Raw genomic sequence first — 113,210 nt, 5'->3', positions numbered from 1 at the left:
CCGAGCGGGCCCTCGGTGACGAAGGTGGCCAGTGGGGCATCACCGTGGACCTCCGAGCCGGCCGGCAGCTCGATCAGGACGTCCACCGAGCCGACCCGGCCGAACACGTTGCGCTTGCGGGGACCCTTCAGGGTGAGCCGCCCGCCGGCGAAGTCGACCTTGGTCTGCTGCGCGGCCTTGACGTCCAGCTCGGTGGCGGCGTTGGAAGGCGTGACCTCGACGACGGCATCGGTGCGCTTGCTCGCGCTGACCCGCACGGAGGCGATGTCGAACTCGATGACGGCGGTGATCGGTCCGTTGGTCTCGTACGTAGGCATGGCTGTCCCGTCCTCTTGGCTTCGATGGGTGTTCCCGCTGGTCGGAGCGGGGGTGACGTTGGTGTTGCGGAAGCAGAAGCGTTACTGGACCCAACCGGTGAAACCCTGCCCGCCTCCGCGCCGGGGCTGGGGCCGGAAGGCCGGACGGGCGACCGGCCCACCGCCCTCCAGCGCACCCGCGACGACCCGGACCAGCCAGGCGTTGAGCGAGAGGCCCTCCTGCCCGGCGGCCTCCTCGGCCCTGGACTTGAGGTGGGCCGGGAGCCGGAGGTTGATCCGGGCGGTACCGCCCTCGTCCGCCTCCGACACGGGCGGCACCACTGGCGCCACGGGTGATGCCATCGGCGGCACCACCGGCTCCACCCGGTGCGGGAAGGCGTCGGTAGCGGGCGGCACGCTGACCACGAACTCGGGGTTCATCCCGCGCAGCCGCACATCCACCGAGCCCGGCGCGAGCTCGCGGGTGATCTCGCTGGTGGCGGCCGAGAGCGCGTTGAGCAAGGTGAGCCGCACGGCCGACTCCAGCGGCAGCGTCAGCCGCTCGGCCAGCGCGCGGGCTTCTTCCCCGCCCGTGCCCGCGGCCACCGCGAGCTCGTTCCGAAGGTTTTCGACGTACGGCGTGAGGTCCATGACTGAAAGCATGGCATGGATGTGGCGCCATGTCGAGCCATTTCTGGCGCCACTTTGGCACCATGCAATGCGCGATGCGGGCGCCACCCGCGAAACCGTGGCGCCACACAACGCGGAACCGCCCTGCCGGCCGAGGCCGACAGGGCGGTTCACCAGGGAGAACGTCGGGAAACGCCGGGCGCTAGCCCTGCTGCCACCCCGCCAGGTACGCGTCGATCTCGCCGACCAGCCGCGCCTTGCCGGCCCGGTCCAGGAACGACGCCTCCACCGCGTTGCGCGCCAGCCCGGCCACCCCGGCCTCGTCCAGGCCCAGCAGTCGCGCCGCCACCGCGTACTCGGTGTTCAGGTCGGTGCCGAACATCGGCGGGTCGTCGCTGTTGATCGTGACCAACAGCCCGGCGTCCACCATCCGCTTGACCGGGTGGTCCTCGATCCGCCCCACCGCGCGCGTCGCGATGTTGGAGGTCGGGCAGACCTCCAGCGGGATCCGGTGCTCGCCCAGGTGGTCGAGCAGCGCCGGGTCCTGGACGGACTGCGTGCCGTGGCCGATGCGCTCGGCGCCCAGGACCCGCAGCGCGTCCCAGACCGTCTCCGGCCCGGTGGTCTCACCGGCGTGCGGGACGGAGTGCAGGCCGGCCGCGCGCGCGCGGTCGAAGTAGGGCTTGAACTGCGGGCGCGGCACCCCGATCTCCGGGCCGCCGAGGCCGAAGCTGACCAGGCCCTCCGGGCCCAGCTCGGTGGCGAGCCGGGCGGTGACCTCGGCGGCCTCCAGGCCGGCCTCGCCGGGGACGTCGAAGCACCAGCGCAGCACGACGCCGAGCTCCTTCTCGGCGCGCAGCCGGGCATCCTCGATCGCCTCCATGAAGGCGACCTCCGGGATGCCCCGCTTGACCGAGGAGTACGGGGTGATGGTCAGCTCGGCGTACCGGATGTTCTGGCGCGCCATGTCCTCGGCGACGCCGTAGGTGAGCGCGCGGACGTCCTCGGCGTCGCGGACCAGGTCCACGACGCTCAGGTACACCTCGATGAAGTGCGCGAAGTCGGTGAAGGTGAAGTACTCGGCGAGCGCCGCCGGGTCGGTCGGCACCTTCGACTGCCCCGCGTGGCGGGCGGCCAGTTCGGCGACGACCCGCGGCGAGGCCGAGCCGACGTGGTGGACGTGCAGTTCCGCCTTGGGCATGCCGGCGATGAACGCCTCGATGCCCCCGGCTCCGGTGGGGTTTCCGATCCGACTTCCGTCCGGCTGGACCACGGTGGTTCCCTTCCTTCCTTCCGCGCTTCTACGCGCGTTCGCTGTGCCGCCCAGGATAGGCGGCCCGGCGCGGGGGCCGGGGTGGGCGGACGGCCCGGCACAGGCGGCGCGGCCGCGCGGCCGCGCGGCCGGGGTGAGCCGCGCGGCCGGGCGGCGAGGACGGGCTGCGAGGACGGGCTGCGAGGACGGGCCGGAGCGGCGTTCAGCCGCCCAGCGCGACCGCCACGGTGTGGATCAGCAGGCCCGCCATGGCGCCGACCACGGTGCCGTTGATCCGGATGAACTGCAGGTCGCGGCCGACGTTGGCCTCGATCTTGCGCGAGGCGTCATCGGCGTCCCAGCTCGCGACCGTCTCGGAGATCAGCGAGGTGATCTCGGTGCGGTAGGTGTCGACCAGGTACTGCGCGGCGTCCTGGAGCCAGCCGTCCACCTTGGCCTGGAGCTTGGGGTCGGTGGCCAGGCGTGCGCCGAAGCTCCGCACGCCGTCACGGATGCGCCGACGCAGTTCGCTGTCCTCGTCCTCGGCGGCGGTCAGCACCAGGGTGCGGACGGCCGCCCAGGTGGAGGCGATCAGGTCCTGCACCTCGGGCCGGGCGAGTATCTCGACCTTGGCCAGCTCGACCCGGGCGATGGTCTCCGGGTCGGTCTGCAGCTCGGTGGCGAAGTCGGCGAGGAACCTGTCGACGGCGCCGCGGGCCGGGTGGTTCGGGTCGTCCCGGATGTCGGTGACGAACCGCATCAGCTCCTTGTAGGCCCGCTCGCCGACCTGGTGGTCGATGAACTTCGGCGTCCAGCCCGGCGTCTTCTGGGAGACCCGCTGGACGACCTCCTCGTGGTTGGCCGTCAGCCAGCCGTGCGCCCGGACGGCCACCAGGTCGACCACGCCGTGGTGGCCGCCGTCCGCGACCACCTTGCCGAGCATCCGGCCCATCGGCTCGGCCACCGACGTGGCCACCGCCCGCCTGGTCACCGCCTCGCCGACGACCGCCTGCACGTCGTCGTCGCGCAGGACGGCGAGCACGCCGCGCAGCGCCGCCGACGCCTCCTTGGTGACCCGCTCGGCGCTGCCCGGCGCGGCCAGCCACTCCCCCAGCCGACGGGCGATGCCGAGCGCCACGAGCCGGCCGCGGACGACGTGGCCGGCGAGGAAGTTCTCCCCGACGAAGTCGCCCAGCGTGCGCCCGAAGGCGTCCTTCTTGGTCGGGATGATCGCGGTGTGCGGGATCGGCAGGCCGAACGGGCGGCGGAACAGCGCCGTCACCGCGAACCAGTCGGCCAGCGCGCCGACCATGCCCGCCTCGGCGGCGGCGGCCACGTACCCGGCCCAGGCGCCCGCGCCGGCCGCCTTGGCCCACGTGGAGAGGGCGAAGACCAGGGTCGCGAAGGCCAGCAGGCCGGTCGCGATGGTCTTCATCCGGCGGACGCCGCGTCTCTTCTGCTCGTCGGCCGCGGTGAACCGGACCCCAGGGCCGGTCCCGCTGAAGGCTTCGTCACTCACCCCGCCAGTCTGCCCGTTGGGCGGCGCGAACGGAGGGCGCGTCCCGAGAGAGCGCCCCATCTGCCTGGACTCACGCCCCGCCCAGCAACCTCACACCCCGCAACCTCACGCCCAGCAACCTCACACCCCGCAACCTCACGCCCAGCAACCTCACGCCCAGCACCATCACGCCTTGCCCAGCACGATCCGCCGCAGCCCGCGGCGCAGGTGCTCCGGGACGATGCCGCGCCACAGCTGCTGGGCGAGGTTGAGAGGCGGGGGCGCGGCTTCCTCCGCCACCTCGCGCAGGAAGAACAACTCGTCGGGCAGCCCGAGTCCGCCGTCCCGGAAGGCCGGGTAGCCGGCGTAGTGGCGGCGGCCCTCCACGACCACCGGCGGCTCGCCGTGCGCCGCCTCGTACCGGATCAGGTCGCGCAGTGCCTGCGGCCGTCCGGCGGCGGCGAGTTCGAGGCGCAGCCGGTCGGCGACGGGCAGCCGGTGGTAGACCGCGCGGGCGCCGAAGCCCTCGACCAGCCGGCCGACCTCGGCGCAGACGCGGTGCTGCACCTCGGCGTCGAGGAGCAGAAAGTCGTCCCGGAGCAGGCGCGGCACGTCCCACGTGAAGCTGCGGGCACGGATCGCGTCGAGCTCCTCCCCCGGTTCGGCGAGGTCGGCGGCGACGTGCTGGAGGGCGGCGATCCCGCGCAGCCGGTCCAGGACGCAGGCGCGCTCGGTGACATCGCCGAGGTCCTCGCGCAGCACGAGGAAGTGGCAGTCGTAGTCGTAGTCGTAGTCGGCGAGGACGAAGACGCGATCTGCCCGCGCGCAGGCCTCCGGGGCGAACGGCCGGCCGGAGAAGACCTCCGGCCCCTCGTCGCGGCACAGCCCGTGCCGTCGGGCGAGGTCCGGCCGGAACGGCTTGGTGTCGGACAGCGCCCAGACGAGCGCCGAGTCGCCGAAGCCGACGGACCCGGCGTCCGTGTGGAAGGTCCCCTGTGGCACCGGCCGGCCGTTCACCCCGGCCTGGTTGGGCACGACGGCGTCCGAGCCCCACGCGTCGGCCGCCGCCACCAGCCGCTCCAGCGCCTCGGCGCCGAGCCGGTCGTCCGCGCCGAGGAACAGCACGTACCGGCCGCGGGCCAGCGCCAGGGCGCGGCTGGTGGGGGCGTCCGGGCCGCGAGAGTCGGGCTGGTGCACCACCCGGAACAGGCCGGGGTGGCGGGCCGCGTAGTCGGCCAGGACGGCCGCGCCGCCGTCCGTGGAGCCGTCGTCCGTGGAGCCGTCGTCGACGACCACGACCTCGAACCGGCCCGGGGCGAGGGTCTGCGCGACCAGCGAGTCCAGGCAGGCGATGAGGTGGGGCATGGTGTTGCTGACCGCGACCACCACGGTCACGTCGGGTCCGGTCATCGCCTCGTGCTGCCCCTCGGGTGTGCGTTCCGCCCATCGACGCAGGCTCAACCCGCGCACCCGCCGGGGAGTCACGTGTGCTCCCCGGACGGGTGACGGCGGTCAACCGGATGCCCGTCCGGTCAGCCGGTCCGCGGGGCGGACGACCCGGTCGGCCAACCGCGCGCTCAGCCGATCGCGACCTCCGCGTACATCCGGGCGATCACGTCCTCGATCGCCGGCTCGCGCACCGACAGGTCCACCAGCGGGTACCGCGCGGCCACGGCCGCGACGATCGGCGCGGCGCTCTCTTGCGCCGGGAAGGCCAGCCACTGCCGCGGCCCCTCGACCTTCACCACCCGGGCGCCGGGCACCTCGATCTGCGGGCGGGCGTCGGCGAGGTCGACGACCAGCGTCCGCTCGCTCTCCCCCGCCTCGTGCAGGCCGGACAGCCCGCCGTCGTACACGACCCGGCCGTGGTCGATGACCATCACGCGGTCGCACAGCTGCTCGATGTCGGTCAGGTCGTGCGTGGTGAGCAGCACGGTCGTGCCGCGGTCGCGGTTCACCTCGCGGAGGAACTCGCGCACCCTGCTCTTGCTGACCACGTCGAGGCCGATGGTCGGCTCGTCCAGGTACAGCACCTGCGGGTCGTGCAGGAGCGCGGCCGCGAGGTCGCCGCGCATCCGCTGGCCGAGCGAGAGCTGGCGCACGGGGGTGTCCAACAACCCTTCGAGGTCGAGCAGTTCGACGCAGCGGCCGAGGTTCTCGCGATATCGCCGATCCGGGATCCGGTAGATCCGGCGGGCGAGTTCGAAGGAGTCGCGCAGCGGGAGGTCCCACCAGAGCGTCGTGCGCTGGCCGAAGACCACGCCGATCCGTCGCGCCAGCGCGACGCGTTCGCGGGCCGGGTCCACCCCGGCGACGCGCAGCCGCCCGCCGCTGGGGACGAGGATGCCGGTGAGCATCTTGATGGTGGTCGACTTGCCGGCGCCGTTCGGGCCGATGTAGCCGACGCACTCGCCGGCCTCGACGGTGAAGCTGAGCCCGTCCACCGCGCGCACCTCGCGCTTCTCGCGGCTGAACCGGCCGGTGCGGGCCCGGACGGTGAAGGTGCGGCGGACGTCTTCGAGTTCGATCAGTGCCATGGGAGGTTCCTCCGGGGGGAGACGGGTTCAGCTGCCGGTGCCGCGGTACGCCCGCAGCCCGGCGCGCCAGGCGAGGCCGGCGGCGGCGACGCAGAGCGCGGCAGCCACAGGGGAGGCGTACTGGAAGGCGGTGGGCAGGCCGAGCGGGTCGGGGCGGCCGAGGATGCGCAGCGTGGGCAGCCAGTTGACGAAGGCCAGCGGGACGCCGAAGACGACGCCGGCGACCAGCTCCTTCGCGAAGATCGTCGGCGGGTAGTGGAGCAGGGTGGCGCCGCCGTAGGTGACGGAGTTCTGGATCTCCTTGGCCTCGCCCCACCAGAACTGGACGGTCGCGGTGCCGATCCAGATCGCGCCGAAGATGACGCAGCCGCAGACCAGCAGGACGGGCACCAGGAGCACGCGGTCCCAGGTCCACGTCACGTCCAGCTCCGCCAGCGACCAGACCAGCACGGCGAGGGCCTGGACCGGGCGGCCGAGGCGGCGCAGCGAGAAACGCTCGGCGCACAGCTGGGCGAGGGCGGGCGCGGGCCGGATCAGCATGGTGTCCAGCGTCCCGTTGACGATCCGCTGGCCGAGGCCGTCGATCGAGCCGACCAGCAGGTTGGCCATGCCGAGCGAGAAGGTCGCGGTGGCGTAGAGGAAGGCCAGCTCGGGCAGGGTCCAGCCGCCGAGCTGGTTCGTGTGCCGGAACATCAGCACCAGGACGACGAAGTCGAGCGAGTGCGTGACCAGGCTCGCGCCGAGCGTCAGCGCGAACGACGCCCGGTAGGCCATCGTCGAGCGCATCCACATCGCGGCACACAGCCACCAGGAGCGGACCGCCCAGCCCGCGCGGACGGACAGCGGCTCGGTGAGGGTCTCAGCCACCCTGGACCACCACCCGGCGGGTCGCCAGCAGCTGGGCCGCGCGGCCGGCGGCGAGCAGCGCGACGGCCCAGGCGAGCTGGAAGCCGAGCGGACCGAGCAGGTCGGCGCCGGTGCGGCGCTCCAGGAAGACGTCGGTCGGTGCCTGGATCAGCGCCGCCCACGGCAGGACGTGCGCGAGCGCGCCGAGCGGGCCGGGGAAGAGCGCGATCGGCAGGAGCATCCCGGAGAAGAACATCGAGACGACGAGCATCACCGAGCGCACCCCCTCCGAGTCGTGCAGCCAGAAGCCGGTGATCGAGACGAGGAAGCGCAGCCCGAAGCTGACGACGACCGCGAGCAGCGTCGAGAGCAGGAAGACCGCCCAGGTCAGGGGGTGTTCGGGCAGCCGGGTCCGGAAGACCAGCGCGCCGACCAGCATCGGCACGGTGCCGCGGACCAGCAGTTGGAAGGCGGCCCGGCCGAGGTCGGTGGCCAGCCACCAGCCCTGGAAGTCGACCGGACGGTAGAGGTCGATGGCGATGTCCCCGCTGCGGAAGCGGTCCTGGACGTCGTCCTGGAAGCCGCCGCCCCACACGGCGACGGTGACCAGCAGGGACTGGCTCACCCAGATGTAGGTGACGGCTTGGCTCTGGTCGTAGCCGCCGAGGCCCGGGCGGGCCTGCCAGAGGGCGAGGAAGGAGGAGGCCAGGATGATGCCGAAGACGGTGTTGGTGAAGGTGCCGGCCAGAGTGGCGGCCCGGTAGGTGGAGTACCGGCGGAAGGCGCCGCGCGCGATGGCGGCGTAGAGACCGGGCGCATTCGGCATATTGTCTCCTTGTCGACAAATACAGGCACAGGGGTGCCTGCAGGCGTCCGCGCACGCCCCAGCGGCTCCGACCTGCCGGACCCGGGGGTACCGGGCCGATCGGGCGGAGCTGCCAGAACCGGGTGCGCTATGTGGTTTGCACCTTTCACCGTACCGCCGGGCCCCTACCCCCGCACCCGGTTTTCACAGGCCCACGTCGGACGCGGAAGAGACCGCCGTCGGCCCCCTCGCCCACCACGAGCACACGCGCCCCGGGGAAGACAGCCTCTGAGCACTAGTCAAATAGCACATAATCTCGGCATGACCGTGAGCACCCGACGCCAGGCCAAACGGGCCACGCGACGCCAGGCCCGCCGCGCCCTCCCGCTCTGGCGCCGACTCCTCCCCACCTGGCGAGTCCTCCTCGGCACCGTCGTCAGCCTGCTGCTGCTCGCCGTCGGCGCCTTCGCCGTGCTCTACGTCATCGTCCCGGTGCCCGACCCCAACGCCCACGCCGTCGCCCAGAACAACATCTACCTCTACTCCGACGGCACCACCGAGATCGCCCGCACCGGCGCCGTCAACCGCACCGACGTCGCCCTCGACAAGATCCCCCTCGACACCCAGCACGCCGTCGTCTCCGCCGAGGACCGCACCTTCTACCAGAACCGCGGCATCGACCTGAAGGGCATGCTCCGCGCCGGCTGGAACACCCTCACCGGCAAGGGCACGCAGGGCGGCTCCACCATCACCCAGCAGTACGTCAAGAACTACTACCTGACCCAGGACCAGACCATCGCCCGCAAGGGCCGCGAACTCTTCATCGCCCTCAAGGTCGACCAGCAGCGCGACAAGAACGAGATCCTCGCCGGCTACCTCAACAGCAGCTACTTCGGCCGCGGCGCCTACGGCATCCAGAGCGCCGCCCACGCCTACTACGGCGTCGACGTCTCCGAACTCACCCTCGCCCAGGGCGCCTACCTCGCCGCACTGCTCCAGGCCCCCAGCTCCTACGACGTCAAGACCGCCAAGCCCGCCAACCGCGACAAGGCCATCGCCCGCTGGAACTACGCCCTCGACGGCATGGTCCAGCTCGGCTTCCTCAGCGCCGCCGACCGCGCCGCCGAAACCTTCCCCGAGCCCATCGACCCCCAGCCCGCCACCGGCCTCTCCGGGCAGGCCGGCTACCTCGTCGGCGTCGCCGACGACTACCTCACCTCCGCCGGCACTATCGACGCCGCCACCCTCAAGGCCGGCGGCTGGCGCATCACCACCACCTTCGACAAACCCAAGCAGGACGCCTTCACCAAGGCCGTCCAGCAGGAACTCACCGACAACCTCGACCCCAAGACCCGGCCCACCACCGACACCGACGTCCGCGTCGCCGGCGCCTCCGTCGAACCCGCCACCGGCCGTGTCGTCGCCGTCTACGGCGGGCCCGACTACGCCAAGCAGCCCTACAACGACGCCCTGCGCCAGGACAACCAGATCGGCTCGACCTTCAAGCCCATCGACCTCGCCGCCGGCCTCATCGCCCAACACGCCATCGACGGCCACCCGATCACCCCCGACACCCGCTACGACGGCACCAGCGAACGCCCCGTCACCGGCGGCCCCACCCCGTACGCACCGCCCAACGAGGACGACATCGACTACGGCAACATCACGCTGCGCTACGCCATGGTGAAGTCCGTCAACTCCGTGTACGCGCAGGAGGGCGTGGACGCCGGACTCGCCCGCGTCCGGGACACCGCCGTCAAGCTCGGCATCCCCGACAACGTCCCCGGCATGGACCCGGCCAACACCTCGATGACCCTCGGCACCGCCACACCCAGCGCCCTCGACCTGGCCGGCGTCTACGCCACGTTCGCCAACCACGGCCAGGCGCACACCCCGTGGTCCGTGGTCAAGCTCGAACGCGTCAACACCGGCTCCGGCTCCGTCGACGTCCCCAAGATGCCCGACCACGCCGCCACCGACGCCCTCGACCGCCAGATCGCCGACACCGTCACCGACGTCCTGCGCGACGTCGTCAGCACCCGCGGCACCGGCGCCGCCGCCCTCGACCTCGGCCGCCCCGCCGCCGGCAAGACCGGCACCACGGACGCCAACCTCTCCGCGTGGTTCGCCGGCTACACCCCCCAACTCAGCACCACCGTCGGCCTGTTCCGCGAAAACCCGAAGACCCACGCCAAGGAGCCGCTGGCCGGCACCGCCGGCCTCACCCGGATCAACGGCGGCACCTTCCCCACCAAGATCTGGACCGCCTACATGACCGACGCCCTCGACGGCACCGAGGTCAAGCACTTCGACCTCCAGACCGGACGCGGCAACGGCGGCGGCCAGTACAACTGGCCCACCAACAACGCCTCCGCGAGCACCACGCCCAGCACGAGCAGCGCGCCCACCCCCGGCACCACGCACCCGAGCAACGCGCCCGCGCCCACCGCCACCGCCGCACCGGCCCGGCCCAGCGCCACCAGCGAGCCGACGCCCGCCCCCGTCGTCCCCAGCCCGCAGGCACCCGCCCCGAGCCCCACCCAGGACCAGCCGACCACCGCGCCCCGGCCCACCCAGACGCACCTGCCGAAACCGACACCCCCGCCGTCCACCACGGCGGCGGCCACGGGGGCGGCGACGCCACCGGCGGCGCAGTGACAGCAGGTAGGAGCGCGTGGTGATCGGCGCATGCCCCTAACGACCTACTTCGCGACCAACTCCCGCTCCAGCGGCGTCCGGAAACGCGGCGTCACCCGCACCTCCCCCAGCCAACCCGCCAACCGCGCCGCCTCCCCCGCGATCGCCGCCACCGCCTCCGCCCCGACATCCGCGAACAGCCGCCACACCACCTCACCGTCGGCACGCTGCGCCCAGCCGCCGACCACCCGGCCGCACCACCACACCGTCGGACCGGCGTTGCCCGCCCGGTCGAACAGCGCCGGAACGTCCTCCGGCCGCAGGTACCAGTCCCGCCCGCGCCAGCCCATCACCGTCGGATCCAGCGCCGGCAGCAGCGCCGCCCACGGCTCCGGACCGCCCACCGGCTCCGCATCCCCCGGCAGGACCAGCGCCGGCACCCCACCGGACAGCTCCACCGCCTCGGCGCCGACGTCCGCCAGCGCCTTCCGGGTGTCCCCCAGCGTCCAGCCCGTCCACCACTTCACGTCCTCGACGGTGGCCGGCCCGTACGCGGCCAGCCAGCGGCGCACGACCTCCGCCTTCGCCTCCCGCACCGGCACCTCCGGCCACTGCGGCACCGGCGCCCACGGGTAGCTGCTGCTCAGCCACGACCCGCGCGGACGGCCCCGGCGCACGTGCCCGTCCGCGGCCAGCAGCCGCAGCAGCCGGCTGCCGACGCTCTGCCTGTTCTCGTACGGCTTGCCGGCCGACATCAGCATCTGCTCGCGCAACTCCGGGACGTCCTCGCCGAGTTGCTGCGTCGTCGCCTCGCCGCGACGGGCCAGCGCGGCCAGCACCGCGCGCTCCGCCGCCGCCAGCCGCGCCCCGTCCCAGCCCACGGCGTGGTCCCGCAGGTGCTTCAGCAGCGTCGCACGCTCCTTGGCGGCGATCGCCCGCGCCGTCGACGAGCTGACGTACGGCGCGAACTCCTCCGTCACGGCGAATATCGTCCGCCGCATCGACAGCAGCTTCACCAGCGAGACGTCCTCGTAGAGCGCCCGCTCCACCTCCGCCGACGACGGCTCCACCAGCCGCGCGCACGCCGACAGGTACACCGTCGCGGCGTCCGTCGCGTGCAGCCCGACGACCGCGTCGGCCGCCTCCTCCACCCACGCCACGCGAGCGGAGGGCGCCAGCAGATGCCGCCACCCCACCCGGGCCCGCCGCTCGTCGTCCCCGATCACCGGCACACGCGTCGTCATGCCGGGACCGTACCGCCCGGCACCGACAATCCGTGGGCGGCCCGGCCCGGTCGGTCCGGTCAGACCGAAGGGGCCTCGCCCAGGATCGTCCACTCCGGGCCGAGCTCCCGGCGCAGCGCCTCCAGGGCGGCCCGGGCCCGGGTCTCGAAGTCAACCCTTTCCATCACCGACCACGGCGCCGGGCCCGCCGGGTTCGCCCAGTCGATCGAGCGTTGGAACAGCCTGGTCAGCTCCTCCAACTCGGCCACCAGCCCTGCGCTGATCGGCAGGCGTTCGAGTTCGGCCGGATACCCGTACGGGCTCTTCAGGTCGAACGGCCACAGCATGGTGCCCACGACGCCGGGCTCGAAGAGGACCTGCAGAGGCTCGGGGGTCACAGGTAGAGCCCGGTCGAGCCCTCGGTGTCACCGAAGCGCATCGCCGCGACGGCGTGCAGGTCGCGCTCGCGCAGCAGCACGTAGGTGGCGCCGCGGACCTCCACCTCCAGCTTGTCCTCCGGGTCGTACAGCACGCGGTCGCCCGGCTCCACCGCGCGCACGCTCTGGCCCACCGCGACGGCCTCGGCCCAGGCGCACCGCTTCGACAGCTCCGCGGTCGCCGGGATGATGATCCCGCCCGTCGAGTGGCGCTCTCCCTCGCCGCTGTCGAGCTTCACCAGGACGCGGTCGTGCAGCATCCTGATCGGCAGCTTCTCGCCGAGGCGGTCGTGCCGGGGCGCGTCAGGGGCGGTCTTGGCAGTCGGTTCGTCGTTCGTACTCACGATCCCGAAGGTACCGCCCCCGGGCGGGCGGCGTGACGCTGGCCCGGCATACGGAAGGCCGGGCGCTCACCCCGCGCCCGGCCCGTCAGCAGCACCCGGTCGACCCCGATCAGCCCTTGCGGCGCTTCCGCGCCGAGGCGACCAGCAGCACCAGGCCCACGCCCACCAGCGCCACCGGAACGATCCGCTCCTTGCGCGGCTGCCCCTTCTCGTCCACGAACTGCGCCCGCAGCTTCTCCACCGCGCCGCTGGCCGCCACGTACGCGCGGGCGGTCTTCTCCTCGACGGCCGCGACGGCCTTGGCCTTGACCTGGGCGCTGATGGTCGTCGGGTGGACGCGCATGGCGAGTTCGTCCAGGGTCTCCGCCAGCTGGGTACGGGTCCGGGAGATGTCCGCCTCGATCTGGGCGGTCGTCCGCGCCGACTTGTCCTGCGTACTCGCCTCGCCCACTCGGGCCACCCCATTCACTTCACTGATGTTGTCCTGTACGGCTGCCCCAGTCTGTCAGCTGCCGGGCAGCGCCGCGCGGCCCCTCCCACCATCGGAGGTAAGTTTGCCGTGGCACGACCCCGTCCACGCAACAGGAGAGTCAGACCGTGACTGAGCGCCTCCAGCCCGGCGACACCGCGCCCGCCTTCACCCTGCCCGACGCCGACGGCAAGCAGGTGTCGCTGGCCGACCACCGCGGCCGCAAGGTCATCGTCTACTTCTACCCGGCCGCGCTCACCCCCGGCTGCACCAAGCAGGCCTGCGACTTCACCGACAACCTGGAGGCCTTCGCGGGCGCCGGCTACGACGTCATCGGCATCTCGCCGGACAAGCCGGAGAAGCTCGGCAAGTTCCGCGAGACCGAGGACCTCAAGGTCACCCTGCTGTCCGATCCGGACAAGGAGGTGCTGACGGCCTACGGCGCGTTCGGCGAGAAGAAGCTGTACGGCAAGACCGTCACCGGCGTCATCCGCTCCACCGTGATCGTGGACGAGCAGGGCGAGGTCGAGCACGCGCTGTACAACGTCAAGGCGACCGGGCACGTCGCCAAGCTGCTGCGCGACCTCAAGGTCGAGGCCTAGGCACGACGAGGCGGTGCCGGCGCGCCCCCCGACCGGGGTGCGCCGCCACCGCCGTCCGTCACCCCGGCTATGAGCCGGACCGGGCCCAGGAGGGATGCCGCCGCCTAACCGTCTTTTCACCGGCGGAAAGTGACCACGGCAGGATCCGCGTGCCGGTAGGCTTGCCTTGGCGTGCGCCCGTACTCCAGCTGGCCAGAGAGGTGCGGTTTAGGTCCGCAGTGTCGTGGGTTCGAGTCCCACCGGGCGTACCGAGTGAGATGGCCCGTCGACCTTTGATTCGAAGGTCGACGGGCCGTAGTTGTTCCTACGGGCCGTCAGCCGAGGAGTTCCTTCACCACCGGCGCCAGAGCCCGGAAGGCATGGCCGCGGTGGCTGATGGCGTTCTTCTCGGCCGGGGTCAGCTCCGCGCAGGTGCGGGTTTCGCCGAGGGGCTGGAGGATCGGGTCGTAGCCGAAGCCGCCGTCGCCGGCGGGGGCGGTGCGCAGGGTGCCGAGGAGGCGGCCCTCGACGACGCGTTCGGTGCCGTCGGGGAGGGCGAGGGCGGCGGCGCAGGAGAAGTGGGCGCCGCGGTGCGGGGTGTCGATGTCGGAGAGCTGGGCGAGCAGGAGTTCGAGGTTGGCGCGGTCGTCGCCGTGCTTGCCGGCCCAGCGGGCGGAGAAGATGCCGGGGGCGCCGCCGAGGACGTCGACGCACAGGCCGGAGTCGTCGGCGACGGCGGGCAGGCCGGTGGCGCGGGCGAGGGCGTGGGCCTTGAGGAGGGCGTTCTCGGCGAAGGTGACGCCGGTCTCGGGGACGTCCGGGATCTCGGGGTAGGCGTCGGCACCGACGAGTTCGACGTCCAGGCCGGCCTCGCCGAGGATGGCGCGGAGTTCGGCGACCTTGTTGTGGTTACGGGTGGCGAGGATCAATCGGGTGGACATATCGCCCACCCTATCGGCAGCTTTCCGGTCGTCAGCCGGTGCAGATCGAGGTGAGGTTGCCGGCCGCGTCGGCGAGCGGCTTGAGGTCGGGCGCCTCTTTGCGGTCGGCGGCCTGCTGGATCTTGTCGGCCTGGGTGCGCAGGTCGTTGACGGCCTTGACCACGTCGGTGTTCTTGGAGTTGCGGCCGAGTTGGTCAAGGTCGGTGCGCAGTTTCTGCAGGGCCTTGGCCGCGGCGGTGCCGGAGTCGTTGCTGGTGTTGCCGTAGGCGCTGGTGACGTCGGCGATGTCGGTGGTGACGCGGGCAGCGGTGGAGCCGCAGTCGAGGGCCTTCTGGGCGGCGGAGCAACTGACCGCGCTGAGCGGGAGGATGATGATCAGGCCTGCCACGGCGAGGGCGGCGGGACGGGCGATGCTCGACGGCATCCGGTCCTCCTGGGGGCGCGGGTTCCGTACGGGAGGACGCGCCCCGGCCGGGGCACGGTTCCCGCAACGGGGTGCTGCGGGAACCGTACGGGCTCGGGGCCCGGCGTGTACAGGCGGCGGCCGAAGGGGCGGGTCAGCCCTCCAGGGCCTTGCGCTGGATCGCGTCGAGTTCGGCGCAGCCGAGCGTGCCGAGGTCGAGCAGTTGGTCGAGGAGGGCGCGGTCGAAGGGGGCGCCCTCGGCGGTGCCCTGGACCTCGACGAAGCGGCCGTCGGAGGTGCAGACGATGTTCATGTCGGTCTCGGCGCGGACGTCCTCCTCGTACTGGAGGTCGAGCATGGGGATGCCGTCGATGATGCCGACGCTGACGGCGCTGACGCCGCCGGTGATGGGCTGGCCCTTGGCGCGCAGGAGCTTGCGATCGCGGGCCCAGGCGACGGCGTCGACGAGGGCGACGTAGGCGCCGGTGATGGCGGCGGTGCGGGTGCCGCCGTCGGCCTGGAGGACGTCGCAGTCGAGGACGATGGTGTTCTCGGCGAGGGCGCGGTGGTCGACGACGGCGCGCAGGGAGCGGCCGATGAGGCGGCTGATCTCGTGGGTGCGTCCGCCGATGCGGCCCTTGACGGCCTCGCGGTCGCCGCGGGTGTTGGTGGCGCGCGGGAGCATGGAGTACTCGGCGGTGACCCAGCCCTCGCCGCTGCCCTTGCGCCAGCGGGGGACGCCCTCGGTGACGCTGGCGGTGCACAGCACCTTGGTGTCGCCGTAGGAGATGAGGACGGAGCCTTCGGCGTGCTTGCTCCAGCCCCGTTCGATGGTGACGGGGCGGAGCTGGTCGGGGGTGCGGCCGTCGATGCGTGACATAGGCACCGAGCGTAGTCGCTCGGGCGGGGTGTTCCGGATGCGCCTGCGGATGCGCCTCGGCCCGCCGCCCTCTCGGGGAGGGGCGGCGGGCCGAGTGGTGAGCCGTGGTGGCTCAGCTCACATCATGTCCTCGATGTCGGCGGCGATCGGGTCGGCGTCCGTGCCGATGACGACCTGGATCGCGGTGCCCATCTTGACGACGCCGTGGGCGCCGGCGGCCTTGAGTGCGACCTCGTCGACCAGGGAGGCGTCCTTGACCTCGGTGCGCAGGCGGGTGATGCAGCCTTCGACCTCTTCGATGTTGTCGATGCCGCCCAGACCGGCGACGATCTTCTCAGCCTTGCTGGCCATCTGATTTCTCCCTTTGTCTCGGCCTGCCGGCTGCTCTGCCGGGCGCCGTCCTGCGCTGTGCTGGTACCACCCGGCCGGGGCCGGCGAGGTCGCTGCCGGTGGCTGACGCGGGTTCAGCTGTGGTCGCGCTGCTGGGCAGCGCGACAAGCATCGCCCGGGTCGGTCCGGTCCGCCACGTCAGTCCACTTTCGGCCCAGTCCGGCGCGCACCGTTGCGGATCCTCGCCCGAGGATGACGATCAGCGGGGTTCCCGTTCCGGCGTGCGGCCTGCGTCCTTTAGTGGTCTACACCAATATATGTGTACTCCGATGAACGCAGGAAGGACCCCGGGTGTTCCTGGCCCCGTCCGAGGGTCCCGCAGGGGGGCCGGCGGTGGGCAAATGCTCCCGGAGGGCGACGCATGAGTTCGGCAGGAGCCGCGGCCCCGCAGTCGGCGTGGTGGCACACCTTCTACGGCGGCCTCCAGAAGATGGGCCGCTCCCTCCAGCTCCCGGTGGCGGTGCTCCCGGCGGCGGGCATCCTCAACCGGCTGGGGCAGCCCGACGTCTTCGGCGCGGACGGCCTCGGCTGGACGGACGTCGCCGAGGTCTTCGCCTCGGCCGGCGGTGCCCTGCTGGACTCCACGCTCGGCCTGCCGCTGCTGTTCTGCATCGGCGTCGCGATCGGCATGGCGAAGAAGGCGGACGGCTCGACGGCGCTCGCGGCCGTAGTCGGATTCCTCGTCTACTACAAGGTGCTGCACGCCTTCCCCGAGCACTGCAAGCCGCCGACGGTGCTGGTCAGCGACCAGTGCGTGGACTACACCTCGGCGAAGTCGGCGAACGCGACGTACCAGAACCCGGGGGTGCTGGGCGGCATCCTGATCGGCCTGATGTCGGCCTGGCTGTGGGTGCGCTTCCACCGCACCAGGCTGGTCGACTGGCTGGGTTTCTTCAACGGCCGCCGCCTGGTGCCGATGATCACCGCGCTGGTCGGCATGGCCACCGCGGTCGTGGCGTTGTGGGTGTGGCCGCCGATCGGCCGCGGGCTGGGCGACTTCAGCCAGGACCTGGCCGACCTCGGCGCGGGCGGTGCCGGTGTCTTCGGCCTCTTCAACCGCGCGCTGCTGCTGATCGGCATGCACCAGCTGCTGAACACCTTCGTCTGGTTCCAGTTCGGCGAGTTCACCAAGCCGGACGGCACGATCGTGCACGGCGACATTCCGCGATTCCTGGCGGGCGACCCGACGGCCGGGCAATTCCAGTCCGGCTTCTTCCCGATCATGATGTTCGCGCTGCCCGCCGCCGCGGTCGCGATCGCCCACTCGGCCAAGCCGCACCGCCGCAAGGAAATCTACGGCCTGATGCTCTCGGTGGGCCTGACCTCCTTCGTCACCGGCGTCACCGAGCCGATCGAGTACTCCTTCGCCTACATCGCCCCGGCCCTGTACGGCGTGCACGCGCTGCTGACCGGCGCCTCGATGGCCGTCACCTGGGGGCTCGGCGTGCACGACGGGTTCAGCTTCTCGGCCGGCCTGATCGACTACGTGATCAACTGGGGGCTGGCCACCAAGCCGTGGCTGATCATCGTCATCGGACTCTGTTTCGCCGCGGTGTACTACGCGGTCTTCCGTTTCATCATCGTCAAGTTCGACCTGAAGACACCGGGGCGAGAGGACGAGAGCGAAGTCGAGGACGTCACCAAGGCCTGAACGGGGCATCACCCGGCATCACCGGCAATGGCCTCCGGATCCGTCGACCCGGAGGCCTTCGACTTATCGGAAAAGGACCGAATAGCCGGACGGCAAAACAATTCCGGCACCCGCTTCGGGACGCTCCGGCGCGATCACCCGGCCTGGCCGCGGCAGGCGGGCATGACGGACGTCGCAGCACGCCCGTCGGGAGCGCCGGTGGCCGTTCGTTCACTCTCCGGCCCCGACTCGACACCGATCCGACACCAGACCGACCCGACCCGACCCCGCTCACCGGGGCCGGGCCTTTTTGTTGCGCAAATAGCCAAAACCCCGCTCCCGGCGGGTAATCATGATCGGCGTTCCGAAAGTAGGTTTCGATTTCATAGCGCTTCCCGGCGACACCGCTTTCCGGGGTTCCCCCACTTCTCCGCCCGTGCTACAAAACTGGTCTACACCACCCGTGGTGTAGACCAGTTCGCGGTCCGGCCCCCTGTGCACCCTCCCCCGACCGACCGCCATGCCGTTAGGAACCCACCCCCATGAGTCAGTCAGCGCAGGCACCGGCGCCCGCCACGGCTCCGGCCACGCCAAGCCCCGCCAAGAAGTTCGGCCAGAACCTCCTCCAGGGTCTGCAGAAGATCGGCCGCAGCCTCCAGCTGCCCATCGCCGTTCTCCCCGCGGCCGGCCTGCTGCTGCGCCTCGGCCAGGACGACGTGTTCGGCAAGGACGGCCTCGGCTGGGACAAGGTCGCCGCGGTGTTCAACACCGCCGGCAGCGGCGTCTTCGACAACCTGCCGCTGCTGTTCGCGGTGGGCATCGCGATCGGCTTCGCGAAGAAGGCGGACGGCTCGACCGCGCTCGCCGCGCTGGTCGGCTTCCTGGTGTACAGGAACGTGCTGACCGCGTTCCCGATCACCGAGGGCCACATCGCCGACGGCAAGTGGGTCGCCCCGACCTACCAGAACCCGGGCGTCCTCGGCGGCATCGTGATCGGCCTGCTGGCCGCCGTGCTCTGGCAGAAGTACCACCGCACCAAGCTGGTCGACTGGCTCGGCTTCTTCAACGGCCGCCGCCTGGTGCCGATTCTCATGGCCTTCGTCGGCACCGCCGTCGGTGTCCTCTTCGCCCTGACCTGGGGCCCGATCGGCGACGCCATCAAGAGCCTGAACGACACCCTGATCGGCGCCGGCGCGCTCGGTGCGGGTGTCTTCGGCCTGGTCAACCGCGGTCTGCTGCCGGTCGGCATGCACCAGTTCGTGAACTCCTTCGCCTGGTTCCAGACCGGTGACTTCACCAAGCCGGACGGCACCGTCGTCCACGGCGACCTGACCCGCTTCTTCGCCGGCGACCCGACCGCCGGACAGTTCATGTCGGGCTTCTACCCGATCATGATGTTCGCGCTGCCCGCCGCCGCGCTGGCCATCGCCCACTGCGCCAAGCCGCACCGCCGCAAGGCCATCACCGGCATGATGCTCTCGCTGGCCCTGACCTCCTTCGTCACCGGCGTCACCGAGCCGATCGAGTTCGCCTTCGTCTTCATCGCCCCGGCCCTGTACGTCATCCACGCGGTGCTCACCGCCGTCTCGATGGCCGTCACCTGGGCGCTCGGCGTGCACGACGGATTCACCTTCTCCGGCGGCCTGATCGACTACGTGCTCGCCTGGAACAAGGCCACCGAGCCGTGGCTGATCATCCCGATCGGTCTCGCCTTCGCCGCGCTGTACTACTTCCTGTTCCGCTTCGCGATCACCAAGTTCGACCTCAAGACCCCCGGTCGCGAGGACGACGACGAGATCGAGGACGTCACCAAGGCCTGAGGTCCCGACCGTCCCCGACCAACGGCCCCGCCCCGCCGCTCTTCCTGCGAGCGGCGGGGCGGGGTCGTTCCCGGGCCCGCGGTGAGCGGTCAGATCTCGTACACCGCGCCCGGGCGGGCGAGGTCGACGGGGCCGGGGTAGACGGCGGCCGCGTCGCGGCGGTTGTGGTCGGCGTCGGTCCACGGGGGGATGTGGGTGAGGACGAGGCGGCGGGCACGGGCGGCGACGGCGTGTTCGCCGGCCTCGCGGCCGTTGAGGTGGACGGCGCGGTAGGTGTCGCGGCCGTCGACGTAGGCGGCCTCGCAGAGGAACAGGTCGGTGCCCCTGGCGAGTTCGACGAGGTCGGCGCTCTCGCCGGTGTCGCCGGAGTAGACCATGGACCGGCCGCCGTGTTCGAGCCGGAAGGCGAACGCGTCCACCGGGTGGTTGACCTGGGCGACGCCGATCCGGAACGGGCCGAGGTCGAAGACGCCCGGGGTGAGGGTGCGGAAGTCGAAGACCTCCTTCATCCCCGGGTTCTCCGGCATGTCGTAGGCGCGGGCGAGCCGTTCGGCGGTGCCGGCCGGGCCGTACACGGGCATCGGGTCGGGGCAGCCCTCGGCGCGGTAGTTGCGGGCGACCCAGTAGGCGCACAGGTCGACGCAGTGGTCCGCGTGCAGGTGGCTGAGCAGGACGGCGTCGACGTCGTACAGGCTGGTGTACTTCTGCAGGGCGCCGAGCGCGCCGTTGCCGAGGTCGAGCACGACCTTGAAACCGTCGGCCTCGACGAGGTAGCTGGAGCACGCGGAGTCGGTGGACGGGAAGCTCCCCGAGCACCCCACCACGGTCAGTTTCATCCGAGCCCCTCCGCCCCGACACGTCCTGACTGCTGCTGGAAAAAGGCAGGACAGACCGGTGAACCGGTCGGTAGCACTGCGCTCGCGTGTCGAGGGTAAGGGCGGAGCGGCCCTTTGCCCCCGTCCCCGTGCCGGGCTGTGGCTGGAATCACCAGAACGCCGAAACACCGGGCGGGGCGCCGGATCAGCGGTTGCCGGGGCGTCTGCGGGCCCAGGCGCGGATGGTCTCCGGGTACCAGCGGGGGTAGCCGTTGCCGTCGATGACGTCCGGTTCGGGCAGCAGCCGGTGCCGACGGTAGTTGCGGACGGTCTCGGCTCGGACGTTGATGTGGCTCGCGATCTCGGCGTAGGACCACAGCTCTCTACTCACGATGGCACCTCCGAAGGGGCGGGGGCGGGCGTTCGTGAGAGCAGCCTTTCCAAGCCCCGCCCTGCTCCCCGGCACAGATCGGGCGTCGTGGTCGATCCGTGACGAACCGGGAGCAACACGCGGACAAATACTCAACTGTCACAGCACTCACAGTGGTGGGCTTCACCATGCGCCCGGTACGGTTCGCCGCATGAGCGAGGTGGGTGCGTGAGCGGGCGCAGCGAGCGAATCATCGAAAGGTGCGCGTGGGCGAATGCCCCCGCCGAGCGGAGCGAGGTGGGCGCATGAGCGGTACGACCGGCATCTGGGTGGTCCTGGCGGTGGCGGGCGTCGCCGTCGTCGCGGCGGTCGCGTCGGCGCTGGTGAGGCGTGCCCGGCCGTCGTCCCGTCCGACGACGCGTCCGGCCCCGCGCCCGGCCGGGCCGGCCGGTCCCCGGCCCCGCCCGGCGGGCACCGGCCGCCCCGGGCCGGCGCCGCAGGAGATCTGGTGGGCCGACGTGCCGTTCGAGGACGGCCCGGGGTCGAAGGACCGCCCGTGCCTGGTGCTGCGCGTGGACGGCCGGACGGCCACCGTCGCGAAGATCACCAGCAAGCACCACGCCGAACGCCCCGGCGTGCTGCCGCTGCCGCCCGGTTCGGTGGGCGACCGGCAGGGCCGGACCAGTTGGCTGGAGACCGACGAGCTTCGCCACGTGCCGCTGTCGGCCTTCCGCCGCCGCGCCGGCACGGTGGACCGTCAGGTCTGGGCCCGCGCGCAGCGGGCTCTGCAGAGCAACTAGCCCTGCGGAGCGGCCGGCTAGGCCCAGAGCTGGCCCTGCAGCGCCTCGACGGCCGCCTCGGTGGACTCGGCCGTGTAGATGCCGGTGGACAGGTACTTCCACCCGCCGTCCGCGACGACGAAGACGATGTCCGCCCGCTCCCCCGTCGCCGCGGCCTTGCGGCCGACGCCGATCGCGGCGTGCAGGATGGCACCCGTGGAGACGCCCGCGAAGATGCCCTCCTGCTGGAGGAGTTCGCGGGTGCGCCGGACGGCGTCCGCGGAGCCGACCGAGAAGCGGGTGGTGAGCACCTCGGCGTCGTACAGCTCGGGGACGAAGCCCTCGTCGAGGTTGCGCAGCCCGTACACGAGGTCGTCGTAGCGCGGCTCGGCGGCGACGATCCGTACGCCGGGGACCTTCTCGCGCAGGTAGCGGCCGACGCCCATGAGGGTGCCGGTGGTGCCGAGGCCGGCCACGAAGTGGGTGACGGTCGGCAGGTCGGCGAGGATCTCGGGGCCGGTCGTGGCGTAGTGGGCGCCCGCGTTGTCGGGGTTGCCGTACTGGTAGAGCATGACCCAGTCGGGGTGCTCGGCGGCGATCTCCTTGGCCATCCGGACGGCGGTGTTGGAGCCGCCCGCGGCCGGGGAGGAGATGATCTCGGCGCCCCACATGCGGAGCAGTTCGCGCCGCTCCTCGCTGGTGTTCTCCGGCATGACGCAGACCATCCGGTAGCCCTTGAGCTTGGCGGCCATGGCGAGCGAGATGCCGGTGTTGCCGCTGGTGGGTTCGAGGATGGTGCAGCCGGGGATGAGCCGGCCGTCGGCCTCGGCGCGCTCGATCATGTGCAGCGCCGGGCGGTCCTTGATGGAGCCGGTGGGGTTGCGGTCCTCCAGCTTGGCCCAGAGGGTGACGAGGCCCTCGGCGTTGCCGGGGACGGCGGCGGACAGCCGCGGCAGGCGGACCAGCGGGGTGTTGCCGACGGCTTCGAGCGGGCTGTCGTAACGCAAGGGAGGCCTCCGGCCACGACGGTGGGGTGGGGAAGGACGCCCTTCCGGCCGCCGTGCGCGGGCGGCCGGGAGGGCGGTCGATCAGCGGGCGCCGCCGGCCACGGCGGGCAGGATGGTGACGCTGTCGCCGTCGGCGAGGGCGGTGGAGATGCCCTCCAGGAAGCGGACGTCCTCGTCGTTCAGGTAGACGTTGACGAAGCGGCGCAGCTCGCCGCCCTCCACCAGGCGGGCGGCGATGCCCGGGTGGCGGGCGTCGAGGTCGGTGAAGAGCTCACCGAGGTTGCTGCCGGTGCCCTCGACGGCCTTGGCGCCGTCGGTGTAGGTGCGGAGGATGGTCGGGATGCGGACCTCGATGGCCATGGGTGCGCTCCTGTGCGAGTCGTGAGGTGGGTGGGCCGCAACGGGCGCGGCGGGGCGGAGGGTTCCGGGGCCCGGCACCCGCTGCGGCGGCGGGCCCGGCCGGGGCGTGGGCGGCTCAGCGCGAGCGCGCGGGCGTGCCGGGACAGATCGCGCTGGCGAGCCGGCACAGGTCGATGTGCAGGCGCGCCACGAGGCGGGTGCCCGGGGCCTGGGTGCTCACATCGACGGAACGCATGGGCTCATCGTATAGATTCCCGGCCCCGCTCCGACACGCATGTCTCGGGATCCGGATGTTCTCGTCCCTCCCATTGAGATGACAGCGGCCCGCCGACCGCTCGCGGGCGGTCGGCGGGCCGTGCCCAGGTGGGTGCTGGTCAGGCCGGGTAGGCCTCGACGACCTGGACGTCTTCCTCCGTGATCTCGCCGTCCACGATGCGGAACGAGCGGAACTGGTACGGGTCCTCGGAACCGTTGCCCTCGGCGGTGGAGACCAGGACGTAGTGGGCGAACGGCTCGGAGGCGTAGCTCACGTCGGTGCGCGAGGGGTAGGCCTCGGTGGCGGTGTGTGAGTGGTAGACGATCACGGGCTCCTCGTCCCGGTCGTCCATCTCGCGGTAGAGCTTGAGCAGGTCACCCGAGTCGAACTCGTAGAAGGTGGGCGAGCGGGCGGCGTTGAGCATCGGGACGAACCGCTCGGGCCGGCCGCTGCCGGCCGGTCCGGCGACCACGCCGCAGGCCTCGTCCGGGTGGTCGGCGCGGGCGTGGGCGACGATCCGGTCGCGCAGTTCTCGGGTGATGGTCAGCATGCGGTCAGGATAGCCACGCCCCGGCGGGTGTCCGCCGGGGCGTCCGGGGAGCGGTCAGCGAGCCTGGTCCGCGTCGGCCGGGACGTGCAGGTGGTCGTGCGCGACGCCGTGGACGGCCTCGGGGCGGCGGATCTTGAGCACCTGGTAGCCGGCCACCAGCACCACGGCCCAGGCCGGGAAGACGTACAGCGAGATCCGGTTGTCCGCGTCGAAGCCGATCAGCACGACGACCAGGACGAGGAAGGCGAGCGCGGCCCAGCTGACCCACGCGCCGCCGGGCGCCTTGAAGGTGGGCGGCGGCAGGTGGCCGCCCCGCCAGGCCTTCCGGTAGCGGATCTGGGCGATCAGGATCATCGCCCAGGTCCACAGGCCGCAGACGGTGGCGACCGAGGTGATGTACTCGAACGCCCGGGCCGGGACGAGGTAGTTGAGCACCACGCCGGCGCCCATCAGGACGCAGGAGAGGGTGATCGCGAAGGCCGGCGTGCGGCGGGAGTTGAGCTTGGTGAGCTGCCCCGGGGCCTGGCCGCGCAGCGCGAGGTCGCGCAGCATGCGGCCGGTGGAGTACATGCCGGAGTTGCAGGAGGACAGGGCGGCGGTGAGCACGACGAAGTTGATGATGCCGGCCGCGGCGGGGATGCCGATCCTGCCGAAGGCGGCGACGAACGGGCTGACGCCGGGCTGGAACTCGGTCCACGGCACGAGCGAGAGGATGACCACCAGGGCGCCGATGTAGAACAGTGCGATGCGCCAGGGCAGGGTGTTGATGGCGCGCGGCAGGGTCTTCTCGGGGTTCTCGCTCTCGCCCGCGGTGACGCCGACGAGTTCGACGCCCAGGTAGGCGAACATGACGATCTGCAGGGTCATCACGGTGGCGCCGATGCCCTTGGGGAAGAAGCCGCCGTCCTGCCAGAGGTGGGTGATCGACGCGGTGTCACCGGCCTTGCTGAAGCCGAGGGTGAGCACGCCGATGCCGATCAGGATCATGCCGATGATGGCGGTGACCTTGACCATGGAGAACCAGAACTCGATCTCGCCGAACAGCTTCACCGAGATCAGGTTGGCCGCGTAGAGGATGACCAGGAAGGACAGCGCGCTGAGCCACTGCGGGAAGCCGGGGGCCCAGTACTTCACGTACACGGCGGCGGCGGTGGTCTCCGCCATGCCGGTGACGACCCAGAACAGCCAGTACGTCCAGCCGGTCACGTAGCCGGCGAAGGGGCCGAGGAACTCGCGCGCGTACTCGGCGAAACTGCCGGAGACCGGGCGGTAGGTGAGCAGTTCGCCGAGGGCCCGCATGATCGCGAAGATCACCACGCCGGCGACGGCGTAGGAGAGGATCAGGCTCGGGCCGGACTTGGAGATCGCCGTCCCGGCGCCGAGGAACAGGCCGGTACCGATGGCGCCGCCGATCGCGATCATCTGGATCTGGCGGCTGCCGAGCCCCCGCTCGTAGCCTTCCTCGTCCGGTTCGGCATCGACGACTTCGTCGTACTGCTGCTCGGCCATCGTGCACCGTCCTGGGTGGGTCTCGTGGAGTGGAGAAGTCGTACCACGCAGGCTTCGGAGAGCGGTGTTCATCTGAGCGTTATTTGAGCATGACCTGGTATGGTTCGCCCGATTTACAGGAAAATGACCCAGCCGATCGTCCACATACTGGACAAATCAACCGGGTCCTGTCCGGAATCGGGCACGATCAGTCAGGAAGCGGGCGCAATCAGTCCGCGATCGCCTCCAACAGCGACTCCTGGAGCGCACCCAGCCACAGGTACGCCATCACCAGCGGCTTGCGCTCGTCACCGTCCGGCAGGTCGTACAGGCCCCGCTCGTCCTCCTCGGTGACTTCCAGCCGGACGCCCAGCGTCAGCCGCAGGTCGTTGAGCGCGCCCAGCCAGCGCAGGCAGTCCTGGGCGGCCAGCTTGAGCACGCCACCGCCGCCGAGACCGTCCAGCGAGCGGACGACGAGCAGCGCGTCGTCGCGCTTGCGGGCCCGCAGGTCGAGCTCGGTGTAGCGGCGGAACTCGCCGGCGGCGGCCCTGTCCTCCGGGTCCGCCGGCTTGCCCGGACCTCCGTAGGCGTCCGGGAAGAGCCGGGCCAGCGCCGGGTCGGCGGGCGCCTCGGTCGGCCCCTCGGCGAACAGCGCCGCCAGCGGGTCGCCACCCTCCCCGCCCGGGCCGGGGCCGATCAGCTCCAGCATCTGCACTTCCAGCGAGCGCAGGATGGAGGCCTCCACCTCGTCCAGCGCGATCGCCGCACCCCCGCCGCCGGTGCTCTCGAACAACCCAGCCATCTGTATCGGTCAGCCCGTCTTCGTCGTCGCTCGTCAGTCGCTCGTCAGTCACTCGCCGAAGGGGCGCGCGTCAGTCGTGCTGCAGCGTGGCCCAGAGGCCGTAGCCGTGCATCGCCTGGACGTCCCGCTCCATCTCCTCGCGGGATCCGCTGGAGACCACCGCCCGGCCCTTCGTGTGCACGTCCATCATCAGCTTGCGGGCCTTGTCCTTCGGGTAGCCGAAGTAGGCCTGGAACACGTACTGGACGTAGCTCATCAGGTTGACCGGGTCGTTGTGCACGATGGTCACCCACGGGGTGTCGGGCTCCGCCACCGGCAGTGCTTCGACCTCCGGGCGCTCGATCTCCACGGGCGCGACACTCACCGCCGGGTCCTCCTCGCTGCGCTCTTCCCGCGCTCGACGTCCATGCCCCTTCAGAGCCCATGCTGCCATCCGGGGGACCCCCAGGCGATTTCGCCCCGGTCCGTTCCCGAGAAATCGTCACTCTGACGCTAAGTGGTTGTAGCATCATCTTCATGGACGCCACTTCAGTGCGCGCGGCCGGCTCGACCGCGCTGCTCACCGACCGCTACGAGCTCACCATGCTGCAGGCCGCCCTGCGCAGCGGGGCCGCGCACCGCCGCTCCGTCTTCGAGGTGTTCACCCGGCGGCTGCCGAGCGGGCGCCGCTACGGCGTGGTGGCCGGCACCGGCCGGGTGCTCGACGCGGTCGAGGACTTCCGCTTCACCCCCGCCCAGCTGGACTGGCTGGCCGGCCAGGACGTGGTCGACGACGACACCCTGCGCTACCTCGCCGACTACCGGTTCACCGGCGACATCCACGGCTACCCCGAGGGCGAGGTCTACTTCCCCGGCTCGCCGCTGCTCACCGTCGAGGGCACCTTCGCCGAGGCGGTGATCCTGGAGACGGTCATCCTGTCGATCCTCAACTTCGACTCGGCGATCGCCGCCGCCGCCTCCCGGATGACCGCGGCCGCCGGCGGCCGGCCGGTCATCGAGATGGGCGCCCGCCGGGCCCACGAGCAGGCCGCCGTCTCCGCCGCCCGGGCCGCCTACGTGGCCGGATTCACCGCCACCTCCGACCTGGAGGCCGGGTTCACCCACGGCATCCCCACCACCGGCACCGCCGCGCACGCGTTCACCCTCGTCCACGACAGCGAACGGGACGCCTTCCGGGCCCAGATCGCCTCCATGGGCAAGGGCACCACCCTGCTGGTCGACACCTTCGACCTGCGCGAGGCCGTCCGTACCGCCGTCGAGGTGGCCGGTCCCGGGCTCGGCGCCGTCCGGATCGACTCCGGCGACCTCACCCTGCTCGCCCACCGCGTCCGCCGCCAGCTCGACGAGCTCGGCGCCGAGAAGACCCGGATCATCGTCACCTCCGACCTCGACGAGTACGCGATCGCCGCACTCGCCGCCGCCCCCGTCGACGGGTACGGCGTCGGCACCAGCCTGGTCACCGGCAGCGGCCACCCGACCTGCGCCATGGTCTACAAGCTGGTCGCCCGCGCCGAGACCCCGGACGGGCCGCTGGTGCCGGTCGCCAAGCGCGCGGCCGGCGGCAAGACCAGCATCGGCGGCCGCAAGTGGGCCGCGCGCCGGCCCGACGCGGACGGCGTGGCCGAGGCCGAGGTGGTCGGCACCGGGCCCGTCCCGGCCGGGCTGGAGCCGCACCTGCTGCAGGTGCCGCTGGTCCTGGCCGGCGAGACGGTCGGCCGCGAGCCGCTCGGCGCCGCCCGCGACCGGCACGTCCGGGCCCGGGCCGCGCTGCCGCTGTCGGCCACTCAGCTCTCCAAGGGCGACCCGGTCCTGCCGACCGAACTGCTCGTCTAGACACCTCGCGCGGCGCGGCGCAGGGCCCCACGGGCCTTCCGCCTCCGCGCGCCACTCCCTAGAGTCAGCCGTAGAGTTCCCATGGAGTCCCCGGGAACTCCCCGCGTGCGTTCCGCGCACGCCCCGCGAACGATCCGCGCGCGCTCACCCGCCCGCGGGCCGTGCGCTCCCGGGGACCCCACCACCGGGCACCCGCTCCCGCCGGACGCCCCCACATTTCGAGGATGCGAGCCATGCACCGGGCACTGATCGTCGTCGACGTGCAGAACGACTTCTGCGAGGGCGGCAGCCTGGCCGTCGCCGGCGGCGCCGAGGTGGCCGCCGCCATCACCGACCTGATCGCCGAGTCCTCCCCCGGCTACCGGCACATCCTCGCCACCCGCGACCACCACATCGACCCGGGCGACCACTTCTCCACCGAGCCCGACTACGTCACCAGCTGGCCCGTGCACTGCGTGGCCGGCACCGAGGGCGTGGGCTTCCACCCCAACTTCGCACCCGCCGTCATCTCCGGAGCGGTCGAGGCGGTCTTCGACAAGGGCGCCCACTCGGCGGCGTACAGCGGCTTCGAGGGGCTGGACGAGAACCGGCGCGGGCCGGTCGAGTGGCTGCGCGAGCGGCAGGTCGACGAGGTCGACGTGGTCGGCATCGCCACCGACCACTGCGTCCGGGCCACCGCGCTGGACGCGGCCCGGGCCGGGTTCACCACCCGCGTCCTGCTGGACCTCACCGCCGGGGTGGCGCCGGAGACCACCGCCGCCGCACTGGCGGAGCTCCGGGCGGCCGGGGTCGAGCTGGTCGGCACTCCGGTCGTGCGCGGCTGAGCCACCGCGCGGACGGGGGGTTCGAAGGCGGGCCCTAGCCCATCAGCAGGTCCACGACGTCCGTCCCGCCCTCCCGGAAGGCCTCGCGCAGCTCGCCGCCGACGGCCTCCGGGTCGGCGGCCAGGCGCGCCCCGCTGACGTAGACCACCCGGATCCCCAGGTACTCCATCCGGTGCTGGCCGCCGCGCACCCACGCGGCCTCGCCCTCGCTGACGCAGCGCAGGTCCGAGTCCACCTCCACCGCGACGCCGCGCTGCGGCCAGTAGAGGTCCGGGACGGCGATGTAGGTGCCGCCGCGCATCCGCAGCTCCGGGCCGGCCAGCGGGACGGGCAGCAGCCACTCGTCCACCAGCTCGCCGAGCCGGTCCAGCACCGACTCCCGTTCGGCGGCCAGCAGTTCGTCCAGCGCGGCCCGCACCCGCGGCTCGGCGGTCAGCCCGGACTCGACCAGCTCGGCCGCCAACTCCCCCACCGTGCACCGGCCCTCGGGACGCGAGACGGCCTCGCGCAGCACCGCGCGGACCGGTGCCGGGGCCGTCCCGTCCGCCGTCCACTCGCCGAGCGCGTCGGCCACCGCCCGGGCCACCGGCGCACAGGCCAGGCCGTGCACCGAGCGGGCCACCAACTCCCGTTCGGTGCGCAGGATCCGCACCTCACCGACGTCCTTCAGGCGACGCTGGCGGGGCACCAGGACGCCCACCCCGGTGACGGCCGGCAGCCGCGGCACGGCGGCGAACCCGTACAGCGCGAGCGCGGCCGCGCCGGTGATCACCGCGCCCTCGCCGCGGCCTCCGCGACCCTCCTCGCGGCCGTTCTGCGCCGCGTACAGCAGGGCGGCCCACATCCGCTGCTCCGGCGTGAGCTCCCCGGCCTGCAGCAGGTACACCCGGGGCAGGACGCGCTGCCAGGGGCCGCCCCGGCGGCAGTGCTCGGTGATGACGCGGGCCGGCACGCCCCGGGCGCGCAGCTGGCTCGCGGTGACGACGTTCTGCTGACGCTTCGCCAGCTCCTCCAGGGACGGTGGCGGCGAGGGAATCCGGTAGTTCATGCCGACACCATCCCCAACCGCCCGGACCCGCGAGCCGCTGCCTGACGCACTGTTACGCAACCGTCGCGAAACCGGGACCAGCCCGCACTAAAGTCCCCATACCCTCACCCATTCGGAGTAATGGATGCCAATACGCTTGTCTTATCTGATCGAAAACGATCGACAACCAGGCCGTCTGACCGAGAGTGACCAAGGGCATACGCCGAGACACCCTCCAGGCGTCACTCCCGCCCGCGGGATTGCCTAGGCTTACGTCATGTCACGTGACGAGACCGCAGGCCTCCGCGCGGCCCAACTCCGCCTCGGCCGCCTGCCCGGATACGTCCGCCGCCCGGACCCGGCCCGCCGCAGCGGCGAACAGGGCCATACGTACAAGAAGGGGTGGGAGGTCCGCTTCACCGCCCGCAGCGAAGCCGAGATAGCGGAGATCCGCGACCTCGTGGTCGCCGCCGGCTTCGCCCCCGCCAGACCCTTCTTCAAGGGCCACCAGCTGATCCAGCCCGTCTACGGCATGGCCGCCGTCCAGGCCTACCTGGCGGCGAGACAGGCGGCCGAGGAGCACGCCGCACGCACCGCCCTCGGCCGCCGCCGGCGCGTCACGAACGCGCTTTCCGCCCGCTCCTGCGAGGAGACCGCGGGCACCGCGGCCGCCACTGCCGCCGGAGCCGCGGCGTCGGCCGCCGCACAACTCGCCCGCCGGCGGGCCATCGAGACCTTCCCCGCCCAGACCGAACGCGGCACCGCCGCGGACGACCGGATCTCCCCCGCGGAGGCCCGCCCGCATCACTGACGGTCCGTCAACCCTCCCACGCCCCGGGCACTACGCCCCCGGGGCGTGGTCGCCGCGACCACCCGGGCGCGAAGTCGCGTACGCCCCGGTCGTACGTGCGGTTGTGCGCGCGCGACTTCGCGCCGTAGGCGTGGACGCGGGCCGCCGCAAGGCCTACGGTGGCACATCAACCGCCGTGCAGCCCACGCCGACCCCGCCGACACCACGCCTCTGACCAGCCTCGACACGCTCACCCCCACGCCCCAGCGGCACTGCGCACCACCCTTCCGCCGATCCCCCCGCCGCCGCCGCGCCGACCACCCCCCGCGCCGAGTCGCACCGGCCGGCACGGGAACCGGCCGCGCGGCGGCGGGATCCGGGCATTCCATCCGATTGGTCACCCAGCGCACCGAGGGCCTACCGTAGAGTGAGCACACATGATCGACCGCCCGACACCCATCTCCCTTGCCGAGAAGTCGAGATGACCAACCGTCACAGGATCCCCGCCGAGCCGCCCCCGAGGCCCGGCGAACCGGCCGGCGCACCGGCCGACGCCCTGGCCGACGTGCCGGCGGACGTACCGGCGGACGTACCCGTGGAGTTCGCCGCGTTCTGCGAACTCCACCGTCCGCGGTACCTCAGCTACGCCCGGGTCTGGCTGCCCGACCGCGCCGAGGCGGCCGCCGCCGTCCAGCAGGCGTTCGCCGAAATCGCGGTCCACTGGCGCGAGTTGCTCGGCACCGCCAACCCGACCGCGCACGCCTGGCAGATCCTGCGCGGCACCGTCGCCGACCACACCCGCCGGCCCGTGCCCACCGCCCCGCAGCGCCACCCCGCCGACGACGACCTGGCGATCCTCCACTACGTCGTCGGCCTCGCCGCGCCCGAGATCGCCGACGTCATCGGCACCGACACCGCCAGCGTCGCCGGCCGGCTGCGCCGCACCATGCTGCGCGAGGCCTCCGGCTGGTGAGGCACTACGCGTGCCGCGTGCCGGTCACGTCGAACAGGTGGTGCACCGGGTCGTGGACCAGATAGCGGGAGAGCGATTCCACCGTGAACCGCGCACCGTCGCTCCGACTCCCGGTCCGCCGCCACTGCTCCTCCCCCGCCACCCGCTCGAACGCCGCCGCCAGCGTTTCGGCGGCCGCCGCCAACTCCTCCGCCACCACCGTGGGCCGCTGCTCCCCGTAGCGCTCGGCGACGGCCGTCGCATCCTGGTCCCAGTTGGGGAACAGCGGGTCGTCCTGCGCCAGCATCAGCCCCAGCCGCACGTGGAACATCCGGAACACGTCGCGCACGTGGCACGCGTACTCCAGCGCCGACCACACCCCGGGCTCCGGCCGCCGACGCACCCCGTCCTCGTCCTCCCCCAGCACCGCCACCCAACTCGCCGCGTTCGCCCGGACCATCCCCGGGACGTCCTCCCGGACGACGGACGGCGTCTCCAGCCCACAATCCGGGCAGGCGCGCTCCAGCACCCAGGTCCAGTCCTTGACGTCCGGCACGACGGCGGCGGTGTTCTCCGAGTCACTCATGCGCCCAGCATGGAGCCTGCCCCACGGCCCCCACCAGCACCATTGCCGCCACCCGTCGCCGAATTGCTGCCACCCCCAGCGCCGCAGCCGCCACCGCACCCATCCACAGCACCAACACCCCGGACCACGGCCCCGATCACTCCGCCCGGTGCACCAACGGGTTGTCCCTCGGGCCGTCGTCGACGGCGGGATTTACCTCCACGGCCTTGGCCGTGAGCGGTGGTGCCGTCGGCCCGCTGATGGAACTCGGCGAGGAGGAGCCTCACTTGGACGGCGAAGGCGTGGAGCTGCTCGACCTCGACCCGGTAGCCGCGCCCCACGCCGCCGCTGGAGATCCTGCCCGTGCCCGTGCCCGCGGCCATGGCGACACCTCACCGGCACGTCCTGCTCAACTCGCCCATGCCCAACACGCACATCGGAACGAGCCTGATGTGATGTCAGATTCCTGACGCCTGCGCCGCAACCAGCGCCCCGCGGCAGAGGTGGTCGGCATGCCGGGTGGTCTCCGGGAGACGGTAGCGACGGGCGAGGTGGAGGGTGGTGGCGACGGCGGTGTCGAGGCCGATGCGGTGGCCGACGGACACGAAGACGGGCTTGACGCCGGGCTGGGTGCGGACGGCCCGGCCGACCTCCTCGCCGGTCGCGGGGTCGGTGAGGGGGCTGGTGGATCCGCGCGGGGTGTCGGGCTGGTGGTGGTCGAAGGTGAACGGGGTCTTGGCGACGCCGAGGGTGCGCAGGCCGGTGAGGACGCCGAGGTGACTGGCGAGGCCGAGGCGGCGGGGGTGGGCGAGTCCGTAGCCGTCGCAGACGACGAGGTCGGGGGTGCGGGCGAGGCCGGCGAGGGCGTCGAGGACGGCGGGGATCTCGCGGAAGGCGAGGAGCCCGGGGATGTACGGGAAGGGGATCCGCCCGGCGGCGGTGGCCTCCTCGACGACGTCGAGGGTGTCGGCGTCGAGCAGGACGGCGGCCGCGACGACGAGGTCGCGGTCGTCGTCGTACGCGACGTCGACCCCGGCCACGAGCCGTACGGCGGGCCGGCCCGGGTCGTCGTGGGCCTGGACGAGCGGCCGGAGGCGCTCCTGTTCGGCGCGGGCCTCGGCCTCGGTGGTGGGCCAGTCGGCGGGGATGGACACGGGCGGTTCCCCCTGAGAGGTGAAGGGTCGGTCCCGGTCACCGTACCGAGCGGCCCGGACGACCCGAGGTGAGCCCGTGCGCCCCCCGTGCCCCGGCCCCGGGGGCTTAGCCTTGACTTATCGAACTCCCGTGCCGGGTAGGACTCCTGGCACCGGCACCACCAGCACCACCGGCACCACTCCCGCGAGTCTCCCCCGACCGCCCGTTTCCCCCGACGTGCGAAGGACCCCGCCATGCCGCGTCCGACCGCTGCCCAGCTGCTCCTCGGTACGTTCACCGTCGTCGCCGCCACCGTGGCGCTGCTGGCCGTCTCGGGCGCCGTGGGCGTACCGGAGGTCGCGGCACTGGTGGGATTCGCCCTGGCGCTCGGCACGTTGGTGGCGCTGCTGCCGCTGCCGTCCTCGCCCAGGCCGAGGCGGGCGGCCCGGGTGCCGGCGCCGACCGGACACGAGTACGCCCGGCAGCGCTGATCCGCCGCCGGGCGTCCCGCTCGGACGTCACCGCTCCACCGGTCAGGCCGTGGAGACCACCACGGTCTTCGCGGCCTTGTCGTGGATGCACTGACAGTAGGGCTTGTCGAAGACGCCGAAGAGCCCGTCGACGAGCCACCAGAAGGCGGCGCAGCAGATCACGGCGGGGAGGATGTAGACGGCGGCGCGGGTCCAGGCGGCGGGCCGGGTGGGCGAGTTGCCGTCGACGAGCATCGCGACGCGGATCTTCATCGCCTTCTTGCCGAGGGTCTGGCCGTCCCGGCCGAGCATGAGGCCCTCGTAGACGAGGTAGAGCGCGCAGGCGAGCCAGAACGCGTCGGCCTCGCCGGAGCGGTTGCCGAGGCCGGCGAAGGGCAGGACGACGAGCAGCGCGACGACCTGGACGAGCAGGTAGTCGATGATCCGCGCGAGGATCCGGTTGGGCCAGCTGCCGAGGGGCGGCATCCCGGGCACGGGCCCGGTGCCGGGAGCACCGTCGCCGCTGGGGCCGTAGCCGGGCGGGTTCCCGCCGTAAGGGTCCTGCCCGTACGGCTGCCGGCCGTACGGGGCCTGGCCGTGGCCCGGTGCGCCGCCGTACGTGCCGCCGTACGCGCCGGGGCGGTCCTGGGGGGTGTCGGCGGGCGGCGGGTTCCCGTACGGGTCCGACGGCTTGCCTTCCGGCGTGCCGCCGCCCGGCTGCGGGGACTGCTTGTCGGAGGAGGGCTGGCCGCCCCCCTCCGGCTGGGGGCCCGAGGGGTCGTGGGTACTCATGCCCCGAGTAGAACATCACACATTCACGGGGTTTGGGACATTCAGTCTGTTTTGCCCGCCAGGGGCGGGAAGCCCGGCCGGGCACCGCCGCTCAGTCCCGGACGACCCGGGTGCGCGCCGCCCGGTCGTGCCAGCCACGCCGGGCCGGGCGGTCGAGCAGCGGCCAGAGCAGGCCGATCGGGAGGAGGAGGGAGAGTTGCCTGACGATCCATCGCAGCAGTGAACGGCCGAGGCCCAGCCGGGTGCGGGCGGCGGCGCTCGGGGAGGCGGCCGTGTCGGCCACCCGGATCCCGGCGAGCCGCTTGCCGAAGGTCTGGCCGGTGCGGGCGGTCGGCAGGACCTCGTAGAGCAGGCTGACGAAGAGCAGGACGCCGAGCAGGACGGCGATCTTGCCGACCACGACGTCGTCCACCAGCCACACCCGCACCTCGCGGCGGGTGAGGGCGCTGGCCATCCGGGCCTGGTCGAGCTTCCGCTGGATGTGGTCGGTCACCGAGCCGACGAGCGGGATCCCGGCCGCTGCGGCGACGACCGCGAGGACTGCGGTGTCCACGGCCCGTGCGGCGAGCCGCCGCCCGAGGCCGGCGGGCGCCGCGGGGGCGGGGCGGCGGCGCACGGCGGCCGGACGCTGCGGCCGGACGGCGGGGGACGCGGCGGGGGCGGCCTCCACCGGCTCGTCGGGTTCATCCGGAACGGGAGCGGGCGCGGCGGAACCCGACTCGGCGAGCGCAGTGCGCTCCGGCGCCCGCACCGCCACCGAGGCCGCCGCGGAAGCCGTCTCGGCCGGAACGACCGCGACCGCCGGGCCGGCGGACGCCCCCACCGCCGCCGGATCGGCACCGACCGCCACCGTCTCAGCAATCTGAGTGCGCCCCTCGTCCGCGCGCCCCTCGTCCACCGCGGGCGCCTCCGAAAGCGCCCCCCACGAGACCCAGCGCGGCGGCCCGCCCGTCTCCATCAGCCCCCGCTGCGCCTGCGGATCGGCCTGCCACCCGGACGCGTCCAACGCGTCCGCAGACCCAGCCGGCTCCGATCCCCCGGCCGCAGGCTCCTCCACCGCCCCCCGGAACACCGGCCCGCCGATCGCCTCCATCTGCGGCCCGACGACGAACGACGCCCCGCCCTCCGTCTGGTCCAGGTACACCGGCCCGGTGTCCCCGGAACCGCGGGCGCCGTCCACGGACTCCGGCTCCGGCTCCCCGGCCGGCACCGGCGCGGGCGGCGGCACGGCCCGCGCCCCCGGCCGCACGCCGGCGCCCACTGCGGGCCGCCGGGCCGCGAAGCGCGGCGGCTCCAGCACCTGGCCCTCCGCCGGGGCGGGCCGGCTGGTGCCGGGCACCCAGGCGGAGCCGCCCCAGTACCGGACGAAGCCGGGGATCGAAGGATCGGGGTAGTAACCCGGCTCGGGTCCGACGGCCGTGTCCGCACCGCCGGCGAAGGGCTGGTCCGTCATGCGGGGCCTTCTTTCCTGTCAGGTCCCGGCGCCGCCGCGGCACGCCCGCCCGGCGGGCCCGCGGGCGGCCCGGGGCGCGGCGGGCGGTTCCGCGGTCGGTGCGTGCGGGGCATCGCCGGAAGGGCGGACAGTCGCCGGGCAGTCACAAAGGGTAGTGCCTCGGCGGACCGGCGACGGTAAGTTGGCGAATCCCCGGACACCGGGGACCCGCCCGGGGTATGGGATCCGGCCGCGCCGCCCCCTGGCGCACGGAACCGTTCGCGCGCCCATGCGTCCCCGTTCACCACCCCGGGCCGAGCTTCCCGAAGAAATTCCGGAAACACGGGTAAGAGCCGGTACGGACCGCTCTCTCAAAGGTCACAGGGCCCGAAACCGGGCACGAACCGAAGGCGGAGAGGAAGACGATCATGGAGCGCCCCGTCAGCGTGGTCGAGCACGAGCTGGAGCTCAGCCTGGTGCTCTCCCCCGAGCACAGCGTCCCCGTGCCGGCCCGGCTGTCGTACGGCAGCCACGACCCGTACGCGGTCCACATCACCTTCCACCTGGACACCGGCTCGCCGGTGACCTGGGTGTTCGCCCGCGAGCTGCTGGTCGAGGGCACCTTCCGCCCGTGCGGCCAGGGCGACGTGCGGATCTGGCCGGCCCTCCGCCGGCCTTCGGCCGCAGGTGCCCCCACGGGCCGGCGCAGCGTGCTGTGCCTGGCGCTGAGCTCCCCGGCCGGGGACGCGCTGCTGGAGGCGCCGCTGCCGGCCGTCGCGGCCTGGCTGGAGCGGGCGCACCGGCTCGTCCCGCCGGGCAGCGAGACGGCCGCGCTGGACGTGGACGGCTCGCTCGCCGATCTGCTCGCGTGAGGGAGCCGGACCGGACGGCGACCGGCCGACGCGCGCCGACCAGGCCCGGAAGCAGGCCGGTCGAAGCCGCGCCGACCAGGCCGGACGGGGAGCGGCTCAGCGGGCCGCGGGGGCCTGCTGACGCTCGCGCGCGGCGCCGGGACCACCGCCGTCGCGCTGCCCGGGCAGCCGGACGACCGGCGCGCCGCCGGCCTGCCGCCGGGCCCTTATCCGGATGGCGGCGGCGAGCAGGAAGCAGAGCCCGACCCACGGGTAGACGGAGGTGGGCAGCTGGCGCAGCGGTCCCATGGTGAGGACGGCCGGCCCCTGCGGCTTGGCGGCCCACATCGCGAAGGAGAAGAACGCGAGCAGCGTGGCCCCGAACGCGGCCCGCCAGCGGACCCTGCGGACGGCCGCCGGGCGGGCGTGCTCGACGGAGGCCTCGGTGGCGAGCAGGACGAGCACCGGCACGCACCACACCCAGTGGTGGGTCCAGCTGATCGGCGAGATCAGCACGGCCGTGACGGCGGCGCAGCAGACGCCCCAGGCCTCGGCCCGCGGCAGCCAGCGGGAGCTGCGGGCGGCCCAGGCGGCGACGAAGAGCCCGGCGACGGCGGCCGCGCCGGCCCCGAGGGTGGCGAGGGTGCCGGGGTCGGCGGTGTGCAGCAGGCGGGCGAAGGCGCCGCGCAGCGACTGGTTGTCGACGATCTCGGTCTTGCCGACCCGGGAGGAGTCGTAGAGGTACTCGGTCCAGAAGCCCCAGGTGGCGTCGGGCAGCGCGACCGCGCCGATCAGGAAGGTGCCGAGGAAGGTGAGGCCGGCCACGAAGGCGGCCCGGACCCGGCCGGTGATCAGCAGGTAGACGGCGAACAGGCCGGGGGTGAGCTTGATGCCGGCGGCGATGCCGATCGCCAGGCCCTTGCTGCGGCGTGCGTCCGAACGGGTGAGGTCCCAGAGGATCAGGCAGGCGAGCGCGAGGTTGATCTGGCCGTAGCGGAGCGTGGTGAACACGGGTTCGAGCCAGACCCCGCAGCCGGTCACCAGGATCACGCCGAGTGGCCGCAGCTCCCGGCGCGGCCAGCCGACCAGCTTGAACGACAGGTGGGTGAGCAGCGCGAGCAGCCCGAGGTTGCCGAGAGTGATCGCCACTCGCAGGAACGGCACCGGGAACCAGGTCGTGGGGACGAACAGCATGGCCGCGAACGGGGGGTAGGTCGCGGGCAGGTTCCACTCGGTGACGCGCAGCGCGTACAGGTCCGTGCCGTTCGCGACGGCCGCGCCCTCGGCCCGGTAGACGATCATGTCCACCATCGAGGTGTGCACGAAGTGCCGGACCACGGCGTACACGACCAGGGACAACAACGCCACGGCCGAGACGGCCAGCAGCGGCCGCCGTGGGGCCTCGCACAGGGACCGGACGGGTGCGCCGAACGCGTGCTTCAGCCGTTCCGACAGGGGAGCGGGCGAGGGGTCGGGTGCGGTCCGCACCGGGCTGCGCTCGTCTTGCACCGCTGTCACTGTTCACTCCGTCCACGGCTCGGCCAACCAGCGACGATACCGGATGCCCGCCGACAGGGCCCGGGCACGATCGGTCACACAGCGTGATGGACGGCCCCGGCCGGGCGTGCTCCGTCGCGGATCGGAGCACGCCCGGCCGGGGCGCGCGAAGGGAACTGGTCCGAGGGTCTCGGCCGGAGCGAGGGCCTCGGCCGGAGTGAGGGTCTCAGCCGGTGTAGGCGCCGAGGGCTCGGGTGAAGTCCAGCGGCTGCTGGACGATGCTGCTGCAGCTGGCGTCGGCGTACGCCTTCGCGCCGCCCCCGCAGGCCTTGTCGCGGGTGCCGGACCACATGGCCAGCCAGGCCAGGTGCCTGCCCGCGGCGAAGTCGGCGAGCTGCTTGGCGTCGGCGACGGTGAACACCTCGCTGGCGACGTCGTTGACGCCGATCATCGGGGTGACCGCGACCTTGCGCCAGGCGGCCGCGTCGTCCAGCCCGAGCACGCTCTTCACCTGGGCCTGGGTGGCGGTGGCCGCGGCGATCGCGTACGTGCCCATCCGGCCCTGCGGGTTCGGGGCGACGCCGTCGCCGAAGTCCATCGCCATGATGTTGACGGCGCCGATCGCGACGCCGTTGGCCTTGGCGTCGGCGACCAGGTTGACGCCGTCCTGGGTCAGGCCGGAGGGCAGCGCGGGCAGGGTGAAGGAGACGTCCAGGGGCCGGCCCTTGGCGGCGGCGGTCCGCTGGAGCTGGGCGACGGCCTGGGCGCGACGGCTGTTGGCCGCGGTGTCGGCGATCGCGCCGCCCTCGACGTCGAAGTCGAGCCGGGTGAGGCCGTAGGCGTCGACGGCCTTCTGGTAGGCGGCGGCGAGGTCGGCGGCGGAGGAGCACGCGAGGGCGAGCTCGGTGCCGTTGGCGCCGCCGAACGACGCCCGGACGTCGCCGCCGATCCCCCGCAGCGCGCCGATCTGGGCGGCCACGGCATCGGCGGAGAGGTCGCTCACGCCGCCCCACTTGGGGGTGCAGCCCCCGCCGGACACCACGAACGCGAGGTTGAAGTTCTTCACGCCGGTGGCCTTGGCGGTGGCGACCAGGTCGTAGGGCGGGTAGAGCGAGGTGTCGACGTACGGGGCGAAGCCGGCCCCGGCGGCGGCCGGGGGTACGGGCACACCGGTCGCCGTGGGGGTGGCTGTCGGGGTGACGGTCGGGGTCGGGGCCGGGGTGGTCGGCTTCGCCGTCGCGGTCGGGCTGGGCTTGGCGGTGGCGGTGGGGGTCGCCGTCGCGGTCGGGCCGGGCTTGACGGTGGCCGTCGCGGTCGCGGTCGGACGGCCCGAGGGGGTGGGCACGCTGCCGTCGCCGCCCTTGCAGGACGTGTTGTTGATCAGGCAGTTGACCGGCTCGGCCTGGGCGGCGCCCGCGCCCTGCGCGACGAAGCCGACCACGACGCTCTTGCCCGGCTCCAGGCGCTTGTCCCACGACTCCGGCCGCACGGTGACGTGCTGCCCGTCGGCGGTGAAGGTCGCGTTCCAGAGCGAGTCGATCCTCGCCCCGGCCGGAAGGTCGAAGCTGAGCGTCCAGTCGTCGATCGCCCCGGCGTCCGGATTGGTCACCAGGTACTGCCCGGTGTAGCCGGAGTCCCACGTGCTGGTCCGGCTGTAGACGGCGCCGAGCGAGGCGGCGCTCGCCGAGGAGGCGAGGACGACGACACCGCCCGCGACCAGTGCGGCGGCGACCGCCGAGGCCCCGATGACGGCGCCCTTGCGGCTGCGCCTGCGGCGTCCGGAACTGCGGTTGGGCTGGGTCGTCATGGGCGTGCTACCTCCGCGGGTGCCTACGGGGAGACCGGCGGTCGGACGCGGTGCGTGAGGACGCGGGTGCGTCGAGGACGTCCGAGCGGCCGGCCCGGCTCGGTCGGGTGACCGGCGCGACCGACGCTAGCGGCGCCGAGGGGCGGAACGGGCCGCCTGAGCGAGCAGTAGAACTCCCTTAGGGGACGCTTAAGGAAGACACCCGGAGCGTCAGTCGGCGTACACGCTCAGGAAGTACGCGGCGGCGTCCGGCTCCAGCGCGGTGCCGAGCCGGCCGGTGAGCGCGGCGAGCCGCCCGGCGTCCAGCGGGAAGCACGCCGTCATGTCCGGGTGTTCGCCGACCACCAGGACCGCGTCCGCCTCGGTGAAGCCGGGCAGTGGGTACTCGGCGGGCAGGACTACACCGCCCTGCCCGAACGCCTCGACGCACCAACCCATGGCGTGAACTCCTTTGGAAGAAACACTACTTCTGGAACAGCGCCCCTCGGCTGCGCCGCCGTCCGGCACGCGGGGCGGCGGTGTCGGGGCGGGACCGCAGGCGCAGCCGGAGCTCGGCGCCGCCGAGCACCGCGGAGCGGCCGAGCGCGAGGTCGCCGCCGGTGGACTCGGTGAGCTTGCGGACGATGTCCAGGCCGAGCCCGGTCGAGCCCTCGCCGCCGTGGCCCTCGCCGCGTTTGAGGGCGGCGGCCGGGTCGCTGAAGCCCGGCCCGGCGTCGCCGACCAGCACGATCACCGAGCAGTCGGTCGCGAGGACGTCCACCGAGAACGCGGTGCCGACGGCGGTGTGCCGGAACACGTTGCCGAGCAGCGCGTCCACCGCCGCGGCCAGGTCGCCGCGCTGCACCGGTACCGGCAGGGCCCGGTCGGCCCCGGCGAGCTGCCAGCGGCGCCCCTCGTCCTCGGCCAGCGCGGACCAGAAGCCGACACGCTCGCGGATCACCTCGGCGACGTCGCAGCCGACGGCGACGGCGGGCGCGTCCCCGGGCGCGCGGCGGGCGGAGCGGATGATCTGGTCGACCTCGCGCTCCAGCTGGGCGACGGCGTGCCGGGTGGCGTCGGCGGCGTCGCCCTCGCCGAGCGAGGCGGCGTTGAGCCGCAGCACGGTGAGCGGCGTGCGCAGCCGGTGCGACAGGTCGGCGGCCAGCTCCCGTTCGGCGGCGAGGAGTTGGACCACCCGGTCGGCCATGGTGTTGAACGCGTGGGCGGCCTCGCGCAGTTCCTCGGGGCTGCCGACGGCCGCCCGGCCGTCGGCCGGCACCCGGACGGCGAGGTCGCCGGCGCCGAGCGAGCGGGCTGCGGCGGCGAGGCGGCGGGCCGAGGCGACGATCCGGGCGCCCATCCGGTCGGCGACCAGCACCGAGATCGCGACCAGGGCCAGCGCGACCGCGGAGAGCACCAGCCAGGCGGTGGGGACGCCCCGGGTGAGGTCGCCGTCGGCCACGAACACCTCGACGACGGCCGTCCGGCCGGTGTCCACCGCGACCGGCTGGAGGAGCGCGTACCCGCCGGGCACCTCGACGGTGAAGGCGCGGCCCTGCCCGCTCGCGGTGGAGACGTCGGCGGCGGCCGCGCGGGCCTCGCCGATGGTCGGCCCGCCGGGGCCGCCGTCCCCGGGCGCGACCGCGGGCGGCACCTTGGCGGGCAGGTGGACCGCCATCCGGTTCTGGGCGCCCGCGTCGGTGCTGGCCAGGGCGCGGTCGATGGCGTCCTGGTCGGTGGTGATGGCGAGGGCCGGGCCGAGCGCCGCGGCCTGCCGTTCGGCCGCGGTGAAGGCGCGCTCCCGGGCGGTCTGCTGGACCATCAGGCCGAGCGGGATGAGGAAGGCCAGCGCGACCATGGTGGTCCCGGCGATGGCGGCCTTGATCAGGGCCCAGCGCAGCGAGTGCCCGAACCGCCTCATGTCCGGTGCTCCGCCGGGCCCCCGGCGGCTTCCAGCCGCACCCCGACACCGCGGACGGTGTGCAGGTAGCGGGGGTTGGAGGCGGTCTCGCCGAGCTTGCGGCGCAGCCAGGAGAGGTGGACGTCGATGGTCTGGTCGCCGCCGTAGGTCTGCTGCCAGACCTCGGCGAGGATCTCCTTGCGCGGCACCACCACGCCGGGTCGGGCGGCGAGGAAGGCCAGCAGGTCGAACTCACGGCGGGTCAGGTCGAGTGGCCGCCCGTCCAGGACGGCCTCGCGGCGCCGGATGTCGATCGCCAGTCCGCCGACCCTCAGCACCTGGGCGACGTTGGCGGCGCCGCCACCGATCCGGCGCAGCACGGCGGCCATCCGGGCGCTCAGGTGTTCCCCGGAGAAAGGTTTCACCAGATAGTCGTCGGCGCCGTCGTTGAGCAGCCGGACGATCTCGGCCTCGTCGTCCCGGGCGGTGGAGATGATCACCGGCACGTCGGTCAGCCCTCTGATCATCTTGAGCGCCTCCCTGCCGTCCAGATCCGGCAGCCCCAGGTCGAGGATCACCAGGTCGCAGCCGACCTGGGCGACCTCCCGCAGCGCCTCCAGGGCCGTGCCCACACTGCGGACGGCGTGACCGGTGCCGGTCAGGTGCCGGATGAGCGCGGAACGTACGAAGGGGTCGTCCTCGACCACGAGCACTGTTGCCATGGGCCTGCACGGTACGCCATCGACGGACAGTGGTCTGTACCTCGGGGGTCGGTCCGGGGTCGGTCCGGGGCGCGTCCGGACGCCGCCCTGACGGGGCGCAACTCCCCTTCCCGTGAACGGGGGTGCCCGTCCGCCCGGGCACGGAGTACGGCAGGATGTCCGCACGATGCGGAACGGACTGGTACAACTCGGCGCCTGGGCGGCGGCCACCGGGGCTGCGGTGGCGCTGTCCTGGTTCGGCGTGCACGCCGTCCTGACCGGCGACGCGTTCGAGCAGCCCAAGGCGCTGCCGCTGCCCTCCCCGGCCACCGGTGGCGGCCCGCGCCCGCCGACCGCGAGTCCGGCCGAGGAGCGGTCCGCGCCCCAGGCCGAAGTGCCCGGTCCGCCCGTCTCGCCGTCCGCCACCACCCCGCTCGCGCCGGTCCCCACGACCGCCCCGCCGTCCTCGCACCGCCCGGCGCCCGCGACCACCACGGCGACGTCCTCGGTGAAGAGCTACCCGGTGCCCGGCGGCCGGGTCGCCCTGGACATCCGCCCGGACCGGGCCTCCCTGGTCTCGGCCACCCCGGACCCGGGCTGGCAGATGCAGGTGTGGAACGGCGACCAGTGGATGCGGGTCGACTTCACCAAGGACAACCAGGCCAACTCGGTGTTCGTCTACTGGAACGGCCACCCGCCGACCGTCGAGACCGCGATCCGCTGACGCCGCGCCGGTCGGCCCTTCCCCGCCGCCCCGGCCGCCCCCGAGGCCCCCCGAGAGCCGGAGGGGCCCGGCGGCGGTGTCGGTCATGACGTCCTCCCAGTGGACGCACGGGACCGCGACGGATGCCCCGCCCGACGGGTGGGGCCCGGCGCACGGGGTCGTGGCTGGAGGGTCGCGCCGGGCCGACCGACGCGCAACTGTTCCGTTTCATCCTGGTCAAGCTGTGTGCCGGGGCGGGAGAATCGGCGGCACCGCTGTACAGAATGCCCACCGGAGGACGGAGCCGCGATGCCCACCGCCCAGTCCCCGAGCTCCCCCGGCTCGTCCAACTCCCCTACCCCACAAGGCCCTTCCGCCACTTCGGCCGGCAGCCCGACCGGCGGCACGAACGACGCGATCGACGCCCTGGACGGGCGGCTGATCCGGCTGCTCGCCGAGGAGCCCCGGATCGGCGTGCTGGAGTGCTCGCGCCGTCTCCAGGTGGCCCGCGGCACCGTGCAGGCCCGGCTGGACCGGCTCCAGGCCAAGGGCGTGATCGGCGGCTTCGGCCCCGAGGTGGACCCGGCCGCGCTGGGCTACCCGGTGACGGCCTTCGCCACCCTGGAGATTTCCCAGGGCCAGGGCGCGGACGTCCGGGCCCACCTGGCGAGCGTGCCCGAGGTGCTGGAGCTGCACACGATCACCGGGGCCGGGGACATGATGGTGCGGATCGTGGCCCGCTCCAACGCCGACCTCCAGCGGGTGATCGACCGGGTGGTGGGCTTCGACGGGATCGTCCGCTCGTCGACGGCGATCGCGCTGGAGAACCCGGTGCCGTACCGCATCCTGCCGCTGGTGGACCAGGCCGCCGCCGAATAGGCGGGCGCGGCCGGGCGCCGCACCGGATCGGGCATGCGCCGGGGGCTCGCGCGACAGCAAGATCGCCCCGTGAGCAGGATTTCGCCGCGGTCGCCTTCGGCTTCCTAGCCCCCGGACCGCCCCCGGAAGAACCGGTCAGCAGGAGGGGACGCTGCCGCCGCTCTTGAGCGCCTCCAGCGCCGAGACCGCCTCGGCGAGCGTGCTGACCGGCACCAGCCGCAGCTGTGCGGGCTTGTTCACGCCGGCGTCCGCGCACTCGTCCCTGGGCACCAGGAACACCGTCGCGCCGTCCCGGGCGGCCGCCTGCGTCTTCAGCGGAACGCCGCCCACCGCGCCGACGTCGCCCTGGTCGTCGATGGTGCCGGTGCCCGCGATCTTCAGCCCGCCGGTGAGGTCGCCGCCCTTGCCGTCGCCGGCCAGCTTGTCGACGATGCCCAGCGCCAGCATCTGGCCGGCGCTCGGGCCGCCCACGTCGCCGAGGTCGACCTTCACCTTCACCTGGTCCGGCGACAGGTGGAGGTAGCCGAGCGCGGCCGTGGTCGCGCTGTCCTGCGACTGGGCCATCTGCTGCGCCGTCACCTGCTCGGCCTTGGCCGGGTTGCTCTGCGGGTACACCGACTCGGTCGGGCGCACCGCCTCGTCCGGGTCGAACCAGGCCTGCAGGGAGCGCCAGAAGGTGGTCCGGTCCCCCGGGTTGGTGGCCGAGATGGTGACCATCCGCAGCTCGCCCTCGGTGGTGCGCAGCGGCGCCCCGGTGATGGTGAGGACGGGCTTGCCCTGGTAGCTGCCGAGGGTGTCCGCGGTCAGGCCCGGCCAGGTCAGCGTGTACGGCAGCGGGACGAACGCGGCCACCCCGAACAGTGCGGCGACCAGCACCCCGCAGAGCGTGAGCGCACGGGTCCGCGGGGCGGTCAGGGCCTTGGTCAGCTTGGAGTCGGACACAGGAGGAATCCAAACACACCCCGCGTCCCGCCCGGGCACTACCGCAGGGCGTCCGCCACCTCGGTCGCGGCCTCCACCACCCGGGGTCCGACCCGCTCGGGCACCAGCCCGTTCAGCATCACCACGCCGACGCTGCCCTCGACGCCGCTCAGCCCGAGCAGCGCGGCGGCCGCGCCGCAGGCCCCGGACTGCTCCTCCGCGCGGGTGATGACGAAGCCCTGTTCGGGCCGCCGCTGGCTGGGGAAGGTGCGCGCCTCCAGGATCGCCCGGCCCGCGGCGCTCTCGGTGAGCGGGTGGCGCAGCCCGGTGCGGTAGGCGACGTGGAAGTCCGTCCAGCTCGGCTCCACGACGGCGACGGCGAGCGCCTCGTTGCCGTCCACCAGGGTGAGGTGGGCGGTGGCGCCGAGGTCCTCGGCCAGGCTGCGCAGGGCGGGCAGGGCGGCCTCGCGCAGCAGCGGGTGCACCCGGTGGGCGAGGCGCAGCACACCGAGGCCGACCCGGGCCCGGCCGCCGATGTCGCGGCGGACGAGGCCGTGCTGTTCGAGGGTGGCCAGCAGCCGGTAGACGACGGTCCGGTTGACGGCCAGCCGGGCGGCCAGTTCGGTGACGGTGAGGCCGTGCTCGGAGTCGGCGAGGAGCTTGAGCACCCGGACGCCACGGTCCAGGGTCTGGGAGGTCTCGGCTGTCACGACGGGCATTCCTTTCCGCGGCAGCTCGCGGACCGGTCGGGGGCCGGTCCGGGGTGGGTGTCGCGCGCAGGTGGGGGTGGCCGCGCTCGGGTCGCGAGGTGCGAATCCATGAAGCCCGTGCGTGCCCTGCGGCGCCCGTCTCTCGGGGGTGACCCGGCGGAAGAGCGTGTGGGAAAGGTAGTGAAGGAAATGTCGCGACGGAAGTGGTTGTCCAAAATTCGGGCATGATCGATTGCGCCGCCGAGAACGAATCGGGACAAAGGTCCGCATATCAACCGCCCCACCCGGCCGCTGGTTCGAGCACAGTCCGAAGTCCGGACACTCCGGGTCACGAGGGGCCGGCCCGGACGAGCCGTACGGCCGGGAGCGCGGGGCGCTCACCAGAGGTTGCGGAGCACCGTCCAGGCCACCGCGGTGCCGAGCACCGCCGCCGTGCCGCGCCGTCCGAGCGGCGGTCGCCAGCTGCGGCCGGCCAGTCCCTCGCGCAGCCAGGTCGCGTACATCAGGGCGACCAGCGGGAGGGAGATCAGCAGCATCGCGTTGTCGTGGAAGGCCGCCGCGAGGTCGCCGTGCATCAGGTCGTAGGCCATCCGGGTGCCGCCGCAGCCGGGGCACTGCAGCCCGGTGATCCTGCGCCAGGGGCAGAACGGCAGCGCCTGCCCGGGCAGGTGGGGGTTGCGCGACCACAGGTAGGCCGAGCCGGCCAGGCCGCCGAGGAGCACCGCCAGCGGCGGGCCCGCGGCGCGCAGGCGCGCGGGCACGGCGAAGCCGCCCCGGCCGGAGCCGGGGCGGCGCGCCGTGCGTGGCGTGCTCAAGGTCAGCCGCGCAGCAGGCGGCCCTGGGCGTCCGTGCGGTCGTTGCTGACCAGGAACATGATGCCGTCGATCAGGGCCCAGAAGCCGAAACCGCCGCAGGTCAGGAGCTGGGCGATGCCCATGCCGATGTGGCCGGTGTAGAAGCGGCCGATGCCGAACCCGCCGAGGAAGAGCTGCAGGATGCCCGCGACGATCTTCGACTTGTCCGAGTACTCCGGCATGCCGGGGTACGGCTGGCCGGGGTACGGCTGACCCGGGTACGGCTGGCCGGGCTGAGGGGGGTACGACACGTTCGCTGAGCTCCTTCAGTGACAATCCCGAGGGCGATGACGCCCACCCCCGGACGGGGCACGCGGAACACTAGCGGATGATCACACCGCTGTCCCCCACATTCCGGCAGGTATACCGGAATGTCATATCGCATTACCACACCTCGGATTGCCCCACCCGCCAGCCGCGGAATCCCCTGACGTACCGCTACTTCGCCCATTCCCGGATTCGGGCGATCCGCGCCTTCAGCTGATTCGCCGTCGCCTGCGCGGTGAGCGGGCCGCCGCACTCGCGGCGCAACTCGTTGTGGATCGTGCCGTGCGGCTGGCTGGTGCGATGGTGCCAGGCGGCCACCAGCGCGTTCAACTCCTTGCGCAGCTCGCGCAGTTCCTGGTGGGTGACGACCGGCCGCTGCTCGGCCGGCAGCTCCAGCAGATCCGCCTCCTCGGAGGGCTTGGCCTTGCTGCGCTGGATCTGCCGGTGCTGGCGCTTCTGCAGCAGCATCTGCACCTGGTCCGGCTCCAGCAGGCCGGGGATGCCGAGGTAGTCCTCCTCCTCCTCGCTCCCCGGGTGGGCCTGCATGCCGAACTCCATGGCGTTGTACAACACCCGGTCGAAGACCGCGTCGGAGCCGATCGCCTCGTAGGAGAACTCCTCGCCGCCCGCGCCGTCCGGGCCGTCGTTGGCCCGCTCGGCCTCGGCGAGCAGCCGGTCCTCCTCGTCGAACAGGCCCTCGCCCTCCTTCTTCGGACGGTCCAGCACGTGGTCCCGCTGGAGCTCCATCTCGTTGGCGAAGCCCAGCAGCATCGGGATGGTCGGCAGGAACACGGAGGCCGTCTCGCCGCGCTTGCGGGCGCGCACGAAGCGGCCGACGGCCTGGGCGAAGAACAGCGGGGTGGAGATCGAGGTCGCGTACACCCCGACGCACAGCCGGGGCACGTCGACGCCCTCGGACACCATGCGGACCGCGACCATCCAGCGGGAGGTCCCCTCCGAGTACTCGGAGATGCGCTTGGACGCCTCGGTCTCGTCCGAGAGCACCAGGGCGACCTTCTCCCCGCTGATCTCGCGCAGCATCTTGGCGTACGCGCGGGCCACGGTCTGGTCGGTGGCGATGACGAGCCCGCCGGCGTCCGGGATGGCCTTGCGGACCTCGGTCAGCCGCCGGTCGGCGGCCTGCAGCACGCTCGGGATCCACTCGCCCTGCGGGGCCAGCGCGGTGCGCCAGGCCTGGGCGATCAGGTCCTTGGTCATCGGCTCGCCGAGCCGGGCCTCCAGCTCGTCGCCGGACTTGGTGCGCCAGCGCATGTTGCCGCTGTAGCTCAGGAAGATCACCGGCCGCACGACGTGGTCGGCGAGCGCGTGCCCGTAACCGTAAGTGTAGTCGGCGACGGACTTGCGGATGCCGTCACCGCCCGCCTCGTACTGCACGAACGGGATCGGGTTGGTGTCCGAGCGGAACGGCGTCCCGGTCAGCGCCAGCCGGCGGGTGGCCGGCTCGAAGGCCTCGAAACAGGCCTCGCCCCAGGACTTCGAGTCACCGGCGTGGTGGATCTCGTCCATGATCACGAGGGTCTTGCGGGCCTCGGTCCGGTTGCGGTGCAGCATCGGGTTGACCCCGACGCCCGCGTAGGTGACCACGATGCCGTGGTACTCCCGGGACAGCGGACCGGACGAGTACGCCGGATCCAGCTTGATCCCTATGCGCGCGGCGGCCTCGGCCCACTGCTTCTTCAGGTGCTCGGTCGGTGCGACGACGGTCACCTGCTGCACCAGGTGGTTGTGCAGCAGGTACGAGGCCAGGGTGAGCGCGAAGGTGGTCTTCCCGGCGCCCGGGGTGGCGACCGCGAGGAAGTCGCGCGGCTGCGTCTCGATGTACTTGTCCAGCGCACCCTGCTGCCAGGCCCGGAGCTTGCCCGCGGTGCCCCAGGGGGCACGGCCGGGGAAGGCCGGCGAGAGGTGGTGCGAGGAGGCGGGTGCGGCGTGGCCGGCGGTCCGGACGGGCGCGTGCGACTCGGGCACGTCGGAGAAGAGCGGCATCGAGGAGGCGGCGGTACTCACGGGCTCCGAAGGGGATCATTGCAGGTCAGGAGCGGTTTTGCGGCCCCGTCCCGCAGTCGGGCGGCGATCGGACAACCCGCCCAGCCTACCGGCCCCGGCGCCGTTCGAGCGCTTCACCCCGGTCCCGCCCGGGGCCGCGGCGGCCGGAAATCGACGTGATGCGCGTCACACGGAAAGCCCGTCGAAAGCGCGTAAGCGGAGGCCGTCCCGCCGCTCTCACCGGTGTAACGCCGCCCCACCAGAACCCCGAAAGGACCCCGCCGTGCACACCACCGTCGAAGAGACCGTCCAGGCCCGCCTGTTCCTCTCCCTCCACCGCTCCGTCCGGCTGCGGGTCACCCTCACCTACCGCCCGCAGGACCCGCTCGCCGTCCGCATGGGCTTCCCCGCCGAGTTCTCCCTCGACGAGCCCGCCGACGGCCCCGGCGGAGGCGGGGAGGCCGCCGACGACATCGTCTGGGTGTTCGCCCGCCGGCTCCTCTCGACGGGCCTGGAGCTGCCCGCCGGGCACGGCGACGTCCACGTCCGGCCCGCCGCCGGCCGCCGCACCACGGTCGAGCTGCGGGCCCCCGAGGGCACCGCGCTGCTCCGGTTCGACACCACCGACCTGCGCCGCTTCCTGTGGCGCAGCCGCCTGCTCGTCCCCGAGGGCGAGGAGCACCTGCACCTGGACGCCGACCGCGCGCTCGCCGAGCTGCTCGGTTGACCGGCGGGCCGGCGTCCGCGAGCGCCCCCGCGCCCGCGGCCACCGACCGACCGAACCGCTCCCCGTCAGCCCGACAGCCGGCGCATCAGCCGGACGCCCTGCGCCGCCGTCAGGTGCGGCAGGTAGGCCTTGCCGATCGCCCTGGTGATGCTGGGCAGCGCGGCCGGGTCGGGGTACGCCATGAACATCGGCCGGTACTCCGGCTGGAACTTGGCCTTGAACGCGAGCAGCGAGCGGAACCCGTACACCGGCTCCAGCGCCCGGCCCATCCAGTCCAGCATCCGCTGCAGCCCGGTGGGCTCGTCCTGCCCCGAGCGGGCCAGCGGCGCGCCGGACAGCGACAGGAAGCGCGCGCCCTCCTCCTTGAAGCCGAGCGCGGCCGAGGCGATCAGGAACTCGCTCACGCCGCGGAAGCCGTCCGAGCGCCGGCGCATGAAGTCCAGCGTCCAGCCGACCGGCACGCCGTCCTCGTACACCGGCATCCAGCTGGTCAGCCCGTGCACGATGCCGTGCTCGTCCACCGCCACCAGCACCCGGACGTCCGGGTCGTCCAGCTCCTCCAGGCCGCCGAGCGTGAAGCCCATCTCGGGCAGGCCCTTCTCGGAGACCCACTCCTCCGAGATCGAGCGGATCTGGTCCTTCAGCGCGAGCGGCGCCTCGTGGTGGGCCCACCACTCGGCGGTGATGCCCTGCTTGCCGGCCTTGTTGAGGGCCGTCCGGATGTCCTGCCACTTGCGGCCGGTGAAGGCCAGTTCGGGCAGCGCGACCACGGTGTCCTCGGCGACCTGCACCGAGCGCCAGCCGAGCTCCTCGGCGGCGGCCCGGGTGTCCCGGGAGACGCTGTAGAAGCACGGGGTCCAGCCGCGCGCGTCGCAGTAGCGGGCGAAGCCGGCCACCGCCCGGGCGCGGGCCGCCGGCTCGCCGAACGGGTCGCCGGTGGTCAGCGCCACCGTGTTGAGCACCCGGTAGGCGACGGCCGCCCGGCCCTCCTCGTCGAACCAGTAGTGGTTGCCGTCCCACGTGGTGATGAAGGACAGCGTCCCGCCGCCGTGCTCGGTGAGCAGCGCCCGGGCCCGCTGCGCGGCCGCGGCGTCCGTGTGCACCACCGGCCGGCGGAAGGCCGGCAGCAGCGCGGTCAGCGCGACCGCCCAGAACGCCAGCCCGCAGTACGTCTCCAGGAACCGCGCCACCGGGCCGACCGCGATCGGGTAGTCCGGCAGCAGGTCGTTGTAGGCGGGCGGCAGGAACTGCGCGGGCAGCCCGTTCACCAGCCCGCGGAACGTCGCCCCCGGCTCGAACTGGCCGGCGGCGAGCACCCCGAGGCCCGCGTACGCGGCGGAGGCCGCCAGCGCGGCACCGCCCAGGACCGCCGCCAGCCGGCGGACCGCCCTGCCCGGCAGCCGCAGCCGGAACCGCTGCCGGGTGGCGAGCAGCAGGCACGTGGTCAGCAGCGGCAGCAGCAGCGCCTCGACGAAGTACTGGATCACGTCCCCGTTGTCCGGCCCGGAGTCGGTGTACAGCCACACCAGCAGCGCCACCCACAGCAGTTCGGTGACGACGGTGATCCGCCAGGCGAACCGCAGCCCGCGGCGCAGCCCCTCGGCGAGCACCAGCAGCAGCGCCGGGAACAGCGCCGCCATCAGCCGGCCCGGGGTGTCGAAGATCCGCTCGACGGCGTGCGCGCGGGCACAGTCGTGCACCGACACCGCGCAGAAGTCGGCGACCTCCTCGGGGCTGAGCCGGTGCGAGAAGTACAGCTCGGAGAAGGTGTTGAACGGCCCGGCCGCGTTGTCGTACAGCGAGGCGATCAGCGGACCGAAGGCGGCGGCGACCAGGCACAGCGCGACCAGCACCCGGGTCTCGGTGTGCGACGAACGGTGCGTGCGCAGGTGCAGCCGCCCGCGGGTGAGCAGCGCGCCCGCGCCGAGCGCGAGCAGCGCGGCGGCGCACCGCTGGACGCTCTGCAGGTGGCCGACGTACAGCGTCATGACCAGCGGGACGAGCAGCACGAGCAGGTGCAGCCGGCGGCGCCACAGCACGGTGAGCCGGTAGCCGAGCACCGCGGCCAGGGCGAACAGGCCGGGTCCCGGGCCGATCGCGACCTGGTCGGCCACCGAGTCGGTCCACTGCTCGCCGGCCCCGGAGCCGACCGCGACCAGCGCGGTACCGAGCAGGGTGCCCGCGATCTGCCCGACGACCAGCACCCCGAGGGTGCGCCACCGTCCGAGCCGCCGCTCGGCGGCCGGGCCGACGAGGAGCAGCAGCAGGCTGGTGAACACGTACGCGCCGATCCCGGCGCACCAGAACAGCGAGGTGAACGGGGTCCACCAGCGGCCCTCGGTGAGCGTCTGCACGCCGACCCCGGCCCGCTGGAGCAGCCGTGCGGACGGCCCGCCGGACAGGCTGCCGGTGGCCGCGCCGACGCCCCAGAGGACCACGAGCGCGGCCAGCGTCAGCGGGGCGGACCGCAGCCGCGCGCCGACCAGCCGGGCCGTCCGCCGCACGCGCTGCGGCCGGGGCTCCGGGGTCCGGGTGACGGGCGTGGGGGTGACCGGCTCCTGGTCCACGACCACCTCCCGCAGGGCGACGGCGGGTGCGGCCGCCTCGGTGCGGCTCACCTGAGCAGTCCGGTCTGCCGGGCGAGCCACGGCAGCTCGTCCGCGATGCCGATCCGCCAGGCCCCCCAGCCGTGCCCGCCCGGCAACAGGTCGAACTTCGCCTTCATGCCGGCCGTCTGGACGGCCTGGTAGACCTTCTCCATCCCCGGCCGGAAGTCGTAGTCGCCCTTGCCGACCACGATCGCCACCGCGGTGTCGGGGAACTTCCGGCGGGCCATCTGGGTGAGCGGGTCGACCGCCTCGAACTTCGCCGCGTCACCGTCGAAGGCCTTCTTGACGGTCTCTTCCCGGGTGCCCAGGGTGGGCTCCTCCTGGCCGGACATGTCCAGGACGGTGCCGTAGACGTCGGGCGCGTTGATGCCGAGCTGCAGGGCGCAGGTGCCGCCCATCGAGGCGCCGCCGACAGCCCAGGACCCGCGCCCCTTCGCGGTCTGCAGGTGCCTCTCGATCCAGTCGGGGACGTCGGCGGCCAGGTAGGTCTGCGCCTTCGCGATCTTCGAGTCCATGCAGAGCGTGTTCCCCCAGGTCGAGCCCAGCTGGTCGGGCATCACGACGATCGGAGCGAGGCCCCCGTGCTGCGCCGCGAACGCGTCCAGCGACTCGTTCACCTGGGCGTTGAGCACCCAGTCCGACGGGGTCCCGGGCTGCCCGGTGATCAGGACGAGCACCGGCAGCAGCGGCCGCGGGTTGGCCTGGTAGGCGGGCGGCAGGTAGACGTAGGCGTTGCGGGCCGGGAAGCCGGACTTCGTCCCGGGTATCCGCACCTGCGAGACGGTGCCCCTGGCGGGCAGGTCGGCCGGTTGCGCCCAGACCTCCGAGAGCACCTTGTCCGGTGGCGCGCTCGCGGTCTGCGAGGTCTTCGGGGCGATCTTCGCCCCCGTGTCCGTGAGGAACGGAGCGAGCATGACCCGGCCGTTCGGGTACTGGCCGAAGCCGATGTTGATCTGTGAGGCCGCCATCAGCAGCACCAGCGAGCCCAGGCCGAGCGCGAGCCCGCGGCGCCGCCAGGACAGCCGGCGCAGCCGGTAGCCGACGAGGCAGAAGCCCAGCAGGGCGACGGCTATCCACCATGTGACGTACCGCGGCGTGCCCTCCGGGAACGGGTGCCACCAGCCGTCGACGACGACGCTCAGCAGCAGGCTGAGCGCCGCCGCGGTGAGCAGCGCGGCCGGCAGCCGCAGGCTCCACCACGAGCGGTTGCGGGCGACGGCGAGCGCGAACAGCGCGCCCCAGCCCGCGGCCAGCACGGCGTACGGGATCGGGCCGTGCGTGAGCGGCCAGTCGATCGGGTTCCAGCGGGAGGCGAGGGAGATCGGGGTCATGCGGCTTTCCCCGGCCGGGTGGTGTCGGCCAGGAACCCGTAGGCGACGACGTTGCCCTCGTAGCCGCGTTCCTCGCTGTACGCGCCGCCGCAGGTGATCACCCGCAGCTGCGCGTCAGCGGCCTGACGGTAGACCCGGTCGTCCGGGAAGTCCTTTCGGTCGTGCACTTCGATGGCGTACAGCTGGTAGACGGCGGTGGCGCCGTCCGCGCGGACGAACTCGATCCGGTCGCCGCGGTGGAGTGCTCCCAGGTGGTAGAAGACGGCCGGACCGCTCTTGTTGTCCACGTGGCCCGCGATGATGGCGGTCCCCCGCTGGCCCGGAGCCGCCCCGCCGCGGTACCAGCCGGCGAGGTTGCGGTCCGCCGCGGGCGGCGCCTGGAGATGGCCGTCGGATTCGAGGCCGAGGCCGGTGACCGGGGCGTCGAGCTTGACGGCGGGGATGCGGATCCGGGTCGGCACGGACGGGCCGAGCGGCGGGACGACCGACACCGGGGCGAAGCCGGTCAGGGCCTGCCCGGCCCCGGGCGCGGGGGGCGGCTCGCCGGGACCGCCGTCGTGCAGCAGCCAGGCACCGAGGACCACCGCGGCTCCGGCCGCGAGGGTGCCCGGCCACGGGCTCCTGTGCTGTTGGGCGCCCACGGGCGCTCCCCTCTGCTGACGACTTCCCGACCCTGGGAGTTTCCTGAGAACCAATTGAACCGGACGGGACCCTAAGGCACGTCCATACGATGGTCGTACTAATCCCCCCCAATCGGCAGGGTTGGGGCCGCTACCGCCGCACCGAGTGGAGCCTTTGTCACGGAGCGCAACGGGGCGGCGTCGCACCTGGGCACCGCAGGTCAGACCCCGCACGACCATCGACGCGGAGCGAGTCCGTCCGGTTGCATCAATCGGGCGATCACTTCCGACCGTCCGTGGCGACTCACAGACCGAATGCGCTCGCGTGCCATCCTGACGCGGTCACGGGTTCTATCACCTCACTTGTCCGACCGGACTTTCGCGCGCCCGCACGCCTGCCGAACGCCTGCCGGACGCCTCATGAACGGAGTGACCATGGACGCTCTCTCCCGTCGCACCCTGCTGGCCGCCGGCGCGGCCGGCGCCGCCGCCCTGGTGGCGGGCTGCGGGGGCACCACCGCCGACGGCGGCGGGCATGCGACGGGAACCCCGACCCCCGCCGGCCTCCCCGAACAGACCGCCACCCTGGCACCGGCCCCGATGCCGGTGCCCGTGCCGGTCAAGCCGCAGGTCGTCCTGATCGGCGACGGCTCCACCTCCGACACCGGCCTCCAGCCCCACCAGCCCGTCCTCGGGCGGCTCAAGCCGGGCGAGCGCCCGCCGCAGTTCGTCGTCTTCTCCTGGGACGGCGCCGGCGAGCTCGACAACGGCCTGTTCGCCCGCTTCCGCCGGCTGGCGCAGGAGCACAACGCCTCGATGACCTTCTTCCTCAGCGGCCTCTACCTGCTGCCGGAGTCCAAGAAGGACCTCTACCGCCCGCCCCAGCACAAGGCCGGCGCCTCCGAGATCGGCTACCTCAGCGACCAGCACATCCACGACACGCTGGAGCAGATCCACGCCGCCTGGCTGGAGGGCCACGAGATCGGCACCCACTTCAACGGCCACTTCTGCGGCTCCACCGGCGTCGGCCAGTGGTCCCCGGAGGAGTGGGACAGCGAGATCCAGCAGGCCATGGACTTCGTGACCAACTGGCGGACCAACACCGGCTTCACCGACCTGCCGGCGCTGCCCTTCGACTACGGCAAGGAGCTGATCGGCAGCCGCACCCCCTGCCTGGAGGGCCAACGCAACCTGCTGCCGACCGCCGTCAAGCGCGGCTGGCGCTACGACAGCAGCGGCAACGGCAGCCAGGTGTGGCCGCACAAGATCCAGGGCGGCGCCCTGTGGGACCTCCCACTGCAGTCCATCCCGTTCCCCGGGCACACCTTCCAGGTGCTGTCGATGGACTACAACATCATGTTCAACCAGTGCGGCCCCAACACCAAGGCCGACCCCTCGCTCTACCAGGGCTTCCAGGCCCAGGCCCGCGACGCCTACCTGATGGGCTTCGACCGCGCCTACAACGGCAACCGGGCGCCGTACATCATCGGCAACCACTTCGAGGAGTGGAACGGCGGCATCTACATGAACGCCGTCGAGGAAGCGCTCAAGTCCATCGCGGGCAAGCCGGAGGTCCGGCTGGTGTCGTTCCGCCAGCTGGTCGACTGGCTGGACGCCCAGGACCCGGCGGTGCTGCGCAAGCTGCAGACCCTCGCCCCGGGCCAGTCCCCGGCGGGCGGCTGGGAGAGCTTCCTCGGCACCCGGGCGGCGGCCGCCGGCTGACCGTCAGGCCCTGCGGACCCGGCCGGAGACCAGCGCCCCCAGCAGGGCCACCCCGGTCATGGTCAGGAAGATCACCGCGAAGGCCCCGGGCGAACCGGCGCCTTCGCCGCTCCCGTGGGCGACGGCCGGCGAGCCGCCGCCCAGCGCCGCGAAGAGCACCCCGGCGAGGCCGACCAGCAGCACGTTCCCGAGCGCGTCGCTCATCTGCAGCGAGGCCGAGTTGGCCCCGGCGTCCTCCGGCGCGGACAGCTTCATCATCAGCACGCTGACGCTCGCGACCGTCAGCCCCATCCCGATGCCGCCGACACCCCAGGCCACCGCCGCCGCCCAGGCCGGCACGGCCGGGACGAGCACCAGCCCCGCCCCCGCGATCGCCACCGCGGTCAGCACGAACCCGCCACGGATCATCGCCTCGCGGTAGCGCTGGGCCCCCGGCCGCCCCTGCAGCCACGAGCCCAGCGCCCAGGACAGCCCGCCGCTGGTCAGGGTGAGCCCGGCCAGCGTCGGCGACAGGTCGCGCTGGGTGACCATCATCAGCGGGATGAACGCCTCCGCCGCGAAGAACGCCCCGGCGGCCACACCGCGCAGCAGGATCACCGTCGGCAGTCCGCGCCCGGCCCGCAGCGTCCCCTTGGGCAGCAGCCCGAGCACGGCGGGCAGCAGCAGCGCCGCCCCGGCTGCCGCCGGGAGCAGCCCGATCAGGTCCAGCCGCTGGCCCGCGTACTGCAGCAGGCCCGCGCCGAGCGCCGCCATGGCGGCCAGCACGGTCCGCCGGCGGTCGAAGTCCGCGCCCTTGGGGACCGGGTGCTCGCGCTCGGAGCGGGCCAGCGCCGGGCCCATCACCGCCAGCGGCAGCAGGATCAGCACCGGCACGGCCAGGAACACCCAGCGCCAGCCCAGGTGCTGGGTGACGGCCCCGGAGACCACCGGGCCGACGATCGAGGGCAGCACCCAGGCCGAGGAGAAGGCCGCGAAGACGGAGGGCCGCAGCCGCTCCGGGTAGGCCCGGCCGACCACGACGTACAGCGCGACGATCACCAGCCCGCCGCCCAGGCCCTGGATCGCGCGCCCGGCCACGAACAGCCACATCCCCGGCGCCGTCCCGGCCACCACCAGGCCCGCGCCGAACACCGCGATGCCGGTGAACAGCGGTCGCAGCGGGCCGCGCCGGTCGCACCACTGGCCGGAGACGACCAGGGCGAACAGCGTGGTGGTGAAGTAGCCGGAGAAGGCGAAGGCGTACAGCCCGAGGCCGTCCAGCTGACGGGCCGCCACCGGCATCGCGGTGTTGACGGCCGTCGCCTCGAAGGCGAGCAGCAGGACCACCGACACGATCCCCAGCGTCAGGGCGCGGTAGCGGCCGCTGAGCACCCCGCCGCCGGGGTCGTCGTCGACGGGTGTCGGGGCGGAGTCGACCGAGGTGGGGGAGGCGGTGGTCATACTGACATCGTAAGGGCCGTCCATCATTTTGACCCCTGACCAGAGCAGGTGACCGGCTCCGCCGCGGGACCTACGCCGCAAAACCCGGTCCGGGTCAGTGGAGCACCTTCAGGCCGACCACGCCGTAGACGATCAGCAGCAGGCAGCCGATCCGGGCCGGCGTCACCGCGTCACCCAGGACGGCCATGCCGTAGAACGCGGTGCCGACCGCGCCGATGCCGACCCAGACCGCGTAGCCGGTGCCGATCGGGATGGTGCGCATCGCGTACGCCAGGCCGCCCGTGCTCAGCAGCAGGGCGACGCCGAAGACGAGACCGGGGACGAGGCGGGTGAACCCCTTGGACGATTCCAGGGCCACCGCCCAGACGGTCTCCAGGACACCCGAGACGATCAGAACGAGCCAGGCCATGACGGTACGAACCTCCGCAGTCCACAGCGGCCGGGTTGCCGCTGAACTGCGCCGTCTTGTCGTCACCGGGTACGACGCGCTCGTCCGGGGCGCCGGGAAAATCCGGACACCTGCCCGCGACCGTAGCACGGGCGGCCGCGCGAGTTGCCATACAGAATTTACAATGCGGCGTTGACGACCCGTCCCGCATTCCGCCACCATGAATTCACCGGCCCCGCCGGGGCGGTAAAAGAAAAATCACCGGCCGTGTGCCCGAGTGGCTTAGGGAACCGTCTGCAAAGCGGTGTACACGGGTTCGATTCCCGTCATGGCCTCGATAAACGGAATTGCCGGCCGACTCCTCCGAGTCGGCCGGCAATTCCGTTTCCGCCGTTCCTCCGTCACACCGCGACGGCGTCCTCCGGCCTGATCGGCAGACGCCCCACCGGCAGGCCGGTCGCGGCCCGGACGGCGGCGGCGACGGCCGCCGGGGCGACCACCGCGGGCACGGCGCTGACCGCCTTGGCGCCGAAGGTCGCGACCACGTCCCGCTCCTCCAGCAGGGCCGCGATCCGCACCTCCGGGGTGTCCAGCGCGGTCGGCAGCCGGTAGCCGGTGAGCGAGGGGTTCTGCAGCACCCCGCCCTCGGTGCGCAGGTCCTCCAGCAGCGCCAGGCCGACGCCCTGGGCCACGCCCGCCTCGATCCGGTCCTCGATCTGCCGCGGGTTCAGCGCCCGGCCGACGTCCTGGGCGACGGTCATCTCGACCACCCGGACCGCGCCCAGCTCGATGTCCACGTCCACCACCGCGCGCATCGCGCAGAACGCGATGGAGACGAACGCGTCGCCCTGCCCGGCCGCGTCGAGCGGCTCGGTCGGGTGCGGGCGGCACTGCGCGGTGGCCCACAGCTCCTTGCCCTCCAGCGCCTCGGCGACCGGCATGCCGAGCACCCCGTCGTACGAGGTGATCTTGCCGTCGGCGATCTGGAGCAGCTCCACCGACATCCCGAAGTTGGCGGCGATCGGCTGGAGCAGCTGGTGGCGGACCATCAGCGCGGCCCGCTCGACCGCACCGCCGGACACCCAGGTGTGCCGGCCGCGGGCGGAGGGCCCGGCGATCGACTGGTCACTGTCGGCGGGCGCGATGTAGACCTCGCTGACCCCCAGCACGGTCTGCACGATCTGCCGGGCCAGCGTCGCGAAGCCCTGACCGGAGTCGACGGCCGCGCAGATCACCGTCGCGTGGTCGCCGCTGACCCGCACGGTCGCGGTCGACACCTCGTCCTCGCCCTCGGCGCCGAGCATGTGCACCATGCCGACGGCGTAGCCGATCCCGCGCCGCACCGCGGCCGGGTCACCGGCACCGCCGGGCCCGCCCGGCAGCAGCCACTCGGCGTCCGGGTCGTCCACCGGCAGCGCGGGCAGCGGCTCGGCGGCCACGGCCTCCAGCAGCGCGGTCACCGGTGCCGGGCAGGTGACCGCCTGCCCGGTGGGCATCGGGTCGCCGGTGGCCATCGCGTTGCGGCGGCGGATCTCCACCGGGTCCACGCCCACCCGGGCGGCCAGCTGGTCCAGCTGCGACTCGTACGCGAAGCAGGCCTGCAGCGCGCCCTCGCCGCGCATCCGCCCGGCCGGCGGGTTGTTGGTGCGCACCGCCCACGCGTCCACGAAGACGTTCGGGCAGACGTACGGGCCGACCGAGAACGCCGTCGCGGCCGCCAACGCCTCGGCGGAGACGTCCGCGTAGGCGCCGCCGTCCAGCAGGATCTGCGCCTCGACCTTCACCAACTTGCCCTCGGCGTCGGCGTGGTGGCGGTAGCGCAGGAGGGCGGGGTGGCGCGAGGTGTGGGTGTGGAAGGACTCCTCGCGGGTGAGCGTCATCTTCACCGGACGGCCGGTGCGCAGCGCCAGGAGCGCGAGGGTGACCTGGAAGGAGATGTCCTCGCGGTCCGAGGTGGCGCCGGGCACGCCGGTGACGACCAGTCGGACCCGGTCCGGCTCCAGGCCGAGGCACGCGGCGGTCCGGTCGCGGTCGCCGTGCGGGTCGGTGGAGGACAGGTGCAGCTCGACGCCGCCGTCCGGGCGCGGCACGGCGAGGCCGGCCTCGGCACCGAGCGGGGCCGGGTCCTGGCGGCCGACCTGGTACAGGCCCTCGACGACGATCTCGCCGACCGCCTCCGGGTCCCCGCTGCGCAGCGGCAGGTGGCGGAACAGGTTGCCGTCCGGGTGCAGCGGCGGGGCGGTGAAGGCCTGCTCGGGGTCGGTGACGGCCTCCAGCGGCTCGTACTCGACGGCGATCAGCCCGACCGCCAGCCGCGCGGTGTCCGGGTGGTCGGCGGCCACCGCGGCCACCGGCTCGCCGTGGTGGCGCACCACGCCCGAGGCCAGCACCGGCCGGTCGGCGACGATCGGCCCGGCCGGGGCGCCGTCGGGCAGGCCGTCCGGTCCGGGCGGCAGGTCGGCGGCGGTGACGACGGCGTGCACGCCGGGCAGGGCGAGCGCGGCCGAGGTGTCGATGCCCTTGATCCGGGCGTACGGGTGCGGCGAGCGCAGCACCGCGCCCCACAGCAGCCCCTCGGCCCACAGGTCGGCGGCGTACGGGTAGATGCCGAGCGCCTTGGGCAGGGCGTCGCTGCGCAGCGGCGAGCTGCCGAGCCCGAACGGCTCCGGCGCGTCGGCCTCGTCGCCGTCCTGCTGGGTTGCTGCGCCGATGTCGGTAGGCGACGTCATGATGCGTGGTCGTCCTCGGGGAGCCGGATGCCGTGGGCGGGGGTGGCGCCGTACGGGACGCCGGCCGGGGCGGCGCCCTCGGCCGGGCCGCCGTGCGGGGGCGTGGGGACGTACGGCGTGCCGTCGAAGGCGGGGCCGGGCGTGCCGTCGAAGGCGGGGCCGGGCACCGGGGTGCCGTGGGCGGGGGTGGGCTCGTAGACGGGAGCGTCGTAGCCGCCGTCGTAGCCGGGCTGCTGGGGGTAACCCTCGGGGTAGCCGGTGCCGGGCAGGTAGGTGCCGTGCGCGGGGGTGGCCTGGTACAGCTGCTCGGGGTAGCCCTGCGGCTGGTAGTAGACCTGGTCGTCGGCCACCTGGGCGGGGCCGCCCGCGGTGTCGTACCCGCCGGTGTCGTACACCCCGGTGTCGTAGCCGGCCTGGCCGTCGGCGCCGTACGGCAGGCCGTGGCCGGTGACGGCGGCGGCCGGCTCCTCGGCGGGCGGCTGCGGGACGTGCTCGATCCAGGCGTCGGCGTCGGTGTAGACGGGCGGTTCGACGACGGGCTCCTCGGCCGGCACCTCGACGGCCGGGTGGGCGAGCTGCTCGGCGGACCCTTCGGCGGTGGACACCGCAGCGGCGGCCTCCTCGGCGAGGGCGGCCTCCTCCGCCCCCTCGGCCTCCAGGGCGCGCGCGTCGGCGACGCTCTGGACGGCGGCCAGCACCCCGCGGTAGCCGGTGCAGCGGCAGAGGTTGCCGCACAGCGCCTGCCGGGCCTCGACCTCGGTGGGCCGGTGGTTGCGCTGCAGAAGGTCGTGCACGGCCATCGCCATGCCGGGCGCGCAGTAGCCGCACTGCACCGCCCCGGACTCGGCGAGCGCCTGCTGGACGTCGCTCGCGCCGCCGGTCGCCGACAGGCCCTCGACGGTGTTGATCTCACTGTCCGCGGCCAGCGCGGCGGGCACCAGGCAGCCCGCCACCAGCTGGCCGTCCACCTGCACCGAGCAGGCGCCGCACTCGCCCTGCTCGCAGCCGTCCTTGGCGCCGGCCAGGCCGAGCCGCTCGCGCAGCACGTAGAGCAGGCTCTCGCCGATCCAGGCGTCGGTGACGGGCCGTTCGAACCCGTTGACCCGCAGGGTGTAGGACGCGCAGGGGCGCAGCTCGCGGCTGACCTGCGGGGAGAAGCCGAGCGGGTCGGCGTCGAGGGTGTCGATGGGGTCTGTGGTCACTTCAGCGCCCTTCCCAGTGCCCGTCGGGCCAGCACCGACACGGTACGCCGCAGCCGAACGGCGGCCGCGCTCGGCCCCTCGGTCACGGCTTCCCAGGCGCCCTCGGCGCCGTAGCCGTCGGGGACGCACGCGGCGGCGACGTACTCGCCGAAGGCGGCGGTCGCGGCGGGGTCGATCTCCCGGCTGCCGTCCCAGTCGATGCAGCCGGCCACCCAGGCCTCGGCCTCCACCGGACGCAGCGGCACCGGCGCGACGGCGCCGACGGCGCAGCGCACGGACCGCCGGGCGGGGTCGAGGACGAGGGCGACGGAGGCGGTGGCGCGGGCCGGGCCGCTGCGGCCGGTCGCTTTGAGGAAGACCTGGGGCGCGTGCAGCAGCGGGACGCGCACCCAGGTGAGCAGTTCGCCGGGGCGCACCGGGTCGAGGCCGGTGAGGAGGTGACTGACCGGTACCTCCCGGCTGCCGCCGGCCCGGGCGAGGGTGACGGTGGCTTCCAGGGCGGCGAGCACCGGGAGGGTGTCGCCGGCCGAAGCGGCGGTCACGATGTTGCCGCCGAGGGTGCCGACGTTGCGGACCTGCGGCGGCCCGGCGGTGCGGGCGGCGTCGGCGAGGGCGGGGATCAGCGCGGCGAAGTCGGGGCGGTCCATCCGGGCGTGGGTGAGCCCGGCGCCGAGCACGGCGGTGCCGCCGTCCTCGTAGCGCCAGCCGCGCAGTTCGGTGATCCGGCCGAGGCCGACGAGGGCGGCGGGGCGCAGCCGGCCGGCGTTGACGGCCTCCATCAGGTCGGTGGCGCCGGCCACGGGTACCGCGGCCGGGGCGGCGGCCAGCGCGTCGACGGCCTCGTCGAGCGAGGCCGGCAGCATGATCGTCCGGTTCACCTGGGTCCCACCGTGCTCCACTTACTCATCGATCGCCTGCCGCCTGCGGCCTTCGGCCGTGGTGTCCGCGTCAGCAGCCCGGCCTGGCCCGTAGGGTACGGGCGATCGGGCCGGGTTGGGCAACTCTGGCACACAATGCTCGATGATCACTTCGGGGCCGGTGAACGGGTCTGCCCGATTGGGACGGATACCGGGCGGTATCTGCCCCGACCCGGGACGGTCCGAGGCAGATGTTCATCTGTTCTTGACGTCTTACGAGCACTCAGAAGTTCCCGGTACGGGTGATCGCCGGACGGGCGGCGGGCCCTCGATCGGGCGGCCGGCCACCCCGGGCCGGCGCTGCCACGGATGCGGACCGCCGGGCGGGCGGTACTCGACGCCGAGCGCGTCCAGGACCGCCAGGTGCGCCTCCAGCCGGCGCGCGAAGGCCGGGTGGTCGCGCTCGGCCGGTCGGCGGGCAGGTCCGACCAGGCCGCCTCGGCGAAGGCGGCGAGCCGCGGGAAGGCCCGGTACACGTCCTCCAGCGTCCGGACGAACCCGACCGGGATCGGCTCGTCCGGGCCGTCCGCCTGCCGGTGGTCCAGGTAGGCGTGCTGCTCGGGGCACATCACCACGTCGTGCCCGGCCAGCGCCGCGGCGATCCCGCCGCCGAAGCCGCGCCACGAGGAGACGGCGGCGCCCGGCGCGAGGCCGCCCTCCAGGATCTCGTCCCAGCCGATCAGCCGCCGCCCGCGCTCGGCCAGGCGGCGACCACCACGTGGCCCGGGCCCACCGCGATCCGGTACGCCTCGGCGGCCAGCGCCTCGTCGTGGACCAGTTCGATGCCCGTCCCGGGACCGCCCGGACCGAGCGGCAGCCCGGTCGCCGCGGACAGCGCGGTGCGCAGCCAGCGCGCGGCGTCGGCCGGCGCGGGCGGGGCGGTCAGCGTGGTGGCGTCGTCGAGGGGGAAGTCCCCGCCTGGGCGGCGGACGGCACTCGAAGGTGCGGGAACGAGGTCCGTTCCGGCATCCTGCCCGCGCCGGAACGATCGGCGTGGACCACTGCGGAAACGCCGCACCATGCAGAACCGCGCGGTGTAGCACCCCCGTGGGACTACTTGTTGTCGTCCCCGCCCTGCGGCTTGCCGATGCCGTCGTAGATCTCCTTGCACATCGGGCAGACCGGGTACTTCTTCGGGTCGCGCCCGGGCACCCACACCTTGCCGCAGAGCGCCACCACGGGCGATCCGGAGAGCGCGCTCTCCATGATCTTGTCCTTCTGGACGTAGTGCGCGAAGCGCTCGTGGTCGCCGTCCCCGTTGGACACCTGCGGGACGGGCTCGACCAGGGTGCCGGTGCCGAGGCCGCGCTCGGGCTCAAGAGTGCTCATAGGTGCCAAGTCTATGGGCGCCCCGGGAAACCCGGCCAGTGTCGCACCGGCGGCCCCGCCCTCAGTTCAGCGTCGGGTCGTCCGGGTAGGTCGCCAGCAGCGCCAGCGGGCCGCGCTGGCGGCGCAGCACCGAGCGCCACAACCGCTCCGGCTCGGGGCTGGAGATGTCCCCGGGCTCGCAGTCCACCAGGTACCAGGCGCCGCTCTCGATCTCCGCCTCCAGCTGCCCGGGCGACCAGCCCGCGTACCCGGCGAAGATCCGCAGGCTCCCCAGCTCGCCGGCCAGCACCTCGGGCGGCGCCTCCAGGTCCACCAGCCCGATCGCGCCGTGCACCCGCCGCCAGCCGAGCGGCTCGCCGCTGCCCGGCTCCCCCGGGGCCAGCGCCAGCCCGAGCGCCGAGTCCAGCGCCACCGGCCCGCCCTGGAACACCACGGCCGGCTGCCCGACCAGCCGCCCCCAGCCGTCCAGCACGCTGCCCACCTCGACGGGTGTCGGCCGGTTGAGCACGACACCGAGCGCCCCCTCGGCGTCGTGGTCGAGGAGGAGCACCACCGCCCGGGCGAAGTTCGGATCGGTGAGCACGGGCGTCGCGACGAGCAGACTGCCGGTGTGGGACCGGCCTCCGTGGGAATGGGCCGCCGTCATGCCACACATGATCCCGCAGAACGGCCGGGCGCGGACACCGCAACACACGAAACCTCGCCACGCCGGACGAACACCCGTACGGCCGCACCGACGGGCGCCGCAGCCTCCGAAGAGAGCACCATCACGGGAGAGGCTCACGGGAACCATCGGCACGCCTACTACCATCTACGCATGGTGGACGCCCTTACACGGTGCCGACTCGGTTTCGCCGGGGGCCCGAACGCGCCCGTACGACCGGTCCACCACCGGCTCTCCGGAGCCCTTCCCCATTTCCTCTGGCACCCCGGATTGCGAGAACGATGACCGACGACGTCCTGCTGGTCCACGGCGGAAACCCGCTCGAAGGCGAGATCCGCGTCCGCGGTGCGAAGAACCTGGTCCCCAAGGCCATGGTCGCCGCCCTCCTCGGCCAGGGCCCCAGCAGACTGCGCAACGTCCCGGACATCCGTGACGTCAAGGTCGTGCGCGGCCTGCTCCAGCTGCACGGGGTCACCGTGCGCACCGGCGACGAGGACGGCGAGCTGATCCTCGACCCGTCGCACGTCGAGAGCGCCAACGTCGCCGACATCGACGCGCACGCCGGCTCCTCGCGGATCCCGATCCTCTTCTGCGGCCCGCTGCTGCACCGCCTCGGCCACGCCTTCATCCCCGGCCTCGGCGGGTGCGACATCGGCGGCCGCCCGGTCGACTTCCACTTCGAGGTGCTCCGCCAGTTCGGCGCCACGATCGAGAAGCACCCGCAGGGCACCTACCTGGTCGCCCCGCAGCGCCTGCGCGGCACCAAGATCGAACTGCCCTACCCGTCGGTCGGCGCGACCGAGCAGGTGCTGCTCACCGCCGTCCTCGCCGAGGGCGTCACCGAGCTGCGCAACGCCGCCATCGAGCCGGAGATCGTCGACCTGATCTGCGTGCTGCAGAAGATGGGCGCGATCATCACGCTGGGCACCGACCGGACCATCCTGATCACCGGTGTCGACGAGCTGGGCGGCTACACCCACCGCGCGCTGCCGGACCGCCTGGAGGCCGCCTCCTGGGCCTGTGCCGCGCTGGCCACCAAGGGCGACATCTACGTCCGCGGCGCGCGCCAGCTGGAGATGATGACCTTCCTCAACACCTTCCGGAAGGTCGGCGGCGCCTTCGAGGTGGACGACGAGGGCATCCGCTTCTGGCACCCGGGCGGCGAGCTCAAGGCGATCGCCCTGGAGACCGACGTGCACCCGGGCTTCCAGACCGACTGGCAGCAGCCGCTGGTGGTCGCGCTGACCCAGGCGACCGGCCTGTCCATCGTCCACGAGACGGTGTACGAGTCGCGGCTCGGCTTCACCGGCGCGCTCAACCAGATGGGCGCCCACATCCAGCTCTACCGCGAGTGCCTGGGCGCGACCCCGTGCCGCTTCGGCGCCCGCAACTTCCTGCACTCCGCGGTCGTCTCCGGCCCGTCCAAGCTGATCGGCTCCGAGCTGGTCATCCCGGACCTGCGCGGCGGCTTCTCGTACCTGATCGCGGCGCTCGCGGCCGAGGGCACCTCGACCGTGCACGGCATCGACCTGATCAACCGCGGCTACGAGAACTTCATGGAGAAGCTGCGCGACCTCGGTGCCCACGTCGAGCTGCCCAGCGAGCAGCTGGTCGACGCCTGACCCGTTGACCGACGGTACGGCGAGAGGCCGGGCTCCCCGCGGGGAGCCCGGCCTCTCGGGCGTTCAAGGGGTGACTCAGGCGCCCTTGGCGGCTTCCTTCAGCTTGGAGCCGGCGCTCACCTTGGCGCTGTAGCCCGCGGCGATCTGGATCGGCTCGCCGGTCTGCGGGTTGCGGGCGGTGCGGGCAGCGCGGTGGGTGCGCTCGAAGGTCAGGAAACCGGGGATGGTGACCTTCTCGTCGCCCTTGGCGACGACCTCGCCGACGATCTCGGCGAAGGCGGCCAGAACGGCGTCGGCGTCCTTGCGGGTCACCTCGGCGCGCTCGGACAGCGCGGCCACCAGCTCACTGCGGTTCATGTGTACTCCTGTGGTCTGTTCGCTTGCGGTGTGCGGGGGCCCATCGGTGCTCCCACCGGGGGGCACCCGGATAGGCCGCAGGTCCGCACACTGTGCTCATGCAGGCAATGCGTGGTCGCAGGCCGGGTCCGTACCCGATGCCGCGCGCCGGAGCCTTCGAAGGCCCGCCCGCCCGCCTGGATACGAATCCTGCCCCGACCGGCCCCGAGAAAGCCAATCGGGCCCCGGCCGAGCCACCCGAACATCGCCCGCCCGTTGGAGGTGTGACGCTCCGTCGGCTCCGGCAGACCGGGCGCGGGCGGCGGTCGGGACGACACGCCGGAAGACCAGGGGGACGTTCCGTACTTGTCGGACACGCCTGCCCCGTGCAGGGCTACCGTACGCCCTAGGCACGACAAGCCCAAACACGCCCCTCGCCCTTGTGTCGCAAGGGTTCGGGGCGGGCTTGGGCGAGTACGGGCACTATTCGGTCATTTGACCGATCCGCGACGCGGCCGCGGGCTCCCCCGTCAGAGCTTGACGGTGGGGAAGGAGGCCGTGTCGAGGGTGCCGACGATGCCGGGGGTCGGACGGGCCGGGGCGGGGGCCGTCTGAGCACCCGCCAGGGCCGCCTCGCGCACCGCGGAGGCCACCGTCTTGGCGACGTCCTTGTGGAAGACGCTCGGGATGATGTAGTTGGCGTTCAGCTCGTCGTCGCCGACGGTGGTGGCCAGCGCCCGGGCGGCGGCGATCATCATCTCGGTGTTCACGGTGCGGCTCTGGGCGTCCAGCAGGCCGCGGAAGACGCCCGGGAAGACCAGCACGTTGTTGATCTGGTTCGGGAAGTCGCTGCGGCCGGTGGCCACCACGGCGGCGGTCTGGCGGGCGATCGCCGGGTCGACCTCCGGGTCCGGGTTGGCCAGCGCGAAGACGATCGCGCTGTCGGCCATGGTGGCCAGGTCGTCGCCGTCCAGGACGTTCGGGGCCGACACGCCGATGAAGACGTCCGCATCCGCCACGGCCTCCTTGAGGCTGCCGGTGCGGCCCGAGCGGTTGGTGTGCTCGGCGATCCAGCGCAGGCTGTCGTTGAGGTCGTCGCGGCCCTGGTGGACCACGCCGCGCACGTCCGCGACGGTGGCGTGCTCGACACCGGCGGCCAGCAGCAGCTTGAGGATCGCGGTGCCGGCGGCGCCGGCGCCCGACATCACCACGCGGATGTCGGAGATCTCCTTGCCGACCACCTTCAGCGCGTTGGTGAGGGCGGCGAGCACCACGATCGCGGTGCCGTGCTGGTCGTCGTGGAAGACCGGGATGTCCAGGGCCTCGCGCAGCCGGGCCTCGATCTCGAAGCAGCGCGGCGCGGAGATGTCCTCCAGGTTGATGCCGGCGAAGCCGGGGGCGATCGCCTTGACGATGGCCACGATCTCGTCGGTGTCCTGGGTGTCCAGGCAGATCGGCCAGGCGTCGATGCCGGCGAAGCGCTTGAACAGGGCCGCCTTGCCCTCCATGACGGGCAGCGCCGCCGCCGGGCCGATGTTGCCGAGGCCGAGCACCGCCGAGCCGTCGGTGACGACCGCGACGCTGTTGCGCTTGATGGTGAGGCGGCGGGCGTCCTCGGGGTTCTCGGCGATCGCCATGCAGACCCGGGCGACACCCGGGGTGTAGATCATGGAGAGGTCGTCGCGGTTGCGGATCGGCAGCTTGGACGACATCTCGATCTTGCCGCCGAGGTGCATCAGGAACGTACGGTCCGAGACCTTGCCGATCGACACGCCGTCGATCGCCCGCAGCTTCTCGACGATCTCCTCACCGTGCGCCACCGAGGAGGCGGCCACGGTCACGTCGATCCGCAGTGCCTCCAGGCCGGAGGCGGTGACGTCGAGGCCGGTGACCGATCCGCCGGAGGACTCGACCGCCGTGGTGATCGCACTGACCGCGTTGCCCCGGGCCGGGACCTCGAGCCGCACCGTGATCGAGTTGGAGACACTTGGCACCGTCGCCATCGACGCTTCCCTCTTCCATCCATCGGCAGGTTCAACATTTTGTTGAAGGCATCACCTGCGCATGCTAGACCTCGATCGTCGCACCTACCGGCGCGTAGCCAGAAATAACGTTCATTGAGTGTCCGGACCCGACAAGCGCCCGACAACGACCCCGACAGCTTCTTGCCTCTCCGGGCCGATGCGTTACATTGGACGGGACACCGGCTCGATCCAAGCCCCCGGGCCCAACCTTCGTCCCTCAGAGGGACCACTTGCCGCGAGGCGAGCATGGCGGGTCGGTGTCGTAAGCGTCTGAAGGCCCCTCACCATCCGGTGAGGGGCCTTCTTCGTGCGCCGCGGACCCGTCGTCAGCCGTGCAGGAGCGCGGGCACGCCGGCCGCGTCCGGCAGGTCGTCCGGGCCGGACAGCACGGTCAGCCGCTGGGTCGCCCGGGTGAGCGCCACGTAGAGCACCCGCAGGCCCGCCTCCGACTCGCCGGCGATGCCGGTCGGGTCGGCCACCACGGTCGCGTCGTACTCCAGGCCCTTCGCCTCCAGGCTGCCCAGCGCCACCACGCGCTCGCCCAGGCCCTCGGCCCAGCCGGCCGCCTCGGCCCGGCGGTCCATCGGCACGACGACCGCGACGGTGCCGTCCACCTCGGACAGCAGGCGCTCCAGCTCGACCCGGGCCGCCGCGCCGAAGGCCTCCGGCGACGGCTCGGTGACGGCCGCGAAGCGCGGCTCCACCCCGACGTGGCGCACCGCGCTCGGCGAGGGTGTGCCCGGCGCGGCGAGCGCCAGCACCTTGGCCGCCACCTCGGCGATCTCGGCCGGGTTGCGGTAGTTGACGGTCAGCGTGAAACGGCGGCGCTGCTTGCCGGCCAGCACCTCGTCCAGCGCGGCCTGCGCCTCCTGCGGGAACGGCCAGGAGGACTGGGCCGGGTCCCCGACGATCGTCCAGGTGGCCATCCGGGCCCGGCGGCCGATCATCCGCCACTGCATCGGGGTGAGGTCCTGCGCCTCGTCCACGATCACGTGGGCGTACTCCTTGCGCTCCAGCGGCTGGCGGTCGCGCTGGCGGGCGCTGCGGTCGGCGAAGGTGGTGACCTCCTCCAGGCCGGTCAGCAGGTCCACCGCGTCCACCTCGCGGACCTTCGGCCGGGCCGGCTCGCCGAGCAGCACCTGGAGCTCGTCCACCAGCGCGACGTCGTGCGCGGACAGCGCGCCCGTGCCGTCCGCCGACAGGTGGCGCCAGGACGCGGCCAGCAGCTTCGCCTCGTCCGGGGTGACGGCGCGGCGGGCGATCCGGTTGGTGTGGCGCGACTGCTTGAGGGTGCCGAGCACCTTGCGCGGGGACAGCGCCGGCCACCAGGCGTCCAGGAAGTCCAGGAACGCCGCCTCGTCCGAGACGTACTCGTCGAAGGACTCCTTCTCCTCCTGGCGCTGCTCGCGGGCGTAGTGGTCGGTGGGCTTCGGCAGGTGCCTGGTGGCCTCCTGCCACAGCGCGTCCAGCAGCAGCCGGCGGGCGCGCGGCCGCAGCAGGTTCAGCGGCGTGCCGCCCGAGCCCACCACGTTGCCGCGGACTGCCTTGAGCCGGCCCGCGTCCAGCTTCAGGACCTCGCCGCGGGCGACCACCTTCAGCTCCTGCGGCGCGCCCAGCTCCAGCGCCGCGCGGGCGGCCCGGCGCAGCAGCTGCACCATGCGGGCCGAACCCTTGACCCGGGCCGCCTCGGGGCTGTCGTAGGTGCCCGCCTCGATGCCGTCCACCAGCGAGCCGATCGCGCGGATGGCCACCTGGCCCTCCTCGCCGAGCGAGGGCAGCACGCCCTCGGTGTAGGAGACCAGCAGCGGGGTCGGCGAGACGACCAGGATGCCCCCGGCGTAGCGGCGGCGGTCCTGGTACAGCAGGTACGCGGCGCGGTGCAGGGCGACGGCGGTCTTTCCGGTGCCGGGGCCGCCCGTGACGAGCGTGGCACCGCCTGCGGCGGCGCGGATGACCTCGTCCTGCTCCTTCTGGATGGACGAGACGATGTCGCGCATCGAGTGGCTGCGGGCGCGGCCGAGCGAGGCCATCAGCGCACCGTCGCCGACCACCGCCAGCTCCTCGCCGTCCAGGGTGGGGGTGAGGTCGGGGCGCAGCAGGTCGTCCTCGACGCCGATCACCTTGCGGCCCTTGGAGCGGATCACCCGGCGGCGGATCACCCGGCCCGGCTCGACCGGGGTGGCGCGGTAGAACGGCGCGGCGGCGGGCGCCCGCCAGTCGATCACCAGCGGGCCGTACTCGGCGTCCAGCACACCGAGCCGACCGATGTGCAGGGTCTCGGCCACCGCCGGGTCGGCCGGGTCGAGCGGGGTGTTGGAGGGGATGCCGTGCTCCTCCGGCGCGTCGGCCCGCTGGAGGTCGATCCGGCCGAACAGGAAGTCCTCGAACTCGTTGTTGAGCCGCTGGAGGTGCGCGCCGGCCCGGTAGACCTGGGCGTCGCGCTCGGCGAGTGCGCCGGGAGTGCCGACGTGGACCCGCTTGGCGGCGTCCTCGAGGATGTACTCGGCCTCGGCGAGCTTCTCCTCCAGGCGGCGGTAGACGGTGTCGAGGTGGCGCTGCTCACCGGCGATCTCACGCGCGCGGACGGTCTCGTGGTCGGTGGCGGCGGTGGTGTCCGTGTTGCTCTGCATGGCCTCGGTGGTTGCGGCGGAATCCGGCTCCGGAAGACGAGCGGACGGATGATCCTACGCCTCGCTCGGCGGAAGCGCGAAGGCCGCCCTCCGCAATGCGGTGGACGGCCTTCACTGTGAACATGGGGTGGTGGAGATGCCGGGAATCGAACCCGGGTCCAGTGGAGTTAATTCAGGGCTTCTCCGAGCGCAGTCCGCTGTGCTTTTCTCGGCCCTGGCGGTCACACGGACAAGCCGCCAACAGGCCCAGCTGCTGTTTGATTTCCCATCCACCCCCGCAGCCCGGGCGGACGGTTGAGTTCCCTAGATTATGCCAGGGTCCGGGTCGGGAACTCCCCGGTCTGACACCCAAGCGCTATCGCTGCTTATCAGGCAGCGAGAGCGAACTGCTGGGAATCGCGCTTAGAGTTGGCGATTATTTTTTTGCGACACGTGGTTAACGAGATCATTGCCGCGTTCCTCGGCTCGCTTCCCCTGTTTCAACATCCCCTGTCGAAACCGATCATCCCCATGTTTTGTTGAGAAACAGCTCGGACGATGACCGTCCGTGTTGCTGGCGCCATAGTACGCGAGGCGACGGGCGGGGGTCCAGCGGATTAACCCTGGCGCCGTCGGGCCGCGGCCACCGCGCGTGCTGTCTCGCGGGTGTCCTGCTTCTCGCGCAGCGCCTGGCGCTTGTCGTACAGCTTCTTGCCGACGGCGAGCGCGAGTTCGAGCTTCACCCGACCGTCCTTGAAGTACAGCGAGAGCGGGACCAGGGTGTGGCCCGCGTCGCGGACCTTGGTCTCGATCTTGCGGATCTCCAGCTTGTGCAGCAGCAGCTTGCGCTTGCGCCGCGCGGCGTGGTTGGTCCACGTCCCCTGGGTGTACTCGGGGATGAAGACGTTGTCGATCCACGCCTCGTGGTTCTGGATGTACGCGTAGCCGTCGACCAGGTTGGCCCGCCCCTCGCGCAGCGACTTCACCTCGGTGCCGGTGAGCACGAGGCCGCACTCGTAGGTGTCGAGGATCGTGTACTCGTGTCGCGCCTTCTTGTTCTGCGCGATCAGCTTCTGTCCGGTTTCCTTTGCCATAGCTCGCTCATTCTCGCACTTCGGCGCCCCGCTGGGCAGCCGTTTTAGGGCCGGGTGCCGAGCCCCGCGAGGACGCGCAGAGCCAGGGCGTCCACGTCCTCGGAGCCGGACGCGGGGACGTCCGGGGTGAGGCCGGTGCCGTCGAGGCAGCGGCCCGCCGGGGTGTGGTAGCGGCCGACGGTCATCTCCAGCACGGCGCCGTCGGCGAGCCGGCTCGGCTGCTGGACGGTGCCCTTGCCGAAGGTCCGCGAGCCCACCACGACGGCGCGGCTGCGGTCCTGGAGCGCGCCGGCGAGCAGTTCTGCGGCGCTCATCGTGCCGCCGTCCACCAGCACCACGAGCGGGGTGCGCTGGTCGCCGCCGGCCGGGGCGGTCAACTCCCTGGTGTCGCCGCGCTCCTGGTACGAGCCGACCGCGCCGCCGTCCAGGAAGGCCCCGGCGGTGGCGACGGCCTCGTCGACCAACCCGCCGGAGTTGCCGCGCAGATCGAGCACCACGCCGGTGTGCGGGGCGCGCAGCACGGCGCGCACCTGCTCGGCCACGCCGGTGGTGAAGGCCCGCACGGTGACCCGCAGCACGCCCTTGTCGAGGTGCTCCGCGGTGACCTGCTGACTGTCCAGGACGGCGCGGCGCAGCCGGAGTTCGCGCACCTCGCCGTCCCCGCGCCGGACGGCGAGGGTGACCTCGGAGCCGGCCCTGCGCTCGCCGCCCTGGCCGCGCAGCCGGGCGACCACCTCGGTGACCGGCAGGCGGTCGGCCTGCTCCTCGTCGATCCTCAGCAGCCGGTCGCCGGGAACGATCCCGGCCGCGGCGGCCGGCCCGCCCGGGGCGACCCGGGACACCGCGGTGACGCCGTCCTCGCCGCGGCCGACCGACAGGCCCACGCCGAGGTAGCGGCCGTCCAGGCCCTGGCTGAACTCCGCGTACTCGCGGGCGCTGTAGTACGCGCCCCAGCGGTCGCCGCTGGCGCCGAGCAGGCGCTCGGCCTGCTGCTCGGAGAGCTCGGCGCCGGCCGGGTCCGCGGTGACGACCGAGCCGACGGACGGCGGCCGGGCCGTGTCCGCGGACGGGCGGCGCGGCGCTTCGCTCGGGTCCCCCCAGGCGCCGGTGGCGGCTCCGGCCAGCAGCACGGCGCCGAACACCAGGCTGAGGGTGGCCACCTGACGTGCCCTGCACGGAGTTTCGAGCATGGCATCGGAGTGTAGACACCGTGCGCGGCGCAGCGGGCCGGAACGGGCCGAGCACCAACGGCGGCGGCCCCGGACGGCGCAGTGCCGTCCGGGGCCGCACGGGGCCTGCGGGTTCAGACCTTGAGGTACTTGCGCAGGGTGAAGAACGCCGCGATACCGGCCATGCCCATACCGACCACGACCAGCAGCGGGATCACCGCGAGCACCGAGCTCAGCCCGATGAAGTGGATGAACTGCACCCGGTCGGCCAGCCAGTTCTGGACGAAGAAGTGCCCGCCGAGCAGCAGTCCGGAGGCCATGACGGCCCCCAGCAGCGCGGAGAACGCGGCCTCGGCGATGAACGGCATCTGGACGTAGAAGTTCGAGGCGCCGACCAGGCGCATGATGCCGGTCTCACGCCGCCTGCTGTACGCCGACACCCGGACGGTGTTGACGATCAGCAGCAACGCGACGAACAGCATCAGCACCATGATGACGAAGGCCGCGGTCTGCAGGCCGTTCAGCAGGCCGAAGAGGTTCTCCAGGATCTTCCGCTGGTCCTCGACCGATTTGACGCCCGGCTTTCCGGCGAAGGCGCTCTGGATGACGTCGTACTTCGTCGGGTCGAACAGCTTCACCCGCCAGGACTGCGGCATGGCGTCCGGGCCCAGGACGGAGATGAGCGGGTTGTCCGGGTTCATCTCCTTCCAGTGCTTGTAGGCGTCGGCGGAGTTCTCGAAGGTCGCCGACTGGACCACCGTGTCCATCTTGTCCAGCTGGGCCTTGATGTCCTGCACCTGCTGGTCGGTGGCCGCGCCCTTGTCGCACTGCGGCGAGTTCCGGGCGTCGGACTTGGTGCAGAAGTAGATGCTCACCTCGACCTTGTCGTACCAGTACCCCTTCATGGAGTTCACCTGGTCGCGGACGAGGAGCGAGGAACCGGCGAGGGCGAGGGAGAGCGCGACACTGACGACGACCGCGATGGTCATCGTCAGGTTGCGGCGGAGACCCACACCGATCTCCGACAGGACGAACTGCGCGCGCATGCGTGTGACAACTCCAGGGTCGGTACTGCTGGTCGGACGGCTCGGGCCGGCGGGCCCTACGGTTCAGCGACGGTGGATCAGTGCTGGTATCCGTAGACGCCGCGGGCCTGGTCACGGACCAGCAGGCCCTTGTCGAGCTCGATGACGCGCTTGCGCATCTGGTCGACGATGGCCTGGTCGTGGGTGGCCATCAGCACCGTGGTGCCGGTGCGGTTGATGCGGTCGAGCAGCTTCATGATGCCGACCGAGTTCTGCGGGTCGAGGTTGCCGGTGGGCTCGTCCGCGATCAGCAGCATCGGCCGGTTCACGAACGCGCGGGCGATCGCGACGCGCTGCTGCTCACCACCGGAGAGCTCGCCCGGCATGCGGTCCTCCTTGCCGCCGAGGCCGACCAGCTCCAGCACCTCGGGCACCACCTTGTTGATGGCGCTCTTGGGCTTGCCGATCACCTCGAGGGCGAAGGCGACGTTCTGCGCGACGGTCTTGTTGGGCAGCAGACGGAAGTCCTGGAAGACGGTGCCCAGCTGGCGGCGCATGTGCGGCACCTTCCAGTTGGACAACTTGCCCAGGTCCTTGCCGAGCACGTGCACCTCGCCCGTCGAGGGTCGCTCCTCGCGCAGGCAAAGGCGCAGGAAGGTGGACTTGCCCGAGCCGGACGAGCCGACCAGGAAGACGAACTCACCCTTCTCGATCTCCAGCGAGACGTTGTCCAGGGCGGGACGGTTCTGCTTGGGATAGGTCTTGGAGACGTTGTCGAATCTGATCACGGCTGCATCACGGAGGCCATCCTAGGCGGCGCCAGTCCTCGGTCGGTCCGCCCCGGGCGGCCCGGTCCGGGGGCGGGCGAAGGAAGCGGAAAGAGCCGCTCCCGGTTTGGGACCATACGCGAATCCGCCGTCGGCCTGCAGGGCCCGATGAGGACGGCAGCCGGAAGTTGGGGGATAATGTCCCCTTATGCCCCGAAAATTGCGAGGCATCTCACAGCCCGGGAGCCGGAACGGTCAGAACCTGGCAGAGTGGAGGGAGCGACCGTGCCCGGCCGCTCCCCCGCACAGGGCACGCGAAGGAACCAAAGCCCCGTCCGGTGCGTTGGCTCTAGCAGCGAGGAGGAGATCGCATGACCTGCGACCATCTGGTGTGCGCCAACTGCAACGGACGCGTGAGCGAAGGCCGTTGCCCGGTGTGCCGCGCCAACCGGGCCCGACTGCAGGAGCAGCAGGGCCCGTTCGCCGCGCTCTCCCCCGCGATGCTGCTGGCCCTGCTGGCCGGACTGCTCGCGGTGGCGCTGATCGCCCGGCAGGCGCTGGCCTGAGGCGCGACGAGACGGAGGAAGGCCCCCGACCACAGCGGTCGGGGGCCTTCGCGTCATGCCTGCCCGCGCTTACTCCGCGCCGGTCTCGCGCTGCTTGCGCCGGCGGATGCCGGCCTCGATGCTGTGCTTGATTCTCATCGAGGCCGGCATCCTCATGCTTACTCCGCGGTTTCCCGCTGCTTCCTCCACCGGATGCCGGCCTCGATGAAGCCGTCGATGTCGCCGTCCAGGACGGCCTGCGGGTTGCCGGCCTCGAACGCGGTGCGGACGTCCTTGACCATCTGGTACGGGTGCAGGACGTAGGAACGCATCTGGTTGCCCCAGGAGCTGCCGCTGTCCTTGAGCGCGTCCATCGCCGCCTTCTCCTCCTGGCGGCGCCGCTCCAGCAGCTTGGCCTGGAGGACGTTCATCGCGGACGCCTTGTTCTGGATCTGCGAGCGCTCGTTCTGGCAGGACACCACGATGCCGGTCGGGATGTGCGTGATGCGCACCGCCGAGTCGGTGGTGTTGACGCCCTGGCCACCGGGGCCGGAGGCGCGGTACACGTCCACGCGCAGCTCCGACTCGTCGATGTCGACGTGGTCGGACTGCTCGACGACCGGGAGCACCTCGACGCCGGCGAAGGAGGTCTGCCGGCGGCCCTGGTTGTCGAACGGCGAGATGCGGACCAGACGGTGGGTGCCCTGCTCGACCGAGAGGGTGCCGTAGGCGTACGGCGCCTTGACGGTGAAGGTCGCGGACTTGATGCCGGCCTCTTCGGCGTACGAGGTGTCGTACACCTCGGTGGGGTACCCGTGCCGCTCGGCCCAGCGCAGGTACATGCGCATGAGCTGCTCGGCGAAGTCGGCGGCGTCCACGCCACCGGCCTCGGCACGGATGTTGATCAGCGCCTCGCGGGCGTCGTACTCGCCGGACAGGAGGGTGCGGACCTCCAGCTCCTCGACGGCCTTCTGGAGCGCGACGAGCTCGGTCTCGGCCTCGGCGCGGGTGTCCGCGTCGTTCTCGGCCTCGGCCAGCTCGAACAGCACGCCCAGGTCGTCGATGCGGCTGCGCAGGCCCTCGACCCGGCGCAGTTCGCCCTGGAGGAAGGAGAGCCGGCTGGTCACCTTCTGCGCGTTCGCGACGTCGTCCCACAGGTCGGGGGCGGCTGCCTCCTCCTCCAGGACCGCGATGTCGGCCCGGATCTTGTCCAGGTCGAGGACGGCCTCGATCGACCCCATGGTCGATTCGAGGTTCTTGAGCTCTTCGGAAGGATCGACGGCTGCCACGCCCCCAGAGTAATGGTTCCGGGGGTGGTCATGACGACACCGGGGTCGTCCGACCCTTCACCCGGGCCCGGGACGGGGCCCTACGGCGCCCGCGGGGCGGTGCCGTGGACGGCGGGACGGGCCGGGTGGCCGGGGTCCGGGGTGATGGCCGCGAAGGCCGTCCAGGCCGCGGCGGCGCCCGCCAGCAGCAGCACGGTGGCCAGCAGGACGGCGAGCAGCCGGCGGCGGCGCAGCAGGGCCTGCCGGTCGCGGCGCTGCCCCGCGCCCGGGGCGGTGCGCTGGGCACGGGACTCGGCGGCGTAGGCGGCCAGCTCCTCGGCGGACGGGCGGCGCAGGCTGGTGTGGGTGTCCCGGGTGGAGTCGGGGGCGACGCCGGGCACCAGCGGGACGGCCGGGCCGCGGCGGCGCTTGTGGGTGCCGGGGGCGGCGTCCACCTCGGCGTAGACGGCCTCGCCGGGGGTGAGCGCCTCCTCGGCCGGGGCGCGGCCCTGCGAGGGGACGGCGAGCACCGGCAGGCCGGCCAGCGCGGGCAGCTGCTCGCGCAGCCGGGCGGCCAGCTCGGCCGCGCGCAGCCGGGAGGCGGGGGCCTTGGCCAGGCACTCGGAGATGATCCGCCACAGCCCGTCCGGCAGGCCGGGGATCGGCGGCACCTGCTCGGTGACGTGGCGGCGCAGCACGGCGCCGGTGTGGCCTCCGCCGAAGGGGGTGAAGCCGGCCAGCAACTCGTAGAGCACGGTGGCGAGGGCGTAGATGTCGACGGCTGCGCGCGGCTCCAGGCCCTCGATGATCTCGGGGGCGAGGTAGTCGGGGGTGCCGATGATCCGGGTGGCCCTGGTGCGGCGCGGGGCGTCGACCAGCCGGGCCACGCCGAAGTCGGTGAGCTTGGCGCGCGGGGCGCCGCCGGGGCCGGGGGCGGCGGCGAGGTCCAGCAGGACGTTCTCCGGCTTGACGTCGCGGTGGACGATGCCGGCCGCGTGCGCGGCGGCCAGGCCGTCGGCGACGTCGGCGATGATCGAGGCGGCGGTCTGCGGGGGCAGGGCACCGTCGCGTTCGAGCCGGGAGCGCAGGTCGGTGCCCTGCACGAGCTCCATGACCAGGGCGAGGTCGCTACCGTCCACGACCATGTCGCGCACGCCGACCACCCGGGGGTGGTCGAGGCTGGTCAGCGCGGCACGCTCCTGGACGAAGCGGCCGACCAGCACCTGGTCGGCGGCCAGGTCCTCGCGCAGCAGCTTGACCGCCACCGGGCCGTGCGGCCCCTCACCGAGCCAGACCGTCCCGGCCGAACCCCGGCCGATCACCTGGTGGACGGTGTACCGGCTGCCGATCTTGCGTGCCAATGCTGCTCCGTGGGCGGCGCGGGAGCGTGCCGGGGGGTCCGGTGCGCTCGATGGGGCGGGACAACACCGACCAACCTACGCGCCCGGACCCCCCTCGCGGGCCGCCTGAGGACCCCGGACCGGCACTCTCGGGCGAGAAATCTTCGGAATTGTCGACAAAGCGTCAATCTCGCTGTCCGGGCGGCCAGCCGGGGGCGGCCCGCCCCGGCGCGGCGTCAGTTCCTCGCGCTGTCGAACAGGTTGGTCACCCAGTCGTAGGCGGTGTGGTACCAGCCCTGGACGTTGTCCCAGTAGTGCGGCAGCGGCGTGAAGTTCCACAGCGCCACGGCGGCGACCGCGAGCACCAGCAGCACCATCAGGCAGCCCTTGAGGCAGCCGAGCCCCGGGATGTACATCCGGTTGCGGCTGCGCGGACGCCGCTCCCGCGGCGGGGCGGGCTCACGGCGGGACGGCGCCGGCGGCTCCTCACGGCGCTGCGGGGGCTCCCGGCGCTGCGGCGCCGGCGGCTCGGCCCGGCGCGGCACCGGGGCGGGCGGGGGCGGCGGGTAGCCGCCCTGCGACTGGCCGTAGCCCTCCGGGGCCTGCCGGTAGCCGCCGGGCGGCTGCGGACGGCCGCCGCCCTGGCCCGACCGGTAGGGCGGCGGGGCCACCGGCGGGCGCTGGGCGTACCCGGGCGGCGGCGGGCCCTGGCGGCGCTGGTCCGGGCGGTAGCCGCCCGGCTGCTGGGGCTGGTACGCCCCGGGGTGGCCGCCCGGCCCGGCCTGGCCCCCCTGGTTCGCCTGGTAGGGCGGCGGGGCGACCTGCGGCTCCTCGAAGTCCTCCGGGCCGAAGTAGCCGACCTGCGTCTGCTGGTTGCGGTCCCGCGCGGCGCGCAGCTGCGTCTGCCACGGGTGCGGCGCCTCCTCCTGCGGCGGGCCCGGCGGGGGCGGCGGCACCGCGGTGGGCGGCATCACCTGCGTGCGGTCCACGGTCCCGTACGGGGGCGCGGGCGGCGGCTGGGTGCCCATCACCCGGGTCGCCGCGGCCGGGTCGTACTGCGGGGTGCCCGGGCCGGCGGGCAGCACCTGGGTGCGGTCCTCGCTCACCGGCGGCGCGACCGGGGCGTCCAGGACGGTGCCGGGCGCGACCGGGACCGTGCCCGGCACCGAGGCCGGCTGCGGGTCCGGCAGCAGCAGCGCGCCGACCGCGAGCGCCGCGTCCACGGCCGCCGGGGAGGCGTGCACGCCGACGCCCGCCGCGACCACCCGCAGCGCCCTCGCCAGCGAGGTCGCGCTCGGCCGCTGCGCCGGGTCCTTGCGCAGGCAGCGCTCGATCACCGTCCACAGCGGCTCGGGCATCGTGCTGGGCCGCAGCGGCTCCTGGGCGAGGTGTGCCTGGAGGACCGCGAGCGCGCCGTCGCCCTGGAACGGCTGGCGGCCGGTGACCAGCTCGTACAGCATGATCCCGGCGCCGTAGACGTCCACGGCGGAGGTCTGGGCGCGGCCCTCGGCGGACTCCGGGGCGACGTAGGCGGGCGTGCCGACGAACTCGTGGGTGCGCGTGATGCCCGGGGAGTCGGCCAGGCGGGCGATGCCGAAGTCGGTCAGCATCGGGTGCATCTGCTCGGTGCCGTCCACCAGGACGGAGGCGAGCAGGACGTTCGCCGGCTTGAGGTCGCGGTGCACGATGCCGTCGGCGTGGCTGGCCGCGAGCGCGTCCGCGACCTGGGCCATCAGCAGGGCGCCGGCGATCGGGCTGAACGGGCCGTTGGAGCGCAGGTAGCGGGCCAGGTCGGGGCCCTCGACGAGGTCCATCACCAGGGCCAGCAGCTCGCCCTCGACGACCAGGTCGCGCACCCGGACGATGTTCGGGTGGGTGAGCCGCAGCAGCAGGGAGCGCTCGCGCAGGAAGCGCATCACGACGTCCGGGTCGGCCGCCAGCTCCTCGCGCAGCACCTTGATCGCAACGGACTGCCCGGGCTCGCCGCCGGGCACGTCGACCTCCGAGCGCACCCGCCCGCGCCAGACGGTGCCGGTGGCCCCCCGTCCGAGGGTCTCCTCAAGCACATACTTGCTGCCGACTGGCCGCACCTGTCGCACTCCTCGCCGTGCCGCCCGCGCGGGGCGCTCCTCCGCCGGTGCGGTGAGCCTGCCGGGCCCGTGTTTGCGGCCACTCTAACGGTGTGCGTCCGGGTTTCAGAGGCGACCGGCAGGCGGTCCGGGCGCTCTGGGGGACGGCCTGGGGGGCATCCCCCGGGGAAGGGCCGCGCCGGCCCTCCGGGGCTCCGGTTGACCTGACTGTCCGCCACCTCCAACATGGCGATGATCGCAAGATCGTCAAATCCGGTACGGTGCGCGGACTGTCCGTGACGGGTGGCAGGATGGACACTCGCCACTCGTGTGGCCCAGCGGCCGCCGAAGCCGCGAGGCAGCGGTACCAGGCTTCACATCAGCAGAAGGGACCCGCGGGCGAGATGCAGATCCGGCTGACCGTCCTCCGACCGCGCAGCGGCCCGACCGCCGCCGGCACCGCCATCCCCTACGTCGACGTACTGGTCACCGCGCCCGTCGGCACCGCGCTCGGCGCCCTCGCGGGCGCGCTCGCGGGCGCCGTGGGCGTACGCGGCCCCCGGGCCGCCACGCACGTGCACCTCTACGCCGGGGCGCACCGCGTGGACGAGCACACCCTGCTCGGCCACCCGCCGCTGCTCGACGGCGCCGTCCTCAGCCTCAACGAGCCGGACCCGACCGCCGACGACCCCGACGACACCCCCGCCGCCGCCGAACTGCGCGTGGTCGGCGGCCCCGACGCCGGCGGCGTGCACCGGCTGCACGGCCGGGAGATCCGGATCGGCCGCTCCGGCGAGGCCGACGTCCCGCTCGACGACCCGGACGTCTCCCGGCTGCACCTGTCCCTGCACCTCGCCGAGGACGGCCGGGTCACCGTCCGCGACCTCGGCTCCACCAACGGCACCACCCTGGACGGCCGGATCGTCCCACCCGGCCCGCTCGAGGAGGCCGTCCCGCTCGACCCCGGCGCCCTGCTGCGGATCGGCGAGTCCACCCTCCAGCTCGCCGCCCCCGAACCCGGCGAGCCCGCCCGCGCCGCCGTCCCGGACGGCCACGGCCACCTCCAGCTCGCCGCCCCCGGCCCCGCCCGGCCCACGCCGCCCGTCGTCGAACCGCCCACCACCCCCGAGCCCACCGCGGGCCGCGGCCGCGGACTGCTCTCGCTGCGGCTCGGCCGCACCGCCGAACCGCCCGGACAGGAGAGCGCCGAGCGCCACCACGCCGCCGTGCGGATCCGCCAGGCGGCCGCCCAGCGCGAACGCTGGCCCGACCCCGCCACCCTCCTGCTCAACGCCCTCGGCCCCGGCCCCCGGCTCTGGGAGCGCGGCCCCGGCCACCCCGACGCGCTCACCCTGCGCCTGGGCACCGCCGACCGGCCCGGCGGCCCCGGCACCACCCCCGGCACCATGCTGCCCGCCGTCCCGGTCACCCTCGACCTGCAGACCGCCGGCAGCCTCGGCCTCAGCGGCCCGCGCGAACGGCTCGACGCGCTCACCCGCGCCGTCGTCGCCCAGCTCGCCGCCCTGCACCCGCCGAGCGGCCTCAGCCTCGTCGTCGTCGACACCGACCGGACCCGCACCCCGCAGGACCGCGTCGACACCTGGGCCTGGGCCCTCTGGCTGCCCCACCTGCGCCCCACCGAGGGCCAGGACTGCCGCCTGCTGCTCGGCCTCGACGACGAACAGGCCACCGCCCGGCTCACCGAGCTCACCGCCCGGCTCAGCGGCCCGGTCGGCCTCGGCGGCCACCCCGCCACCGTCGTCGTGGTCGACGGCCGCCCGGCCACCGAGGCCGCCCGGCAGGCGCTCGACCTGCTGCTGCGCCAGGGCCCGGCGGTCGGCATCTTCCCGATCTGCCTCGCCGAGCAGCCCGAGCTGCTCCCCCGCGGCCTCGGCGCCACCGCCCTGATCACCGGCGAGGTCGGCACCCACCTCTCGCTCGACCGCCCGGTCGCCCGCGGCCGCGAGACCCTGCACGAGGTCTCGCTGGACGCCGTCTGCGACGCCTGGGCCGAGCGGCTCGCCCGCGTCCTCGCCCCGTTGCGCGAGGCCACCCCGGCCGCCCGCGGCCCCCTGCCCGACGCGCTGCGGCTGCTCGACCTGCTCCAGCTCGACACCGTCACCCCCGCCAAGCTCTCCGCCCGCTGGGCCGCGCACGCCGGCGGCATCGGCGCCGCCACCGCGCTGCTCGGCACCACCCGGGACGAGCTCTGCACGCTCGACCTCGCCGACCCCGAACTGGCCCTCCCCTCCCCCGACCCGGGCGGACCGCACCTGCTGATCGGCGGCGCGCGCGGCTCCGGCAAGACGGAGCTGCTGCGCACGCTGGTCGCCTCGCTCGCCGTCTCCGAGCGGCCCGAGCGGCTCGCCATCACGATCGTCGAGGGCCGGTCCACCGAGGACGGACTGGACGGCTGCACCGAACTCCCGCACGTCACCGGGCGGGTCAACGCCGCCGCCGACCCGCGGGCCGCGCTGCTCGCGGCAGAAGCCCTGGAGGACGAACTCATCCTGCGGGAGCGGCTGTTCGACGGGCTGGACTTCGCCTCCTGGCACGCGGCCCGCATTCTGGACAACCAGCACAGCCTCGACGCGAGTACGGACGCGCCGCAGGTGCCGGTGCCCGCCACCGTCGGAGCCGCCTCCGTCCCGAGGCCCCGGATCGTCCCGCCGCGCAGCGCCGAGGGCCCCCGGCCCGCCGCCGCCCCTTCGGGCCCCGTCCCCGCCCGTCTGATCGTCGTGGTCGACGACTACGACGCCCTGCTCTCCCCCACCTCCCCGGCCGGCCGCCCGCTCGCCCGCGCGCTCGCCGCCGTCGCCCGCCGCGGCGGGCCGCTCGGCGTCCACCTCGCGGTCACCACCGGCCGCCCCGAGGACAGCGCCGGCACCGAGGTGGACGAGGCCGCGCTGCTCCGGATCGCCCTGCGCACCGAGGACCCGGCCGACTCCGACCTGCTGATCCACCTCGGCGACGCCGCCGCCCTCCCCGAGGACACCCCGGGCCGCGGCTACCTGCGCCTGCCGGACGGCGGCGTCTGCGCCTTCCAGGCCGCCCGGATCAGCGGCCGGATCCCGCGCACCGCCACCCTGCGCCCGACGGTGGTCGCGATAGACCCGCTCCAGCTCGGAGCCCCACCCGCCCGCCGCCCGGTCCGCGAACTCGGCAACGGCCCGACCGACTTGGCCCTCCTCGCCAGCGCCCTCCAACGCGCGGCCCGCTCCTAGGACCTGCCGTGGTCCCCAGGTGGGCCCGTGTCCGATGACACGGGCCCACCCGAAGCTGCCGCGTCGGCACCGGCGCCGCCGCCACCCCCGGCGGCGTCGCGCGGGCCCGCGCGGCCCTGCGCGGGCGCCTCGCCTCCGCATGAACGCGGCGGGCCCGCGTCCGAAGAAGGACGCGGGCCCGCCGACGAGGAGCCGTCAGCGCATCGAGCCGGTGCGCAGGAGGGTGCGGATGACGCGCATCGCGACCGAGAGGCTGGACAGCTCGTAGTTGTCCGAACCCCTTATGTCGTCGAGGGTGCTCTTCGCGCGGTTCAGCAGCGTCGCGTTGAGCTCCGCCCAGGCGGTGTAGCGCTCCTCCGGGGTGGCGCCCTCGGGGCCGCAGACGAGGACGTCGGCGGTCAGCGCCGCGTGGGCCGCGAAGAGGTCCTCGCGGATCGCGGCACGGGCCATCGACGACCAGCGGTCGGTGCGGGGCAGGTCGATGATGCGGTCGAGCAGGTGCGAGATCTGCAGGCGGTCGCCGAGGTCGTAGTAGAGCTCGGCGACGTCCGTGACGTCCTTGCCGGAGCGCTCCGCGACCTCGGTGATGTCCAGGGCCGGGAAGACCGAGGACAGGCCCGCGATCCGGGTGGCCAGCTCCTCCGGCACGCCCGCCGCGGCGAGCTCGCCGTGGATCGACTCGAACCAGGTCAGGTCCTCGCCGCGCAGCGGCTTGGGCAGCGAGCCCCAGACCTGGGCGACCCGGTCGTGGAAGAACTCGATCGTGCCGGCGATGTCGAGCGGCTGGCGGCGGTTGTTGAGCATCCACCGGGTGGCGCGCTCGACCAGGCGCCGCGAGTGCAGCCGCATCTTGGTCTGGACCCGGGCCGGGACCTTGTTGTCCAGGCCCTCGATCTCGCCCCAGATCTCCTCCAGGTCGAACACGGCCCGCGCGGCGGTGTGCGTCCGGGCGATCTCCTCGTAGGTCGCGCCGGTCTCCTCCTTCAGGCGGAAGGCGAAGGTGCAACCACCGCGGTTGATCGTGTCGTTGACGATCAGCGTGGTGATGATCTCGCGGCGCAGCGCGTGGCTGTCGATCGCGTCGGCGAACCGGGCCCGCAGCGCGCTCGGGAAGTACTCGTGCAGCGCGGTGCGGAAGTACGGGTCGTCCGGCAGGTCGGTGGCGAGGAGCTCCTCGGCCAGCGTGATCTTGGTGTACGCGAGCAGGACGGACATCTCGGGCTGCGAGAGCCCGCGGCCGTTCTGCTGGCGCTCACGGATCTGGCGCTCGGTGGGCAGGAACTCCAGCGCCCGGTCGAGCTGACCGTCCGCCTCGAAGCGGTTGATCATCCGGGAGTGGACGTTGACCATGCTGTGCGCCTGGGCGACGGCGTTGGCCAGCACCACGTTCTGCGCGTAGTTGTTGCGCAGCACCAGGTGGCCGACCTCGTCGGTCATCTCGGCCAGCAGGGTGTTGCGCTGCTTGACCGTCATGTCGCCCTCGGCGACGACGCCGTTGAGCAGGATCTTGATGTTGACCTCGTGGTCCGAGGTGTCCACGCCGGCCGAGTTGTCGATGGCGTCGGTGTTGATCCAGCCGCCGGTGCCCTCCGGGCCGCCGGCCGCCGCGTACTCGATGCGGCCGAGCTGGGTGCAGCCGAGGTTGCCGCCCTCGCCGATGACCCGGGCCCGGACCTGCTCGCCGTTGACGCGGATGGCGTCGTTGGCCTTGTCGCCGACCTCGGCGTTGGTCTCGCCGGAGGCCTTGACGTAGGTGCCGATGCCACCGTTCCAGAACAGGTCGACCGGCGCCTGCAGGATCGCCTTCATCAGCTCGGCCGGGGTGAGCCGGGCGTCCGTGATGCCGAGGGCGGCCCGGACCTGCGCGCTGAGGTGGATCGACTTGGCACTGCGCGGGAAGACCCCGCCACCGGCCGAGATCAGCGACTTGTCGTAGTCGTCCCAGGAGCTGCGCGGCAGCTCGAAGAGGCGGCGGCGCTCGGCGTACGAGGCGGCCGCGTCCGGGTTCGGGTCGAGGAAGATGTGGCGGTGGTCGAAGGCGGCGACCAGCCGGATGTGCTCGCTGAGCAGCATGCCGTTGCCGAAGACGTCGCCGGACATGTCGCCGATGCCGATGACGGTGAAGTCCTCGGTCTGGGTGTCGACGCCGAGCTCGCGGAAGTTGCGCTTGACCGACTCCCAGGCGCCGCGGGCGGTGATGCCCATGCCCTTGTGGTCGTAGCCGGCCGAGCCGCCGGAGGCGAACGCGTCGCCCAGCCAGAAGCCGTAGGACTCGGCGACGCCGTTGGCGATGTCGGAGAAGGTCGCGGTGCCCTTGTCGGCGGCGACGACCAGGTAGGTGTCGTCCTCGTCGTGGCGGACCACGTCGGCCGGGTGGACGACCTCGCCGCCGACCAGGTTGTCGGTGATGTCGAGCAGCGCCGAGATGAACGTCCGGTAGGAGGAGATGCCCTCGGCCAGCCACGCGTCGCGGTCCACCGACGGGTCCGGCAGCTGCTTGGCGACGAAGCCGCCCTTGGCGCCGACCGGCACGATGACGGTGTTCTTCACCATCTGCGCCTTGACCAGGCCGAGGATCTCGGTGCGGAAGTCCTCGCGCCGGTCGGACCAGCGCAGACCGCCGCGGGCGACCTTGCCGAAGCGCAGGTGCACGCCCTCGACCTGCGGCGAGTACACCCAGATTTCGAACGCCGGGCGCGGGGCCGGCAGGTCCGGGATGGCCTTCGGGTCGAACTTCATCGACACGTAGGAGTGCCACGCGCCGGAGCCGTCGTGCTGGAAGAAGTTGGTCCGCAGGGTGGCCTTGATGAGGTGCAGGAAGGAGCGCAGGATGCGGTCCTCGTCCAGCGAGACGACCTCGTCGAGCGCGCCGGACAGCTCCTCCAGGACGGCCTCGGTCAGCTCCAGGGCGCCCGAACGGTGGCTCGGGCTCAGCCGGGCCTCGAACAGGTTGACCAGCAGGCGGGTGGTGTGGGTGTTGTTGCGGAGCGCGTCCTCCATGTAGTCCTGGGAGAACGTGGAGCCGGCCTGGCGCAGGTACTTCGCGTACGCGCGCAGCATCATCGCCTGGCGCCAGGTCAGCCCGGCGGTGAGGACCAGCTCGTTGAAGCCGTCGTTCTCGGCCTTGCCGGTCCAGGTGGCGGCGAAGGTCTCCTGGAAGCGCTCGCGCGCCTCGTCGGTGAGCCCGGTGGCCTCGCGCAGCTTCAGGCCGAAGTCGTACACCCACGCGGTGGTGCCGTCGGAGCGGCGCAGCGCGTACGGGTGCTCGTCCAGCACCTCGACGCCCAGGCGCTGGAGCACCGGCAGGACCTCGGTGAGCGAGATCGGGCCGCCGACCCGGTAGATCTTGAAGCGGCGCTCGTCGTCGCCCGCGCCGACCGGCTGGTACAGGTTGAGGCGGAAGTCGCCCTCGCCGTGCAGCGATTCGATCTGCTTGATGTCGGAGACGGCGGTGCGCGGCGGGAAGTCGGCGCGGTAGCCGTCGGGGAAGGCGTTGGCGTACTTGTGGCCGAGCTCGGCGGCCTTCTCCTCGCCCAGCTCGATGTGCAGCTGGTCGTGGAAGCCGTCCATCCAGAACCGGGCGGCCTCGGCCAGGCGGCTCTCGATCCGCTCGATGTCGGTGTCGGTGAGCTGCGGCAGCTCGGTGCCGGGGGCGACCCGGACGACGAAGTGCAGGCGGGTCAGCACCGACTCGGTGGCGTACACCGTGTAGTCGATGGCGTCGCCGTTGAGCTCTTCCTTGAGGATGTCGGTGAGCAGCAGGCGGATCCGGGTGGTGTACCGGTCGCGCGGCAGGTAGATGAACGCCGAGTAGTAGCGGCCGTACTCGTCCTGGCGCAGGAAGAGGCGCAGCTTACGGCGCTCCTGCAGGTAGAGCACGCTGGTGGCGATGGAGAGCAGTTCGGAGGCCGCCGTCTGGAACATCTCGTCCCGGGGGAAGGTCTCCATGATCTGCAGCAGGTCGCGGCCGTCGTGGCTCTCGCTGGAGAAGCCGGAGCCGTCCAGGACGGCCTGGACCTTGCGGCGCACGACCGGGATCCGGGTGACGGACTCGGTGTACGCGGCGGAGGAGAACAGGCCGAGGAAGCGGCGCTCGCCGATCGGCTCGCCGGCGGCGTTGAACTTCTTCACGCCGACGTAGTCCAGGTAGGCCGGGCGGTGCACGGTGGCACGGCTGTTGGCCTTGGTGAGGACGAGCAGCTTCTTCTCGTGGGCCTTGGCGCGCACCGGCGCGGAGAGGCGACCGAAGGCCTCGCTGACGGCGTGGTGGCGGTCGTCGTGGCTGTGCGGGTCGGCGCGCAGGATGCCGAGGCCGGTGCCGGCGACGGCCTTGAGGACCTCCTCGCCCTCGTGCTCGACGAGGTCGTACTCGCGGTAGCCGAGGAAGGTGAAGTGGTCGTCGGCGAGCCAGCGCATCAGCTCCCAGGCCTCGCCGACCTCCTGCTCGGGCAGGCCTGCCGGGGGCTCCTCGGCCAGCTCGTCGGCCAGGCGCAGCGCGCTCTCGCGCATCTTGGCCCAGTCCTCGACGACCTCGCGGACGTCGCCGAGCACGCGGCGCAGGTTGGTCTCGATCGAGCGCAGGTCCTCGCGGTCGGTCTCGCGGTCGATCTCGATGTGCATCCACGACTCGACGGTCGCGTCGGCGGGCCACTCGGCGCCGGCGGCCTGGCTGCGGGCACAGGCGTCGACGTCCAGGATCTCCAGCAGCTTGCCGGTGATGTCACGGCGGACGACCAGCTGCGGGTGGATCACGATGTGGATCGCGCGGTCCTGGCGGGAGAGCTCGTTGGTGACCGAGTCGACCAGGAACGGCATGTCGTCGGTGACGACCTCGACCACGGTGTGACCGCAGGACCAGCCGTTCTCCTCGACCGAGGGGGTGTACACCCGCACCTCGGCGGTGCCCTGCGGGCGCTTGAGGCCCAGACGGTAGTGCGAGGCGGCCGCGCCGTAGACGTCGACCTGGTCGCGGTCGACAAGGTCCTCGGGCGCGGTGTGGAGGTAGTAGTGGTGCAGGTACGCGGTAAGAGCGCCGTTGCTCAGACCCTCCCCCGGCGCCGCTCCCCCCACCTGGCTGTTCTCAGCGGCTGCGGCTGCCTTCTTGAGCAGGTCGGCCTTGGCTGCATCCAGCTTGGTCTGCATGACTTCTTGGCTCCTGTCGCGCGCCGTTGCGTGACTCGGTAGGTGTGTGGATGTACACCGACGGGTCACCCGCAATCCTGCCGCACCATCCGATTGAAAGGGCTCCATGACGCATGAAACTCCTTCGCAGCGGGTAGGACGAGTCATTCGGCCTGCGAAGCCACCCGACGACGCCGCCCAGCCTAACCGGATCATTCGAAGGTGGACAGGGACAGGGAGGCACAAACCTGCAGGATGACAGGTCCGTCCTGGACAGCATGTCCAAACCGGAACCCGATGTTCGCCATCAGCCCATGTGCGGGTAGACGTGGTGGGTCGGCGGGACGAAGGTCTCCTTGATCGAACGGGCCGAGGTCCAGCGCAGCAGGTTCTGGGCGGCGCCCGCCTTGTCGTTGGTTCCGGAGGCACGGCCGCCGCCGAACGGCTGCTGGCCGACCACCGCGCCGGTCGGCTTGTCGTTGATGTAGAAGTTTCCGGCGGTGAAGCGCAGTTCCTCCACGGCCTTGGCGATCGCGTGGCGGTCCTGTGCGATGACGGAGCCGGTCAGTCCGTACGGGGCGGCGGAGTCGATCCGTCCGAGCACGTCGTCCCAGCGGGCGTCCTCGTAGACGTGGACGGCGAGGATCGGGCCGAAGTACTCGGTGCGGAAGATCTCGCCGCGGTGGTCGGAGGAGACCAGGACGGTCGGCCGGACGAACCAGCCGATCGCGTCGTCGTACTGGCCTCCGGCCGCCAGCTCGATCGACGGGTCGCGCCTGGCCCGCTCGATGGCGTCCCGGTTCTTCTCGAAGGCGCGCCGGTCGATGAGCGCGCCCATGAAGTTCGAGAGGTCGGTGACGTCGCCGACGGTGAGGGCGTCCACCTCGGCCAGGAAGTCGTCCTTGATCCGCTGCCAGATGCTGCGCGGCAGGTAGGCGCGGGAGAGCGCCGAGCACTTCTGGCCCTGGTACTCGAAGGCGCCGCGGATCAGCGCGGTCCTGAGGATCTCCGGGTCGGCCGAGCGGTGGGCGAGCAGGAAGTCCTTGCCGCCGGTCTCGCCGACGATCCGCGGGTACGTCCGGTAGCCGCCGATGTTGGCGCCGATCGTCTGCCAGAGCGACCGGAAGGTGGCGGTCGAGCCGGTGAAGTGCAGGCCGGCCAGCGCCGGGTCGGCGAGCGCGACCGGGGACACCTGGAGGCCGTCGCCGGTGACCAGGTTGATCACCCCGGGCGGCAGGCCGGCCGCCTCCAGCAGCCGCATCAGGTGGTGGGCGGCCAGCATCTGGGTCGGCGCGGGCTTCCACACCACGGTGTTGCCCATCAGCGCGGGGGCGGTGGGCAGGTTCCCGGCGATCGCGGTGAAGTTGAACGGCGTGATCGCGTAGACGAAACCTTCCAGCGGGCGGTGGTCGGTGCGGTTCCACACCCCCGGCGAGGAGAGCGGCTGGTCGGCCAGGATCTGGCGGGCGAAGCGGACGTTGAAGCGCCAGAAGTCGATCAGCTCGCAGGCCGAGTCGATCTCGGCCTGCTGCACGGTCTTGGACTGGCCCAGCATGGTGGCCGCGTTGAGGGTCTCCCGCCAGGGCCCAGCGAGCAGGTCGGCGGCGCGCAGGAAGACCGCGGCGCGGTCGTCGAAGGACAGCGAGCGCCACTCCCGCCCGGCGGCCAGCGCGGCGTCCACCGCCGCGCGGGCGTCCTCCCGGGTGGCGTTGCCGAGCACGCCCAGCTTGGCGGCGTGGTTGTGCGGCTGGACGACGTCGATCCGCTCGCCGCCGCCGAAGCGCTGCTCGCCGCCGATGGTCATCGGCAGCGGGACCTGCTCGTCCGCCAGTTCGTCCAGCCGCCGCACCAGGCGCTCCCGCTCGGGGCTGCCGGGCCCGTACGCCCGCACCGGCTCGTTGACCGGCTCCGGCACCTGGGTCACTGCGTCGATGGGCATGGCGGCTCCGTCCTCATGGCTGCTGCGGACTCTCTCCGGGGGGTGTCAGTCCAGCCTGACCAGCCTCCGGCGGATCCGCCCGTCCAGACACGCGGACGGCGGACGTGGCGCGCGCCACGTCCGCCCCCAGCCTCCGGCCGGGGGGACCCCCGACATCGCCGCAGCTCAGGCCGCCAGCCGCCCGGCCAGCTCGACCGCCTCCGCGAGGGTGTCCACGACCGGCACGCCGACCGGCTCCAGCTTCTCCCGGGTGTGCGAGCCGCCCGTGTACAGCACGGCGTGCGCGCCCGCGCTCAGCGCCGCCAGGGCGTCGTCCGCGGCGTCCCCGATGAGGACCGTACGGGCCGGGTCCACGTGCTCGCCGAGGGCCGCGAGGTGGAGGACCAGATGCTCGGCCTTCTGGCCGCCGGACGGGCCGCTGCGGCCGTCCACCCGCAGGAAGCTGCCGGTCAGGCCGAAGGCGTCGACCAGCGGCACCAGCTTCTCGTGCTCGTACATCGACAGCAGGGACTGGCTGTGCCCCGCCTCCTGCCAGCCCGACAGCAGCTCGCGGACGCCGTCGGTCAGGCCGCAGGCCGGGCTCAGCTCGCGGTAGCGGTCGTGGAAGGCGTCGTCCAGCCGGAGCCACTCGGCCCGGGACGGCATGCGGCCGAGCAGGCGCTCGTAGAAGCGGGGGATCGGGATCTCGTACTGCTCGCGGTACTCCTGCATGGTCATCGGCCCGATGCCGATGGTCGCGAACGCGGCGTTGCTCGCCCCGAGCACCGCCTCCATGTCGTGGAAGAGCGTGCCGTTCCAGTCCCAGACGATGTGATGACGCACGACCGGAACGGTAGCTCGGGGCACGGACAGGCCGGTAGGACGGATCTCACGCACCCGGCCGCGCCCGCGCCCGCGCTCTGCGCCCTGCGCCCTGCGCCCTGCGCCCGCTCAGGCGATCAGCGTCGGGATCTCCTGGGTCGCGAACCAGAGCAGGTCGTGGTCCTCGGCGCCGTCCACGGTGAACTGGGCGTCCTGGTCCCCCTCGTCGGCCGCGGCCACCGCGGCCACGGCCGCCGTCACGTCCTCGACCACCTCGTCGTCGGCGACGTCCGCGTGCACGGCCGCCGCCTTCGCCAGCTTCACCGGGCCGGCCAGCACCACGCGGCCCAGCGAGGCCTGGTCCTGGTACTCGTCGCCGGGGAACGGCCGGACGGCGGAGTCCGCCACGTCCAGCGCCACCACGACCCGGCGGCGCGGCGCGTCCGGATCGGCGGCCAGCAGCCGCAGCGAGGACTGCGCGGCCCGGTTCAGCGCCGCGTACTCCAGCTCCTCGATGTCGTCGCTGACGTACCACTCGCGCAGCGCGGGCGTCACGGCGTACGCCGCGGACTGCTCCAGGACGCCGCCCGGGTGCGCCGCCGCCAGGCCGGTCAGGGTGGTGGGCACGTACACGCGCATCGGTGACACTCTCCGGTTCGTACAGCGTTCGTCCAGCGGCACAGCTTCCAGCGCCCCCAAGAATAAGCTCCGGGCGCCCGCCGTGATCACGTCCTGCGGATCAGCGGGCCGCCGCCAGCGCCTCCCGGCTGGTGCGCAGCGCGCTGTCCAGCACCGCGCCCCGGCGGGCCGGGTCCATCATGTTCGGGCCCATCGCCGCCAGGTCCGCCAGCGTCGGCGCGAGCAGCCGCACCCGGACGCCCTCGGCCCGCAGCAGCGCGGTCTCGCGCAGCAGCTGCCTGGTCACCGCCCGGCGGTAGCGGCTGACCAGCTGGGCCAGCACGCCGCGCGGGCGGTCCCGGGCGCGCCACTCGCGCAGCGCGGCGGCGCTGCCGCGGTCGGGCCGCTCGGCGCGGGGGTGCAGCCGCAGGGCCATCGGGGCGAGCACGTACACCTCGTCGAGGCCGCGGCCGAGCAGCAGGTCGGCGTTGGTGGCCGACCAGCAGCCGCCGTCCACGTACGCCGAACCGTTCAGGCGGACGGGCGCGAACCAGCCCGGGATCGCACAGGAGGCCATCACGGCGTCGGCGATCGCGACCGCCGGGGCGTCCGGGTCGCCGAAGACGACCCGGCGGCCGCTGCGGTAGTCCACCGCCGCGACCCGCAGCCTGGAGCCGGCCGGCCAGCCGGCCGGCCCGGGCAGGCCGCGGACCAGCTCGCCGACCGGGGCCAGCGAGCCGCGGCCGTGCGGCGCCACCGCCGACACCATGGTCAGCAGCGGGTACTCGCGCGGGTGCCGGACGGCGTCGCGCAGCAGGCCCGGCGAGCCGATCCCGGCGCGCGGCCGGGGCGGCAGGGCGCCGCCGACGGCCGTCTCGTAGTCGAAGGCCAGGTCGGCCAGCGGGCCGTCGGTGAGCGGCAGGCCCCGCTGGTGGTCGCGCAGCTGGTCGGTCGGCACGCCGACGGCGAGCAGCGCGCCGAGGATCGAGCCCGCCGAGGTGCCGAGGAGCACGTCGGCGCCGCCGGGACGCCACCCGGTCGCCTCCTCGACGGCGCACAGCGCGCCGACCGTCCAGGCCGCGCCGAGCATGCCGCCGCCGCCCAGCACCAGCCCGCGCCGGGGATCTCCCTGTGGGGCGCCCGCCCGGGCCGGAGTCTTCGCCGCTGCTGCCCGTGTCGTCATACCGGCCGCCTGTCGTCGTGGGGCGTCGCGCCCGCTCCTGCGGTTCCCGGTCAGGATCCGATCTTGCGCGTCGATCGCCGCCCGGCGCAACGCCTGCCCCGGCCCGCACCACCCGGACCGCCGAACCCGACCGTCCCCTTTCGGGCCCAACCGCCCGTCCCCCCACGTCAACCGCATGCCGCCGGGACGGCCCCGGCATCCGCCGCCGCAACGGGCCATTCACCCGGATAGGTGAACTTTCCCCTCCGCTCCCCGCGGTTGCGGAAAGCCCTTGCCACCCCATCCCGGCCGCCGCTACCAAGGACCCGTCCGTACCCGCACCACCCACCCGAGGAAGACCCGTGACCACGCCCCTGAGCGCCCCCGCCCGCCCGCACGGCCCCGAGGAGAGGCCCGCGACCGCCCCACCCGCCCCTCATCCCCGCCTGCACGGCAACGCCCCGCAAAGGCGTCGGCACCCACACCACCGGCCCGAGGAGACCGCCATCAGCACCCCCACCCCACTCGCCGCCCGCCCCCACCGCCACCCGCACGGCAGTGCCCCGCACCCCGCCGGGCGCCGGCCCCGGCAGCCCCGGGCCGACTGCGCCGGTGCGCCGCCCGGGCACGACCCGCGCGCGCTCGCGGCGCGCTTCGCGCACCAGCTCGTCGAGGTGCTCACCGGCGCCCGCCCGTCCGGCCAGCTGATGCGGCACACCAGCCTGGACGGCTACGGCCAGCTCGCCTCACTCGTCCGCGCCGGCGCCCTGCGCCGCGGCGGCGGCGCCGCCCGGCCCCGGCTCGGCCCGGTGCACGACAGATCGCCCTCGCCCGACGCCGTCGAGGCCTGCGTCCGGGTCGACCTCGGCCGGCGGCACCACATGGTGGCCTTCCGCCTCGAACAGCGCGGCCCGGCCGGGCAGTGGCAGTGCACCGCCGTGGAGGCCCGGTGACGGCGCAGGGCGCCGCCCCCGTACGGGAACGGCGCCCTGCCAGGTGACGCGGTGGCTCAGCCCTTGCGGCGGCGGCCCTTGGCGGACTTCGCGGCCTTGCGACGCTCGGCGCGGGTCAGGCCGTCGCCCTCGTCCTCCGGCGCGAGGTCCTCGAAGTCGCCCTCGACCACACCGCCGCCGACCTCCTCCGAGGGGGCCGTGTAGTGCAGTCGCTGCGGCTTCGGGGCCTCCAGGCCCTTGGCCTTGATCTCCGGGCGGGCGGAGTCCTTCTCCAGCTTGTCGAGCACCACCTCGGCGTCCTCGACCGGGACCTCCTCGACCTGCTGCTCGACCTGGACCTCCAGGTTGAACAGGTAGCCGACGGACTCCTCCTTGATGCCCTCCATCATCGCGGTGAACATGTCGAAGCCCTCGCGCTGGTACTCGACCAGCGGGTCGCGCTGCGCCATGGCCCGCAGGCCGATGCCCTCCTGGAGGTAGTCCATCTCGTAGAGGTGCTCGCGCCAGCGGCGGTCCAGCACCGAGAGGACGACTCGGCGCTCGAGCTCACGCATGATCTCCGCGCCGAGCTGGTCCTCGCGGGCGCCGTACTGGGCCTGGATGTCCTCCTGGACGACCTTGACGAGGAACTCGGGGGTCAGGCCGCCGGGGCCGCCCACCTCCTCCTCCAGCTCCGCGAGGTCCAGGGTGATCGGGTAGAGCTGCTTGAGCGCGGACCAGAGCTTCTCCAGGTCCCAGTCGTCCTCGAAGCCCTCGCCGGTGGCCGCCTTGACGTAGGCCTCGACGGTGTCGTCCATGAAGTGGCCGACCTGCTCCTGGAGGTCCTCGCCCTCCAGCACGCGACGGCGCTCGCCGTAGATGACCTCGCGCTGGCGGTTCAGCACCTCGTCGTACTTCAGGACGTTCTTGCGGATCTCGAAGTTCTGCTGCTCGACCTGGGTCTGCGCGGAGGCGATCGCGCGGGTGACCATCTTCGACTCGATCGGCACGTCCTCGGGCACGTTGGCCATCGAGAGCACGCGCTCGACCATGCCGGCCTTGAACAGGCGCATCAGGTCGTCGCCGAGCGACAGGTAGAAGCGGGACTCGCCCGGGTCACCCTGACGGCCGGAGCGGCCGCGCAGCTGGTTGTCGATGCGGCGGGACTCGTGCCGCTCGGTGCCGAGGACGTAGAGGCCGCCGGCCTCCTTGACCTCGTCCTGCTCGACCTTGACCGAGGCCTTGGCCTTCTCCAGCGCGGCCGGGAACGCGGCCTCGTACTCCTCCGGGGTGTCCACCGCGGAGAGCCCGCGCTGGGCCAGTTCGGCCGCCGCGAGGTGGTCGGCGTTGCCACCGAGCATGATGTCGGTGCCACGGCCGGCCATGTTGGTGGCGACGGTGACGGCGCCCTTGCGGCCGGCCTGCGCGACGATCTGCGCCTCGCGCTCGTGGTGCTTGGCGTTCAGCACCTCGTGCGGGATGCCGCGCTTGCGCAGCTCCTGCGACAGGTACTCGGACTTCTCGACCGACACGGTGCCGACCAGCACCGGCTGGCCCTTGGCGTGCTTCTCGGCGATGTCCTCGACGACGGCGGCGAACTTGGCCGGCTCCGACTTGTAGATCAGGTCGGGCTGGTCGATGCGCAGCGGCGTCTTGTTGGTCGGGATCGGCACGACGCCGAGCTTGTAGATCTGGTGGAACTCGGCGGCCTCGGTGGTACCGGTTCCGGTCATGCCGGCCAGCTTGTCGTACAGGCGGAAGAAGTTCTGCAGGGTGATGGTGGCCAGCGTCTGGTTCTCGTTCTGGACCTCCACCCCCTCCTTCGCCTCGATCGCCTGGTGCATGCCCTCGTTGTAGCGGCGGCCGGCCAGGATGCGGCCGGTGTGCTCGTCGACGATCATGACTTCGCCGTTCATCACGACGTAGTCCTTGTCCGCCTTGTACAGCTCCTTGGCCTTGATGGCGTTGTTCAGGAAGCCGACCAGCGGGGTGTTCACCGACTCGTAGAGGTTGTCGATGCCGAGGTAGTCCTCGACCCGGGTGACGCCCTCCTCCAGGATGCCGACGGTGCGCTTCTTCTCGTCGACCTCGTAGTCGCGGTCGATCTTCAGACGCAGCACCAGCTTGGCGAAGTCGGCGTACCACTTGGTCGCCTGGTCCGCCGGGCCGGAGATGATCAGCGGGGTGCGGGCCTCGTCGATGAGGATCGAGTCGACCTCGTCGACCACCGCGAAGTTGTGGCCGCGCTGGACGAGTTCGTCCTGCGACCAGGCCATGTTGTCGCGCAGGTAGTCGAAGCCGAACTCGTTGTTGGTGCCGTACGTGATGTCCATCGCGTACTGGCGCTTGCGCTCGGCGGGCGTCATGTTGCCCAGGATCACGCCGACTTCGAGGCCGAGGAAGCGGTGCACCCGGCCCATCCACTCCGAGTCGCGCTCGGCGAGGTAGTCGTTGACGGTGATCAGGTGGACGCCCTTGCCGGTGAGCGCGTTCAGGTACGCGGGCAGGGTGCCGACGAGGGTCTTGCCCTCGCCGGTGCGCATCTCGGCGACGTAGCCGAAGTGCAGCGCGGCGCCGCCCATGAGCTGGACGTCGTAGTGCCGCTGGCCGAGGACGCGCTTGGCGGCCTCGCGGACGGTGGCGAACGCCTCGGGGAGGATGTCGTCCAGGGTCTCGCCGTCGACGAGCCGCTGCTTGTACTCGTCGGTCAGCGCGCGCAGCTCGGCGTCGGTGAGGTTGACGAAGTCCTCTTCGATGGAGTTGACCTGGGCAGCAATCCGCTGCAGCTTGCGAAGGATCTTGCCTTCGCCGGCGCGCAGGATCTTGTCGAAGACGGACACTAGAGCGGGCTCCTTGCCTGTATTGGCACTGGACGACTGCACGGCGGGTCCACCCCACCGCACGGGCCATCGTATGCGAGGAGTCCAACGCCCCGGGAGGTGCGTCAGCACGGTATTCCCGTGTCACTCGCGCGGGCACCCGACCGATAGCACCGCCCACCGGGGCAAAACGGTCGCCGGGCCGCCGAGTTGGCGGATCGATCGGATGTCCGCCCTCCGTTCGCACGAAATAATCCGGGCATGGAAGAACCCCGCACCACGCCCGTCACCCTCACCACCGACCGCCTCGTCCTGCGCGCCCCGCAGGAGTCGGACATCGACGCGATCTTCGCCGCCTGCCAGGACGAGGAGATCCAGCGCTGGACGGTGGTGCCGGTCCCGTACCGGCGCGAGGACGCGGAGTTCTTCGTGCGCACACTGGCCCCGAACGGACTGCGCGAGGGCTCCGAGTTCATCTGGTGCGTGATCGACCGCGCCACCGGGCGGCTGGTCGGCACCCAGTCGGTCTCCCGCTTCGCCGCCGACCCGGCCGCCGCGTCCGTCGGCTGGTGGACGGTGAAGGAGCAGCGCGGCCGCGGCTACACCGTCGAGGCGGCCCGCGAGGTCGCCCGCTGGGCCCTCACCGACCTGGGGGTCCGCCGCCTCCAGTGGCTCGCCTACGTCGGCAACGACGGCTCCCGCGCCGTCGCCGAGCGGGTCGGTTACCACTTCGAGGGCACGCTGCGCTCGTACGCCGAGCAGCGCGGCGTCTTCCACGACTCGTGGATCGCCTCGCTGCTCCCGTCCGACCTGGACTGAGCCCGTTGTCACTGGCGGGCGTTACGCTCCCCGGCATGACCGCCGCGCCCGCCCAGAGCTCTCCCGTCGCCGTCCTGAGCGCCGACGAAGCCCGCCGGATCGCCCTGCGCGCACAGGGCCTGCTCGGCGCGCCGGACCGGCGGGCCGGGGTGCGCGGGGTGCTCCGGCACCTGGGCGCCGTCCAGTTGGACACGATCTCGGTGCTGGCCCGCTCGCACGAGCTGGTCCCGTACGCCCGGCTCGGCGCGGTCGGCCGGCCGGCCGTCGAGGCCGCGTACTGGGGCCACGGCACCAGCTTCGAGTACTGGTCGCACGCGGCCTGCATCCTGCCGGTCGAGGAGTGGCCGCTGTTCGCCTTCCGGCGCCGCCGGTACCGCGACCGCGGCCACCTCTGGGGCCACCAGGTCTCGCCCGAGACGTACCGGTACGTGCTCGACAAGCTGCGCGCCGAGGGGCCGTTGACCTCCACCGAGCTGGGCGGTGCCAAGAAGACGGCCGAGTGGTGGGACTGGTCCGACACCAAGATCGCGGTCGAGCGGGCGCTGGCCTTCGGCGACGTGGTCTGTGCCGAGCGCCGGAGCTGGAAGCGGGTCTACGCGCTGGCCGAACAGGCCGTCCCGGACGCCCTGTTCGGGCAGGAGCGATCCGACGCGGACTGCGTCCGCACCCTGCTCGCCCAGGCCGGCGCCGCCCTCGGCGTGGCCACCCGGGCCGACCTGCTGGACTACCACCGGCTGCGCGCCGAGGAGTTGGACCTGGTCATCGCCGACACCGGCCTCGTCCCGGTCGAGGTGGCCGGCTGGGGCCCGGCGGGGACCGCGGCCCCCGCCTGGGCCGATCCCGCCGCCCTGGCCGCCACCCCGCGCGGGCGCCACCGCACCACGCTGCTCTCGCCGTTCGACTCGCTGGTCTGGGACCGCCCGCGCACCGAGCGGATCTTCGGCATGACGCACCGGCTGGAGGCCTACACCCCCAGGCACAAGCGGGTGCACGGCTACTTCGCCATGCCACTGCTCGCCGGCGGCCGCCTCGTCGGCCGGGTGGACCCGGCCCGGGAGGGACGCACCCTGGTCGCCCGCCAGGTCTCGCTGACCGGCGGCCGAGGATCCGGCGCCCGGCACCTCGAGGCGCTGGCGACGGCGCTGCGCGAGGCGGCCGCGTGGGCGGGCTGCGACGCCGTGCGGGTGGAGGCGCTGCACGACGAACGGCTGCGCCCCGCCCTGGAGAAGCTGCTCGCGGCGTGAGCCGCCGCGCGCCGCGTCACCCTATTTCGAGGATCTTCTCGCGCATCGCGTAGACCACGGCCTCCATCCGGGAGTGGAGCTGGAGCTTCTCCAGGATGTTGCGCACGTGGTTCTTCACGGTGTTCTCGCTGATGAACAGCTCCTTGGCGATCTCCCGGTTGTTCATCCCGGTCGCCACCAGCTTGAGCACCTCCAACTCCCGGTCGGTGAGCCGGGGTGCGGGCACCAGGTCCCGGTCGTCGGAGCGGCGCTGGATCATCGACTTGAACTCGGTGAGCAGCTTGGAGGCCATCGACGGGCTGATCTGCGACTGCCCGTCGGCGACGGCGCGGATCGCGGTGGCGACCTCGTCGGTGGAGATCTCCTTCAGCAGGTAGCCGGTGGCACCCGCCTTGATCGCCTCGTAGAGGTCGGCCTCCTCGTCGCTTATCGTCAGCATGATGATCTTGGTGCTGGGTGCCACGTCCTTGATCGCCGTGCACGCCTCGATGCCGCTGCGGCGCGGCATCCGGACGTCCATCAGGATGATGTCGGGCAGCAGGTCGGCGGCCTTCAGCACGGCCTCGGCGCCGTCCCCCGCCTCGCCGACGACCTTGATGTCCGGCTCCTCCGCGAGCACGATCTCCAGCCCGCGGCGGAAGAGCGCGTGGTCGTCCACCACCAGCACGCGGATCGGCTCACCCCGGCGCGGCGCGTACGCGGGCTCCTCCCCCGGCCCCGGGGACAACCCGGCGACCGGCCCCCCAGCGGGCCCCAGCCCGAAGTGATCCCCCATCCGCTCCTCCCCCTTCGCGGGACGTCGTGCGCCAATCATTCCACGCCCCGGCCACGCAACGGTCACCCTCCGATGCCGAATCCCCCGCAGCGAGTGAGCGCTCCACCACGACCCGCGACCGCGCTCGACCGGTGTTCGACCGCGGACGGCCCCGCAACGCCGGTGACCCCGGCGGCCGCGGCCGCCGGGGTCACCCGGTCATCGCTCCGGACGGTCAGTCCTCGTCGTCGGCTCCGCCGATCGCACCGCCCGCACCGCTGCCCGACCGGGCGGCGGGGTCGGTCTGCAGGTGGATGACACCGTAGTGGTAGCCGTGCCGGCGGTAGACGACGCTCGGCAGGCCGCTGTCCTTCTCCACGAAGAGGTAGAAGTCGTGGCCGACCAGCTCCATCTCGTAGAGCGCCTGATCCAGCGCCATCGGGGCGGCCGGGTGGGTCTTCTCCCGGACCACCAGCGGGCCTTCGCCCTCCACTTCCAGGGATCCCATCATGGTCTTGCGGACGGCCCCGTTGGTCTCACCCTCCGGCGCCGTCGACTCCGGCAGCCCGGCCAGGGCCGCGGTCGCCTCGGCGACGCTGATCGGGGTGCGGCCGTTGCCGCCCTTGTGCACCCGACGCCGGTCCGCGGACTTGCGCAGCTGCGCGTCGAGCTTCGCCGAGGCCAGGTCGAGCGCCGCGTACGGGTCCCCGGCGGCGGCTTCGGCCCGGATCACCGGCCCACGGGTACGGAGAGTGATCTCCACCCGCTCGGACCGGTCGGCCTGCCGCGGGTTGTGCTCCTTGGACACCTCGACGTCGAGGCTGATCACCTTGCCGTCGAACTTCTGGACCTTCTCCAGCTTCTCGGCCACGTGCTCGCGGAACCTCTTGGGCACCTCGGTCTTGCGGCCCTTGACGACGATGTCCACGCAGAACTCCGATCCCTCGTGCTGACGCCGGTCCGGGTACTACCGGACCGGACTGAGACCCAGCTGGACCAGCCCATTCACTGCCGGCCCCCCGCCCCCGCCGCCAGCGGCGGGAACGACTGGCCCTCACCTCACTTCCTCCCCACCAGGGACGGTTGAAACCCCTTGAAGCTTTATCGAACACCTCACGCGGGGTTTTCGCCTCCCCAGGCTCGGTCGTGGGTATGACCAGAAGCTGTGGGCGAATGGTCAAGCTGTTGCACCCTGTCTACCCTCCTAGGAGTGAAGCATGGGTGAATACCTGGACAACACCCCCCGTACGGCGCATCCTTTGCTCACTCTTCGTGCCTGTCGCCGCCAGGAGCAGCCGTGCCACCCCTCAGCGAACCCGTACGTCCGCCCTCCGCGCAAGGGCCGTTCGGCCACGCACTGGCCGATCTGCTGGACGTCCTGCTGCCCACGCGCTGCGCCGGCTGCGGCACCGACCGCACCCAGCTCTGCCCCGCGTGCCGGCACACCCTGGCCACCTCCCGGCCGGGCCCCACCCTGCTGCCCTGGGCACACGCCGCCGCCCCGTACACCGACCCGGTCCGGCAGTTGCTGCTCGCCCACAAGGAGCGCGGCGCCCTGCGACTGGCCGGGCCACTCGGCGAAGCGCTCGGCCGGGCGGTGCGCTCCGCCCTCGGGCCGCCCGGCGGGGTGGCACCGCTGCTGCTGGTGCCGATGCCGTCCGCCCGGGCCGCCGTCCGCGCCCGCGGCCACGACCCGACGCTCCGGCTGGCCGGGGCCGCCGCGCGCTCGCTGCGCCGGGCCGGCCTGGACGCCAGGGCCGCGCCGCTGCTGCGGCACACCCGCCCGGTCGCCGACCAGTCCGAGCTGACCGCGGCCGAGCGCCGGCGCAACCTGCACGGCGCGCTCACCGTCCTGCCGCGCGCACACCGGGACCTGGCGGGCCGTCAACCGGTGCTGGTGGACGACCTGGTGACCACCGGTGCCAGCCTCGCCGAGGCCGCCCGGGCGCTGGCCGCGGCCGGCTTGCCGGCCCGGGCGGCGGCCACCGTCGCGGCCGCCGGTGCGCTGCGGACCTCCTGAGGCCCGCTCAGTCGGGTCGGCTCAGCCCGGGTAGAAGAACTGGCTCGCCCGGTCCGGCAGCGTGACCTCCCGCCACTGGCTGTTGGTCAGCCGGTAGATCCGGCCCTCCGTGCCCTGCAGCGCCAGCACCGGGGGTGCCTGCGCCAGCACGTCCGCCCGGAACTCGGAGGCCTCGACGGCGGCCATGCCCTCGCCGGTCTGCGCCGGGACGTCGGTGCTCGGCGAGCCGTCGGTGCCGATGTAGTACAGCTGCTGGAGGCGGTCGGCCTCCTTGCCCAGCACGAGCAGCTGGTCGGCCTCCGCCCACGACAGCGAGGCGACGTCGGTGAGCGCCGGGGCGGCCGTGTGCAGGCCGGTGATCCTGGCGGTCGGCGCCTGCGGGGTGCCGCCGTGCACGACCGCGCCGAACATCAGCGACCGGGTGGGCGAGTTCGGTCCCTTCACCACGAGGGCGACCCGTGCCCCGTCCGAGGAGACCTTGAGCATCTGCACGCTCTGCCCGTTCAGGTCCTCGACCGGGACGGTGTAGGTCTTGTTGCCGCGGACCATCACCACGCGCGGGTTGTCCGGGTTGCGGTCCGCCACCCACAGGTCGCCGCGGCCGTCCCAGCTCGGCGAGACGAGCCCGTCGTCCCCGGAGCGCACCGGCGAGGTGAGCGTCGGCTCGGGCATCGCGACCGCGTTGTCGGACAGCGGCACCGAGTAGAGCTGGTGGCGGTCCCGGCTGATCGCGGCGGCCTGCGAGCCGTCCCGGCGGACGGCGATGGTGCCGAGCGGGGGCTTGCCGGCCGGCTGCGGCTTGCCGAGCACACCGCGGACGGCGCTGGTGGTGGTGTCGGTGATCGCCATCAGGGCGCCGTTGTCGTTGCGCTGGAAGTACTGCTGTCCGCCGTCCGAACCGGCCAGCGCCCCGGGGCCGCTCGGGGTGTCGCCCCGGCTGACGGTGCAGGTGCCACGCCGCCCCTTCAGCTCCAGCTTCTCGACCTGGCCCTTGCCCTGTTCGGCAAGGGTGTAGAAGAGCTGGGTCGCCATCCGCCGGCAGGACATCGCCTCGGTGAGGTCGGTGCCGCCGACCTGCACGTGGGCCACCCGGCCGTCGTCGAGGCCGACCCGGTCGACGCTGACGCCGTCGGGGAAGGCCGTCCGCACGGCCGGCGCGAGCCACGACGAGGGCCCGCCGACCAGCGCCCTGGCCGCCGCGGTCAGCGGGTCCGTCCGCCGCCGCAGGTAGATCGGGTCGGCGACCAGCACGTCCGGGACCGGGCCGGCGCCCACGGCCGACGGGTCGGGCGCCGTGTAGAAGAACCGGTCCACCTGGCGGTAGCTGTTGCGGAAGTTGGTCTCGTTCATGATCAGACCGGGGGGCAGCTTGTCGATCCGCCACTCCCCGTCCTTCTGCCGGACGAAGGTGAAGTCGGACGACTTCGTGCTCTGCCCCGACACCAGCTTGTACGTGTGCCTGGGGTCGACCTCGGCGACCACCTGCCCGGTGACGGACTCGGTGACCGAGGTGTCGGCGTCCGCGACGTCCGGGGTGGGCGGCATGGTGGCGGAGAGCACCGTGATGCCGGCGTCCGGGTTCCAGGTCGCGGCGGCCTCCTCGGTGAGGTACTTGCGCGCCGTGTCGTAGCCCTCGTCGGCGGTCACCGCGTCCAGGAAGCCGGCCAGCAGGGCGCCCGGCTTGGCGCCCTTGGCGGGCGCCACCGGGAAGACCCGGACCTGCAGGTTCTTGTCGGACGACCCCTGGGACAGCTCGACCTTGGTGATGCCGCCCGAGTCCGGCATGGCCGCACACCCGCTGGCCAGCAGGGCGCCGAGCACCCCGCCGGCCACCGCCGCGAGCCGCAGATCAGTCCTGCCGATCGTCCTTCGCACGCTGCGTCCCCTCCGTGTCCGTGCCGCCCGTCAGGTCCGGCTCCGCCGTGCGCTGCGCCACCGACGGCCGTCCGGGCGTCGGGTCCACCATGACCTGGGCGCCGGTGACCCCGTACCCGGCCCCGGCCGTCCGCACGTCCGACGGGTCCGCGCGCGGGCCCTCCGGCAGCCGGGCCTTGCCGAGGCCCGGGCCGATGTTCAGTACGCCGCCGAGACCGCTGCCCAGGCCGTTGCCGATGCCCTCCGGGGTCTCGGCCTGTTCCTCGACCGAGGTCAGCGCCGTCGCGCCGGCCGGGCTGATCGCCCGCCGGTACGGCGTGCCGTAGGTGCCGAGGCCCCGGTTGTTGCGCGAGTCCTCCGGCTCCAGCCGGAACGGCGCCCGGCTGATCTCGCCGCCGCGGGTGCGCGGCAGGGTGAGCCGGAAGTGCGAACCGCCGCCGGGCTCGCCCCAGGCCTGGAGCCAGCCGCCGTGCAGGTGCGCGTCCTCGACCGCGATCGACAGGCCGAGGCCGGTACCGCCGGTGGTCCGAACCCGGGACGGGTCGGCCCGCCAGAAGCGGTGGAACACCCGGGATGCCTCGCCCGGCTTGAGGCCGATGCCGTAGTCGCGCACGCCGACCGCGACCGCGCCGTCCGCCGAGCCCAGCCGCACCACGACGTCCCGGCCCTCGCCGTGCTCCAGCGCGTTGACCACCAGGTTGCGCAGGATGCGCTCGATCCGGCGGGAGTCCACCTCGGCGACCACCGGCTCGCCGTCGCCGCGGATCACCACGGCGCTGCCCTTGGCCTGGGCGAGCGGGTCGGCGGCCTCCACCACGCGGGCGACGATCTCGCGCAGGTCCACCGGCTCGGCGTCCAGGATCGCGGCCCCGGCGTCGAAGCGGCTGATCTCCAGCAGGTCGGCGAGCAGCGACTCGAAGCGGTCCAGCTGGCCCTGGAGCAGTTCGGCCGAGCGGGCCGCCATCGGGTCCAGGTCCTCGCGGCTGTCGTAGATCAGGTCGGCGGCCATCCGGACCGTGGTCAGCGGGGTGCGCAGTTCGTGCGAGACGTCCGAGACGAAGCGCCGCTGCACCCGGGACAGCTCCTCCAGCTGCCGGATCTGCGCCTGCAGCGCGTTGGCCATCCGGTTGAACGACTCGCCGAGGCGGGCGATGTCGTCGGTGCCGGTGACCTTCATCCGCTCTTCCAGGTGCCCGTCGGCCAGCCGCTCGGAGATCCCGGCGGCCATCCGGACCGGGGTGACCACCTGGCGCACCACGACCCAGGCGATGCCGCCCATGAGGATCACCACGAACACGCCGGCGGTCGCCAGGGTGCCGGTGACCAGGTTGAGGGTGTCCGTCTCCTGGCCGAAGGAGAACACGTAGAAGAGCTGGTAGCCGGTGCCGGTCGGGCCGACGAACTGCATGCCGAGGGCCAGCCCGGGCTCGGACTGCCCGCCGCTCTCGGCGGAGCGGTGGATCCGGGTCGGCTGGTCGAACATCTGGCCGGGCTCGGCGTACACCTTGGCCCGCAGCGTGTCGGGCACGCTGCTGGGCAGGATGTCGCCCGAGTAGCGCGGGCCGAAGCCCACCGCGTCGGGCATCACGGTCTGGCCGGTACCGGGCATCATCGCGATCACCGAGTAGACCGTCTGCCCGCTCGCGGCCAGGTCGTTGACCTGCCGCAGCAGCCAGGAGCCGATCTCCTCGGTGCTCGGGTCCGCCGTCGCGCCGACCCGCAGCCGCTGGTCCTTGGCCTCGTCGATCTTCTTCAGCTCGGCCTGGAGGCCGATCCTCGCCTGCTCGCGCGCGGAGGCCATCTTGGTGTCCAGCAGGCCGGTGCGCACCTGCGCCACCACGACCACGCCGAGCACCAGCACCACCGCGATGGACGCCAGCAGCGACACCGCCACCACGCGCAGCTGGATCGAGCGGCGGTACAGCGCCGTCACCCGGTGCGCGGGACGACGCAGCTGACGGGACACCGACGCGAGCATCGCGCCCGGGCCGCGCCGGCGGCGGGTGGTCGAACTCAGCACGTCCCCGCGCACGGCGCCGGCCCCGTCGGTCGCGGAACCCGACGGGGATTCGTCAGCCCGGTGCGTCACGTCAGCTGGGTCCGGCCTTGTAGCCGACGCCGCGGACGGTCACCACGATCTCGGGGCGCTCCGGGTCCTTCTCGATCTTCGACCGCAGGCGCTGCACGTGGACGTTGACGAGCCGGGTGTCCGCCGCGTGGCGGTAGCCCCAGACCTGCTCCAGCAGCACCTCGCGGGTGAACACCTGCCACGGCTTGCGGGCCAGCGCCACCAGCAGGTCGAACTCCAGCGGGGTCAGCGGGATGCCCCGGCCGTCCCGCTTCACCGAGTGGCCGGCCACGTCGATCACCAGATCGCCGATGGTCAGCTGCTCGGGGGTCGGCTCTTCGGCACGGCGCAGGCGGGCGCGCACCCGGGCCACCAGTTCCTTGGGCTTGAACGGTTTCGTGACGTAGTCGTCGGCACCCGACTCCAGGCCCACCACGACGTCGACCGTGTCGGTCTTCGCGGTCAGCATGACGATCGGAATCCCGGACTCGGCACGGATCTGCCGGCAGACGTCGATGCCGTCCCGGCCGGGCAGCATCAGGTCGAGCAGGACCAGGTCGGGCTTGGTCTCCCGGAACGCGGCTAGCGCCTTGTCCCCGTCGGCAACGAAAAACGGCTCAAAACCCTCACCACGCAGCACGATGCCGAGCATCTCGGCCAGTGCGGAGTCGTCATCAACGACGAGGACGCGTCCCTTCATGCGTCCATCTTCTCATTACCGGATTGTGACCTGCCGCACAGCAGTGTCAGTGCTCCACAACGGCCAACTCGCCCGCCGACGAATTCCGGCCATACCGGGCGAATAACCCCCGATGGAGCGCCTCCGAACCGTCCCGGAGTCGCGGCCGGGCCACCGTGACACCCCCGTTTCCGTTCCGCGACCGGATACCCCTGGGGCCTGTCGGCGCCCCATGGCACGATGGGCGCTGCGCGCGGGTGGAAGATCCACCCGGCATCGCGCCCCCAGGACGCCCTCCGAGGAGCAGTGATGACCGACACTCCGGGCTGGGCCTCGCCCGGCTCGTCCGAGCCACCCCGCGACGACGCCCGGCCCCCGGCCGACGCGCCCGCCGGCGTGCCCGGGCCGTCGGCACCGCCCCCGGGCGCCCCCGTCCCGCCGTCCGGCTGGGGCGGCCCGCAGGTCCCGCCCGCCCGCAACGGCTGGGGCGGCCCGCCGCCCGGCCCGCAGGGCCCGTACGGACCGTACGGCTGGAACGCGCCGCCGAGCCCCAAGCCCGGCGTCATCCCACTGCGCCCGCTCGGTCTCGGCGAGCTCCTCGACGGCTCCGTCTCCACCATCCGCAAGCACTGGCGCACCGCGCTCGGCCTGTCGCTCGGCATCGCCGTGCTCCAGCAGGCCGGCCGCGTCGGGGCGGAGCTGCTGGTCGGCGGCAAGACCGGCGACTTCACCGCCTTCTTCGTCGTGCTCGCCAACATGCCCCTCGGCCTGCTGCTCGGCGTCATCGCGACCGCCCTGCTCACCGTGGTGGTCAGCCGCGCGATCCTCGGCCAGGGCGTCACCATCGGGGAGGCCTGGCGCGGCGCCCGCCCCCAGCTGCTCCAGCTGCTCGGGCTCACGCTGCTGACGGGGCTGATCCTCGGCGGCGTCATGCTGCTCGGCTTCGGCCCGCTGATCGGCTACGCGGCGGCCGGCGCGGCCTCGCCCGCGATCGTCGGGCTGCTGGTGATCGTCGGCCTGCTCAGCCTGCCGGTCGTCACCTGGCTCTGGATCCAGCTCAGCCTCGCCGCTCCCGCCCTGATGCTGGAGAAGCAGGGCGTCATCACCGCACTCTCCCGCTCCCGCCGACTCGTGCGCGGTTCGTGGTGGCGGATCTGCGGCATCACCCTGCTCAGCCAGGTGATCGCCTTCATCGTCTCCGCCATCATCGCGATCCCGTTCACGATCATCGGCCTGGTGCTCGGCCTCGGCGACCTCCAGCGGCAGGTCGAGAGCGGCGGCGCCACCCAGCAGCCCGTCGCCATACTGGTCGCCACGGCGGTCGCCGGGGTCATCGCCTCCACCCTCACCGTCCCCTTCACCGCAGGCATCGGCGTGCTGCTCTACGTCGACCAGCGGATCCGCCGCGAGGCCCTCGACATCGAGCTGGCCCGCGCCGCCGGCCTGCCCGAGTACGGCGGCACCGGCTGGGGCGGCCGGGCCGACGCCGACCCGACGAGGCTCTGAGCCGGATGCCCACCTGGGGGGAGAGGCTCCTCGCCGCGGGCGGCGCCCCGGTCACGGTCCCACGTGACCCCGCCCGCGACGCCGCCCGCGACGAGCTGCTCAACGCCGACTACCACCGGCACGACCCGAGCCTGGTGCAACGGGTCCTGGAGTGGCTGAACGGGCGGTTCTACGACGCGCTCAACAGCATCTCCGGCACCGGCACCAGCGGCACCACCGGCCTGGTGTTCTTCCTGGTCGTCGCCGTTCTGATCGCCGCCGCACTGTGGTGGCGCCTCGGCGCGCCCAAGCGGGCCGCCCGCACCGCCCTGGACGTCTACGGCACGGCCGGACCGCGCACCGCCGACCAGCACCGGGCCGCCGCCGAACGCCACGCCGCCGCCGGGCAGTGGGCCGACGCCGTCCGCGAGCAGATGCGCGCCCTCGTCCGCGCCCTGGAGCAGCGCACCCTGCTCGACACCCGCCCCGGCCGCACCGCCGACGAGGCCGCCGACGAGGCCGGCCGGGCCCTGCCCGAACACGCCCCCGCCCTGGCCGCCGCCGCCCGCGCCTTCGACGACATCGCCTTCGGCGAGCGCACCGCCGACCGGGCCGCCTACCAGTCGCTGCGCGACCTCGACCAGGCCCTGGAGCGCACCCGCCCGACCCTCGCCCAGGCCCCGGGAGGCGCGGCATGACCACCACAGCGCCCGCCCCCGCCGTCGAGCCCCCGCCGCCGGCCGCCGCCCCCAGCAGCCTGTCCCCGACCGGCCGCGGCCTGTGGCGCCGCGCCCGCTGGTACCTGGCCGCCCTCGGCTTCCTCCTGATCGGCGCCGTCGTCATCGCCGGACTGAGCCAGGACCGCCAGTACCCGCCGCTCGACCCGCGCTCCTACGACAAGGACGGCGCCCACGCCGTCATCGCCCTGCTGGAACAGCGGGGCGTCACCACCACCCTCACCAGCGACCCCACCGTCCGCCCCACCGGCGACGACACCCTCGTCATCCCCGAGCCCGACCTGCTCGGCGCCGACCAGCTGCGCGCCATCGCCGCCGCCCGCCACAAGCGGCTCGTCCTCATCGCCCCCGGCCCGGCCGCCCTCAGCGCGCTCGTCCCCGGCGTCCGCGCGGGCGACGAGCGCGGCGCCCCCGCCTGGGCCGCCGCCCGCAGCACCACCCCGAACTGCGCCCTCCCCGAGGCCGAGCGCGCCGGCAGCGCCAACATCGGCGGCCTCGTCTACACCAGCGGTAGCCGCGGCACCGGCTGCTACCCGCGCAACTACGGGTTCCCCCTGGTCAGCACCCCCGCCCCCGGCGGCGACGCGATCGTCCTCGGCAGCGGCGACCTCCTCCAGAACCAGCTGCTCGCCAAGGACGGCAACGCCTCCCTCGCCCTCGGCCTCCTCGGCGCCCAGCCGCACCTCACCTGGCACCTGCCCGACTACAGCTCGCCGGCCGCCGAAACCACCGGCCGGCGCGGCCTCACCGACCTCATCCCGGCCGGCTGGCACTGGGCCACCCTGCAGCTCGCGATCGCCGCCGCCCTGGCCGCGCTCTGGCGCGCCCGCCGGCTCGGCCCGGTGATCAGCGAGAACCTGCCCGTCGTGGTCCGCGCCGCCGAGACCACCGAAGGCCGCGCCCGGCTCTACCACCGCGCCAAGGCCCGCGGCCGCGCCGCCCAGGCCCTGCGCCGTGCCGCCGCACACCGCCTCGCCCCCGCCCTGGGCGTCCCGCTCAGCGCCGGCGCACCCGACCCCGAGGCACTCTGCGCGGCCGTCGCCGACCGCCTCGCCACACGCCCCGCCGGGGACGTGCGGGCCCTCCTCTACGGCCCCGACCCGACCGACGACGCCGCGCTGCTGCGGCTCGCCGACGACCTCGACGCCCTCGAAAGGCAGGTACGGAAGCCGTGACCGAACAGGCCACCGCCCAGCTCCGCATCACCCCCGGCACGGCACCCGCCACCCCCGGCACCACCACCGACCCGCGCGAGGCGCTGACCGCCCTGCGCACGGAGATCGGCAAGGCCGTGGTCGGCCAGGACGCCGCCGTCACCGGCCTCGTCGTGGCACTTCTCTGCGGCGGCCACGTCCTGCTGGAGGGCGTCCCCGGAGTCGCCAAGACCCTGCTGATCCGCACCCTCTCCACCGCACTCAGCCTGGAGACCAAGCGCATCCAGTTCACCCCCGACCTGATGCCCGGCGACGTCACCGGCTCGCTCGTCTACGACGCCCGCACCGCCGAGTTCTCCTTCCAGCCCGGCCCGGTCTTCACCAACCTGCTGCTCGCCGACGAGATCAACCGCACCCCGCCCAAGACCCAGGCCGCCCTGCTGGAGGCCATGGAGGAGCGCCAGGTCACCGTCGACGGCGAGCCGCGCGCGCTGCCCGTCCCGTTCCTCGTCGCCGCCACGCAGAACCCGGTCGAGTACGAAGGCACCTACCCGCTGCCCGAGGCCCAGCTCGACCGCTTCCTGCTCAAGCTGATCCTGCCGCTGCCCGACCGCGACCAGGAGTTCCAGGTGCTCTCCCGGCACGCCGCCGGCTTCGACCCGCGCGACCTCGCCGCCGCCGGCGTCCGCCCGGTCGCCGGGCCCGAGCACCTCACCGCCGCCCGCGAGCAGATCGCCCGCCTGACCGTCTCCCCCGAGGTCCTCGCCTACATCGTCGACCTGTGCCGGGCCACCCGGCAGTCCCCGTCCCTCTCCATCGGCGTCTCCCCGCGCGGCGCCACCGCCCTGCTCGCCTCCTCCCGCGCGTGGGCCTGGCTGGCCGGGCGCGACTACGTCACCCCGGACGATGTCAAGGCGCTCGCCCTGCCCACCCTGCGGCACCGCGTCGCGCTGCGCGCCGAGGCCGAGATGGAGGGCGTCACCGCCGACTCCGTCATCCAGGCCGTGCTCGCCCAGACGCCCGCCCCCCGCTGACCCACCCCGCCCGCACCGGGTACCCGAAGGAGCGCATCGCATGGCCCTCACCGGGCGAACCGCCCTGCTCGCCGCGCTCGGCGCGCTCGTCGTGGGCCTGCTGCTGCCGTCCTGGACCGGGATCGGCGTCGTCACCGGCGCCGTTCTGCTCGCCGTCGTCGCCGACCTGGTGCTCGCCGCCCCCGTCCGCAGCCTCCGGCTCGGCCGCGGCGGCGACACCACGGTCCGCCTCGGTGAGCCCGCGTCGGTCGAACTGACCGTCACCAACCCCTCCGGCCGCCGCCTGCGGGCCCGACTGCGCGACGCCTGGGCCCCGTCCGCCTGGCGCCCGGGCACCGCCGGCGCCGCCTCCCGGCACACCCTGGACATCCCCGGCGGCGAACGGCGCCGCGCCACCACCACCCTCATGCCGACCCGCCGTGGCGACCACCACGCCCACAGGGTGACGATCCGTTCCCTCGGCCCCCTCGGCCTGGCCGGCCGTCAGGGCTCGCACCTCGCCCCCTGGACGGTCCGCGCGCTGCCGCCCTTCGCCAGCCGCAAGCACCTGCCCTCCCGACTCGCACGACTGCGCGAACTCGACGGCCGCACCTCGGTCTTGACCCGCGGCCAGGGCACCGAGTTCGACTCCCTGCGCGAGTACCTGCCCGGCGACGACGTCCGTTCCATCGACTGGCGCGCCAGCGCCCGCCGCCACACCGTCGCCGTCCGCACCTGGCGCCCCGAACGCGACCGCCACATCCTGATCGTCCTCGACACCGGCCGCACCTCCGCGGGCCGCGTCGGCGACGCCCCACGCCTGGACGCCTCGCTCGACGCCGCCCTGCTCCTCACGGCACTCGCCACCCGCGCCGGAGACCGCGTCGACCTGCTCGCCCACGACCTCCGCCCGCGCGTCACGGTCGCCGGCCGCTCCCCCGGCGAGATCCTGCCCGCGTTCACCAACGCCATGGCCCTCCTGGAACCCGCGCTCCACGAGACCGACATGCGCTCGCTGGTCGCCACCGCGTTGCGGATGGCACCGCACCGCTCCCTGATCGTCCTGCTCACCGGCCTCGACGCGGGCCCGGTCGAGGAGGGGCTCCTCCCGCTGCTGCCGCAGCTCGTGAAGCGCCACGAGGTGGTGCTCGCCTCCGTCACCGACCCGCGCCTCGACGAGCTCGCCGCCGGCCGCGGCACCGTCGAGGCCGTCTACGGCGCCGCCGCCGCGGAACAGACCCGCGCCGATCGCCGCCGCACCGCCGACCGCCTCACCCGCCACGGCGTCACCGTCCTCGACGCCCTGCCGAGCAAGCTCTCCCCGGCCCTCGCCGACACCTACCTCGCCCTCAAGGCTGCCGGCCGCCTCTGATCCTGGCGGCGACTCAGGCCGCGCGGATGCGCCGTCCGACTAGAGTCGGGCAATGCCCGAGCTGAAGCGGCTTCACGCCGAACACGCCCCCGCGGTCCTGGCCTTCGAACTGGCGAACCGCGCCTACTTCGCAGCCTCGGTCTCCGACCGCGGCAACGAGTTCTTCGATCAGTTCACCGCCCGCTACAGCGCTTTGCTGGCCGAGCAGGAATCCGGCAGCTGCGCCTTCCACGTGCTCGTCGCCGAGGACGGCTCGGTACTCGGCAGGTTCAACCTGGTCGACATCGAGCACCAGGAGCGCTCGGCAGAGCTCGGCTACCGGGTCGCCCAACACGCCGCCGGCCGCGGCCTGGCGACCGCGACCGTCCTGGAGCTGTGCCGACTGGCTGCGTCACAGTACGGGCTGCGCACCTTGCGGGCGGCCACCTCGCACGAGAATGCCGCGTCCCGAAAGGTCCTGACGAAGGCCGGGTTCACCCCCGTCGGACCGGCCGGCCCAGCAGACCTCGGCGGTAAGACGGGCACCTGGTACCAGCGCGATCTGGGGCACCGGCCGGAAACGCGAAGAACCCCCATCCGGAATCCGGATGGGGGTTCTTCAGAAGAATTGTTCGGCGGCGTCCTACTCTCCCACAGGGTCCCCCCTGCAGTACCATCGGCGCTGTGAGGCTTAGCTTCCGGGTTCGGAATGTAACCGGGCGTTTCCCTCACGCTATGACCACCGAAACACTATGAAACTGTCGACCCGCCGACAAGGCGGTCGTTGTTTCAGAACAACACAGTGGACGCGAGCAACTGAGGACAAGCCCTCGGCCTATTAGTACCGGTCAACTCCACCCCTCACAGGGCTTCCATATCCGGCCTATCAACCCAGTCGTCTACTGGGAGCC

98 protein-coding genes, 2 tRNA genes, 2 rRNA genes, 1 other RNA gene, 3 pseudogenes and 1 riboswitch (1 of these 107 running past the window's edge) are annotated in these 113,210 nt (G+C 73.1%); of the genes and pseudogenes, 30 read left to right on the top strand and 76 right to left on the bottom strand.

Annotated features, from left to right (window positions below; genetic code table 11):
* The 8 genes from ACWCXH_RS15015 to ACWCXH_RS14980 form a co-directional block, all read right to left on the bottom strand.
* A protein-coding gene (locus ACWCXH_RS15015) for a DUF4097 family beta strand repeat-containing protein (RefSeq protein ID WP_449801850.1) crosses the window boundary here: on the bottom strand, positions 1–317 show its beginning. Its footprint begins 520 nt before the window's first position; the window shows 317 of its 837 coding nt (coding positions 1–317); it begins with the start codon at positions 315–317; its stop codon lies beyond the left edge, outside the window.
* 81 nt (positions 318–398) lie between these two features.
* Complete coding sequence (locus ACWCXH_RS15010; RefSeq protein ID WP_449801849.1) at positions 399–947, bottom strand: toxin-antitoxin system HicB family antitoxin; 549 nt, start codon at positions 945–947, stop codon at positions 399–401.
* 181 nt (positions 948–1,128) lie between these two features.
* Positions 1,129–2,199: an adenosine deaminase gene (locus ACWCXH_RS15005; protein WP_449801848.1), complete on the bottom strand. Its 1,071-nt coding sequence runs from the start codon at positions 2,197–2,199 to the stop codon at positions 1,129–1,131.
* A 202-nt stretch (positions 2,200–2,401) separates the two neighbouring features.
* Complete coding sequence (locus ACWCXH_RS15000; RefSeq protein ID WP_449801847.1) at positions 2,402–3,757, bottom strand: DUF445 domain-containing protein; 1,356 nt, start codon at positions 3,755–3,757, stop codon at positions 2,402–2,404.
* Between the two features lie 105 nt (positions 3,758–3,862).
* Positions 3,863–5,086, bottom strand: coding sequence for a glycosyltransferase family 2 protein (locus ACWCXH_RS14995; protein ID WP_449801846.1), 1,224 nt, complete (start codon positions 5,084–5,086; stop codon positions 3,863–3,865).
* Between the two features lie 167 nt (positions 5,087–5,253).
* Complete coding sequence (locus ACWCXH_RS14990) at positions 5,254–6,213, bottom strand: ABC transporter ATP-binding protein (protein WP_449801845.1); 960 nt, start codon at positions 6,211–6,213, stop codon at positions 5,254–5,256.
* Between the two features lie 27 nt (positions 6,214–6,240).
* Entirely contained in the window at positions 6,241–7,080 is an 840-nt protein-coding gene (locus tag ACWCXH_RS14985) for an ABC transporter permease (protein ID WP_449801844.1), read from the bottom strand.
* A complete protein-coding gene (locus ACWCXH_RS14980; protein WP_449801843.1) occupies positions 7,073–7,885 on the bottom strand; it encodes an ABC transporter permease in 813 nt (270 codons plus the stop codon). The genes ACWCXH_RS14985 and ACWCXH_RS14980 overlap by 8 nt, the downstream gene beginning before the upstream one ends.
* 300 nt (positions 7,886–8,185) lie before the next feature.
* Here ACWCXH_RS14980 and ACWCXH_RS14975 point away from each other — a divergent pair, with 300 nt between their 5' ends.
* The gene (locus ACWCXH_RS14975; RefSeq protein WP_449801842.1) at positions 8,186–10,522 is read left to right on the top strand and encodes a transglycosylase domain-containing protein; all 2,337 of its coding nucleotides are present in this window, start codon (positions 8,186–8,188) and stop codon (positions 10,520–10,522) included.
* A 44-nt stretch (positions 10,523–10,566) separates the two neighbouring features.
* Here the strand turns inward: ACWCXH_RS14975 and ACWCXH_RS14970 are convergent, their stop codons facing one another.
* The 4 genes from ACWCXH_RS14970 to ACWCXH_RS14955 form a co-directional block, all read right to left on the bottom strand.
* Positions 10,567–11,745: a winged helix DNA-binding domain-containing protein gene (locus ACWCXH_RS14970; protein WP_449801841.1), complete on the bottom strand. Its 1,179-nt coding sequence runs from the start codon at positions 11,743–11,745 to the stop codon at positions 10,567–10,569.
* A gap of 59 nt (positions 11,746–11,804) precedes the next feature.
* Positions 11,805–12,122, bottom strand: a complete 318-nt coding sequence (locus tag ACWCXH_RS14965; protein WP_449801840.1) for a hypothetical protein — start codon at positions 12,120–12,122, stop codon at positions 11,805–11,807.
* Positions 12,119–12,421 (bottom strand): GroES family chaperonin, encoded by a 303-nt coding sequence (locus ACWCXH_RS14960; protein ID WP_329929219.1) that lies wholly within the window; start codon positions 12,419–12,421, stop codon positions 12,119–12,121. The genes ACWCXH_RS14965 and ACWCXH_RS14960 overlap by 4 nt, the downstream gene beginning before the upstream one ends.
* A gap of 193 nt (positions 12,422–12,614) precedes the next feature.
* Positions 12,615–12,956, bottom strand: coding sequence for a DUF3618 domain-containing protein (locus ACWCXH_RS14955; RefSeq protein ID WP_449801839.1), 342 nt, complete (start codon positions 12,954–12,956; stop codon positions 12,615–12,617).
* 146 nt (positions 12,957–13,102) lie between these two features.
* On the opposite strand from ACWCXH_RS14955, the gene bcp reads away from it, so the two are divergent.
* Positions 13,103–13,576, top strand: a complete 474-nt coding sequence (gene bcp, locus ACWCXH_RS14950) for a thioredoxin-dependent thiol peroxidase (RefSeq protein WP_449801838.1) — start codon at positions 13,103–13,105, stop codon at positions 13,574–13,576.
* 173 nt (positions 13,577–13,749) lie between these two features.
* Positions 13,750–13,824 (top strand) — tRNA-Leu (locus ACWCXH_RS14945).
* A gap of 66 nt (positions 13,825–13,890) precedes the next feature.
* On the opposite strand, the gene rdgB is transcribed toward ACWCXH_RS14945, so the two are convergent.
* The 4 genes from rdgB to ACWCXH_RS14925 all read right to left on the bottom strand — a co-directional run bounded on the left by rdgB (position 13,891) and on the right by ACWCXH_RS14925 (position 16,130).
* A complete protein-coding gene (rdgB, locus tag ACWCXH_RS14940; protein ID WP_449801837.1) occupies positions 13,891–14,496 on the bottom strand; it encodes an RdgB/HAM1 family non-canonical purine NTP pyrophosphatase in 606 nt (201 codons plus the stop codon).
* Positions 14,497–14,527: 31 nt separating this feature from the next.
* A complete protein-coding gene (locus tag ACWCXH_RS14935) occupies positions 14,528–14,920 on the bottom strand; it encodes a hypothetical protein (protein ID WP_449801836.1) in 393 nt (130 codons plus the stop codon).
* Positions 14,921–15,053: 133 nt separating this feature from the next.
* Positions 15,054–15,779, bottom strand: coding sequence for a ribonuclease PH (gene rph, locus ACWCXH_RS14930; protein ID WP_449801835.1), 726 nt, complete (start codon positions 15,777–15,779; stop codon positions 15,054–15,056).
* Between the two features lie 117 nt (positions 15,780–15,896).
* Positions 15,897–16,130 carry a PTS glucose/sucrose transporter subunit IIB gene (locus tag ACWCXH_RS14925; protein ID WP_329929145.1) on the bottom strand — a complete coding sequence of 78 codons (234 nt, stop codon included), beginning with the start codon at positions 16,128–16,130 and terminating at the stop codon, positions 15,897–15,899.
* Positions 16,131–16,530: 400 nt separating this feature from the next.
* On the opposite strand from ACWCXH_RS14925, the gene ACWCXH_RS14920 reads away from it, so the two are divergent.
* Both ACWCXH_RS14920 and ACWCXH_RS14915 read left to right on the top strand, forming a co-directional pair.
* Positions 16,531–17,820: a PTS transporter subunit EIIC gene (locus ACWCXH_RS14920; RefSeq protein ID WP_449801834.1), complete on the top strand. Its 1,290-nt coding sequence runs from the start codon at positions 16,531–16,533 to the stop codon at positions 17,818–17,820.
* Between the two features lie 521 nt (positions 17,821–18,341).
* Complete coding sequence (locus tag ACWCXH_RS14915) at positions 18,342–19,619, top strand: PTS transporter subunit EIIC (protein WP_449801833.1); 1,278 nt, start codon at positions 18,342–18,344, stop codon at positions 19,617–19,619.
* Between the two features lie 89 nt (positions 19,620–19,708).
* On the opposite strand, the gene ACWCXH_RS14910 is transcribed toward ACWCXH_RS14915, so the two are convergent.
* Both ACWCXH_RS14910 and ACWCXH_RS14905 read right to left on the bottom strand, forming a co-directional pair.
* Entirely contained in the window at positions 19,709–20,455 is a 747-nt protein-coding gene (locus tag ACWCXH_RS14910) for an MBL fold metallo-hydrolase (protein ID WP_449801832.1), read from the bottom strand.
* A gap of 184 nt (positions 20,456–20,639) precedes the next feature.
* Positions 20,640–20,825 (bottom strand): MarR family transcriptional regulator, encoded by a 186-nt coding sequence (locus tag ACWCXH_RS14905; protein ID WP_449801831.1) that lies wholly within the window; start codon positions 20,823–20,825, stop codon positions 20,640–20,642.
* Between the two features lie 284 nt (positions 20,826–21,109).
* Here ACWCXH_RS14905 and ACWCXH_RS14900 point away from each other — a divergent pair, with 284 nt between their 5' ends.
* Complete coding sequence (locus tag ACWCXH_RS14900; protein WP_449801830.1) at positions 21,110–21,604, top strand: type II toxin-antitoxin system PemK/MazF family toxin; 495 nt, start codon at positions 21,110–21,112, stop codon at positions 21,602–21,604.
* Between the two features lie 17 nt (positions 21,605–21,621).
* Here ACWCXH_RS14900 and ACWCXH_RS14895 read toward each other — a convergent pair whose 3' ends face one another.
* The 7 genes from ACWCXH_RS14895 to clpS all read right to left on the bottom strand — a co-directional run bounded on the left by ACWCXH_RS14895 (position 21,622) and on the right by clpS (position 26,410).
* Positions 21,622–22,590, bottom strand: coding sequence for a PLP-dependent cysteine synthase family protein (locus ACWCXH_RS14895; protein ID WP_449801829.1), 969 nt, complete (start codon positions 22,588–22,590; stop codon positions 21,622–21,624).
* A gap of 81 nt (positions 22,591–22,671) precedes the next feature.
* Positions 22,672–22,950: a MoaD/ThiS family protein gene (locus ACWCXH_RS14890; protein ID WP_196952340.1), complete on the bottom strand. Its 279-nt coding sequence runs from the start codon at positions 22,948–22,950 to the stop codon at positions 22,672–22,674.
* A 115-nt stretch (positions 22,951–23,065) separates the two neighbouring features.
* Positions 23,066–23,185, bottom strand: a complete 120-nt coding sequence (locus ACWCXH_RS14885; protein ID WP_326846449.1) for a putative leader peptide — start codon at positions 23,183–23,185, stop codon at positions 23,066–23,068.
* A gap of 139 nt (positions 23,186–23,324) precedes the next feature.
* Entirely contained in the window at positions 23,325–23,756 is a 432-nt protein-coding gene (locus ACWCXH_RS14880; RefSeq protein ID WP_449801828.1) for a Mov34/MPN/PAD-1 family protein, read from the bottom strand.
* 54 nt (positions 23,757–23,810) lie between these two features.
* Complete coding sequence (locus ACWCXH_RS14875; RefSeq protein ID WP_449801827.1) at positions 23,811–25,265, bottom strand: amino acid permease; 1,455 nt, start codon at positions 25,263–25,265, stop codon at positions 23,811–23,813.
* Positions 25,266–25,473: 208 nt separating this feature from the next.
* Positions 25,474–26,046 carry a DUF2017 domain-containing protein gene (locus ACWCXH_RS14870; RefSeq protein WP_449801826.1) on the bottom strand — a complete coding sequence of 191 codons (573 nt, stop codon included), beginning with the start codon at positions 26,044–26,046 and terminating at the stop codon, positions 25,474–25,476.
* Positions 26,047–26,116: 70 nt separating this feature from the next.
* On the bottom strand, positions 26,117–26,410 hold the full coding sequence (clpS, locus tag ACWCXH_RS14865; RefSeq protein WP_449801825.1) for an ATP-dependent Clp protease adapter ClpS: 294 nt from the start codon (positions 26,408–26,410) through the stop codon (positions 26,117–26,119).
* A 152-nt stretch (positions 26,411–26,562) separates the two neighbouring features.
* On the opposite strand from clpS, the gene ACWCXH_RS14860 reads away from it, so the two are divergent.
* Positions 26,563–27,879 carry a nicotinate phosphoribosyltransferase gene (locus ACWCXH_RS14860; RefSeq protein WP_449801824.1) on the top strand — a complete coding sequence of 439 codons (1,317 nt, stop codon included), beginning with the start codon at positions 26,563–26,565 and terminating at the stop codon, positions 27,877–27,879.
* A 233-nt stretch (positions 27,880–28,112) separates the two neighbouring features.
* Positions 28,113–28,703 (top strand): isochorismatase family protein, encoded by a 591-nt coding sequence (locus tag ACWCXH_RS14855; RefSeq protein ID WP_449801823.1) that lies wholly within the window; start codon positions 28,113–28,115, stop codon positions 28,701–28,703.
* Positions 28,704–28,737: 34 nt separating this feature from the next.
* Here the strand turns inward: ACWCXH_RS14855 and ACWCXH_RS14850 are convergent, their stop codons facing one another.
* Positions 28,738–29,751: a hypothetical protein gene (locus ACWCXH_RS14850; protein WP_449801822.1), complete on the bottom strand. Its 1,014-nt coding sequence runs from the start codon at positions 29,749–29,751 to the stop codon at positions 28,738–28,740.
* Between the two features lie 256 nt (positions 29,752–30,007).
* Here ACWCXH_RS14850 and ACWCXH_RS14845 point away from each other — a divergent pair, with 256 nt between their 5' ends.
* Positions 30,008–30,541 carry a hypothetical protein gene (locus tag ACWCXH_RS14845; RefSeq protein ID WP_449801821.1) on the top strand — a complete coding sequence of 178 codons (534 nt, stop codon included), beginning with the start codon at positions 30,008–30,010 and terminating at the stop codon, positions 30,539–30,541.
* Between the two features lie 460 nt (positions 30,542–31,001).
* Positions 31,002–31,493 carry a hypothetical protein gene (locus tag ACWCXH_RS14840; protein WP_449801820.1) on the top strand — a complete coding sequence of 164 codons (492 nt, stop codon included), beginning with the start codon at positions 31,002–31,004 and terminating at the stop codon, positions 31,491–31,493.
* A 4-nt stretch (positions 31,494–31,497) separates the two neighbouring features.
* Here ACWCXH_RS14840 and ACWCXH_RS14835 read toward each other — a convergent pair whose 3' ends face one another.
* A complete protein-coding gene (locus ACWCXH_RS14835) occupies positions 31,498–32,058 on the bottom strand; it encodes a DinB family protein (protein WP_449801819.1) in 561 nt (186 codons plus the stop codon).
* A gap of 437 nt (positions 32,059–32,495) precedes the next feature.
* Positions 32,496–33,191 (bottom strand): endonuclease V, encoded by a 696-nt coding sequence (locus ACWCXH_RS14830; protein ID WP_449801818.1) that lies wholly within the window; start codon positions 33,189–33,191, stop codon positions 32,496–32,498.
* Between the two features lie 234 nt (positions 33,192–33,425).
* Here ACWCXH_RS14830 and ACWCXH_RS14825 point away from each other — a divergent pair, with 234 nt between their 5' ends.
* Positions 33,426–33,662 carry a hypothetical protein gene (locus ACWCXH_RS14825; RefSeq protein ID WP_449801817.1) on the top strand — a complete coding sequence of 79 codons (237 nt, stop codon included), beginning with the start codon at positions 33,426–33,428 and terminating at the stop codon, positions 33,660–33,662.
* A 42-nt stretch (positions 33,663–33,704) separates the two neighbouring features.
* Here the strand turns inward: ACWCXH_RS14825 and ACWCXH_RS14820 are convergent, their stop codons facing one another.
* Entirely contained in the window at positions 33,705–34,433 is a 729-nt protein-coding gene (locus ACWCXH_RS14820) for an RDD family protein (protein ID WP_449801816.1), read from the bottom strand.
* Between the two features lie 91 nt (positions 34,434–34,524).
* On the bottom strand, positions 34,525–35,886 hold the full coding sequence (locus ACWCXH_RS14815; protein ID WP_449801815.1) for an RDD family protein: 1,362 nt from the start codon (positions 35,884–35,886) through the stop codon (positions 34,525–34,527).
* Between the two features lie 407 nt (positions 35,887–36,293).
* Between ACWCXH_RS14815 and ACWCXH_RS14810 the strand changes: the two genes are divergently transcribed.
* Positions 36,294–36,737, top strand: coding sequence for an SsgA family sporulation/cell division regulator (locus tag ACWCXH_RS14810; RefSeq protein ID WP_449801814.1), 444 nt, complete (start codon positions 36,294–36,296; stop codon positions 36,735–36,737).
* A 96-nt stretch (positions 36,738–36,833) separates the two neighbouring features.
* Here ACWCXH_RS14810 and ACWCXH_RS14805 read toward each other — a convergent pair whose 3' ends face one another.
* The 5 genes from ACWCXH_RS14805 to ACWCXH_RS14785 form a co-directional block, all read right to left on the bottom strand.
* Entirely contained in the window at positions 36,834–38,234 is a 1,401-nt protein-coding gene (locus ACWCXH_RS14805) for a glycosyltransferase 87 family protein (protein WP_449801813.1), read from the bottom strand.
* A gap of 205 nt (positions 38,235–38,439) precedes the next feature.
* Positions 38,440–40,020, bottom strand: coding sequence for a glycoside hydrolase family 18 protein (locus ACWCXH_RS14800; RefSeq protein WP_449801812.1), 1,581 nt, complete (start codon positions 40,018–40,020; stop codon positions 38,440–38,442).
* Between the two features lie 210 nt (positions 40,021–40,230).
* Entirely contained in the window at positions 40,231–40,458 is a 228-nt protein-coding gene (locus tag ACWCXH_RS14795) for a hypothetical protein (protein WP_449801811.1), read from the bottom strand.
* Between the two features lie 25 nt (positions 40,459–40,483).
* Positions 40,484–41,899 (bottom strand): sensor histidine kinase, encoded by a 1,416-nt coding sequence (locus ACWCXH_RS14790; RefSeq protein WP_449801919.1) that lies wholly within the window; start codon positions 41,897–41,899, stop codon positions 40,484–40,486.
* A gap of 17 nt (positions 41,900–41,916) precedes the next feature.
* Positions 41,917–42,621: a response regulator transcription factor gene (locus ACWCXH_RS14785; protein WP_449801810.1), complete on the bottom strand. Its 705-nt coding sequence runs from the start codon at positions 42,619–42,621 to the stop codon at positions 41,917–41,919.
* Between the two features lie 166 nt (positions 42,622–42,787).
* On the opposite strand from ACWCXH_RS14785, the gene ACWCXH_RS14780 reads away from it, so the two are divergent.
* Both ACWCXH_RS14780 and ACWCXH_RS14775 read left to right on the top strand, forming a co-directional pair.
* Complete coding sequence (locus tag ACWCXH_RS14780; RefSeq protein WP_449801809.1) at positions 42,788–43,324, top strand: hypothetical protein; 537 nt, start codon at positions 42,788–42,790, stop codon at positions 43,322–43,324.
* 288 nt (positions 43,325–43,612) lie between these two features.
* Positions 43,613–44,182, top strand: coding sequence for an Lrp/AsnC family transcriptional regulator (locus ACWCXH_RS14775; protein ID WP_449801808.1), 570 nt, complete (start codon positions 43,613–43,615; stop codon positions 44,180–44,182).
* 135 nt (positions 44,183–44,317) lie between these two features.
* Here the strand turns inward: ACWCXH_RS14775 and ACWCXH_RS14770 are convergent, their stop codons facing one another.
* The 5 genes from ACWCXH_RS14770 to ACWCXH_RS14750 all read right to left on the bottom strand — a co-directional run bounded on the left by ACWCXH_RS14770 (position 44,318) and on the right by ACWCXH_RS14750 (position 48,938).
* Positions 44,318–45,124, bottom strand: coding sequence for a S16 family serine protease (locus ACWCXH_RS14770; protein WP_449801807.1), 807 nt, complete (start codon positions 45,122–45,124; stop codon positions 44,318–44,320).
* Positions 45,125–45,162: 38 nt separating this feature from the next.
* Complete coding sequence (locus ACWCXH_RS14765; protein ID WP_449801806.1) at positions 45,163–45,813, bottom strand: IclR family transcriptional regulator; 651 nt, start codon at positions 45,811–45,813, stop codon at positions 45,163–45,165.
* A gap of 377 nt (positions 45,814–46,190) precedes the next feature.
* The gene (locus ACWCXH_RS14760) at positions 46,191–46,628 is read right to left on the bottom strand and encodes a DUF2752 domain-containing protein (protein ID WP_449801805.1); all 438 of its coding nucleotides are present in this window, start codon (positions 46,626–46,628) and stop codon (positions 46,191–46,193) included.
* Positions 46,629–46,630: 2 nt separating this feature from the next.
* Positions 46,631–46,918, bottom strand: a complete 288-nt coding sequence (locus ACWCXH_RS14755; protein ID WP_449801804.1) for a TM2 domain-containing protein — start codon at positions 46,916–46,918, stop codon at positions 46,631–46,633.
* A gap of 187 nt (positions 46,919–47,105) precedes the next feature.
* Positions 47,106–48,938 carry a DEAD/DEAH box helicase gene (locus tag ACWCXH_RS14750; RefSeq protein WP_449801918.1) on the bottom strand — a complete coding sequence of 611 codons (1,833 nt, stop codon included), beginning with the start codon at positions 48,936–48,938 and terminating at the stop codon, positions 47,106–47,108.
* A 283-nt stretch (positions 48,939–49,221) separates the two neighbouring features.
* On the opposite strand from ACWCXH_RS14750, the gene ACWCXH_RS14745 reads away from it, so the two are divergent.
* Positions 49,222–49,665 carry an SsgA family sporulation/cell division regulator gene (locus ACWCXH_RS14745; protein ID WP_449801803.1) on the top strand — a complete coding sequence of 148 codons (444 nt, stop codon included), beginning with the start codon at positions 49,222–49,224 and terminating at the stop codon, positions 49,663–49,665.
* 65 nt (positions 49,666–49,730) lie between these two features.
* Here ACWCXH_RS14745 and ACWCXH_RS14740 read toward each other — a convergent pair whose 3' ends face one another.
* From ACWCXH_RS14740 to ACWCXH_RS14730, 3 genes are read right to left on the bottom strand one after another with little or no spacing between them, the layout of a single operon-like run.
* The gene (locus ACWCXH_RS14740) at positions 49,731–52,283 is read right to left on the bottom strand and encodes a rhomboid family intramembrane serine protease (protein WP_449801802.1); all 2,553 of its coding nucleotides are present in this window, start codon (positions 52,281–52,283) and stop codon (positions 49,731–49,733) included.
* Entirely contained in the window at positions 52,280–53,605 is a 1,326-nt protein-coding gene (locus tag ACWCXH_RS14735; RefSeq protein WP_449801801.1) for an alpha/beta hydrolase, read from the bottom strand. Before ACWCXH_RS14735 ends, ACWCXH_RS14740 begins: the two co-directional genes overlap by 4 nt.
* A complete protein-coding gene (locus ACWCXH_RS14730) occupies positions 53,602–54,246 on the bottom strand; it encodes a class F sortase (RefSeq protein WP_449801800.1) in 645 nt (214 codons plus the stop codon). The genes ACWCXH_RS14735 and ACWCXH_RS14730 overlap by 4 nt, the downstream gene beginning before the upstream one ends.
* A 414-nt stretch (positions 54,247–54,660) precedes the next feature.
* Here ACWCXH_RS14730 and ACWCXH_RS14725 point away from each other — a divergent pair, with 414 nt between their 5' ends.
* On the top strand, positions 54,661–55,947 hold the full coding sequence (locus ACWCXH_RS14725; RefSeq protein WP_449801799.1) for a hypothetical protein: 1,287 nt from the start codon (positions 54,661–54,663) through the stop codon (positions 55,945–55,947).
* Positions 55,948–55,950: 3 nt separating this feature from the next.
* Here ACWCXH_RS14725 and ACWCXH_RS14720 read toward each other — a convergent pair whose 3' ends face one another.
* Positions 55,951–57,387, bottom strand: coding sequence for an MFS transporter (locus ACWCXH_RS14720; RefSeq protein WP_449801798.1), 1,437 nt, complete (start codon positions 57,385–57,387; stop codon positions 55,951–55,953).
* Between the two features lie 94 nt (positions 57,388–57,481).
* Positions 57,482–57,796, bottom strand: a complete 315-nt coding sequence (locus ACWCXH_RS14715; protein WP_449801797.1) for a DMT family transporter — start codon at positions 57,794–57,796, stop codon at positions 57,482–57,484.
* Positions 57,797–57,841: 45 nt separating this feature from the next.
* Positions 57,842–57,907: riboswitch (guanidine-III (ykkC-III) riboswitch) on the bottom strand.
* Positions 57,908–58,038: 131 nt separating this feature from the next.
* Here ACWCXH_RS14715 and ACWCXH_RS14710 point away from each other — a divergent pair.
* A tRNA-Cys gene (locus ACWCXH_RS14710) sits at positions 58,039–58,110 on the top strand.
* A 66-nt stretch (positions 58,111–58,176) separates the two neighbouring features.
* Here ACWCXH_RS14710 and ACWCXH_RS14705 read toward each other — a convergent pair.
* From ACWCXH_RS14705 to ACWCXH_RS14675, 7 genes and pseudogenes are all read right to left on the bottom strand, one after another.
* Entirely contained in the window at positions 58,177–60,504 is a 2,328-nt protein-coding gene (locus ACWCXH_RS14705) for a xanthine dehydrogenase family protein molybdopterin-binding subunit (RefSeq protein ID WP_449801796.1), read from the bottom strand.
* Between the two features lie 670 nt (positions 60,505–61,174).
* Positions 61,175–61,631, bottom strand: a pseudogene (locus ACWCXH_RS14700) ((2Fe-2S)-binding protein); the annotation flags it as partial.
* A gap of 71 nt (positions 61,632–61,702) precedes the next feature.
* A complete protein-coding gene (locus tag ACWCXH_RS14695) occupies positions 61,703–62,569 on the bottom strand; it encodes an FAD binding domain-containing protein (protein ID WP_449801917.1) in 867 nt (288 codons plus the stop codon).
* 267 nt (positions 62,570–62,836) lie between these two features.
* A pseudogene (locus tag ACWCXH_RS14690) lies at positions 62,837–63,327 on the bottom strand (family 20 glycosylhydrolase); the annotation flags it as partial.
* Positions 63,303–63,644 carry a glycoside hydrolase family 20 zincin-like fold domain-containing protein gene (locus ACWCXH_RS14685; protein ID WP_449801795.1) on the bottom strand — a complete coding sequence of 114 codons (342 nt, stop codon included), beginning with the start codon at positions 63,642–63,644 and terminating at the stop codon, positions 63,303–63,305. The pseudogene ACWCXH_RS14690 and the gene ACWCXH_RS14685, both read right to left, overlap by 25 nt.
* 32 nt (positions 63,645–63,676) lie before the next feature.
* Positions 63,677–63,952 carry a DUF3039 domain-containing protein gene (locus ACWCXH_RS14680; RefSeq protein ID WP_218200374.1) on the bottom strand — a complete coding sequence of 92 codons (276 nt, stop codon included), beginning with the start codon at positions 63,950–63,952 and terminating at the stop codon, positions 63,677–63,679.
* A gap of 61 nt (positions 63,953–64,013) precedes the next feature.
* The gene (locus ACWCXH_RS14675) at positions 64,014–64,607 is read right to left on the bottom strand and encodes a YqgE/AlgH family protein (protein WP_449801794.1); all 594 of its coding nucleotides are present in this window, start codon (positions 64,605–64,607) and stop codon (positions 64,014–64,016) included.
* 290 nt (positions 64,608–64,897) lie between these two features.
* Here ACWCXH_RS14675 and murA point away from each other — a divergent pair, with 290 nt between their 5' ends.
* Positions 64,898–66,238, top strand: coding sequence for a UDP-N-acetylglucosamine 1-carboxyvinyltransferase (murA, locus tag ACWCXH_RS14670; RefSeq protein WP_449801793.1), 1,341 nt, complete (start codon positions 64,898–64,900; stop codon positions 66,236–66,238).
* 75 nt (positions 66,239–66,313) lie between these two features.
* Here the strand turns inward: murA and ACWCXH_RS14665 are convergent, their stop codons facing one another.
* The 8 genes from ACWCXH_RS14665 to ftsE all read right to left on the bottom strand — a co-directional run bounded on the left by ACWCXH_RS14665 (position 66,314) and on the right by ftsE (position 75,283).
* Positions 66,314–66,595: an HU family DNA-binding protein gene (locus tag ACWCXH_RS14665; protein ID WP_030059737.1), complete on the bottom strand. Its 282-nt coding sequence runs from the start codon at positions 66,593–66,595 to the stop codon at positions 66,314–66,316.
* Between the two features lie 509 nt (positions 66,596–67,104).
* Positions 67,105–68,577, bottom strand: coding sequence for a malic enzyme-like NAD(P)-binding protein (locus tag ACWCXH_RS14660; RefSeq protein WP_449801792.1), 1,473 nt, complete (start codon positions 68,575–68,577; stop codon positions 67,105–67,107).
* A gap of 347 nt (positions 68,578–68,924) precedes the next feature.
* Positions 68,925–71,228, bottom strand: a complete 2,304-nt coding sequence (locus ACWCXH_RS14655; protein WP_449801791.1) for a HelD family protein — start codon at positions 71,226–71,228, stop codon at positions 68,925–68,927.
* A gap of 128 nt (positions 71,229–71,356) precedes the next feature.
* Positions 71,357–71,738, bottom strand: a transfer-messenger RNA (tmRNA) gene (gene ssrA, locus ACWCXH_RS14650).
* Positions 71,739–71,824: 86 nt separating this feature from the next.
* On the bottom strand, positions 71,825–72,301 hold the full coding sequence (gene smpB, locus ACWCXH_RS14645; RefSeq protein ID WP_449801790.1) for an SsrA-binding protein SmpB: 477 nt from the start codon (positions 72,299–72,301) through the stop codon (positions 71,825–71,827).
* Positions 72,302–72,345: 44 nt separating this feature from the next.
* A complete protein-coding gene (locus ACWCXH_RS14640) occupies positions 72,346–73,491 on the bottom strand; it encodes a S41 family peptidase (RefSeq protein WP_449801789.1) in 1,146 nt (381 codons plus the stop codon).
* A gap of 113 nt (positions 73,492–73,604) precedes the next feature.
* Positions 73,605–74,516, bottom strand: a complete 912-nt coding sequence (ftsX, locus tag ACWCXH_RS14635; protein ID WP_449801788.1) for a permease-like cell division protein FtsX — start codon at positions 74,514–74,516, stop codon at positions 73,605–73,607.
* A 77-nt stretch (positions 74,517–74,593) separates the two neighbouring features.
* Positions 74,594–75,283 (bottom strand): cell division ATP-binding protein FtsE, encoded by a 690-nt coding sequence (ftsE, locus tag ACWCXH_RS14630; protein WP_063349173.1) that lies wholly within the window; start codon positions 75,281–75,283, stop codon positions 74,594–74,596.
* Positions 75,284–75,633: 350 nt separating this feature from the next.
* Between ftsE and ACWCXH_RS14625 the strand changes: the two genes are divergently transcribed.
* A complete protein-coding gene (locus tag ACWCXH_RS14625) occupies positions 75,634–75,828 on the top strand; it encodes a hypothetical protein (RefSeq protein WP_329929192.1) in 195 nt (64 codons plus the stop codon).
* 158 nt (positions 75,829–75,986) lie between these two features.
* On the opposite strand, the gene prfB is transcribed toward ACWCXH_RS14625, so the two are convergent.
* The 3 genes from prfB to ACWCXH_RS14610 form a co-directional block, all read right to left on the bottom strand.
* Entirely contained in the window at positions 75,987–77,096 is a 1,110-nt protein-coding gene (prfB, locus tag ACWCXH_RS14620; protein ID WP_449801787.1) for a peptide chain release factor 2, read from the bottom strand.
* An 80-nt stretch (positions 77,097–77,176) separates the two neighbouring features.
* Positions 77,177–78,436 carry a serine/threonine-protein kinase gene (locus ACWCXH_RS14615; RefSeq protein WP_449801786.1) on the bottom strand — a complete coding sequence of 420 codons (1,260 nt, stop codon included), beginning with the start codon at positions 78,434–78,436 and terminating at the stop codon, positions 77,177–77,179.
* A 215-nt stretch (positions 78,437–78,651) separates the two neighbouring features.
* Positions 78,652–80,505, bottom strand: coding sequence for a protein kinase domain-containing protein (locus ACWCXH_RS14610; RefSeq protein WP_449801785.1), 1,854 nt, complete (start codon positions 80,503–80,505; stop codon positions 78,652–78,654).
* A gap of 383 nt (positions 80,506–80,888) precedes the next feature.
* On the opposite strand from ACWCXH_RS14610, the gene ACWCXH_RS14605 reads away from it, so the two are divergent.
* A complete protein-coding gene (locus ACWCXH_RS14605; protein ID WP_449801784.1) occupies positions 80,889–83,708 on the top strand; it encodes an FHA domain-containing protein in 2,820 nt (939 codons plus the stop codon).
* Between the two features lie 195 nt (positions 83,709–83,903).
* Here the strand turns inward: ACWCXH_RS14605 and ACWCXH_RS14600 are convergent, their stop codons facing one another.
* The 5 genes from ACWCXH_RS14600 to ACWCXH_RS14580 all read right to left on the bottom strand — a co-directional run bounded on the left by ACWCXH_RS14600 (position 83,904) and on the right by ACWCXH_RS14580 (position 93,370).
* A complete protein-coding gene (locus ACWCXH_RS14600; protein WP_449801783.1) occupies positions 83,904–88,850 on the bottom strand; it encodes an NAD-glutamate dehydrogenase in 4,947 nt (1,648 codons plus the stop codon).
* Positions 88,851–89,136: 286 nt separating this feature from the next.
* Positions 89,137–90,762, bottom strand: coding sequence for an L-glutamate gamma-semialdehyde dehydrogenase (pruA, locus tag ACWCXH_RS14595; protein WP_449801916.1), 1,626 nt, complete (start codon positions 90,760–90,762; stop codon positions 89,137–89,139).
* 171 nt (positions 90,763–90,933) lie between these two features.
* On the bottom strand, positions 90,934–91,590 hold the full coding sequence (locus ACWCXH_RS14590; protein ID WP_449801782.1) for an HAD family hydrolase: 657 nt from the start codon (positions 91,588–91,590) through the stop codon (positions 90,934–90,936).
* 108 nt (positions 91,591–91,698) lie between these two features.
* Positions 91,699–92,208, bottom strand: coding sequence for a DUF6912 family protein (locus ACWCXH_RS14585; RefSeq protein WP_449801781.1), 510 nt, complete (start codon positions 92,206–92,208; stop codon positions 91,699–91,701).
* Positions 92,209–92,308: 100 nt separating this feature from the next.
* Positions 92,309–93,370, bottom strand: coding sequence for a patatin-like phospholipase family protein (locus ACWCXH_RS14580; RefSeq protein ID WP_449801780.1), 1,062 nt, complete (start codon positions 93,368–93,370; stop codon positions 92,309–92,311).
* 341 nt (positions 93,371–93,711) lie between these two features.
* On the opposite strand from ACWCXH_RS14580, the gene ACWCXH_RS14575 reads away from it, so the two are divergent.
* On the top strand, positions 93,712–94,302 hold the full coding sequence (locus ACWCXH_RS14575; RefSeq protein ID WP_449801779.1) for an Rv3235 family protein: 591 nt from the start codon (positions 93,712–93,714) through the stop codon (positions 94,300–94,302).
* A gap of 56 nt (positions 94,303–94,358) precedes the next feature.
* On the opposite strand, the gene secA is transcribed toward ACWCXH_RS14575, so the two are convergent.
* A complete protein-coding gene (gene secA / locus ACWCXH_RS14570) occupies positions 94,359–97,121 on the bottom strand; it encodes a preprotein translocase subunit SecA (RefSeq protein ID WP_449801778.1) in 2,763 nt (920 codons plus the stop codon).
* Between the two features lie 240 nt (positions 97,122–97,361).
* On the opposite strand from secA, the gene ACWCXH_RS14565 reads away from it, so the two are divergent.
* Complete coding sequence (locus ACWCXH_RS14565) at positions 97,362–97,919, top strand: GNAT family N-acetyltransferase (RefSeq protein ID WP_449801777.1); 558 nt, start codon at positions 97,362–97,364, stop codon at positions 97,917–97,919.
* 35 nt (positions 97,920–97,954) lie between these two features.
* Positions 97,955–99,163 (top strand): winged helix-turn-helix domain-containing protein, encoded by a 1,209-nt coding sequence (locus ACWCXH_RS14560; protein WP_449801776.1) that lies wholly within the window; start codon positions 97,955–97,957, stop codon positions 99,161–99,163.
* 16 nt (positions 99,164–99,179) lie between these two features.
* Here the strand turns inward: ACWCXH_RS14560 and ACWCXH_RS14555 are convergent, their stop codons facing one another.
* Both ACWCXH_RS14555 and hpf read right to left on the bottom strand, forming a co-directional pair.
* Positions 99,180–99,938, bottom strand: a complete 759-nt coding sequence (locus ACWCXH_RS14555) for a response regulator (RefSeq protein WP_449801775.1) — start codon at positions 99,936–99,938, stop codon at positions 99,180–99,182.
* Between the two features lie 214 nt (positions 99,939–100,152).
* The gene (gene hpf, locus ACWCXH_RS14550; protein ID WP_449801774.1) at positions 100,153–100,845 is read right to left on the bottom strand and encodes a ribosome hibernation-promoting factor, HPF/YfiA family; all 693 of its coding nucleotides are present in this window, start codon (positions 100,843–100,845) and stop codon (positions 100,153–100,155) included.
* A gap of 369 nt (positions 100,846–101,214) precedes the next feature.
* On the opposite strand from hpf, the gene ACWCXH_RS14545 reads away from it, so the two are divergent.
* Positions 101,215–101,937 (top strand): ComF family protein, encoded by a 723-nt coding sequence (locus ACWCXH_RS14545; RefSeq protein WP_449801773.1) that lies wholly within the window; start codon positions 101,215–101,217, stop codon positions 101,935–101,937.
* 21 nt (positions 101,938–101,958) lie between these two features.
* On the opposite strand, the gene ACWCXH_RS14540 is transcribed toward ACWCXH_RS14545, so the two are convergent.
* Genes ACWCXH_RS14540 through mtrA form a run of 3 tightly spaced genes read right to left on the bottom strand, consistent with a single transcriptional unit; the run spans position 101,959 to position 106,580 of the window.
* Positions 101,959–103,812, bottom strand: a complete 1,854-nt coding sequence (locus tag ACWCXH_RS14540; protein WP_449801772.1) for an LpqB family beta-propeller domain-containing protein — start codon at positions 103,810–103,812, stop codon at positions 101,959–101,961.
* Positions 103,787–105,901, bottom strand: coding sequence for an MtrAB system histidine kinase MtrB (gene mtrB / locus ACWCXH_RS14535; RefSeq protein WP_449801771.1), 2,115 nt, complete (start codon positions 105,899–105,901; stop codon positions 103,787–103,789). The genes ACWCXH_RS14540 and mtrB overlap by 26 nt, the downstream gene beginning before the upstream one ends.
* 1 nt (position 105,902) lies before the next feature.
* Positions 105,903–106,580 carry an MtrAB system response regulator MtrA gene (gene mtrA, locus ACWCXH_RS14530; protein WP_030061806.1) on the bottom strand — a complete coding sequence of 226 codons (678 nt, stop codon included), beginning with the start codon at positions 106,578–106,580 and terminating at the stop codon, positions 105,903–105,905.
* A gap of 288 nt (positions 106,581–106,868) precedes the next feature.
* Between mtrA and ACWCXH_RS14525 the strand changes: the two genes are divergently transcribed.
* The 6 genes and pseudogenes from ACWCXH_RS14525 to ACWCXH_RS14500 all read left to right on the top strand — a co-directional run.
* Complete coding sequence (locus ACWCXH_RS14525) at positions 106,869–108,065, top strand: hypothetical protein (protein ID WP_449801770.1); 1,197 nt, start codon at positions 106,869–106,871, stop codon at positions 108,063–108,065.
* 5 nt (positions 108,066–108,070) lie between these two features.
* Positions 108,071–108,742 carry a DUF4129 domain-containing protein gene (locus ACWCXH_RS14520; protein ID WP_449801769.1) on the top strand — a complete coding sequence of 224 codons (672 nt, stop codon included), beginning with the start codon at positions 108,071–108,073 and terminating at the stop codon, positions 108,740–108,742.
* Positions 108,739–109,956: a DUF4350 domain-containing protein gene (locus ACWCXH_RS14515; protein ID WP_449801768.1), complete on the top strand. Its 1,218-nt coding sequence runs from the start codon at positions 108,739–108,741 to the stop codon at positions 109,954–109,956. Before ACWCXH_RS14520 ends, ACWCXH_RS14515 begins: the two co-directional genes overlap by 4 nt.
* A gap of 26 nt (positions 109,957–109,982) precedes the next feature.
* The gene (locus ACWCXH_RS14510) at positions 109,983–110,969 is read left to right on the top strand and encodes an AAA family ATPase (protein ID WP_449801915.1); all 987 of its coding nucleotides are present in this window, start codon (positions 109,983–109,985) and stop codon (positions 110,967–110,969) included.
* A 40-nt stretch (positions 110,970–111,009) separates the two neighbouring features.
* The gene (locus tag ACWCXH_RS14505; RefSeq protein WP_449801767.1) at positions 111,010–112,320 is read left to right on the top strand and encodes a DUF58 domain-containing protein; all 1,311 of its coding nucleotides are present in this window, start codon (positions 111,010–111,012) and stop codon (positions 112,318–112,320) included.
* Positions 112,321–112,372: 52 nt separating this feature from the next.
* Positions 112,373–112,864: pseudogene (locus ACWCXH_RS14500) on the top strand (GNAT family N-acetyltransferase); the annotation flags it as partial.
* 65 nt (positions 112,865–112,929) lie between these two features.
* On the opposite strand, the gene rrf reads toward ACWCXH_RS14500, so the two are convergent.
* Positions 112,930–113,046: ribosomal RNA gene (gene rrf, locus ACWCXH_RS14495) — 5S ribosomal RNA — on the bottom strand.
* Between the two features lie 71 nt (positions 113,047–113,117).
* A 23S ribosomal RNA gene (locus ACWCXH_RS14490) occupies positions 113,118–113,210 on the bottom strand; the annotation flags it as partial.

The organism is Kitasatospora sp. NPDC001660 (genome assembly GCF_053596725.1).
Note: the sequence above shows the minus strand (reverse complement) of the source record. Positions and strands in the feature narration are given on the sequence as shown.

Excerpts from the sequence above, each read along its gene's own strand:
- ACWCXH_RS14910 (WP_449801832.1), bottom strand. The coding sequence starts at position 20,455 with ATGAAACTGACCGTGGTGGGGTGCTCGGGGAGCTTCCCGTCCACCGAC.
- ACWCXH_RS14660 (WP_449801792.1), bottom strand. The coding sequence starts at position 68,577 with ATGGCGACGGTGCCAAGTGTCTCCAACTCGATCACGGTGCGGCTCGAG.
- ACWCXH_RS14820 (WP_449801816.1), bottom strand. The coding sequence starts at position 34,433 with ATGAGTACCCACGACCCCTCGGGCCCCCAGCCGGAGGGGGGCGGCCAG.
- ACWCXH_RS14735 (WP_449801801.1), bottom strand. The coding sequence starts at position 53,605 with ATGACCCCGATCTCCCTCGCCTCCCGCTGGAACCCGATCGACTGGCCG.
- ACWCXH_RS15010 (WP_449801849.1), bottom strand. The coding sequence starts at position 947 with ATGGACCTCACGCCGTACGTCGAAAACCTTCGGAACGAGCTCGCGGTG.
- ACWCXH_RS14860 (WP_449801824.1), top strand. The coding sequence starts at position 26,563 with ATGGACGCCACTTCAGTGCGCGCGGCCGGCTCGACCGCGCTGCTCACC.
- ACWCXH_RS14835 (WP_449801819.1), bottom strand. The coding sequence starts at position 32,058 with ATGAGTGACTCGGAGAACACCGCCGCCGTCGTGCCGGACGTCAAGGAC.
- mtrA (WP_030061806.1), bottom strand. The coding sequence starts at position 106,580 with ATGAAGGGACGCGTCCTCGTCGTTGATGACGACTCCGCACTGGCCGAG.
- murA (WP_449801793.1), top strand. The coding sequence starts at position 64,898 with ATGACCGACGACGTCCTGCTGGTCCACGGCGGAAACCCGCTCGAAGGC.
- ACWCXH_RS14705 (WP_449801796.1), bottom strand. The coding sequence starts at position 60,504 with ATGACGTCGCCTACCGACATCGGCGCAGCAACCCAGCAGGACGGCGAC.
- ACWCXH_RS14600 (WP_449801783.1), bottom strand. The coding sequence starts at position 88,850 with ATGCAGACCAAGCTGGATGCAGCCAAGGCCGACCTGCTCAAGAAGGCA.
- ACWCXH_RS14555 (WP_449801775.1), bottom strand. The coding sequence starts at position 99,938 with ATGGGGGATCACTTCGGGCTGGGGCCCGCTGGGGGGCCGGTCGCCGGG.
- ACWCXH_RS14840 (WP_449801820.1), top strand. The coding sequence starts at position 31,002 with ATGACCAACCGTCACAGGATCCCCGCCGAGCCGCCCCCGAGGCCCGGC.
- ACWCXH_RS14935 (WP_449801836.1), bottom strand. The coding sequence starts at position 14,920 with ATGCCGTCGAGCATCGCCCGTCCCGCCGCCCTCGCCGTGGCAGGCCTG.
- ACWCXH_RS14625 (WP_329929192.1), top strand. The coding sequence starts at position 75,634 with ATGACCTGCGACCATCTGGTGTGCGCCAACTGCAACGGACGCGTGAGC.
- ACWCXH_RS14640 (WP_449801789.1), bottom strand. The coding sequence starts at position 73,491 with ATGCTCGAAACTCCGTGCAGGGCACGTCAGGTGGCCACCCTCAGCCTG.
- ACWCXH_RS14775 (WP_449801808.1), top strand. The coding sequence starts at position 43,613 with ATGCCCACCGCCCAGTCCCCGAGCTCCCCCGGCTCGTCCAACTCCCCT.
- ACWCXH_RS14695 (WP_449801917.1), bottom strand. The coding sequence starts at position 62,569 with ATGCTGCCGGCCTCGCTCGACGAGGCCGTCGACGCGCTGGCCGCCGCC.
- ACWCXH_RS14880 (WP_449801828.1), bottom strand. The coding sequence starts at position 23,756 with ATGCTGACCATCACCCGAGAACTGCGCGACCGGATCGTCGCCCACGCC.
- ACWCXH_RS14685 (WP_449801795.1), bottom strand. The coding sequence starts at position 63,644 with ATGGTGCGGCGTTTCCGCAGTGGTCCACGCCGATCGTTCCGGCGCGGG.
- ACWCXH_RS14655 (WP_449801791.1), bottom strand. The coding sequence starts at position 71,228 with ATGCAGAGCAACACGGACACCACCGCCGCCACCGACCACGAGACCGTC.
- ACWCXH_RS14780 (WP_449801809.1), top strand. The coding sequence starts at position 42,788 with ATGCGGAACGGACTGGTACAACTCGGCGCCTGGGCGGCGGCCACCGGG.
- ACWCXH_RS14850 (WP_449801822.1), bottom strand. The coding sequence starts at position 29,751 with ATGAACTACCGGATTCCCTCGCCGCCACCGTCCCTGGAGGAGCTGGCG.
- ACWCXH_RS14795 (WP_449801811.1), bottom strand. The coding sequence starts at position 40,458 with ATGGGTTGGTGCGTCGAGGCGTTCGGGCAGGGCGGTGTAGTCCTGCCC.
- ACWCXH_RS14720 (WP_449801798.1), bottom strand. The coding sequence starts at position 57,387 with ATGACCACCGCCTCCCCCACCTCGGTCGACTCCGCCCCGACACCCGTC.
- ACWCXH_RS14680 (WP_218200374.1), bottom strand. The coding sequence starts at position 63,952 with ATGAGCACTCTTGAGCCCGAGCGCGGCCTCGGCACCGGCACCCTGGTC.
- ACWCXH_RS14920 (WP_449801834.1), top strand. The coding sequence starts at position 16,531 with ATGAGTTCGGCAGGAGCCGCGGCCCCGCAGTCGGCGTGGTGGCACACC.
- ACWCXH_RS14825 (WP_449801817.1), top strand. The coding sequence starts at position 33,426 with ATGCCGCGTCCGACCGCTGCCCAGCTGCTCCTCGGTACGTTCACCGTC.
- ACWCXH_RS14565 (WP_449801777.1), top strand. The coding sequence starts at position 97,362 with ATGGAAGAACCCCGCACCACGCCCGTCACCCTCACCACCGACCGCCTC.
- ACWCXH_RS14520 (WP_449801769.1), top strand. The coding sequence starts at position 108,071 with ATGCCCACCTGGGGGGAGAGGCTCCTCGCCGCGGGCGGCGCCCCGGTC.
- ACWCXH_RS14675 (WP_449801794.1), bottom strand. The coding sequence starts at position 64,607 with ATGTGTGGCATGACGGCGGCCCATTCCCACGGAGGCCGGTCCCACACC.
- ACWCXH_RS14515 (WP_449801768.1), top strand. The coding sequence starts at position 108,739 with ATGACCACCACAGCGCCCGCCCCCGCCGTCGAGCCCCCGCCGCCGGCC.
- ACWCXH_RS14975 (WP_449801842.1), top strand. The coding sequence starts at position 8,186 with ATGACCGTGAGCACCCGACGCCAGGCCAAACGGGCCACGCGACGCCAG.
- ACWCXH_RS14815 (WP_449801815.1), bottom strand. The coding sequence starts at position 35,886 with ATGACGGACCAGCCCTTCGCCGGCGGTGCGGACACGGCCGTCGGACCC.
- ACWCXH_RS14970 (WP_449801841.1), bottom strand. The coding sequence starts at position 11,745 with ATGACGACGCGTGTGCCGGTGATCGGGGACGACGAGCGGCGGGCCCGG.
- ACWCXH_RS14925 (WP_329929145.1), bottom strand. The coding sequence starts at position 16,130 with ATGGCCAGCAAGGCTGAGAAGATCGTCGCCGGTCTGGGCGGCATCGAC.
- rph (WP_449801835.1), bottom strand. The coding sequence starts at position 15,779 with ATGTCACGCATCGACGGCCGCACCCCCGACCAGCTCCGCCCCGTCACC.
- ACWCXH_RS14750 (WP_449801918.1), bottom strand. The coding sequence starts at position 48,938 with ATGCCGCTCTTCTCCGACGTGCCCGAGTCGCACGCGCCCGTCCGGACC.
- ACWCXH_RS14715 (WP_449801797.1), bottom strand. The coding sequence starts at position 57,796 with ATGGCCTGGCTCGTTCTGATCGTCTCGGGTGTCCTGGAGACCGTCTGG.
- ACWCXH_RS14870 (WP_449801826.1), bottom strand. The coding sequence starts at position 26,046 with ATGGCTGGGTTGTTCGAGAGCACCGGCGGCGGGGGTGCGGCGATCGCG.
- ACWCXH_RS14995 (WP_449801846.1), bottom strand. The coding sequence starts at position 5,086 with ATGACCGGACCCGACGTGACCGTGGTGGTCGCGGTCAGCAACACCATG.
- smpB (WP_449801790.1), bottom strand. The coding sequence starts at position 72,301 with ATGGCAAAGGAAACCGGACAGAAGCTGATCGCGCAGAACAAGAAGGCG.
- ACWCXH_RS14980 (WP_449801843.1), bottom strand. The coding sequence starts at position 7,885 with ATGCCGAATGCGCCCGGTCTCTACGCCGCCATCGCGCGCGGCGCCTTC.
- ACWCXH_RS14915 (WP_449801833.1), top strand. The coding sequence starts at position 18,342 with ATGAGTCAGTCAGCGCAGGCACCGGCGCCCGCCACGGCTCCGGCCACG.
- ACWCXH_RS14890 (WP_196952340.1), bottom strand. The coding sequence starts at position 22,950 with ATGGCCATCGAGGTCCGCATCCCGACCATCCTCCGCACCTACACCGAC.
- ACWCXH_RS14990 (WP_449801845.1), bottom strand. The coding sequence starts at position 6,213 with ATGGCACTGATCGAACTCGAAGACGTCCGCCGCACCTTCACCGTCCGG.
- ACWCXH_RS14580 (WP_449801780.1), bottom strand. The coding sequence starts at position 93,370 with ATGACGACACGGGCAGCAGCGGCGAAGACTCCGGCCCGGGCGGGCGCC.
- ACWCXH_RS14560 (WP_449801776.1), top strand. The coding sequence starts at position 97,955 with ATGACCGCCGCGCCCGCCCAGAGCTCTCCCGTCGCCGTCCTGAGCGCC.
- ACWCXH_RS14855 (WP_449801823.1), top strand. The coding sequence starts at position 28,113 with ATGCACCGGGCACTGATCGTCGTCGACGTGCAGAACGACTTCTGCGAG.
- rdgB (WP_449801837.1), bottom strand. The coding sequence starts at position 14,496 with ATGTCCACCCGATTGATCCTCGCCACCCGTAACCACAACAAGGTCGCC.
- ACWCXH_RS14800 (WP_449801812.1), bottom strand. The coding sequence starts at position 40,020 with ATGACGACCCAGCCCAACCGCAGTTCCGGACGCCGCAGGCGCAGCCGC.
- ACWCXH_RS14725 (WP_449801799.1), top strand. The coding sequence starts at position 54,661 with ATGGACGCTCTCTCCCGTCGCACCCTGCTGGCCGCCGGCGCGGCCGGC.
- ACWCXH_RS14875 (WP_449801827.1), bottom strand. The coding sequence starts at position 25,265 with ATGGCCGAGCAGCAGTACGACGAAGTCGTCGATGCCGAACCGGACGAG.
- ACWCXH_RS14665 (WP_030059737.1), bottom strand. The coding sequence starts at position 66,595 with ATGAACCGCAGTGAGCTGGTGGCCGCGCTGTCCGAGCGCGCCGAGGTG.
- ACWCXH_RS14845 (WP_449801821.1), top strand. The coding sequence starts at position 30,008 with ATGTCACGTGACGAGACCGCAGGCCTCCGCGCGGCCCAACTCCGCCTC.
- ACWCXH_RS14585 (WP_449801781.1), bottom strand. The coding sequence starts at position 92,208 with ATGCGCGTGTACGTGCCCACCACCCTGACCGGCCTGGCGGCGGCGCAC.
- ACWCXH_RS14810 (WP_449801814.1), top strand. The coding sequence starts at position 36,294 with ATGGAGCGCCCCGTCAGCGTGGTCGAGCACGAGCTGGAGCTCAGCCTG.
- ACWCXH_RS14900 (WP_449801830.1), top strand. The coding sequence starts at position 21,110 with ATGAGCGGTACGACCGGCATCTGGGTGGTCCTGGCGGTGGCGGGCGTC.
- ACWCXH_RS14885 (WP_326846449.1), bottom strand. The coding sequence starts at position 23,185 with ATGCGTTCCGTCGATGTGAGCACCCAGGCCCCGGGCACCCGCCTCGTG.
- ACWCXH_RS14505 (WP_449801767.1), top strand. The coding sequence starts at position 111,010 with ATGGCCCTCACCGGGCGAACCGCCCTGCTCGCCGCGCTCGGCGCGCTC.
- ACWCXH_RS14785 (WP_449801810.1), bottom strand. The coding sequence starts at position 42,621 with ATGGCAACAGTGCTCGTGGTCGAGGACGACCCCTTCGTACGTTCCGCG.
- ftsX (WP_449801788.1), bottom strand. The coding sequence starts at position 74,516 with ATGCGCGCGCAGTTCGTCCTGTCGGAGATCGGTGTGGGTCTCCGCCGC.
- ACWCXH_RS15000 (WP_449801847.1), bottom strand. The coding sequence starts at position 3,757 with ATGGGGCGCTCTCTCGGGACGCGCCCTCCGTTCGCGCCGCCCAACGGG.
- ACWCXH_RS14605 (WP_449801784.1), top strand. The coding sequence starts at position 80,889 with ATGCAGATCCGGCTGACCGTCCTCCGACCGCGCAGCGGCCCGACCGCC.
- ACWCXH_RS14525 (WP_449801770.1), top strand. The coding sequence starts at position 106,869 with ATGACCGACACTCCGGGCTGGGCCTCGCCCGGCTCGTCCGAGCCACCC.
- ACWCXH_RS14960 (WP_329929219.1), bottom strand. The coding sequence starts at position 12,421 with ATGCTGCACGACCGCGTCCTGGTGAAGCTCGACAGCGGCGAGGGAGAG.